This window comes from Klebsiella sp. BIGb0399 (assembly GCF_003752615.1).
Taxonomy (GTDB): domain Bacteria; phylum Pseudomonadota; class Gammaproteobacteria; order Enterobacterales; family Enterobacteriaceae; genus Klebsiella; species Klebsiella lignicola.
In genome coordinates this window covers 114,498-229,464 of the sequence record NZ_RKHT01000006.1, presented here as the reverse complement: position 1 = coordinate 229,464, position 114,967 = coordinate 114,498, and the positions used below count along the sequence as shown (strand labels likewise).

Genomic DNA, 114,967 nt, shown 5'->3' with positions numbered 1-114,967 from the left:
CCCCAGCAGCGCATAGCCCTCTTCCCTCAGCACCCGGTCGAGCAGCCGTCGCCAGACCGGCAAGGGGAAATAGTTTATCGCCGGCGTACCGGGGGTAAACGCCAGCACGGGTGAATCCCGGCGGGTCCCCGCAGGTAACGCCAGCAGCCTCTCCGGCAACGCAATGGCAGAGGCTGGCCCTTCGCTCTCACCAGCAGTCAGCTGCCTGGCTACCCAAGTGCCCTGGCGACTGCGTGACAGATACCCCTCCATTGCCAGCTGATCCAGCGCTGCATTGATGGTATTACGCGACAGAGTGAGCCGTTCGGCAATAGCCCGCGAACCGGGTAGACGGCTTCCCCCCACCAGCACCCCCTGCAGGATAGCCTCGCGCAGCGTGCGATACAGCGTGCGCTGGAGGGTTTCGTGGTCCCGGTGGTTTAAGGAATGTTCCAGCAGGGTGAAAAAGGCATCGTCAGGGATATTCATAGCGGCTCCTCGTGGCACCATCAAAACATACTCTGATGGCTCTTTTTATGGAACCAGTAAAACCGTAGTCTCAGCCTACTCATCCAGACAAGGAAACCCCATGAATCAGCAAAACGCGTTCGGTCAACCCGTTGGCGAAGCCCTGCCCGACTGGCAGCCGCGCCCTCACCCGGAGCGCCTCGTTCTGCAAGGCCGCACCTGCCGCCTTGAACCACTGACTACCGCGCACGCCGGCGCCCTCTTTGCCGCACACCAACTGGCTGCGGATACCCGCAGCTGGACCTGGCTGCTGCGCGAGCCGGACAACAGCGTGGAGGAATATAGCGCCTGGGTTGCCAGCGTGGAGCATCTCAGCGATCCCATGCATTTCGCGGTGATCGATCGGCAGACCAACCAGCCGGTTGGCTCACTGGCGCTGATGCGTATCGATGCGAATCATGGCGTGGTTGAAGTTGGACACGTGCATTTCTCGCCGCTGCTCAGCCGGACGGTCATGGCAACGGAAGCCCACTGGCTCCTGATGCGCTACGCGTTCGATACGCTCGGCTATCGTCGCTATGAGTGGAAATGCAATAGTCTGAACGCCCCGTCATGCCGGGCGGCACAGCGGTTAGGTTTTCATTTTGAGGGACGTTTTCGTCAGGCGCTGGTGATAAAGGGCCACAACCGCGATACCGACTGGTTCTCGATAATCGACGGCGAGTGGCCGCAGGTGGATAAGGCGATGCAACGCTGGCTGGCCAGCGAGAACTTTAGCGCCGATGGCCAGCAGCGTCAGACGCTGGAGAGCTTCCGCGCGACGGCAAATTAACGACGCTTCTTGCGCCCCTGCACGGCTTTAAAGCGCGGGTTGCTCTTACAAATCACGTACAGCCGCCCTTTGCGCTTCACAATCTGGCAGTCCGGGTGGCGCTGTTTGGCGCTACGCAGCGAGTTGAGTACCTGCATCGTTAGTTCCTTTTCGCATCAATAAAACCGCCGAAACGCTGGCGGAAACGCGCCGTACTGCCTTCGTTGTTGAAGGCTTTCTGTTTACCGGTGTAATACGGGTGCGATTTTGACGACACGTCCAGGGTGACATAGGGATAGGTCACCCCTTCCAGTTCAATCACGCGCTCGGTCTTAATCGTCGATCCCACTTTAAAATATTCATTCACGCTGGTGTCGTGGAACACCACGGTACGGTAATGCGGGTGGATATTGGCTTTCATGTTAACCCCACTAGATATGTTATAACATAACAACAAGGTTACGCCGCACCAACGCAAAGATCAACCCTGATAAATTCATGGGATCACCGGACAAATACAGAAAGGCAGAACCAGAGAACAGAAAAACAGGCGGCGTGAGCCGCCCGTGATGGATTACGGATTGAGCTGATGGGCAAGCGCGCGCAGCTGTTCGGCGATCGCCTGCAGGTTTTTCCCCTGATCGGTTTTCGGCCCGGTGGAGTGACGCACCACCAGTCTGGCAGGCAAAATCGACGAGGTATGCGATGTGTCACTATCCCCGCTATCGAGAAGGCGGCGCACCGCCTCTTTGCCTTGCAAATCGAGGTCCAGGGACACCGTCGTCAGCGCCGGATAGAAGAAGGAGCTTTCGTAGGTGTCATCGTAGCCAATCACCGATTTTTCACCGGGGATCGGTACCTGATGCTGATGGAACGCGCTCAGCACGCCCAGCGCCATCTGGTCATTTCCCACCAGTACCGCGCTGAATTTTGGCGTCTCACGTAGCATCTGCAACGCCCCGGCATAACCGCTCTGGGCATCCCAGTTACCGCGAATCACCGTGACCGGCTGCAAACCATATCCTTCCAGGGTCTCCATCCAGCTTTTCAGGCGCAGCGTTGCCGATACGGAGCTCTCCGGGCCTGCCAACAACGCAATATCCCGATGCCCCATCTCAAACAGGTATTTGACGCTCGCACGGGTGCCGTCAGCCGGGTTAAACGAAACGTTAAACACCGAACTGTAGGGATCGACATCCAGGAAAAGACAGACGATATCATCGTTGTCAGCCGCGATTTTCTGGGCCTCTTCGGTCTCCAGAGGCACGTTGATAATGACCTTATCAACTAGCTGAGACTTCAGCTCATTGATGGATTCCTGGATACTTTGATTGACGCTCTCATCAATCATTGAAATCAGCACCTGATAACCTTCGACATTCGCATAGCGTTTTACCGCCGCGGCGACCTGTGAAGGGGCGTGCAGGGAGAGCGAAATCGTCACTAGCCCCACCGTTCGACTCTGTTTTCCCACCAGCTGTTGTGCGAGGCGGTTCGGGACATACCTTAGCAACTCAATGGATTTCTCCACCTTGTGGCGCGTGGCTTCAGATACATTGGCAGATTTATTGAGCACCCTGGACACGGTCTGATAAGAGACGCCCGCATGACGAGCGACGTCTTCTAAGGTTGCGCTTTTAGACTTCATGGTCCGGTTCCTTATGTTGTTATCCCTGGATTGTAACAGGGGCCATTTGAAAAAACGCTCTCCTCAACATTCCATTGCGATAATGCGACACAAAAAGTATTACGCTCACAATACAGTAAATTGTGAATACTCTCACCAACCGTAACAAATTGCGCCATTTTATTTGCAGTTTATCACACAATCGCGATCGTTCATTTGCCTTGATTTACATTTAGGCATTTCATGACAGCGTTAATGTGAACGTAATACAAAACAATAAGAGGATTGACATGAACACTACGCTGCGCGCCCTTTCTGTTGCGTTAGCTGCTGCACTGGTTTCTCCCTCGGTGCTGGCCGCTTCCGCCTCTGTTCCTGGCATTGATTTTCATGGTTATCTGCGAGCCGGAGTTGGGGTCTCCGGTGACGGTAGCCAGGCCGAATGGCAAAAGAATAAAATTGGCCGTCTGGGTAACGAATCCGATACCTATGGCGAGCTGGAGTTGGGTTCAGAGGTGTACAAAAAGGACGATGTCAGCTTCTATCTCGACAGCATGGTCAGCATGGTCTCTGACGGGTCTAACGATAACGAATCGACCCTCAACGACGATGCGGAATTTGGCCTGCGCCAGTTAAACCTGCAGATCAAAGGGCTGATCCCAGGGGATCCTAATGCGGTCATCTGGGGCGGTAAACGCTACTACCAACGTCACGATCTGCACATCATTGATACCAAATACTGGAACATCTCCGGCTCCGGCGCCGGTATCGAAAACTACACCGTAGGCCCGGGCGCCGTTTCTCTGGCCTGGATCCGCGGTGACGCCAACGATGTCGATTATCGCGTCGATGGCGACAACGACGTCAATATTAACTATATCGACCTGCGCTATGCGGGCTGGAAACCGTGGTCCGGTTCATGGACGGAGTTCGGTATCGACTACGCTATGCCGAACACCACCAAGAAGCAGGATAGCTACGGCGGGCTGTATGACGCGGATAACGGCGTGATGCTGACCGGTGAAATCAGCCAGGATATGCTCGGTGGCTACAACAAGCTGGTGCTGCAGTACGCTAACAAAGGGCTGGCACAGAATATGGTCTCCCAGGGCGGCGGTTGGTATGACATGTGGAACGAGGTCAACGATGCCACCGGCTATCGCGTCATCAACACCGGCCTGATCCCAATCACCGAAAAATTCTCGATTAACCATGTGCTGACCTGGGGTTCTGCCGACGACATCACCGACTACACCGATAAAACGCGCTTATTCTCGCTCGTGGCGCGCGGCCAGTATCAGTTCACAGACTATGTGCGCCTGATTGGCGAAGTGGGTGGTTTCTACCAGAAAGACAGCTACAAGAACAATACCTCCTACAAGCAAGCCGGCGAGAAATACACGATTGCGCTGGGCCTGGCCGATGGTCCGGACTTTATGTCACGCCCGGAATTACGTATTTTCGCCTCGTATCTTAATGATTCCGAGAACGGTAAACCGTTTGAAGATCAAACTGCCAGCAATACATGGAACTTCGGGGTCCAGGTCGAAGCCTGGTGGTAATCGTTATATTATTTTCTGTACCAGTATTATCTCCACTGTAAGGTCGTAATTACCCTCCGGTAATGATTATTGCCATTGCTATTGCCCGGAATAATGTAATTTGTAGTATGACGGGAATATTGCTTTTCTTTTTGGGATAACTCAGCGTTTGAGTTATCCCTTTTTATTTATTTGCGGCTGGTAAAATGCTCATCCAGCAATTGACGCAGAGCATCAGATTGCTTGCCAAAAATAGCATGAACCTGTTGCCCGAGAATAATAACCCCTAAGGCGCCCTGCTGCTGTAAAGCCTGAGAATCCACGGTTGCCAGGTTATTCACCGTGACCCGCAAACGGGTAATACAGGCATCGACATTCACGATATTCGCTTCTCCGCCGAAGGCCTGAATTAACCCCTGTATTTGCTGTTTCTCGGCGTCATTCAACGGCACCGGTTGACGAGGCGGGGAGAAGTAGTGCAGAAAAGATTTTAAGCTCACCATAGTTCACTCCTGATTAAGTACAGGTAAAAAAAAACCTGCTCCCAGGAGCAGGTTCGGAGAAAGCGTCATTACGCTTTACGACTGAGGACACGGCAATCCCAGGGGGTTAAGGTCAGCGGCGCAGTGATATCGGCGCCGGTCAGACTGTCCTGGTAGCCCTGAGGCAGAGTAACGCTGTGCTGCTGCACGCTATAGTTTTGCAGGAACACGTAGGTCGTTTCGCCATCGGTACGCGCCGTCGCCACTACCGCCGGCGGAAGCTCGCTGTCGATGGCCCGCGGTAGCGCCAGCTCTTTACTGATGGTGGCAAAGAAATCACGCTGGAAGGCCAGATCGTTACGCGATGCCACATGCCAGGCTTTGCCTTTGCCGAAGTGGTTCACGGTGACCGCCGGGCGTCCCGCGTAGAAATCATCCCGGTAGGTCGCCAGCGGCTGTGCGCTTTCAGCATGAATCAGTTCGCACAGATGCCGTACCTGATATGGCCCTTGCAGGCCCCCTTCGTTACCAGCCAGACCCTGCACCAGGTTACGCTCGCCATCGTTCAGGCAGTCAATCTCTTCCGCCCAAATGCCCAGAAGGTTGCGCAGAGGCCCCGGGAAACCGCCAAGATGGCAAAGGTCGGATTCATTCACCACGCCCGTCCAGTAGGTGGTCACCAGATGCCCGCCGTTAGCGACAAACGCCTCGGCCCGTTCAGCAAAGCCATCGCGAACCATATACAGCATCGGCGCAATCACCAGCTGATAGGCGCTGAGATCGCCATCCGCATCAATGACATCGACCGCGATCCCCTGCTCCCAGAAAGGCCGGTAGTGTTCATTGACGGTATTTTCATACTCCATCCCGAGATTGCGCGGCCCCTGAGCATCATCCAGCGCCCAGCGGTTTTGCTGGTCGAAAACGATCGCCACTTTCGCTTCGGTACGACAGCCTACCACGCCGGGTAAGCGGCTGAGCATCTCGCCAAGCTTGCTGACCTCGCGGCCGATACGGGTGTCCAGGTGACCAACATGGTCAATGACCGCACCGTGGAATTTCTCCACCGAACCGCGGCTCTTGCGCCACTGGAAGTACTGCACCGAATCGGCCCCGTGCGCCACCGCCTGCATGGAGGAGAGAATATGCATCCCCGGTTTTTTCAGCTTGCTGGTCGGCTGCCAGTTGGTGGCGCCGGGCGTTGACTCCATCAGGACGAACGGCTTGCCGCCTTTCAGGCTGCGCATCATGTCGTGATACATCGCGGTATAGCAGGCCAGCGCGGTTTCATCTTTATCGCGATGCCACATCGGGTAGCTATCCCAGGAGATGAAGTCCAGCGCCTGCGCCAGCTGCCAGTAGTCGTAATCGTAGAAATACTCCATGAAGTTGGTGGTCACCGGCAGCCCGGCGTTCGCCGCCTTCAGCGGGGCAATTTCATGGCGGCAGAAATCGGTGACCTGCGCCGTGTTAAAGCGACGCCAGTCGAGATTCAGCCCGTGAATAGACACTTCCCCTTGCGGCGCCGGAGATTCAATTTGTGACCAGTCGCTGTAGGTGTGGCTCCAGAAGGTGCTCCACCACGCATGGTTAAGGTTATCGAGCGTCTTATAACGTTCCTTCAGCCAGTCGCGGAAGCGTGCCTGACAACGGTCACAATGACAGTCGCCACCATATTCATTGGAGATATGCCATCCGAGAACGGCCGGATGCTGTGAATAACGCTCTGCCAGCAGGCTATTGATTTTAAAAATCTTCTCCCGATACACCAGCGAAGTCATGCAGTGGTTATGCCGTCCCCCATGCAGCGCCGGTACACGGTCGCGTCCCACCCGCAGCACCTGCGGATAGGCTTGCGACATCCACGCCGGACGGGCGCCGCTCGGCGTCGCCAGAAACACGTGGATCCCGGCGGCATACAGCTTATCCAGAATGCTGTCCAGCCAGCCAAATTCAAATACGCCTTCCTGAGGCTCAAGTTTGGCCCAGCTGAAAATCCCTACCGACATGACATTACAATTAGCCTGCTGCATCATGGCAATATCTTGCTCGATAATATCGGGATAATTCTCCCACTGCTCCGGGTTATAGTCAGCACCATGTAATAGCGCGTTGACCTTTGGGCTCAAAGGCGAAAACTTATTCATAATAAATATCCTGAAATGTCAAACTTTACGATTAATTAAAGACTTTCGCCGATGGCAAAACTTTCCCCTGGCAATCAAATAGCGCCTGGTTTTCCCGGGCATTTCCCTGTTTCCATTCATCATGGATATATTTCATGCCCGCCGGCGTGGCCCAGGTATTTCCCGGAACGGCAATCCAGGTCGGCTCCCAATAAAAAATACCTTTGCCGCGCTGATCGGGAACATCGATAACGGCCTGCATCAGGTCGTGAATATAATTATATTGTCCCTGAATGGTCGCCGGATAACCGCCATCTTTTTCTTCTTTCGCCTGGAAACTATTTTCTGCGTTATCGCAATTATCCAGGGTATAGGCGTAGGCCGCTTCCACGACAATCACATCTTTGTTATAGCGCTTGCTGATATCATCCATATTCGCTTTCAGCGCGCTAATCGGACCGTTCCAGTAGGTGTACATCGACAGGCCAATAATGTCGTAAGGCACATTGCGCTTGCTGATTTCATCGAACCACCAGCGGAAGGTATCGTTCTTGGTGCCTTCCGCCAGATGCAGCATGATTTTCACCTGCTCACCCTGCTTGAGGTTCTCTTTCAGCCCGTCGATTGCCGCATTCAGCAACCCTGCCAGGCGGTCAAATTCGCCACCGCCCTGGCCCCAGCTTTTGCCTTCTGGCCATAGCATGCCGCCGTTGATCTCATTCCCGATCTGCACCATATCCGGCAGGACGCCTTCCTGCTTAAAGCGGGCGATGGTGTCGCGGGTATAATCGTGGATGGCCGTCTTCAGCTGCGGGTAATCCATTTTCTCCCAGGCTTTGGGTTTGTACTGTTTACCCGGATCGGTCCAGAAATCGCTGTAGTGGAAGTCCAGCAGCAGCTTCATGCCCTGGGCTTTAGCCCGTTTCGCCAGCGCCAGGGTCGCCGCCAGATCGTTATCACCACCGCCGTAGCCCTGGCCCTGAGCATCTTTAGGATCGACCCACAGGCGCAGGCGCACATAGTTCACGCCATCGGCTTTCAGGATGGCGATGGGATCCTGCAGCTGATTGTTGTGGTTATAAAATTTTGCCCCGTGCTTTTCGGCATCCAACAGCGTAGAGATATCCGCGCCTTTGATAAAGTCGGCGGGCATCGTAGTAAATGCGCGCGTTTGCAGCGCTTCTGCAGCCAGCACAGCGGGGGAAAAACTGCATGCCAGACAAACAGCAAGCACAGCGGGTGTTAATCTTTTCATGGGGTTATCCTTTTGTACTGCCAGCGGTCAGGCCGGAAACAAAGTATTTTTGTAATGCCAGATAGAGAATCGCCACCGGAACGGCAATCAGCACCGCCCCTGCGGCATAGGTGGTGTAGCTGGCGCCCATTTTCTGTGCGACCAGGTTATAAAGACCGATCGGCAACGTGTATTTGTCCGGGGTACGCAAGATGGTGCTCGACAAAATAAAGTCGCCCAGCGGACCGGTGAAGGAGAACAGCGCCACTACCGCGAGGATCGGTTTTGATAGCGGCATGATGATCTCAAAGAAGATACGGAAGCTGCTGGCACCGTCCATGCGCGCCGACTCATCCAGATCTTTCGGGATCGCATCGAGGTAACCCTTCATCAGCCAGGTATTCATCGGGATCATGCCGCCCACGTAGATCAATACCAGCGCCAGATGGCTGTTAATCAGCCCCAGCAGCTGCGAGAGCACAAAGATCGCAATCAGCGCAGAGAACTGCGGGATCATCTGCAGCAACAGAAACAGCATCAGCCCGTTCTGCCGCCCTTTAAAGCGAAAGCGCGAGAAAGCGTAGGCGGTAAAACTGACGCTGATTAAGGTGAGCACCATGGTCATGAAGCTGATTTTCATCGAGTTCCAGTACCAGGTCAGGTAGTTCACATTACCGTTGAACAGGTCGGCATAGTGCTGGAATGACAGATTCTCGGGAATAATCGAGGTGCTGAGCAGGCTATTGCCGGCATTCAGCGACGCCCCGACCGTCCAGATAAGCGGATAAATAATCACCACCGAGACCAGAATAACAATCAGCCAGGTGAGTGACAGGCGGATCCACTTTTCGCGTTTAATACTGGGTGATTTAGCCATGTGACTTCCCTTACGCCATGTCGTCGTTTTTGAAGGATTTGGTGGCGCGGAACTGCCACAACGCCAGGCCGACGACAAAAATCGACAGCAGAATAGTAATGGTTGCCGCAATGGCATATTGCGAAGAGGACATCGTCAGCTTGTAGATCCACGACACCAGAATATCCGTCCCGCCGGCGTTCGAACCCGCCACCGCTGGCCCACCGTTGTTGAACAAATAGATAATGTTGAAGTTGTTAAAGTTGAAGGTGTACTGGGTGATGATGATCGGCGCAATCGAGTACAGCACCAGCGGCAGAGTAATGGTCCGCAGACGCGTCCAGGCGCTGGCGCCATCCATGGTTGCAGCTTCATACAGATCGTCAGGGATCGCCTGCAACACGCCGGTGGTCATGGCGAACACGAACGGGAAACCTAACCAGGTTTGCATCATGATCAGCGCCGTTTTGGTCCAGAACGGATCGGTCAACCACGCCTTCGGCCCGATGCCAAAGAACGACAGAATCGCGTTGTTAATCACCCCAAACGAGTCGTTGAACATCCCTGCGAACACCAGAATGGTGACAAAGCCCGGTACCGCCCACGGCAGGATAAAAATGGTACGAATCATCGGCTTAAAACGCAGGTCTTTCTGGTTCACGAGGATCGCCAGCAGCACGCCGACGGTACACTGCAGGGTCGTCGCCAGCAGCGTCCACACCACCGTCCACTGCAGGACGTCAAAGAAGGTCGAGCGCCAGATAGAGAGCGTGAAAATATTCACGAAGTTCTTAAAGCCAACCCAGTCCACCAGCTTCGCCGGCGGCGTGTGGTACAGGTTGTAGTTCGTAAAGGCGATAGCAAAACCAAACAGAATCGGGAAAATGACGACGAACACCAGCAGAATAAAGCCGGGGCTAATCATCAGATAAGGGAAGCCGGCGTTTAACAGCATCTGGTACTGTTTGCGGACGCTGTTCAGGGCCACGCCCTCATCGCGCTTTTTGCCGTTCACCCAGGCATCGCGCAGCGAAAGGTAATAGACCAGCAGACCGAAGGCGACGATCAGCACGCTGATGATCCCTTCCGCCAGCAGGAAAATAGAGTTATCCCTCGGCACTTCTTCGCCTAAGGTGTAAAGCCCCCACAGACCTTCCTGCAGGAAGTCATAAAAAATTCCCATGAAACTGCTCAGCAGCACCAGGAAGACAAGCCCCTTCAGCCACTGGCGGTGATAAAACTGGCCAAAACCCGGTACGATAGCCAGCAGCAGACTGCACCACGCATGGCGCCCTGCACCGCGTGCTTCGGCAATATTTTCGCTGGGATTGATAATCACACACCACTCCTTCTGAAAACGGGAGGAGCGCCCCCCGTTTCTTTACCTCTAAGCCCTGATGTTCCGGAAAACAGGCTCGCGCCTGTCACCGGTAAATGACCAACATCGCGATTACTGGTTGCTGGCCTGCATCGCCTCGATCTGCATCTTGATCTGTTTTTCGGCGTTATCGAGCGCCGCTTTCGGATCCTGTTTTCCGGTCAGGCTCAGCTCCAGCGCCGCATTTGCCGGCCCCCACACTTCGCCCATTTCCGGAATGCCCGGCATCGCCGTGGCGCGCGCGGACTGCACCGCGACCGCACTGGCTTTCTCGTCATTCTTGATCAGCGGATCGTCAATCATCGCTTTCAGGGCCGGGATCTCGCCGGTCGCCACATAGCGCGCCTTCACGTACTGAGGCTGGTTGATAAATTCGATAAACTGCTGCGCCAGCGCTTTGTCTTTGCTCCAGGTCGATACCACATAACCTTTCACACCGAGGAACGAGCTCATCGGTTTGCCGTCAGGCAACATCGGCAGCGGCGCGACGCCGTAGTTAATCCCGGCGGCTTCATACGGCTGGAAAGCCCACGGACCGTTGATGACCGCCGCAGCTTTCTTCTCGGTGAATAAGGAATCGATGGCGTTCAGCCCGTTATCGCCGAGGATCCCGGCCGGGAAGACTTTTTCGCTATAGAATTTTTTCAGGAAGGTGACGGCTTCAACCGCGCCGGGTTTATTCAGGCCGACGTCCTGCGGATTAAACCCGCCCTTGTCGTTTTTACCGAAGATATAGCCACCCATCGGGCCAATGGCGCCCCAGCTGTAATAGATCTGATCGAACTTCGCCAGCAGGCCATATTTGTTCTGCGCCCGCTGGGTTTTCGAATAGTCGAACCACGCCTGCAGGCTGTCCAACGGCTTGTCGATCAGGTCTTTGTTGTAAATCAGCACCAGGGTTTCCACCGCTTTCGGCACGCCATACAACACGTTATCCATTCGGAAGGCGTTAATCGAAGCCGGGGTAAAGACCTCCTGCTTATCCGCCGCCAGAGTCAGCGGCGACAACAGCCCCTGCACCACCGCGCCGCCCAACTGGTCGTTAGGGATAACCAGGACGTCAGGACCAATACCGGCAGGGCCATCAAGGCGCAGCTTTTCCAACTGCTGCGCATAAGGCATCTCCTGCAGATTGACCTTAACGTCGAACTGTTTTTCAAAATCGCTTACCGCGGCTTTAATGCCGTCGGATTTTTTTATGTCTTCCCAGACGTTCAGTTGTCCGGCGGCGTGAGCCTGCAGGCTGACGAGCTGTCCGGCGGCCAGCGTAGTGAGGATAAGCGCAGCAAGAGTGTTCTTTTTCATTATCAACCTCATGTGAAGGTATAACAATTTATTGGTTTTTATTCGACATTGCCACTTATCAACATTCCTGAATCTATTCATAAGTGGCGGTTTACAGCGACATAATCAGATCTTCATGATTTGTTATACGCTACGCTTTGAGTGCGAAAAAAACCACCTAAAGCTACCAGTTGTGTGATCATGATTGCAGAAATGAAACATCGGTGTAGGGCACGAAAATACTGGAAGTTATAGTCGTCACATGATTTCAGCGCTGTTGAGCATAGTTCAGTCAGATTGTTACACGTACTACAATCATTTCTGTAACCCTACTCCCAACGGCACATAACGACTACTAACCCCGGGGAATGTTGATGTCCAATATACGACTGAGGAATGTCACCAAACGGTTTGGTGACACCGTGACGCTGCACCAGGTCAATCTTGATATCGAAGACGGTGAATTTGCGGTCTTTGTCGGGCCGTCAGGCTGCGGAAAATCGACCCTGCTGCGCATGATCGCCGGGCTGGAAGATGTCAGCGATGGTGAAGTGTTGATTGGCGATGAAGTCATGAACGACGTGGTGCCTGCCCATCGCGGTGTGGCCATGGTCTTCCAGTCCTATGCTCTCTACCCGCACATGACCGTGGCTGAAAACATGGGCTATGGCCTGAAGGTCAATAAAGTCCCTAAAGATGAGATCCGTCGTCAGGTCGAAATGGTCGCCAAAACGCTGCAGCTAACCCACCTGCTGGATCGCAAACCCAAACAGCTCTCAGGCGGCCAGCGCCAGCGCGTGGCAATCGGCCGCGCCATCGTGCGCAACCCGCGGGTCTTCATGTTTGATGAACCGCTCTCTAACCTCGATGCCGAACTGCGCGTCGAGATGCGCCTGCACATTGCCAAACTGCACCATGAACTGAAAACCACGATGGTGTATGTCACTCACGATCAGGTTGAAGCCATGACCCTGGCCGATAAAATCGTGGTGATGAACTACGGGAAAGTCGAGCAGATGGGCTCGCCGATGTCGCTGTACTACAACCCGGTCAATAAGTTTGTCGCGGGATTTATCGGCTCGCCCAAGATGAACTTCCTGCCTGCCACCGTAACCGCGTGGCAGCCGGGACAGCTCACCGTACAAATGGCACAGCAGCACAGCCTGACGCTGAATATCACCACCACGCCGTTACAAGCAGGCGATGCGGTGACGCTGGGGATCCGCCCGGAACACCTGTCAACCGACGTCAACAGCGGTACGGTGGTGGAGTTTCAATGCGAAGTGGTGGAACGTCTGGGGAATAACACCTATCTGTTCGGCCAGTGTTACGGCCATGACAACGTCAAAATTCTGCTGCCCGGCGACGTCCATTTCCGCCCATGGCAGAAAATCGACGTTGCGTTCGACGACCGCTTCTGTATGGTCTTTGATGAAAGCAATCAGCGCATCAGCGCTGATATCACGGCCCCGGATGCGCATTAACAACATCTGGTTGTCATGAACCGCTTTTACACTGATGTCGGGTGCTGGTAGCCATTGCTGCCAGCATGCCAGCCACAGCCCTCGTTTTACTCCGTGTCGCTCATTGCCTCGAACGCTGCGGATCATCCACTGTTTGCCCGATATCATCGTCATAAGTGATTCGGGCATTTTTTAAATGTAATATTAATTACCTCTCGCCTGCTAGCTTTGCCAACTATCGGATATACTCAACAAACCCCCAATAATATAAGGATATGCGCATGACGACCCGGAATCTGGTGAGTCTGGTTACCGGGGTGTTGATTGTCGCCATTATTTTGCCTATTGCCTTAAGTATCTGGCTGGCAACCAATCAGGCAAAAACGCTGTTTTATTCCGAGCTGGATAACTACTCTTCACGGGTGCTGACCCGCATCCAGCAGGTCGCCAATCAGGCCAGAGAAGCGTTACAGGAAGCCAATGCCTACAGCGGACCCCGCTGCAGCCCGCAGCATCTGCTCACCATGCGCCGGATTGCCTATACCCACCGCTATGTGCGGGAAATTCTGTGGCTTAAAGACTCGATTCCACAATGCTCTTCCCTTGAAGATTACAGCCTGCCCGCTATTTTCCCGGCGCCCGATCACGTGACCGCCGATGGCTATCACGCCTGGCTCACCTCGGTGAGCGATCTTGGCCTGAAACATAAGATGACGGCACTCGGCAGCAAAAACCATATCGTGATGATCGACCCGGCATCGTTTATCGATATCATTCCCCTGGGCCAGGATAATATTAATGCGGTGCTGTTTGGCCTGGTGAATAAGCAGGTGGTGACCAGCAGCACTACGCCCTCACCAGCAGCCTGGGAGAAAATCCAGCGGCTGGAGAGCAAAACGCTCACCATCAACGACACCGTCTATCGCCTGCACCCCATTCCTGAACTGGGACTGGCTATCGCCACCTGGTCATCGACGCTGCCGCTGCAGGAAAAGTTTCGCCATCAGTTGATGCTATGGCTGCCTATCGGCTTGTTTATCAGCCTGATCGCCGCCTATTTGCTGCTGCGCCTACTGCGGACCCTGCGCTCGCCGCGCTATGGCATGTTGGATGCGCTTCACTCCAATGCCATTCTGGTCCATTACCAGCCGATCGTCGCACTGAAAGATGGCAAAATCATCGGCGCCGAAGCGCTGGCCCGCTGGCAGCAGCCCGACGGCAGCTTTTTATCGCCGGACATTTTTATCCCCCTGGCCGAACAGACCGGGCTAATCACCCACTTAACAGAAGATATCGTCCGCAAGATTTTTACCGACCTCGGGCCATGGCTGCATAATCAGCCGGACCTGCACATCTCAATCAACCTCTCGGTGGATGATTTGCGCTCCCCAAGGTTGCCCAAACTGATGCAGCAGCAGCTTGAACAATGGAAAATTGCTCCGTCGCAAATCGCCCTTGAACTGACGGAACGCGGCTTCATCGATCCCGCCACTACCCTGCCGGTGATCGCCCGCTATCGCCAGCTGGGGCACAGCGTGTCGATCGATGATTTTGGCACCGGGTATTCCAGCCTGAGCTACCTGCAAAAACTGGATGTCGATACGCTGAAAATTGATAAATCCTTCGTCGACGCCCTCGAGTACAAACCGCTCACGCCGCATATTATCAAGATGGCGAAGGCCCTGAATCTGGTGACCATTGCCGAAGGCGTTGAAACCCAAAGCCAGCGGGACTGGCTGTGCGAGCACGATGTTCTCTACGCTCAGGGCTGGTTGTACAGCCCGGCCTTACCGAAGGATGAGTTTATCCAGTGGGCGGAAAATAACCTCAAAATGTACCGATTCTCCTGAGGTCATTACCTTTCCCGACAGTGGCCTCGTATCAAGAGGCCACTTCGCCACGACTGACCGCTGGTTCTGGCCGTACCGGCTGACGGAACCACGGCAGACACAGCTGGATCAGCGGGCCGATCGTTAAGGCATACAGCACGGTTCCGACCCCGAAAGTCCCGCCCATCGCCCAGCCAATGACCAGCACCGACACTTCAATCGCCGTGCGGATCCCACGTAAAGACCAGCCAGTACGGGCATGTAATCCGGTCATCAGTCCGTCGCGAGGTCCGGGACCAAAACCGGCACCAATATACATCCCGGTCGCCAGGGCATTCATGACGATAGCGCCCACCAGCATCAGGCTACGCACCACCAGCGAATCCAGCGGCGGCAGAACGGCAAGCGTGGCGTTGGCCGCCAGGCCCAGCACGATGACGTTGCTGATGGTCCCCAGCCCCGGCATCTGGCGCAGCGGGATCCACAGCAGCAGCACCGCGGCGCCGGTCAGAATCATCACCGTGCCAAAATCGAGACCAAACTGCTTGCCGACGCCGAGGTGAAACACATCCCACGGATCGGCACCGAGATTGGCATGAACAAACAACGCGGTCGACACGCCGTACAGGACCAGACCGACATAAAGCTGCACTAATCGACGTAACATTTTTTACCTCTGGATGATTGCGGACGGTTCCATCATCGATAAAAATGGATTGATAATTAATGGCCAGTTTTGGAAAAGTGGATCGCTATGGTTTCTCGTCGCTTTGGTACGCAATCTCTGGTTCGTCTGCTGGGCCACTGGCAGGCGCCTGCTGGTCGAACGCCGCTCTGGCGTCAGCTGGCGGAGGCCCTGCGCCTGCTGATCCTCGATGGTCGCCTGACCCTCGAAACGCGCCTGCCCGGTGAACGCGAGCTGGCCAGCGCCCTGAACGTCAGCCGCACCACCGTTGCCAGCGCGCTCGGCCAGCTGCGTGAAGAGGGCTTTCTTTACAGCCGCCAGGGCAGCGGTTCGCGCATCGCGCTGCCGGAACGTGCTGGCGCTGTGGAAGATGTCGCCTTCCGCCCGTCCTCGATAAATCTGGCAACCGCCGCCCTGAGTGCCGGACCGGAGATCCACCAGGCTTACCAGCAGGCGTTAACCGTGATGCCGCAGCACCTCGGGAATACCGGTTACGATCAGCATGGACTACAGGTCTTACGTGAGGCCATCGCCCACCGCTACGGCGAACGAGGACTGCCTACCCGCAGCGATGAAGTGATGATCGTCAACGGCGCGCTGAGCGCTTTTGCGCTGGTTTTACGGCTGCTGACCGGGCCAGGCGACCGGGTTGTGGTCGACGCTCCGACCTATCCCATGGCCATCAGCGCCATTCAGGGCGCCTCCTGCCGGCCGGTTGGCGTCGCTCTGCCGCAGCAGGGTTGGGACTGCGACGGCCTGGCGGCGACCATCGCCCAAACCGCCCCGCGCCTGGCCTGGCTAATGCCTGATTTTCACAATCCCACCGGCCGCTGCATGGACAGCGCCACCCGTCAGCGGGTCGCCGATATCGCGGCGCAAACGCGCACCACGTTGGTGGTCGACGAGACGATGGTCGATTTGTGGTACAACGCCCCACCGCCGCCGCCGCTGGCAACCTTCAACCCCGATGCGCCGGTGATTACCATTGGTTCTGCAGGAAAAAGTTTCTGGGGAGGATTACGTATTGGCTGGATCCGCGCCTCTTCACGAACCATCGCCTCGTTAATGCAGGCCCGTGATTCGCTCGATCTTGGTACACCGCTGCTTGAGCAACTGGCCTGTAGCTGGTTACTGGACCATGAGAAGGCGTTGCTGCCCGCGCGCCGGGAGATGCTCGCCGCACGCCGCGATATGTGCAGCGCGCTGATGACGGAGTTTTTCCCGCACTGGCGCTTTTCATCACCGGAAGGCGGGCTTTCGTTTTGGGTCGAATTACCGGGGATGCTGGCGACGCAGTTCTCGGCCAGGGCAGAAAGTCATGGGATTCATATTGGTACCGGCACGCGGTTCGGTCTGGCGGGCGCCTTCGATCGCTATTTGCGTTTGCCCTTCACCCTGGCGGATGAGGAGTTGCGCAGTGCTTTTACGACGCTACAGCCATTGTGGGCGGGAATTTCACAACAGAATGAAAATACAAGAATGCGGAAAATAATATAATAAAATATCGACGGGCTGGCATCAGCCCGTCGAAAAGTCATCATCCATGACGCATTTGAGATGTTTTTTATAAATTGCACTTCATCATGTCAGGACTATATGTCAGCCCGATGACACCGATGAATGAATGTCATTAATGCTGGCGTGGAATAGGAAAACTTTTTAACGAGATAATAAACCCATCTTCATCTTTCTTAATTTTGGCTCCGGTGTCACACCAGTCGGAGGCAATGCGAAAAAACTCATCACTACCGATATTCCAGTTGAGGCGAACATGCTTAACATACCCTGAACGTAACATGTCGCAGGCTTCGCTGTAGTTGCTGGCTGTAGAGAGTTGTTGTTTCATTTTTTCTTCTTCAGAATTTTTCTTAACGCTTTGATTTCTTTAGGGGTTAATGGAGAAGTTTCTTCTTCGGTATGCTGACTATCAATATCTTCTTCCGAAACCCCCGCCTCGTCTGCCGAATCTGCTGTTTGGAAAGCCAGCAGCAGCAGTTTCTCCGTTGCAGTACCCAGGTTCTCGTTATTTACTTCCGCGTAATGACGCAGCTTTTCTTTTAACTCTGCATCAATTTTTACGTTTAATACGACTGTGGTCATCGCCATGCTTCCCGTGCAAAAAAATTTACAATAATTAATACACGAAGTTAACAAACCGATCCAGAGATATATTTCAGACTTGTTACCTGGTAGTAATTAGCGTAATTAATTTGCCCGTTATTTGTGACATGAAAATGACATTAATATTTCAATAACATTGCAGAAATATGACATATATCTTTAAAGAATAAAAATTAGTGGTGTTTAGAAGTAATAGTGAGCGGTAATGGTACAGCCGCAGCGGGGGCATCAGGAGAACGAAAGCGTTGCAGGCCTCTGCACGCCAGCATCGTGCGACAAAAAAGGGGCGCAGACCGGGCGTTGTTGTGGCGTTCGGGTATCATTGAATGAAAATGAAAAAAAACAGCGGGGATCCCCAGAATTGGGTGGGGGCCCTGCCAGCTACATCCCGGCACACACGTCGTCTGCTCTGGCTGCTTCCTTCCGGATCTGACCTGGTAAACAGAGTAGCGTTGCGGGAGAACCAACAGGGCCCCCATTGAGAGCGTTGTTATCCAACGCGCTGGCGCATTATCCCTACTGCACCGGTGAATTGCAAGCTAACGCCGACCGGATGCTGGTTTATTGTGCAACGCCAGGCTCATCGCCCGATGCGACCAGGTTCTGCCAGGGCGATCGGGCAGAGATCAAGGTATTGCGAGCGTTATCGCAGTACATTTCCCTGTATGCATCCATACTGACAGCATGGAATAACAGGTTTATTAATCAATATTTTATCTCAATGGTAATGGCATGAGCGAATCACCGCGTTTTACAACGACTCTGGCGATGCCAGAGATTGACGGCGTCACCCTCTCCTTTCAGGGGCTACATTATCTGCGCCCGGAACTGATGCTGGATTTTGTCAGCGTGAGCAGCGGCACTCTGCTGGCCATCACCCCGGTTGCGCTGCTCTATTCCACGGTCGGTGTCCTGCAACGCCTGGATTTGCGCAAGCTGCCTATCGAGGTCAGCGGTCGCGTCATATACCCCATCAGCTCTCAGCAACTTCCTTCTCTACGAGCAAAACTGATTATCAATGGTCAGTCCCGACGGCTGAAGTTTTTTGAAAGCCTGGTCGCCATGACCCCGGATGACAACGTCCACGGCATGCAGATCCTCGGCCTGTCACTCGATTTCACTATCGCGAAACCGCCATAATGCCCGTCCCTGTACAGCCACTCTGCCAACGCTTATCCTGACCCTTTCCCGGTAACAGGACCAACAATGGATTCTCACGATACATTTCCCCGACGGGTCTGGCAGATTGTGGCCTCTATTCCGGAAGGCTACGTCGCCACCTACGGCGATATTGCCCGACTGGCAGGCTCACCACGCGCCGCGCGTCAGGTGGGCGGCGTACTCAAACGGCTGCCCGAAGGCTCAACGCTTCCTTGGCACCGGGTCGTCAATCGCCACGGCGATATTTCGCTTACCGGCCCGGATTTGCAGCGCCAGCGTCAGGCGCTGCTGGCGGAAGGCGTGCAGGTATCCGGCAGCGGCCATATTGAGCTGCAACACTATCGCTGGGTTTACTGAAGACAAAAAAATGCCCCTGAACAGGGGCGTGTGTAGAGGTTACTGTGCGGTCGTTGAACTGGTGTCGTTGGCAACCGGAACGGCGGTATGTTGCACCGGAACCAGCAGCAGGCCGGCGCGATTCCCTCCCTGAGTCACCACCGTTTGTACGGTATCGGTGATAAACATCAGCTGACCATTCACCGTAATTGCCGAACTCAACAAAATACGCGCATTCGGCTTAATGTCCGCCTGGTTATACGGCAGGACAAAGTTATACGGCGGCTGTTTACCTTCGGTACGTACCGCTTTCTGCGCCAGGACCTGTGCCGGGGCATCGGCCAGAGAAGCATCAGCCAGCGTGACCGTCAGTACCGCATCCGGCGGTAGTGCCACTTTTTGCCGGATAGAGATGGTGCCTGAAACATTAGGCTGCTGCTGAGAAGCGTTCAGCGAGGCAATGCCATAAGGATCGGGGGCAGCAGCTGCATTGGTCGTCGAGGCGCTGTGATTATTCGCGCAGGCGGTCAGTGTAGCGGCAACAGCTAAAGCACTAAACATATAGGCAAATTTCATTATGTTCTCCTTTTCATCCCTTTATCTACAGGAGTATGTCCGGCCGACTGGCGAGCAGGAACATTTGTATCGTGCATAAGTGTGGCACAGATCTCAGTTATCTTCCTGCAAATGACCCTTTATTCAGATTATTGAACCCATCGGACCACTTGCGATTCCAGGTTATACTTGCCCTCAATACGCGCTGCGCGATGCAGTTATCACTGATTGAGGATAAATATGAGTCAGGCATTAACCAATCTGCTGGCATTGTTGAATCTGGAAAAAATTGAAGAAGGGTTATTCCGCGGGCAGAGTGAAGATCTGGGGTTACGTCAGGTGTTTGGCGGCCAGGTCGTCGGTCAGGCGCTGTACGCCGCCAAAGAAACCGTGCCTGCCGAACGCTTGATCCACTCGTTTCATAGCTATTTTCTGCGCCCTGGCGATAGCCAGAAACCGATTATTTATGACGTCGAAGTCCTGCGCGACGGCAACAGCTTCAGCGCCCGTCGGGTGGCGGCGATTCAGAACGGTAAGCCGATTTTCTATATGACCGCCTCTTTCCAGGCGCCAGAGCCGGGCTACGAACACCAGAAATCCATGCCGGCCGCCCCGTCGCCGGAAGGACTGCCGTCCGAAACGGATATCGCCCGCAAGCTGGCCCACCTGCTGCCGCCGCAGGCCAAAGATAAGTTCCTCAGCGATAAACCGCTGGAGATCCGCCCGGTAGAGTTTCATAACCCGCTGAAGGGCCACGTGGCAGAACCTACCCGCCAGGTGTGGTTCCGTGCCAACGGCGCGGTGCCGGAAGATATCCGTATCCACCAGTCTCTGCTGGGCTACGCTTCAGACTTTAATTTCCTGCCGGTGGCCCTGCAGCCGCACGGTGTCGGCTTCCTTGAGCCGGGCATGCAGGTCGCGACGATCGACCACTCCATGTGGTTCCATCGCCCGTTCAATATCAACGAATGGTTGCTGTACAGCGTTGAAAGCACCTCAGCTTCCAGCGCTCGCGGCTTTGTGCGCGGCGAGTTTTATACCCAGGATGGCACCCTGGTGGCGTCAACGGTGCAGGAAGGGGTCATGCGCAATCGTAACGCGTGATCATAAAAAAAGCCTCCCATCGGGAGGCTTTGCTACTACAGGAGACAACTCAAATTATCAGGCGTTGTACGCGTTCTCGCCATGGCTGTTGACGTCCAGCCCTTCGCGTTCCTGCTCTTCCGGTACACGCAGACCCACGGTCATGTCAGCCACTTTGTAGCCGATGTAGGCCACAATACCGGACCACACGATGGTGATAGCGATACTTTCCAACTGAACCAGCAGCTGATGGCCCATGGTGACGCCTTCTGCGTAGCCCACGCCGCCCAGAGAGGTGGCAGCAAAGATACCGGTCAGAATACAGCCCACGATGCCGCACACGCCATGTACGCCAAAGACGTCGCAAGGGTCATCGACACGTAACCAGCGTTTCAGCACGGTGACGCCCCACAGACCAGCAAGACCAGAAGCGATACCCACAATCAGTGCGCCGCCGACGCCGATGTAACCACATGCCGGCGTGACACCAACCAGACCCGCGATAGCACCGGAACACGCGCCCAGCAGGGACGGTTTACCACGCGTAACCCATTCGCCGAAGGTCCAGGCCAGAATCGCGCCAGCGGTCGCAACCACGGTGTTGACGAAGGCCAGGGCGGCAATTTCGTTCGCCGAGCTTGCAGAACCGGCGTTAAAGCCAAACCAGCCGACGTAGAGGATTGCCGTACCGGTGAAGACCATTGGCAGGTTATGTGGTTTAAACGCTTCTTTGCCGAAGCCAACGCGTTTGCCCATCATATAAGCACCGACCAGCCCGGCGACCGCAGCGTTGATATGCACGACGGTACCGCCGGCGAAATCCAGTGCACCATGCGTTGCCAGCAGACCACCACCCCAGACCATATGCGCAATCGGCACATAGGAGAGGGTCATCCACACCACCACGAAAATCAGCACCGCGGAGAAGCGAATACGCTCAGCCAGCGCGCCGACAATCAGGCCAACGGTGATACAGGCAAAGGAGCCCTGGAACGCCACGTGAATGTACTGATAGAAAGAGCCCATCAGCGCTTTCAGTTCGATATTTTTCAGCATCACCCAGTCAAAGCTGCCGAAGAAGCTGCCGCCGGTCCCGAAGGCCAGCGTGTAGCCATAAACTACCCATAATACGCACACCAGCGCAAAGGTAACGATCACCTGCGTCAGCATTGAGAGCACGTTCTTGCCGCGAATCAGGCCGCCGTAAAACAGCGCGATGCCCGGAATTGTCATAAACAGCACCAGCGCGGTGCAAATCATCATGAAGGCGTTGTCGGCTTTATCTGCCACTGCCGGTGCGGCCATCGCCAGCCCCGGAAGAAGTGCCAGCGCACCCAGACCCGTTTTCAATGTTGCTATTTTCATTTTCTCGATCCCCATCACTGTGTGGTCTGGTCGTTACAGTGCCGCTTCGTCGGCTTCGCCGGTGCGGATGCGAATAACGCGTTGCAGTTCGGCGACAAAAATTTTGCCATCGCCAATTTTTCCGGTGTAGGCCGCTTTACTAATGACATCAACGACCTCATCAAGCTGATCGTCGGCAATCGCGACGTCAATCTTCACTTTTGGCAGAAAATTGACGCTATATTCGGCACCACGGTACAGCTCAGCATGACCCTTTTGACGGCCAAACCCTTTTACCTCAGTGACCGTAAGGCCCTGAATGCCGATGGAAGATAACGCTTCACGCACATCTTCCAGTTTGAATGGTTTGATTACCACGGTAACCAGCTTCATAAGTCCCCTCCGCTCAGAATTCGTAATGGCAGCAGCTAACACACAGGGAATAAAGCAAGGGCTATGCCAGAAATGAAAAAGGACCGCATAGCGGCCCTTTTCACATCGAAAAGACGAGAATGGAGGAAGAATGCCTCAGAAAAGCATCCGTTTCGGCCAAAAATGCACCACAACAGTGCATGTCGCGTTGCATTTTTGCACCACATTTATTCGCCACAAAACCACTGCCTGTTTATGGTGCATCAGGCGGTCAGCGACTCTTCCTGGGCGCTGGCGGCCAGCTCTTCGCCGGCCAGCTGCAGCTGATACATCTGCCAGTAACGCCCTTTTGCCGCCAGCAGTTGCTGATGATTGCCACGCTCAACGGCCTGCCCGCGATGGAGCACCAGAATGGTATCAGCCTCCACGATCGTTGACAGGCGATGCGCGATCACCACCAGGGTGGTGTGCTGGCGAACTTTTGCCAGCGCCTGCTGAATCGCCTGCTCGGTACCGGAATCGATGTTTGCCGTCGCCTCATCGAGAATCAGTATCTGCGGGGTATCCACCAGCACTCGCGCCAGCGCCAGCAGCTGTTTCTGCCCCACGGAGAGGTTATTCCCCTGCTCGCCCAGCTGGGTGTAGATCCCGTTATCCATACTGCGCGCCAGCTCCGCCAGCTGCACCGACTCCAGCGCCTCCCAGACCAGCTCCTCGCTGATGTCGCGGCCCAGGGTGACGTTGGCATAAAAGGTATCGGCCAGCACCACCGGATCCTGCTGCACCATCGCCACGCCCTGGCGCAAAGCGCTGTGGCTTAACGAGGCGAGCGGACGCCCGTCGATGCGGATCTCCCCTCGGGTCAGCGGATAGTAGCCCATCATCAGGCTGGCCAGCGTGCTTTTCCCGCTGCCGGTATGGCCCACCAGCGCCACAAAACCACGGGAAGGGATCTCCAGATTAATCTCTTTCAGCACCAGCCGATCGCCGCGGTAGGCAAACGACAGATCCTCGATTGATACCCTGCCGCTGCGCAGCGGGGCATTATCCTGCCCCCACGCCTGGCGCGGGCGATCCATCAGTTCGAACACTCGCTCGCCGGCAACGACCGCCTGCTGGAGCATCGACTGCTGCGTCGTCAGCTCGATCAGCGGTTCATTCAGGCGCCCAAGGTAGCTGATAAAGGCATACAGCACCCCGACTTCAATCGTGCCGACGGAACTGAAGCCAAACAGCATCAGCAGCCCGCAGAGCACCAGGGTTGAGAACAGGCTCAACAGCGGGCGCAGGAGAAAACCGTCAAGGCGCAGCGTCTGCATCCGCGCCAGATAGTGAGCATGGCTGGCTTCACGCATCCGTTCGCCGAACCGCGCCTGCTGGCGGAACTGCTGGATGACGCCCATGCCGTTAATCACTTCATTAAAGCCATCGTTGATATCCGCCAGCCATGCGCGAACCCGGCGCACGATAGGCGTGCTGTAGCGTTGATAAATCAGCATGACAATCAACACCGCCGGGAAGATGGCCAACGCCACCAGCGCCATGCGCCAGTCGAGGCTGAACATCGCCACCAGCATCGCGCCAATCAGTGCGGCGCTGCGCAGCACGGTCGCCACCACGGTCACATAGAGGTCGCGAATCACTTCGGTGTCGTTGGTCACGCGGGAGATCAGTTGCCCCACCGGCTGGGTATCAAATTCGCTGAGCGGCTGGCGCAGCGCGGCATCCATCACATCGCTTCGTAGCTGCTGCACCACGCCGACGGCGGCACGGTTAAACAGCAGCGACTGGTTATAGTGCAGGGTCGCCGCGAGGATCTGTAATCCAAGGTAGGCCACCGCCAGACCGCAAACCAGCTTCAGCGGCAGCGAGTTCTTCGCCACCATATTATCGATAAAATAGCTGATCAGCAGCGGACCGCTGACCTCGGCCGCGGCGGCAATCCACATCATCACCACCGCAATAATCAGCGGTTTACGCCACGGAGAACCGTAGGCCAGCAGGCGTTTTAAGGTGGGCCAGAGTTCGGCAAAACTACGCATCGGTGGCCTCCTCATGTTCCTGCGGCGCATCGTCAAGCGCCGCTTCCAGTTGCTGATAACGATACATATCGCGGTACCAGCCGGGTTGAGCCGCCAGTCCGTCATGGCGACCGCGCTGGACGATATGTCCGTGCTGCATCACCAGGATTTCGCTGGCTTCCGTTAAGGCTGACAGACGATGGGCGCTGATGATCACCGTACGCCCTTCTCCCCACTGTCGTAGGTTATGCAGGATCTGGTGCTCCGTCCGGCCGTCCACCGCCGACAGCGCATCATCCAGAATCAGGATCTCCGCCTCCAGCAGCAGCGCGCGAGCAATCGAAATACGCTGTTTCTGCCCACCGGAGAGCATCACGCCGCGTTCGCCCACTTCCGTTTCATATCCCTGAGGCAGACGCAAAATATCGTCGTGTACGCTGGCTAACCGCGCCGCACGTTCTATTTGCTCCGGCGTCGCATCAGGCCTGCCGAGCGCGATGTTATTAGCGACGGTATCGGAAAACAGAAACGGCGTCTGGTTAACTACCGCCAGCCGGGCGCGCCAGCTATCGAGCTGCAGCCGGGTCAGGGGAATATCATGAAAACGAATATCCCCCTGGGTGACATCAAAGTGACGTTGGATCAGCGCCAGGATGGTGCTTTTTCCCGAGCCGGTTGGCCCGCAGATGCCCAGCATCTGCCCTGGCTGGAGCACAAAGTTCACCTTTTCCAGTGCAGCTTTATGCGCCTGCGGATAGACAAACTCGCGCACCGCAACATTCAATACGCCGCGGCCTTCAGGCACCTGTTCGCTGCCATCGTTGACGGTCGGCGCCTCTTCGAGCATCGTGCGGATGCGGCTATAGGCCGCGCTGCCGCGCTCAACAATGTTAAACATCCACGCCAGCGCCAGCATCGGCCAGATCATCAGCCCGAGGTACATCACAAAGCTGGTTAACTGACCGAGCGTCATGCTGCCCTGCAACACCATCCAGCTCCCGCCGCCGATCGCCAGCAGATTCGCGGTGCCAATGGCGATATAAATCGTCGGGTCAAAGCGCGCATCAATGCGCGCCACGCGCATGTTTTTCTTTCCGGTGTCCGCAGCATCGGCAGAGAACTGCGCCGACTGGCGGTCTTCAAGACCAAAGGCTTTGATCATGCGGATACTGGTCAGGCTTTCCTGGGTTCGGTCGTTCAGACTGGAGAACGCCGCCTGGGCAACGCGGAAACGTTCATGCAACGCATCGCCGTTGCGCTTAATCACCAGCGCCATCACCGGCATCGGCAGCAGCGCCAGCAGCGTGAGCTGCCAGCTGATCTGCGTCGACATCACGATGAACACCGCGCAGCCCATCACCAGCGAGTCGACCAGGGTCAACACCCCCTCACCTGCGGCGAATACCACCCGGTCAACGTCGTTGGTCGCGCGCGCGATCAGATCCCCGGTACGGTGGCGCAGGTAAAAAGCGGGATGCTGGCGGCTGAGCTGGCGATAAAAGTCTTCCCGCAGCTCCACCGCCAGCTGATAGGACGCACCGAACAGCAGTACGCGCCAGACGTAGCGCAGCAGATAGACCATCACCGCGATCAGCACTAACGAGCCGATCCACAGCCAGATCGTCCCGGCGCTAAAATGTTGTCTGGTGACGCCATCGACCACGATCCCCACCACTTTCGGTGGGATCAGTTGTAAAATGGCGATAATGATCAGCAAGGCAATGGCACCGAGATAGCGGCGCCACTCCCGGCGGAAGTACCAGCTGAGTTGGGCAAATAATCGCAAGCAGTAGAATCCTGAGTGTGTCAATCGTCGCGGCAAGCGCCGCTAATCAATAGGTAAGGCCGTAGTGTATTTTATCTGTTCCATCGCGAAACTCGAAGTGACATCAGACAATCCCGGCACGCTGTTCACCAGCCGTTTATAAAAATCATCGTAGCGTTTCATATCCGCCACCTGCACTCGCAGCAGGTAATCGTACTCTCCCGCCATGCGCCAGAAACCCAGGACTTCCGCCATCTGGGTGACTTCACTGACGAAGCGGCAGTACCAGTCGCTGCTGTGGTGCTGGGTTTTAATCAGCACAAATGCCGTCAGACCAAGGCCCAGTTTTTCGGCATCCAGCAGTGCGACGCGCCCCCGCAGGATACCCTCATCTTCCAGGCGCTTCAGCCGTTTCCAGCAGGGAGTGGTGGTCAGATTAACGGCATCGGCCAGCGCCTGCAAAGAGAGGGTGCAGTCTGTTTGCAGCAGAGAAAGCAGCTTACGGTCAATTTTATCTAACATTAGGCGCTCGCGGAGAAAATTTTACTCCTTATAGTGTAATCGAAAGGCTAAATAGCAACAATTTTTCCTCACACTTCCGCTAAGCTGGGCACAAAATGACAAACAGGAAATAACGATGAATAGCGCCTGGGTAAAACACGCCATTAGTGAAATTAACGCCGATTATCAGCGTTCCGCCGACACGCACCTTATTCGCCTGGCGCTGCCCGGGTTCCCAGGTATCCAGATCTATCTGAAGGATGAGAGCACCCATCCGACCGGCAGCCTGAAGCACCGCCTGGCCCGCTCACTGTTCCTGTACGGCCTGTGCAATGGCTGGATTAAGGAAGGAACCACGATCATTGAAGCCTCTTCCGGCTCAACCGCCGTGTCGGAAGCCTATTTTGCCCGTCTGTTGGGCCTGCCGTTTATCGCGGTGATGCCATCCTGTACGGCAAAACGCAAAATCGAACAGATTGAGTTTTACGGCGGCCGCTGCCATTTCGTTGAGAGCGCGTGTGAAATCTATGCCGCCTCCGAGATGCTGGCCCGCGAACTGAACGGCCATTATATGGACCAGTTTACCTTCGCCGAGCGCGCGACGGACTGGCGCGGCAACAACAATATCGCTGACAGCATTTTCCGTCAGATGACCCATGAGCCACATCCGCAGCCCTCTTACATCGTGATGAGCGCCGGTACCGGGGGAACCTCCGCCACCATTGGCCGCTATATCCGATGTCAGGGATATGACACGCAGTTACTGGTCGTTGACCCACAAAATTCGGTATTCCTCGATTACTGGCAGAGCCGCAATAGCGCGTTACGCAGCACCGTCGGGAGTAAAATTGAGGGAATTGGTCGCCCGCGGGTCGAGCCGTCATTTATTCCGGATGTGGTCGACGACATGCTGCGGGTGCCGGACGCGGCCAGCGTCGCCACCGCTTTGTGGCTGGAAACGCTGCTGGGGCGGAAAGTCGGCGCCTCTACCGGGACCAATATGTGGGGCGTACTCGAGCTTGCCGTACAGATGCGCGCTGAAGGACGCAGTGGCTCCATTGTCACCCTGCTGTGCGACAGCGGCGAGCGCTATCTCGAAAGCTATTACAACCCGCAGTGGGTGGCGAGCCATATTGGTGACATCGCGCCGTGGCAGGAAAAAATTGCGGCGATGGTGAAGGGACAATAAAAAAAGCCAGACACCGAGGTGTCTGGCTGCTGGAAGGGTCTAGTTATTCGGGGGAATAAGGAAGATCAGGATTATCCAGCCAATGCGTTAAAAAATGAGAGACCGCCTCGTGGCGACAGTCCCCGATAACCGGTAAATGCGGCAGCTCGGCTTTGAGCTGCGGCATCGCGTTACCCATAATCACACCGCGCCCGACGCTTCCCAGCATCTCGCGATCGTTCATGGCATCGCCGAACGCCATACAATCCTGCATCGACACGCCAAGATGCTGGCCAAGCACCGCCAGCGCAGCGCCTTTATTACAGCCATTCGGCAGCACTTCCAGACAATCAAACGCCGAGAAGCAGATATGTGCGCGTTCGCCGAGCGCTTCAGTCAGCTGAAGCTGGAGGCGCTGGAGATCGTCGTGATCGCCGCAGAAGCACACCTTGGTGACTTTATTGCCCGGCATCCGCTTCGGGTCGGCAATCTGATAGCGGAAACCGCTAAAAATATGTGCTTTCAGCAGCTCGGGCATCTCCTGCCCGGTAAACCAGCCCTGGTCATTAAAGACGTGCATGCTGGCTGCGGTGTCCCAGTGACGGTGAAGCACCGCCTCCGCGACATCCGGAGTCAGATCGCTGCGGTGCAGCTCTTCGCCGTTCAGGGTATGGATCCGCGTACCGTTGCCAGTAATTAAGTAGGCATCCAGCGCAAACTCACCGATAACATGGCGCATTTCCAGCGCATGACGTCCCGTGGCAAAGGTCAGGGTGATATCACGCTCACGCAGACGTCTGAGCGTCGCGAGCGTGGTCGTTCCCAGACGATGGTCCGGCATCAACAGCGTGCCGTCCATATCAAATGCAGCGAGTCTTGCCATGTTCTGCTCCCCAGAGCGTGATGAGTTTTGCTTGAGTTCCAGTATTGCCTGAGATATACGGAAGTAATAGTGAATAGATAGATTATATTGTTCCGGTTTTATCACTGACCGCAGAGGCCGCTTAAAGGACCAATCCAGAACACGAAATCATTTAAGCTGGATTAAGGCGGCAAGTAAGCGAGTCCCCAGGAGCTTACTCCAGTCAGTGACTGGGGTGAGCGCACGCAGCCAACGCAGAGGCAGCTAAAAGGATAACGTGTAATGAGGTTATTAAATCGCCTGAACCAGTACCAGCGCCTCTGGCAGCCCTCGTCCGGCGCGCCACAGCAGGTGACCGTCGGCGAACTATCCGCCCGTTGCTTTTGCAGCGAGCGCCATATTCGGACGCTGCTTCGCCAGGCCCAACAGGCCGGCTGGCTGAGCTGGCAGTCGAGCGCCGGGCGGGGGAAGCGCGGCACCCTGACATTCCATCGTTCGCCGGAAACCTTACGTAACGAGATGATGGAACTGGCCCTGAACAACGGGCAGCAGAAAAATGCGCTGGAGCTGGCTCAGCTGGCGACGGGCGAGCTTAAGGCGCTGCTCTCGCCGTTTCTTGGCGGCCAGTGGCAGAACAATACGCCGACCCTGCGTATTCCCTACTATCGCCCGCTCGATCCGCTCCAGCCGGGGTTTTTACCCGGCCGCGCGGAGCAGCATCTGGCCGGCCAGATTTTCTCTGGCCTGACGCGCTTTGATGCACAAAGCCGTTCCCCGGTCGGGGATTTGGCCCATCACTGGCAGATTTCGGCTGACGGCCTGCGCTGGCAGTTCTTTATTCGCTCAACGTTGTTCTGGCATAACGGTGATTTGCTGGAGACCGCGCAGATCCAGCAGCGTTTACTGATGTTGCTCAGCTTGCCGGCCCTGCGCACGCTGTTTGCCAGCATTAAGCAGATTGATGTGACCCATACGCAGTGCCTGACGATCACCTTGTTTCGCCCGGATTTTTGGCTGCCGTTTCGCCTCGCCAGCTATTGTAGTGTCCTGGCCCACCCCGACGATCCGACGGTCGGTAGCGGTCCGTTCCGCCTGACATTGTTTAGCCCCGAGCTGGTTCGGCTGGAAAATCATCCGCGTTATCATCTGAACCATCCGCTGATCCAGACGGTGGAGTACTGGATCACGCCCCAGCTGTTTGAACAGAATCTGGGCACCAGCTGTCGCCACCCGGTGCAAATTACGATTGGCGATCCGGATGAGCTGACTAATCTGCGCCAGGTCAGCAACAGCATCAGCCTCGGTTTTTGTTATCTGGCGCTACACCAGAGCCCCCGGCTCAGCAACGCCCAGGCACAGCGTCTGGTGTCGCTGATCCATCGATCTTCGCTGCTGGAAACCCTTCCTCTCGACGAAGATCTGATCACCCCCAGCAACGAGGTACTTCCCGGCTGGACGATCCCTCAGGGACCGGAGAATCATGATGTCCCGCTCCCCAAACGGCTGACGCTGCTGTACCACCTGCCCGTCGAACTGCATACGATGGCAGAACAGCTTCGCCTACGGCTTGCCGCGCTTGGCTGCGAACTGACGCTCATTTTTCACGATGCGAAAAACTGGCAGGGTTGCCAGGATCTGTCGCAGGCGGATCTCATTATGGGCGATCGCCTGATCGGCGAATCACCGGAATACACCCTGGAACAGTGGCTCCGCTGTGATGCAATGTGGCCCAATGTGTTGACCGGGGCGCAATATGCCCATTTACAGGCGACCCTCGACGCCGTTCAGGCCCAGCCAGAAGAGCGCAGCCGTAACGACGCATTACGCAACGTCTTCAACGGGCTGATGGACGACGCCATTATGACGCCATTGTTCAATTACAATTACCGTATCAGCGCCCCGCCGGGGGTGAACGGCCTGGAGCTTAATGCCCGCGGCTGGTTCGATTTCACCAGCGCCTGGCTACCGGCATCTGCGCCGTGATGGAGCTGGTCGCCGCGCTCCTCAAGCGCTACCATATTGCTTTCACTTTGATTGTCAGGAATTGCTATGAAACGCGCCGTAGTTGTCTTCAGTGGAGGACAAGATTCAACGACCTGCCTGGTGCAGGCTCTGAAACAGTATGATGAAGTGCACTGCGTCACTTTTGATTATGGCCAACGCCACCGCGCGGAAATCGATGTAGCTCGTGAGCTGGCACTGAAACTGGGCGCCGTGGCTCATAAGGTGCTGGACGTCACGCTGCTCAACGAGCTAGCCGTCAGCAGCCTGACCCGCGATAGCATCCCGGTACCGGACTATGAGCCGAATGCCGACGGTATCCCAAATACCTTCGTACCTGGTCGCAATATCCTGTTTTTAACGCTGACGGCAATTTACGCCTATCAGGTTAAGGCTGAAGCGATCATCACCGGCGTCTGTGAGACCGATTTTTCCGGCTACCCGGACTGCCGCGACGATTTCGTCAAGGCGCTCCATCATGCGGTCAGCCTTGGCATGGCAAAAGATATCCGCTTCGAAACGCCGCTGATGTGGCTGAATAAGGCTGAAACCTGGGCCCTGGCTGATTACTGGGGTCAACTGGAACTGGTGCGCAACGAAACCCTGACCTGCTATAACGGGATTAAAGGCGATGGCTGTGGGCAATGTGCCGCCTGTAACCTGCGCGCCAACGGTCTGAAGCAGTACCAGGACGATAACACCGCGGTAATGGCGTTGATGAAGCAGAAAACCGGGCTACAGTAACTGGTTATTTCCCGGGGGCGGCGCGATGCGCCTGCCCGGGCTACCGGCTCGCTGGCTGCTGAAAGCACGTAGCCCGGACAGGTGCGCAGCACCGCCTCAGGGGAAATTCCGCAACTTTCTGCGCCCTGGCTACCGGCTCACAGACTGCTGAGAGCATGTAGCCCGGACAGGTGCGCAGCACCGCCTCCGGGAATTCTTCCGCTGGCGGGGCGACACAACTCTCAGCGCATCTCCATCTCTTCGAGCTTCTCACGCAACTCACCGTCCAGCGGCAGCGCCTTTTGTGTTTTTAAATCAATGCAGACAAAGGTGATCACCGCGTCGGCCACCACTTCGCCCTCAGGATTCAGGGTAATCACCTGATTTAAGGTGCCGCTTTTACCATTAAGCTGTTGCAGATGGCTGGTCACGGTTAACACATCCCCCAGCACCGCCGGGCGACGATAGTTAATATTGATATTCACCACCACAAAGGCGATGTTGCGGGCGGTCATCCAGTGGAACGCGGCGCTGTTTTCCAGGCCATCCCAACGCGCCTCTTCCAGAAACTCAAGGTAGCGAGCGTTGTTGACGTGCTGATAAACATCCAGGTGATATCCACGAACTTTGATTTGTGTCTGCATAGCGCAAATGCCTTAGTCTTATTGTCATATTGAGGTCAGAGGTCACACCACTTTCGTGACCTCTTTAGTCTGGCAAAGATTTGCGGCTGTGCAAGCCCGGAACGGAAAATTACAGCATCAGATGCGCCAGGTTTCGCTCTACCAGAGAGTGCCCCATTCCGGGCACCTGCTTGAGATCGTCCACCGTTTTAAATGGCCCGAACTCTTCGCGATAGCTGACAATCGCCTGGGCTTTTTTCAGACCGACGCCGTTCATCGCCTGCATCAGCTCTTCCGCGCTGGCGCTGTTGATACTGACCCGGGCCTCCCCCGCCGCGGCTTTTAACGTCGCCGGTGCTTTTGTCTGCGGCGACGGCACGCTCTCGTGCTTGACCGCCGCTGCCGCTTTATCGCTGGTCGATGCCGCCAGCACCGTCTGGCTTCCCGCCGCCCAAAGTAACACGGTTGCGGCCATCATCGTTTTAACACCTTGTTTCATGCTGTGATCTCCTTGTGTGTAGACAGCACGGACACCATAGCGAGGGAGAAAAAAGCGTGCAAAAGCCGATCGACAGAAATGGAAAAGGCCGCGAAAGCGGCCTTTGAGGATTACATCACGTTACTGATTTTTGCGAAGCGTCACGAGATTACTGCTGCTGGTCGATGGTATCGCCGAGCTTAATTTTCGCGGTCTTACGCAGGTTGCTCATCAGCGCTTCGAAAGCAATCTGAGCGTTGTTCTGGGTAATACCCTGAACCATCGCGGCTTTCTGCGCTTCCGGCATATCGCCCGCTTTAACCTCGTCCAGCGCCAGCAGGACTACGTTACCTTTCAGATCGCTACCAATACCGTAGCTCGGTTTACCCGGCTGCGGCAGCGGCAGTGCAAACGCCGCCTGGCTTAATGGATCCTGACCGGTACGTGCCAGCGTCTGTGCGGAACCGAAGCTTAAACCAGCGGCTTTCAACGCCTCGTCACCTTTGCCGTCTTTCAGCGCGGTCAGCAGTTTATCTGCATCCAGTTTCGCCTGCTGTTCAGCTTTGGTGTGTTTCACGATGTCGGTAACCTGCGCTTTCACTTCCGCCAGCGGTTTAACCGCTTCCGCTTTATGCTCGCTGATGCGCAGAACAAATGCGCGATCGCCGTCCACGGTGATGATATCGGAGTTGCTACCCGGTGAACCGTTCTCGCCCACCAGACCACCGTTGAAAATAGCATCGGAGACCGGTTTAAAGTTCAGCTCTTCCGGCAGATTGTCACGACCAAACCAGCCGGTTTCGCTCACTTTCACGTCCGCAGCCTGCGCTGCGCCTGCCAGAGATTCGTTATCGTTGCTGGCCGCGTCGCTCACTTTCTGCTGCAGCGCGTAGTAGGCATCCAGCGCTTTTTCCTGTTTCACTTTCGCCGCGATATCATCACGAACGTCAGCCAGTGGTTTGACTTTTGCCGGCTGCATATCGTCAAGACGCACAACCAGGAAACCAACAGAAGATTTGATCACGCCGGACAGCTGGCCTTTCTCTTTCAGGCCGGCATTTTTCAGCTCAGGTACCGTCGCAGCATCTTCCATCCACCCCATGTCACCGCCGTTACGGGCAGAGATAATGTCGGAGGATTTTTCTTTCGCCAGCGTGGCGAAATCAGCCCCTTTCTTCAGCTCGTCAACCACGGCCTGTGCATCGGCTTCGGTTTTGGTCTGAATCACGCTGTAGCGGTTCCGCTGCGGCTGAGTGAACTGATCCTGATGCTGGTCATACCAGGATTGAATATCCTGGTCAGAAACGTTTTCCTGCATGCTAGCGGCATCCATTTTGATGTAGCTAACACGGAACTGCTCTGGCGCCATGAAACGCGCCTGATTCTGCTGGTAGTATGCGTCAACTTCCGCATCGGTCACGGTCTGTTTCGCCGCCAGCGCGTTTACATCAATGGTCGCTTCACGCACCACACGCTGCTGCGAAACCAACGCCGCCAGCTCATCGGACTCACCGGTCAACATAAAGTCGGTGCCGGCAATGGCGTTAACCAGCTGCTGTGTGGTCAGCTGGTTACGCAGCGCCTGTGCATACTGGTCGGTAGTCATACCCATTTGGCCCACGATGCTGCCAAAACGTTCGTTACTAAATTTACCGTCCGTCTGGAAAGCCTGGGTCTGGAAGATCGCCTGTTTGACCTGGGCGTCGCTGACGCTCAGATTCAGTTCGCGGGCATACTGATCCAGCAGGGACTCATCAATCAGACGGTTCAGCACCTGCTGACGCATGGTTTTCATGTAGTTTTCATTGGCCGCCAGTTCAGAAAACTGATCGCCAAGCTGCTGCTGCATACGATTACGTTCGCTGGCAACGGCATTCTCAAACTGTGAACGACCAATCTCCTGGTCATTAACTTTCGCGGCATAGTTGCTGCTGCCGCCAATCAGGTAACCACTTACCCCGGTCAATATGAACGAGACAATGATGATACCGAAAATAATCTTGAGCACGACGCTGTTCGCGGCCGTGCGTAGGTTGTCCATCATGGTGTAACAACGCTCCGCTGTAGATGACTTTAGCTCGCGCAGCATAGCACGTGATGGCTGCCGCGCGTGAGGACCTATTTTGACAAGAAAATGGGGTAATTGTCAGCCCACAAGTGCGCATAAACACACATAAAGTCGAGTTCTGGACAAAGAAAAAAGGCACATCTCACGATGCGCCCTTGTATTTCGTCACCTTCCCTGACGGGAACTTGATCAGTTTACTGCGTCTTTCAGCGCTTTACCGGCACGGAAGCCCGGTACTTTAGCTGCGGCGATAGTAATTTCTTTACCGGTTTGCGGGTTGCGGCCAGTACGGGCAGCACGCTCTTTGACCGCGAAGGTACCAAATCCAACCAGCGCAACATCATCCCCAGCTTGCAGAGATTCAGTAACAGAAGCAATTAAAGCATCTAACGCACGTCCAGCTGCAGCTTTAGAAATGTCCGCACCCGCAGCAATTTTGTCAATCAGTTGAGATTTATTCACTGTTCTCTTCCTCTCTTTATAATTTATATCGCACCAGAATCCTTCGTGGTGCGACCGCGCAGCAGTTATATCAGGACTGTCATGCCCTTACAACAGAGTTGTAGATGACCCCCTGCCAGCGATCTAAGTTAGCTATACAAAAAAAGGCTGGCAAGTACGATTTTACTTCCCAGCCCCACTTTTCTTAACGCTATTTGCGCGAAATCACTATTTTGTGGTGACGATCTGCATGCCAAACGGCTCATTCTGCAACGCAAGTGTCAGAACTTCTTCGATTCGTTTCACCGGATGAATGTTTAAATCAGCGATAACGTTGTCAGGAATTTCTTCCAGATCGCGTTTATTTTCATCAGGAATCAGAACAGTCTTAATGCCACCGCGATGCGCTGCCAGCAGTTTTTCCTTCAGACCACCGATCGGCAGCACCTGGCCACGCAGGGTAATTTCCCCGGTCATCGCAACATCGGCGCGTACCGGATTCCCGGTCAGGCAGGAAACCAACGCGGTGCACATAGCAATACCAGCACTCGGACCGTCCTTCGGCGTCGCTCCTTCAGGAACGTGGACGTGAATGTCGCGTTTTTCGTAGAAATCCGAGTTAATACCCAGTTTATCCGCACGAGAACGCACTACCGTCAACGCCGCCTGAATGGACTCCTGCATCACTTCACCCAACGAACCGGTGTAGGTCAGCTTGCCTTTACCCGGTACGCAGGCGGTTTCAATGGTCAGCAGATCGCCGCCCACTTCCGTCCACGCCAGACCGGTGACCTGGCCAACACGATTTTCGCTATCCGCACGACCGTAGTCGTAGCGCTGCACGCCGAGGAAATCATGCAGGTTATCGCCATTAATCGTGATGTGCTTCAGGGTCTTATCCAGCAGCAGCTGTTTAACCGCCTTACGGCACAGTTTGGAGATTTCACGCTCCAGTCCACGCACGCCAGCTTCACGGGTGTAGTAACGAATAATCCCGACGATCGCGCTGTCCTCAACGGTCAGCTCGCCTTTTTTCAGCGCGTTACGCTCAATCTGTTTTGACAGCAGGTGGCGCTTGGCAATGTTCAGTTTTTCATCTTCGGTGTAACCGGACAGACGAATCACTTCCATACGATCCAGCAGCGGTGCTGGAATGTTCATGGAGTTAGAGGTCGCCACAAACATCACATCGCTGAGGTCGTAGTCCACTTCCAGATAATGGTCGTTAAAGGCCACGTTTTGTTCTGGATCCAACACCTCCAGCAGCGCCGAAGCCGGATCGCCGCGCATGTCGGAAGACATTTTATCGATCTCATCAAGCAGGAACAGCGGGTTTTTAACGCCCACTTTCGCCATTTTCTGGATCAATTTACCCGGCATGGAGCCAATATAGGTACGACGATGTCCGCGGATTTCCGCTTCATCGCGCACGCCGCCCAGCGCCATACGCACGTATTTACGCCCGGTGGCCTTGGCAATGGATTGGCCCAGCGAGGTTTTACCCACCCCCGGCGGCCCTACCAGGCACAGAATCGGCCCTTTAAGCTTGTTCACGCGGCTCTGCACTGCAAGATACTCAAGGATACGATCCTTCACGCGCTCAAGGCCGTAATGGTCGGTATCGAGGACTTCCTGAGCCTGGCGCAGATCTTTTTTGACTTTGCTGCGCGCATTCCACGGCACCTGCACCATCCAGTCGATATAGCCACGCACGACGGTCGCTTCCGCCGACATCGGTGACATCATCTTCAGCTTTTGCAGTTCCGCTTCGGTTTTTTCTTTTGCCTCTTTCGGCATTTTCGCCGCGTCGATCTTACGCTTCAGCGCTTCGTTCTCGTCCGGGGCATCGTCCATCTCACCGAGCTCTTTCTGGATGGCCTTCATCTGCTCATTCAGATAATACTCACGCTGAGATTTCTCCATCTGCTTTTTCACACGGTTGCGAATACGCTTCTCAACCTGCAGCAGATCGATTTCCGACTCCATCATCGCCATCAGATATTCCAGACGTTCGTTGATGTCGGACATCTCGAGGACGGACTGCTTATCGGCCAGCTTCAGCGGCATGTGGGCAGCGATGGTGTCGGCCAGACGTGCGGGATCGTCGATGCTGTTGAGCGACGTCAGCACTTCTGGCGGGATTTTTTTGTTCAGCTTGATGTAGCCTTCAAACTGACCGATCGCGGTGCGCACCAGCACTTCCTGCTCGCGCTCTTCGATCGCTGGCGATTCGAGATACTCCGCTTTCGCTGAGAAATGCTCGCCGTTGTCAGATAACGCAGAAATACGCGCGCGCTGCAGGCCTTCAACCAGCACTTTGACGGTGCCATCAGGCAGCTTCAACATCTGTAAAATTGACGCCACGGTCCCGACGGTGAAAAGATCATTTACACCCGGCTCATCCGTCGAAGCTTCTTTCTGCGCAACCAGCATGATTTTTTTATCATGGTCCATAGCCGCTTCAAGACAACGGATAGATTTTTCCCGCCCTACAAACAGGGGTATGACCATGTGCGGATAAACCACCACATCGCGCAACGGCAATACGGGGATTTCAATGCGTTCAGAACGCTCAGGATTCATAGAGCTCTCTCTTAGTTTAAAGTCCGCCAGGTAGCCAGCGGCACGACCTTCCATCGCGACGCTGTTAATATGTAAACCAGTATATGGGGATGTATTCCACACATTCAACGGCAGGAATGCAGGAAAAATAAAAGGGGAGATAAAATCCCCCCTTTTTGGTTAACTGCTTGAGCAATTTGGCGAATTATTCACCAGATGCTTGCTGTGCTTCCGGTTTACCGTAGATCAGCAGCGGCTTGCTTTGGCCATCAATCACCGACGCGTCAATCACCACTTTTTCGACGTCGTCCATCGACGGCAGATCGTACATGGTATCCAGCAGTGCGGCTTCAACGATTGAACGCAGACCACGGGCGCCAGTTTTACGCGCCATCGCTTTTTTAGCGATCGCATCCAGCGCTTCATCACGGAACTCCAGCTCCGCACCTTCCAGATTGAACAACGCCTGATACTGTTTGGTCAGGGCATTTTTCGGCTCTTTCAGGATCTGGATCAGCGCGTCTTCGCTCAGCTCGTTCAGGGTAGCCACGACCGGCAGACGGCCGATGAACTCCGGAATCAGACCAAATTTTATCAGATCTTCCGGCTCAACCTGGGACAGCAGTTCGCCTTCGCTGGCCTTGTCGGATTTGGCCTTCACCGTCGCGCCGAAACCAATACCAGAGCCAGTTTCAACACGGTGGGAGATGACTTTATCCAGACCGGCAAACGCCCCGCCGCAGATAAACAGAATCTTGGAGGTATCAACCTGCAAGAATTCCTGCTGCGGATGCTTACGGCCACCCTGCGGCGGCACAGCAGCCACGGTACCTTCGATCAGCTTCAGCAGCGCCTGCTGCACGCCTTCCCCTGATACATCGCGGGTGATCGACGGGTTATCGGATTTACGAGAAATCTTGTCGATTTCATCGATATAGACGATGCCGCGCTGTGCTTTCTGCACGTCGTAGTCGCATTTCTGCAACAGTTTCTGAATGATGTTTTCAACGTCTTCACCCACGTAACCGGCTTCGGTCAGGGTGGTGGCGTCCGCCATGGTAAACGGCACATCCAGCAGGCGCGCCAGCGTTTCGGCCAGCAGCGTTTTACCGGAACCGGTCGGCCCGATCAGCAGGATGTTACTTTTACCCAGCTCAACGCCGTTGCTGGTGTCACCATTGCGCAGACGTTTGTAGTGGTTATAGACCGCGACGGCCAGCACCTTTTTCGCCGGTTCCTGACCGATAACATAATCGTCCAGATGGTGGCGAATTTCGTGCGGCGTCGGCAGCGCACTGCGCTCGCGATGCGGCGCAACTTCTTTAATCTCTTCGCGAATGATGTCGTTACATAAATCAACGCATTCGTCGCAGATATACACGGATGGCCCGGCGATCAGCTTACGCACTTCATGCTGGCTTTTGCCGCAAAAAGAGCAATACAACAGTTTGCCCGAACCATCTTTGCGTTTATCTGTCATGAGTCCAAACCTCTTATTAAGTTCTTTGTGCCGCACACGACGACGCAAATGCCATTCTCAGGCGCAAGCCGCTGATCAGCGTTGTGCCGCCTTACTCCAGACAAGTATAGCGGCACCCTCACGCCAGGGGCATCAATTACGATGGGTCAAAATGGAATCGACCAGGCCGTATTCCACCGCTTCAGAGGCGGAAAGGAAACGATCACGCTCGGTGTCGGTCTCAATCTGCTCCAGGGATTTACCCGTATGGTGCGCCATCAGTTCATTCATCCGACCCTTCACTTTCAGGATCTCACGGGCGTGAATTTCGATATCCGTCGCCTGACCCTGATAGCCGCCCAGCGGCTGGTGGATCATCACACGAGAGTTCGGCAGGCAGAAACGCTTGCCTTTTGCCCCTGCGGTTAACAGGAACGCGCCCATTGAACACGCCTGGCCCATACAAATGGTGCTCACGTCAGGCTTGATGAACTGCATGGTGTCGTAAATCGACATCCCGGCGGTGATCACCCCGCCCGGAGAGTTAATGTATAAATAAATGTCTTTTTCCGGGTTTTCTGCTTCCAGAAAAAGCATCTGCGCCACGATCAGGTTCGCCATGTGGTCTTCCACCTGGCCGGTCAGAAAGATGACGCGTTCCTTGAGCAGACGGGAATAGATATCAAAAGAACGTTCACCGCGCGAGGTCTGTTCAATGACCATCGGCACCAGGGCCATATGGGGTGCAAAGTTATCTCGTTCGCCACTGTATGACATTTCCGTCTCCTGGATTAAATTTGAATAAACCTGCCGCACTGATTGTAACCTTATGGACGGATTATCAGCCAGAGCCTTCTACCCGTCATCGCTCAAATTAGCTGGATATCAGACGAATGCCGGCAACCTGAACAAATCTGGGAAATCACGCGTCGTCATTATGCATGATTTCACGTAGGCAGTTCCGTCTCCTCGAAATGGGGACGATGCAATCATAATTCAAGCATAACAAGCTTTTGTCGTAACGCTATCATTGATATCGCGTTTTCGCACTCATCCTGAGGCTATCGTTGCGATAAAAAAAACCCGCCGCCTCTCGGCAACGGGTTTTACCTGAACGTTAAACCTGGTAGGCGGAATTACGCCTGCTGGTTCATCAGTTCGTTGAAGGTGGTGGCTTTTTCAGACACTTTCGCTTTTGCCAGAACGGCTTCAACAGCCTGCTCTTCCAGCGCGACGTTACGCATGTTGTCCATCAGTTCGTTGTTTTTGCTGTAGAACTCAACAACTTCTTTCGGATCTTCGTAAGCGGAAGCCATCTCTTCGATCAGGCCTTTAACGCGATCTTCGTCAGCTTTCAGCTCGTTGGTACGAATCACTTCGCCCAGCAGCAGACCAACAACAACGCGGCGTTTAGCCTGCTCTTCGAACAGTTCGCGCGGCAGTTCCAGCGCCTGGTTCTCGTTGCCACCAAAACGCTGAGCAGCCTGACGACGCAGAACGTCGATTTCGCTGTCGATCAGTGCAGCCGGGACATCGATGTCGTTAGCCTTGACCAGACCTTCGATAGCCTGAGACTTAACGCGGTTACGCACGGCGCCTTTCAGCTCGCGATCCATGTTTTTACGCACTTCAGCGCGCAGACCTTCTACGGAACCATCTTCAACGCCGAAACGTTTGATGAATTCAGCAGTCAGTTCCGGCAGCTCACGCTCTTCAACTTTTTTCAGGTTGATGACGAATTTAGCTGCTTTACCTTTCAGGTTTTCTGCGTGGTACTCTTCCGGGAAGGTCACGTCGATAGTGAACTCTTCGCCAGCTTTGTGACCTTTGATACCGTCTTCAAAGCCCGGGATCATACGACCCTGGCCCATTGCCAGTACGAAGTCAGTCGCTTTGCCGCCTTCGAACTCTTCGCCGTCAACAGAACCGGTGAAGTCAACGGTGACGCGATCTTCTGCATCAACAGCGCCGTCTTTGTCTTTCCAGTTAGCCTGCTGCTTACGCAGAGTGTCCAGCATGGTGTCGACGTCAGCTTCGGTTACTTCAACAACCGGTTTTTCAACTTCGATTGCTTCCAGACCCTGCAGCTCAACTTCCGGGTAAACTTCGAATTCTACCGCGTAGGTGAAGTCTTCACCCAGCTTGTATTCGCCTGGAACGTAGTTCGGCGCACCGGCCGGATTGATTTTCTCTTTGATGATAGCGTCAACGAAATGACGGCTCATCAGGTCACCCAGCACGTCCTGGCGAACGGATGCGCCATAACGCTGAGCAACAACATTCATCGGCACTTTCCCTTTACGGAAGCCGTCAATGCGAACTTTTTTCGCCACGTTGACCAGCTCGCTTTTGACAGCATTCTCGATGCTGTCAGCGGCGATAGTAATCGTTACACGGCGCCCAAGGCCCTGAGTGGTTTCAACTGAAACTTGCATCTTGTTACCTCAAAAAAATCACAGTGCTCGGTCAACTCTGGAAGCGCGTGTCAGTGGCTTCGCAGAACCGGGATGCCCTCTTCAAATCAGAAACACATTCCCTGTCGTCAGAATCATCCCGAAGACATTCATAATATAAGACGCGGCATTATAGCGGCATCACTTTTGTGAGTCGAGAACGGTTGTCGCCCACTGCTGCGGCATTTTTCACATTTCCCGCGCAAATTTGCCTGAAAAAGTGCCCACTGAGCACATTTTCAGGCAAAACAAAACGGCCCGTAGGCCGTTTTTGGATAAATCTTCACGCAACATACTGGAAAAGCTCCGGCAGTTGCAAATGCGATTTCTAGGCGATGCTTCCTGCTCCGCGACAAGGAGGAGACGCAAAGATAGTGTCCTGAAGCCCTTCCCACTCTTTAATCGTATAGGTGTGCAACGCCAGCGCGTGCACGGTGCTCGACAGTTCCTCGGTCAACGTACCGTAAATCATCCGGTGACGATTAAGGAAGCGCTCGCCGGTAAAACGATCGCTAACCAACACCACTTTAAAATGACTTTCAGAACCCGCAGGCACATTGTGGCGATAGCTTTCATCCACGACTTCGAGATACACCGGGTCGAACGCTGCTCTAAGTTTTGCTTCGATCTGCTCACGTATCATCATGAATTTTCTCCTCCGACAACGCTGAGATGCCGCCATTCCTTTTAAATGTTAGCCGCTTTTACCGCTTCCATTAGGGGAAAACAACAAAAAATTAGCATTCTTCTTATATTTTCATTCAAAAGTATTTAGTTTACTCACTGTTGACGCCAGAACGCCCGCCAGGATCGCGATAAAAATGGGTAAAGGTCATAAAACAGACAACGCGATGAAATTACATGCGTTGCCACTTCCCCTCGCCGTTGGCAATGTTATGATGGCGGGAATCTTTCTCAATTACCCGACATAACTTGAGCTACAGCAACAGCCGCTAACGCCCCTGTAGTATCAAATATGACGAGTAAAACCACCCCCTGCGTTGAGACCCTGAACATGTTTAAGAAAATTCTTTTTCCTTTGGTCGCGCTGTTTATGCTGGCAGGATGCGCTACGCCACCGACCACCATCGATGTATCGCCGAAAATGAGCCTGCCGCAGCAGGATCCGAGTCTGATGGGCGTAACCGTCAGCATTAACGGCGCTGACCAGCGTCCGGACCAGGCGCTGGCAAAAGTCACGCGCAATAACCAGCAGGTCACTCTGACCGCCTCCCGCGACCTGCGTTTCCTGCTGCAGGAAGTGCTTGAAAAACAAATGACCGCTCGCGGTTATATGATTGGGCCGAACGGTGCCGTCGACCTGCAGATCATCGTCAACAAACTGTATGCCGATGTCTCCCAGGGTAACGTGCGTTACAACATCGCCACCAAGGCCGATATCGCGATTATCGCCACCGCCGCTAACGGCACTAAGATGACCAAAAACTATCGCGCCAGCTATTCTGTTGAAGGCGCCTTCCAGGCCTCTAACCAGAACATTGCTAATGCTGTCAACAGCGTCCTGACCGATACCATCGCCGATATGGCGCAGGACACCAGCATTCACGATTTCATCAAGCAAAACGCACGTTAATCTGTTGGTAAACCCGGCCCCGCGCCGGGTTTACGCTATAAGCCATGTCTAATCATTATTTACGCATTTTTCAGCAGCCGAAATCAGCTATCCTGCTGATTCTTGGTTTTGCTTCTGGTTTACCGCTTGCTTTGACCTCAGGCACGCTTCAGGCGTGGATGACGGTTGAAAATATCGATCTGAAAACCATCGGTTTCTTCTCTCTTGTCGGCCAGGCTTACGTCTTTAAGTTTCTCTGGTCGCCCTTAATGGACCGCTACACGCCGCCGTTTCTTGGCCGGCGCCGCGGCTGGCTCCTGACCACACAATGCCTGCTGTTGATTGCCATTGCGGCGATGGGATTCCTTGAGCCCGCCACTCAGTTGCGCTGGATGGCGGCCCTGGCGGTGGTTATCGCCTTTTGTTCTGCGTCCCAGGATATTGTCTTCGACGCCTGGAAAACCGATGTTCTTCCGGCAGAAGAGCGTGGCACCGGCGCGGCGATTAGCGTACTGGGCTATCGCTTAGGGATGCTGGTCTCTGGCGGACTGGCGTTGTGGCTGGCCGATCGCTGGCTGGGCTGGCAGGGCATGTACTGGCTGATGGCCGCGCTGCTGATCCCCTGCATTATTGCCACGTTGCTGGCACCGGAGCCGAGCGACGTCATTCCGGTCCCGAGGAGCCTCGAGCAGGCCGTCGCGGAACCGTTGCGTGATTTCTTCGGGCGCAACAACGCCTGGCTGATTCTGTTGTTGATCGTCCTTTATAAGCTCGGCGATGCTTTTGCCATGAGTCTGACCACGACCTTCCTGATCCGCGGCGTCGGTTTCGATGCCGGTGAAGTCGGGATGGTCAATAAAACGCTGGGGCTGTTCGCCACGATCGTCGGCGCGCTGTACGGCGGCGTATTGATGCAACGCCTCACCCTGTTTCGCGCTCTGCTCATTTTCGGGATCCTACAGGGCGTGTCGAATGCCGGTTACTGGCTGCTGTCGATAACGGATAAACATCTGTATTCGATGGCGACGGCGGTCTTTTTCGAAAACCTGTGTGGCGGTATGGGAACGGCGGCGTTTGTCGCGCTATTAATGACGCTGTGCAATAAGTCATTTTCTGCCACCCAGTTTGCCTTGTTGTCGGCACTGTCGGCGGTCGGGCGCGTCTATGTTGGCCCGATTGCCGGCTGGTTTGTTGAAGCCCACGGCTGGCCAACGTTTTATCTGTTCTCAGTATTTGCCGCAGTGCCCGGTATCCTGCTGCTGCTGCTGTGTCGCAGCACCCTGGAACATACCCAACGCAGCGGAACCTTCCTGCCACGCACGGAATACGCGCAGGCCTACAGGCTGGCGCTGCTGATCCTCGCCCTGGGAACGCTGATGCTGGGGATATGGCTGCTGCTACTGGTGCTGAATGCGCTGGATTTCACCGCATTTTCCTTCCTGCCAGGCATGCTGGAAGTGGCGGCGCTGACTGCCGTCGGCGGCATCCTGCTCGGCAGCCTTCTCGATTATCTGGCATTGCGCAAGACCGCGCTGATTTAATGTACAGGTCAGCCTAATAAACCGTTGTAGTTACTCAACGTAATTATAACGGTTTATTAACGATCCTATATTTTCCATTTTTCATTTGTTGTTTTGTGCGCTTAACATTTTCGGAAATTATTGACAACTTTTATTCAAAACATTAAATAATTTAACCGATTCAGCAAAAGTGGTTTAATATTTACGTTGCACAATGTCTTTTATTTGATAATTAATTGTTAAGCATTTGTTCTATTTTGCTGGTGGTTATACTCATTCACCTATAAACCCCTCCATTTTTATCGCTTTCTTCATAGATCCTACGTATATCGGGCTTTGCAAGCGATGTCGTCATACTCAGTTACATATGTGACAAAGCAAGCAGAACCCACTAACACGGAACTGACACTGCTCCAATCATGTTTACAGTAATGCAACCTTCCCGTAAAATGCCCGTACACTTTAAGCGCCACCAGATTCCGTGGAATTGAGGTCGTTCAATGAGACTTAGGAAATACAATAAAAGTTTGGGATGGATGTCATTAATCGCAGGTACTGTATTACTCAGTGGTTGTGATTCTGCGCTCCTTGACCCAAAAGGACAGATTGGACTGGAGCAACGTTCTTTGATACTGACGGCCTTTGGCCTGATGATGATTGTCGTTATTCCCGCCGTCTTAATGGCAGTAGGATTTGCCTGGAAGTATCGTGCGAGCAATAAAGATGCGAAGTATAGCCCGAACTGGTCACACTCCAACAAAGTTGAAGCTGTGGTCTGGACGGTTCCTATTCTGATTATCCTGTTCCTGGCCGTTCTGACCTGGAAAACCACGCACGCGCTTGAGCCAAGCAAACCGCTTGCTCACGAAGAGAAACCGATCGTCATCGAAGTCGTTTCGATGGACTGGAAATGGTTCTTTATTTATCCGGAACAGGGTATTGCTACCGTCAACGAAATCGCCTTCCCGGCGAACGTACCGGTACACTTTAAAGTGACCTCCAACTCCGTGATGAACTCGTTCTTTATCCCACGTTTAGGCAGCCAGATTTACGCAATGGCCGGGATGCAGACTCAGCTGCACCTGATCGCGAACGAAGCTGGTACTTATGACGGTATCTCCGCAAGCTATAGCGGCCCGGGCTTCTCAGGTATGAAGTTCAAAGCTATCGCCACGCCGGATCGTGCAACCTTCGATCAGTGGGTAGCGAAAGCAAAACAGTCATCGAACGCAATGGATTCCATGGCGACCTTCGACAAACTGGCTGCGCCTAGCGAATACAACAAAGTGGAATACTTCTCTGACGTGAAACCTGATTTGTTCAAAGATGTTGTTAACAAATTTATGTCTCACGGTAAGAGCATGGAGATGTCCCACCCGGAAGGCGAGCACGCTGCGCACGAAGGAATGGAAGGCATGGACATGAGCCACGCGGAAACCGCTCACTAAGGGGCCGAGGAAGAAAACGATGTTCGGAAAACTTACACTGGATGCAGTGCCCTACCATGAACCCATTATTGTGGTTACGGTGGCTGCGATTATCATCGGGGGACTGGCGCTTCTGGCGGCAATCACTTACTTCGGTAAGTGGTCCTACCTTTGGAATGAGTGGCTGACTTCGGTTGACCACAAACGACTTGGTATCATGTATGTCATCGTAGCAATCGTGATGTTGCTGCGTGGCTTTGCTGACGCCGTTATGATGCGTAGCCAGCAGGTGCTGGCCTCGGCCGGGGAAGCAGGATTCCTGCCGCCTCACCACTACGACCAGATCTTTACCGCCCACGGCGTTATCATGATCTTCTTCGTAGCGATGCCGTTTGTTATCGGTCTGATGAACCTCGTGGTTCCGCTGCAGATCGGTGCGCGCGACGTAGCCTTCCCGTTCCTCAACAACCTGAGCTTCTGGTTCACCGTTGTCGGTGTGATTCTGGTTAACCTGTCTCTGGGCGTCGGTGAGTTCGCACAGACCGGTTGGCTGGCCTATCCGCCGCTGTCGGGAATTGAGTACAGCCCGGGTGTCGGGGTCGATTACTGGATCTGGGCGCTTCAGCTCTCCGGTATTGGTACTACGCTGACCGGTATTAACTTCTTCGTGACGATCATCAAGATGCGTGCCCCTGGCATGACCATGTTCAAGATGCCGGTATTTACCTGGGCATCTCTGTGCGCCAACATCCTGATTATCGCCTCCTTCCCAATTCTGACCGTCACCATCGCGCTGCTGACCCTGGATCGCTATCTGGGCACCCATTTCTTTACCAACGATATGGGTGGCAACATGATGATGTACATCAACCTGATTTGGGCCTGGGGCCATCCGGAAGTGTATATCCTGGTTCTGCCGGTATTCGGTGTCTTCTCCGAAATCGCTGCAACCTTCTCGCGTAAACGCCTGTTTGGCTACACCTCGCTGGTGTGGGCAACCGTGTGTATTACCGTACTGTCGTTCATCGTCTGGCTGCACCACTTCTTCACCATGGGTGCGGGCGCAAACGTAAACGCCTTCTTCGGTATTACCACAATGATTATCGCCATCCCGACCGGGGTGAAGATCTTCAACTGGCTGTTTACCATGTATCAGGGTCGTATCGTCTTCAACTCCGCAATGCTGTGGACGATTGGCTTTATCGTGACCTTCTCTGTAGGTGGTATGACCGGCGTACTGCTGGCGGTACCGGGCGCGGACTTCGTTCTGCACAACAGCCTGTTCCTGATTGCCCACTTCCATAACGTGATTATCGGTGGTGTGGTATTTGGTTGCTTCGCTGGCCTGACCTACTGGTGGCCAAAAGCCTTCGGCTTTACCCTGAACGAAACCTGGGGTAAACGCGCGTTCTGGCTGTGGATCATCGGCTTCTTCGTGGCATTTATGCCGCTGTACGTGCTGGGCTTCATGGGTATGACCCGTCGCCTGAGCCAGCAGATTGACCCGCAGTTCCACCCGATGCTGGTTGTTGCAGCTTGCGGTGCAGCGCTGATTGCCTGCGGTATCCTGTGCCAGCTGATTCAGTTCTACGTTTCTATTCGCGACCGCGATCAGAACCGTGACCTGACCGGTGACCCATGGGGCGGCCGTACGCTGGAGTGGGCAACCTCTTCTCCTCCGCCGTTCTACAACTTCGCCATTGTTCCGCAGATTCACGAGCGCGATGCGTTCTGGGAAATGAAAGAAAAAGGCGAAGCGTATAAGAAGCCAGCCGGCTATGAAGAAATTCACATGCCGAAAAACAGCGGCGCGGGCATCGTTATTGCCGCCTTCGCAACGGTGTTTGGTTTCGCAATGATCTGGCACATCTGGTGGATGGCGATTGCAAGCTTCGTCGGTATCCTGGTGACCTGGATTATTAAGAGCTTTGACGAGGACGTGGATTACTACGTGCCGGTTGCAGTAGTCGAGAAACTGGAAAATCAGCATTTCGACGAGATTAACAAAGCAGGGCTGAAAAATGGCAACTGATACTCTTGCGCATAACGCCCACGCGCACGAACACGGGCACCATGATACAGGACCGATGAAAGTCTTCGGTTTCTGGATCTACCTGATGAGCGACTGCATTATCTTCGCCACGCTGTTTGCTACCTATGCCGTTCTGGTGAACGGCACGGCGGGCGGACCGACCGGCAAAGATATTTTCGAACTGCCGTTCGTTCTGGTTGAAACCGCGCTGCTGCTGTTCAGCTCCATCACCTACGGCATGGCGGCTATCGCCATGTACAAAAACAACAAGAGCCAGGTCGTTTCCTGGCTGGCGCTGACCTTCCTCTTCGGGGCAGGGTTCATCGCGATGGAAATCTATGAATTCCATCACCTGATTGTTGAAGGTATGGGCCCGGATCGTAGCGGCTTCCTGTCAGCGTTCTTCGCGCTGGTCGGTACCCACGGTCTGCACGTGACTTCCGGTCTGATCTGGATGGCAGTTCTGATGGTACAGGTTTCTCGTCGTGGCCTGACCAGCACTAACCGCACCCGTATCATGTGCCTGAGTCTGTTCTGGCACTTCCTGGACGTAGTGTGGATCTGCGTGTTCTCGGTTGTTTATCTGATGGGGGCAATGTAATGAGTCATTCTAGCGATCATAACGGCGCTTCTCACGGCAGCGTAAAGAGCTACATGACAGGCTTTGTCCTGTCGATCATTCTGACGGCGATCCCGTTTGCGATGGTTATGAGTGGCTCCGCATCGCATGCGGCTATTCTGGGGACCATCCTGGTCACTGCTGTTGTGCAGATTGTCGTACACCTGGTGTACTTCCTGCACATGAACAGCAAGTCTGACGAGGGTTGGAACCTGACCGCATTTATCTTCACCGTAATCATCATTGCAATCGTAGTGGTAGGCTCCATCTGGATTATGTGGAACCTGAACTACAACATGATGATGCACTAAGAGCGGCGAGTATGTTTAAGCAATACCTGCAAGTCACGAAACCTGGCATCATTTTTGGCAACCTGATCTCCGTGATCGGCGGTTTCCTTTTGGCCTCCAAAGGCCACATCGACTATCCGCTGTTTGCATGGACACTCCTTGGAGTGTCCCTGGTGGTCGCCTCGGGTTGTGTATTCAACAACTACATCGACCGTGACATCGATCGTAAGATGGAACGGACGAAAAACCGGGTGCTGGTCAAAGGGTTGATCTCGCCACCAGTTTCGCTGGTATACGCCACCTTGCTGGGTATTGCTGGCTTTATGCTCCTGTGGTTCGGCGCTAACCCACTGGCCTGCTGGCTGGGGGTGATGGGGTTCGTGGTTTATGTCGGCGTTTACAGCCTGTACATGAAACGCCACTCCGTTTACGGCACGCTGATTGGCTCACTCTCCGGCGCAGCGCCGCCGGTGATTGGCTACTGTGCGGTCACCGGTAATTTTGACAGTGGCGCAGCGATTCTGCTGGCGATCTTCAGCCTGTGGCAGATGCCTCACTCTTACGCCATCGCGATTTTCCGCTTCAAGGATTATCAGGCGGCGAATATTCCGGTCCTGCCGGTAGTGAAAGGCATCTCCGTGGCGAAAAACCACATCACGCTGTACATCGTGGCTTTTGCTGTCGCCACGCTGATGCTCTCTCTGGGCGGTTACGCCGGGTATAAATACCTGGTCGTGGCAGCCGCGGTGAGCGTCTGGTGGCTGGGTATGGCCCTGCGCGGTTACAAGGTAGCGGATGATAAAGTCTGGGCGCGTAAGCTGTTCGTCTTTTCCATCGTCGCCATTACCGCCCTGTCGGTCATGATGTCCGTGGACTTTATGGTGCCGGATTCACACAGTCTGCTGGCCTACGTCAGATAAGATTGCAGCTCTTTGACAAACCCCGCTCCGGCGGGGTTTTTTATTGCCGCCGGTTTAGCCCACCAGCATCGCCTGCGCGCTGTAAAGCAAATCGAGATGGTCACGACACAGCGCCTCAAGAGAGGTCCGCGACTGATGCGAAGTCAGGCTCAGCGCTCCCCAGTAGGTCCCTTCCCTGTCGGATAACGGCACCGCCAGCACCAGCATACCAATCTCAAACTCCTGCTCGATGGTCGCATAGCCCTGACGCCGCACCGCCGCAATTCGCTCCATCAGCATCGGCACATCCGTCACCGTATAGGGCGTGCGCTGTTCGCGTTTGATGCGCTGCAGAATCGCTTCGCACTCCCCTTCCGGCAGCGAAGCCAGCCACAGTCGTCCCCCGGCGGTGCAGAATATCGGCACCCGCTCCCCTAACCGCACCGAGGTCGAGTTAAACGGGGTATGTTTGCTGCGCGCGATATACACCAGCTCATCTTCGTCAATCACCCCCACCGAGGCGTGCTCCTCCGTCCGGCTGGCGATGTACTCCACGATCGGTCGCACCATCCGCGGAAACTGGGCCGAATCAACATAGGCCTGCCCCAGACGCAGCGCTTTCGGCGTCAGCCAGTAGTAACGGCCATCGGTCTGCAGATAGCGCTCATGGAGCAAGGTCAGCAAAAAACGCCGGGCGGCGCTCTGGGTCAGACCGCTCATTTTCGCCGCCTGAGGGACGCTCAAACGGGGGAAATCTTTCGAAAAAAGCTGGATCAGCGCCAGTCCTTTTTGCAGGCCGACAATCAAATCGCGTGGATGTATGGTGTTTTGCATATTGGCTCACATTTCTGCAACATTAACATCGATTCACTGCGATTATCGCAGTGGTGGTGCGATTAACAACCAATACGTCCGAATTCTGCGTTGTCGCTCTCAGGTTCCACTGAAATACTTTCACAACATTCATTTAACAAATGAGGTTTGAAATGGTCAGTGGATTCACGCAGGTCGTCGCCGTTATCGGCCATCCGATTACCCAGGTAAAATCGCCGGAAAACTTCAACCGCTATTTCGCTGACCAGCAGATGGATAGCGTGATGATCCCGGTGGATATCGCTCCCGAAGCGGTGGCTGACTATCTGCAGGCGCTGCGCGGCTGGCAAAACATGAGCGGCGTGCTGGTCACCGTGCCGCACAAACAGCGCGCCGCCGCGCTGGTTGATGAGCTCACGCCCCGCGCCCGTCACCTCAACGCGGTCAATGTGGTCCGCAAGCTGGCAGATGGCCGTCTGCAGGGCGATATGCTGGACGGCGTTGGCTTCGCCCTTGCCGCTGACGCCCACGGTTTTCAGGCCGCGGGCAAAAGCGCGCTGCTTTCCGGCTGCGGCGGCGTCGGGAGCGCCATCGCATGGGGGCTGTGCGAAGCCGGCATCCGCCAGCTGGCGCTGCACGACCAGAACCCGGCCACCCTGCAACTGCTGCATAACCGCCTCGCCACCCACTTCCCCGAGGTTCTCCTCACTCCCCTGCCCGACACCCTGAGCGGCATTGATCTGCTGGTGAACGGTTCTCCGGCGGGAATGGCCAATTTCGATCCGCTGCCGCTGCCGCAGCCCCTGCTGGAGACGCTCGACGCGACAACCCACGTCGCCGACGTCGTCACCGCCCCGGTGATGACGCCCCTGCTGACCTTTGCCGAGGCCCGCGGCTGCGTCGTTCAGACCGGCCCGGAAATGGCGCTGGCGCAGATGCAGTTGATGGGGCAGTTCATCGGCGCGATCCCGCAGGCGCAAGGAGCCGCGGCATGAACAACTGGGACGTGATCGTCATCGGCAGCGGCGCCGGTGGGTTTGCAGCCGCCGTCACCGCCTGCTGCCAGGGGTTGTCGGTACTGATGCTGGAGAAAGCGCCGCAGTTTGGTGGCACCTCGGCAATATCCGGCGGCGCGGTGTGGATCAACGATACCGACCAGGCGCGGGCGCAGGGCAAAAACGGCAGCGGCGAGGAGATCAAAACCTATCTGAAGACCATTATCGGGGAACAGCACTACCGCCCGGAGATCGTCGAGGCGTTTGTCGCTTCCGGTCGCGAGGCGCTGGCCTATCTCGAACAGCAAGGCGCCGTAAAGTACAGCCTGCGCCCGCTCTCGCCGGACTATTACCCTGACGAACCCGGCGCGGTCGATACCGGACGCGCGCTGGAGGTCGTCGAGTATGATGGCCGTCTGCTCGGCGAGCGTTTTCGCGATCTGCGCGCGCCGCCGCCGGGCATGCTGCTGTTTGGCGGCATGATGGTGAACCGCGTTGATATTCAGCATTTCCTCGATATGCGCCGTTCGCTTCGCTCGTTATCGCACTGCACAAAACTGCTGCTGCGCTACGGTCGCGACCGCCTCAAGCACCATCGCGGCACCCGCCTGGCAATGGGCAACGCGCTGATTGCCCGCATGGCAACCGTGGCGCTGCGCAACGGCATGACACTGCGCCTGAACGTCAACGTGCTGTCGCTGGTGGAGCAAAACGGTACCGTCACCGGCGTCACCATTGAGCACCACGGGCAGCAGGAGACGCTGCTGGCTCGCCGTGGCGTGGTGCTGGCCGCCGGCGGGTTTGCCGCCGGACAGCTGGCGGCGCAATACCGCCCGCATACCCGCGAGCACTACTCGATGTCGCCCGCGGCCAACGACGGGGCCGCATTGCGCCTCGCCAGTACGGTCAACGCGCAGGAAGGCGCCGACCTCCCCTCGAACTTTTTCTGGGCGCCGGTCTCGGTGCTGCGTCACGCCGACGGTCGCGAAGAACGCTTCCCGCACCTGGTCACTGACCGGGCCAAGCCGGGCGTCATCGCCGTTAACCAGCGCGGGGAACGCTTCGTCAATGAATCGAACTCGTATCACCACTTTGCCAGCGCCATGCAAAGCCATCCCGACAACGCCCCGTGCTTCCTGATTGGCGATGCGCAGGCGATGAAACGTTACGGGCTGGGCCTGGCGCGCCCGGCACCGGTCAACAACGACGCGCTGGTCAAAGCCGGTTACCTGCATAAAGCGGACTCGCTTGACCTGCTGGCGCAGCAGTTGGGGATCGACGCACAAGCCCTGGTTGATACAGTGGCTCGTTACAACCGCGACGCCGCCCAGGGCCAGGACCCGCAATTCGCCAAAGGCGGCAACAGCTATAACCGGGCGATGGGCGATCCGGGGCATCAGCCCAACGCCTGTAACGCGCCGCTGGTAAGCGCCCCGTTCTATGCCATCACCCTGTACACCGGCGATCTGGGCACCTCACGCGGTCTGGTCACCACCGAAAATGCCCAGGTCGTCAATCAGCACAACCAGCCGATCCCCGGCCTCTATGCCGTCGGCAACGATATGGATTCCATGATGGCGGGAACCTATCCCGGTCCGGGGATCACCCTCGGCCCGGCCCTGACCTTCGGCTACCTTTCAGCCCGCCATATGGCACACCACACCGCATCATCAACAGGAGAACATCATGATCTATGAAAAACGCACCTACACCATCAACCCGTTAAAAATGGCCGACTGGCTGGCGCTGTACAAAAGCGATGCCTACGCCGTACAAACCGAGCACCTGGGCACGCTGATCGGCTTTTTCTTCACCGAAATTGGCGTGGTCAATCAGGTGGTACACATCTGGGCTTACGAGAGCCTCGACGATCGCCTGGTTCGCCGCGGACGCATGGCGCAGGACGAGCGCTGGCTGACCTTCTCGCGCAAAAACCGTGAACTGGCGGCCGTTGAGCGGCTGGAGTCGGTGCTGCTGCGCCCCGTTGATTTTTCACCACTGCAATAAGGGGCCGGAGATGAGCGGGCAAAAACAGGTGGATGTGCTGGTGGTCGGCTCCGGCGCCGCGGGGCTTGCAGCCGCGGTAACCGCCGCCCTCAACGGCGCCAGCGTGCTGCTGGCGGAAAAGGAGTCGGTGATTGGCGGCACCAGCGCCTGGTCTGGCGGCTGGCTGTGGATCCCGCAGAATCCGCTGGCCCGCGAAGAGGGCATTCAGGAGGATGACGACGCGCCGTTGACCTATTTGCAGCATGAAATGGGCGGACAGCCCGCCGATGCCCGCCTGCTCAACTTCCTGCAGTATGGCCCGGAGATGATTGATTTCTTCCGCCGCCATACCGCGGTGCAGTTTCTCTCCGGCAGTAAAATGCCCGACTTTCATACCTCGCCGGGCTACGCCCAGGGCGGACGCTCGGTGACCGCGCAACCCTACGATGGGCGTCTGCTGGGGGACTGGCTGCATCGTCTGCGCCCGCCGCTGGAAACCATCAGCCTCGCCGGCATGGGCATCGCCGGCGGCGCCGATATGGCGCACTTTTTTAACGCCACCCGCTCACCGCGATCGGCGCTGTATGCCGCCCGGCGTCTGCTGCGCCACGGATGGCAACGGCTGCGCGCCGGACGCGGGCAGCATCTGGTTAACGGCAACGCGCTGATGGCGCGTCTGCTGCGCTCGGCCCTCGATGCCGGAGTTACCATGACGTTGAATGCCCCGGTGGTGCGGCTGCTGACCAGCGATGACGGCGTCAACGGCGCGGTGCTTCGTACTGATGACGGTGAGATGACGGTTCACGCCAGCAAGGTGATCCTTGCCTGCGGCGGCTTCCCTCACGATCGCCAGCGTCTGGCGCAACATGTGCCGCACGCCGTGGACGGCTATGGCCACTTCTCCGCCGCCCCGCCGGGCAATCAGGGCGAGGGGATCCGCCTCGGGGAGTCGGTCGGCGGTCAGTTCGATACCACCCTGCAGCACGCCATGGCCTGGGCGCCGGTCTCCCGGGTAACCCTTGCCAGCGGCCTGCAGCTGGTCTTCCCGCATCTGGTCGAACGGGCGAAGCCGGGGTTTATCGCCGTCCTGCCTGACGGCACGCGCTTCACCAACGAAGCCGACTCTTATCATGACTTTATCGCCGCGCTGCTGGCGGCCACCCCGCCGGGTGAGCAGCCAAACGCGTGGCTTATCGCCGACAGCCGGGCCCTGCGCCGTTACGGTCTGGGCCATGCGCGGCCGTTTCCCTTTTCACCGGCGGCATGGCTGCGCACGGGCTATCTTCGCACGGCGGATACGCTGGCCGGGCTGGCGGAACAATGCGCCATCGATGCCGGGCAGCTGACCGCCACGGTGGCCCGCTTTAATACTTTCGCCGCCCAAGGCGAAGACCCGGAGTTTCAACGTGGTGCCTCGGCCTACAACCGGGCGCAGGGTGATGCCAGCCATCCGCATCATCCGACGCTCGGGCCGCTGACCCAGGCCCCGTTTTATGCCGTGCGTATTCTGCCCGGTTCACTGGGCTCGTTTAGCGGGCTGAAAACCGATGAACAGGCACGGGTTCTCGATGCGCAGCAGCAACCGATTTCAGGCCTGTATGCCATTGGCAACGATATGTCGAGCGTGATGCAGGGTTACTACCCCAGCGGCGGTATCACCCTCGGCCCGGCGATGACCTTTGGCTATCTGGTCGGTAAAAACTGGCAGCAAACACAATAAAAACAAGGCAATAAACAACATCTTACCAGGGACGGCAGTACACATAACAACAATCACCTGTAACTGTACCGGAGCCTTTTATGAACATGCGTACCCTGTCACTCGCCGCCCTCACCGTGCTCGACGTTCCGCCCCCGGAACAGGTGCGGATCGCGGCAAAAACCGGTTTTACCCACGTCGGCCTGCGCCTGCTTCCCGCCACGCCGACCGATCCTGACTACGATATGCTCGGCGACACCGCCACCGTGCGCAACACCCTGGCAGCGTTAATGGAGACCGGTATCCAGGTGTCGGACGTTGAAATCCTGCGTCTGACTCACGACTTTGCGATCGACGCGCGGTTGAACTGTTTTCTCGAAACCGCCGCGCGGCTGGGAGCCCGCCAGGTACTGGTAGCCGGCAATGACGATAACCTGACACGCAGTGCGCAGAACCTTGCCGCGCTCGCAGAAGCGGGCCAGGCCTACGGGTTAACCATGAATCTGGAGCCGATGCCGTGGACCCGCTTACGCACCCTCGCCGACGCCCAGCGGCTGATTGCCGCCAGCGGGCGTTCGGACATCGGCATTCTGGTTGATGCCATCCATTTCTGGCGCGCCGGAGAGTCGCTCTCCAGCCTCGCCACCCTGCCGCCATCATGCCTCAACTATATGCAGCTGTGCGATGCCCCGGCGCAGACCCCCGATAACGAACAGGAGCTGATCCGCCAGGCGCGGTCCGCGCGCAACGTCCCCGGTGAAGGTGGGCTGGATCTGCACGGCCTGATGTCCGCGCTGCCGACCACGCTGCCGGTATCGCTGGAAGTTCCGTTAAGCGGTGACCAGGGCGCCCTGCCGGCCCTCACCCGCGCACAGTTACTGTTCAACGCCGCGCAGGCTTACCTGCGTCCCTGCGCATAAGGAAAAACCGATGACACAGACTCAACGCCTGGATGTCAGAGAGTTAATCAACCGCAATCCGCTCAGCCGCTTTCAGAAACTGGTGGTTTTCTTAGGCTTCTGCGTGATTGCCCTCGATGGTTTTGATATTGCGATCATGGGGTTTATCGCCCCGACGCTGAAGCATGAATGGGGCGTCAGCAACTATGAACTCGGATTTGTCATTAGCGCCGCGCTGATTGGCCTGGCGCTGGGAGCCATGCTGTCCGGGCCGCTCGCCGACTGGCTGGGGCGCAAAAAAATCATCATCAACAGCGTCTTTTTCTTCGGCTTCTGGACCATTGCTACCGCCTTCTCTCACAACATCGAACAGATGATTTTCTTCCGCTTTATGACCGGGCTGGGGCTGGGCGCGGCGATGCCCAATATCGGCACCCTGGTGTCGGAATATGCCCCCGAGCGCCAGCGATCCTTTCTGATTACGGTGATTTTTTGCGGGTTTACCTTCGGCGCTGCCGCAGGCGGGTTTTCCGCCTCATGGCTGATCCCGCAGTTTGGCTGGCATTCGCTGATGGCGCTCGGCGGGATCCTGCCGCTGCTGTTTGCGCCGCTGCTGATCTGGCTGCTGCCGGAGTCGGTGCGTTTTCTGGTGGTCAAAGGTGCGCCCGCGGCGCGTATCCGCAAGATCCTGCAGCAGCTCTATCCGGGGCAGATCGCCGATGATGCCGAATTCACCCTCCCGACCCAGCCCGTTCATGGCAGCGCCATGCGTCTTGTCCTCTCCCGCCAGTATCGCCTCGGTTCCATGATGCTGTGGCTGGTCTATTTTATGGGGCTGTTTCTGGTCTATATCCTCGGCAGCTGGCTGCCGACGCTGGTAAAAGAGGTTGGGCTCACCGTCAGTCAGGCGGCCATCATGACCGCCATTTATCAGGCCGGCGGCACCGTCGGTTCCCTGTTTGCCGGATGGCTGATGGACCGCATTAACCCGCATCGGGCGCTGGGGCTGATTTATGCCATCGGCGGCCTGTTTACCATGGCGATGGGCTATGCCGCAGCCAGCTTTACGCTGCTGTGCCTGCTGGCCTTCGTCAGCGGGGCCTGCCTCAACGGCGCCAATACCGGCATGAACGCGCTCTCCGCCCGCTACTATCCGACCCAGGCCCGCGCCACCGGCTCCAGCTGGATGCACGGCGTTGGCCGGATCGGCGCGATCCTCAGCGCCTTTGCCGGCGCCGAGATGATGGCGCTAAATCTCAGCTTCGAAAGCGTGTTCTTAATCCTCGGGATCCCGGCGGCGTTAACCGTGATTGGGCTACTCATCAAAGGGCTGTTTGCCACCGATGCCGATGCGCAACCCGCCTCCCCTTCTTCTCCCTCAATAAGGAGCTTGTCGTGAGCAAAATGGGTCTTGCCGTTATCGGCGCGGGCGCCATCGGGCGCAAACATATCGCGGTGATCCGCAACAATCCGCAGGTGGAGCTTGTGGCCCTCGCCGACCCTTCGCCGCAGGCACAGGCGCTGGCGCAGTCTCTGGGCGTGCCGTGGTATGACAGCGTGGAGACCATGCTCGAGACCGCGCGCCCTCAGGGGGTCATCAATGCCACGCCCAACAAGCTGCATGTCCCCTGCGCCCTCGCCTGTATTGAACGTGGGATCCCGGTGCTGGTTGAAAAGCCGGTCGCCGACTCCCCGGAAGGCGCCAGAGCGCTGGTCGATGCCGCCGCGCGCCATCAGGTTCCGGTACTGGTGGGCCATCACCGGCGGCATAACGCGCTTATCGCCGCCGCCAGGGCGTTGATTGACAGCGGTCAACTGGGCCGCATCGTCAGCGTCTCTGCGCACTGGATTTTGCAAAAGCCGGACGACTATTTTGATGTCGCCTGGCGACGCGAACCCGGCGCCGGGCCGCTGCTGGTCAACCTGGTGCACGATATTGACCTGATGCGCTATCTGTTTGGCGAAATCGAGCAGGTACAGGCCTTTACGTCCCACGCCGTGCGGCAGTTCGCCAATGAAGACAGCGCGGTGGTTAACCTGCGTTTCAGCAGCGGAGCGCTGGGTAGCGCGGTACTCACCGACTGCGGCGTCGGCCCCTGGAGCTGGGAGATGAACTCAGGGGAAAATGCTATCTACGCCCACACCCCGGAAAACTGCTATCTGATCTCCGGCACCCTCGGCGCGCTGGCGATCCCGCAGATGCAGTGGTGGCGCTACGGCGAAGAGCGCGGCTGGCTGCATCCGCTGCAGAGCGACCGGCTCAGCGTCGAGCCTATCGATCCGTTCGAATTGCAGTTGCGCCACTTTATCCGGGTGATCGCCGGCGAGGAGCAACCGCTGATCGATGCCGCCGACGCGCTCCGGTCGCTGGAGGTGATTGCCGCCATTCAGCAGGCAGCAGGCGAAACGGCCTGATCCGCTGCAGGTACGGCCGCTCGCTGTACCTGCTTTTTTCATTTTTCATTTGCTGATAACAGGTAAAAAAGAAAATAAATTTCAATATGTTTTAAAATGAAAATATCATGCCTTATCGATTCACCTCACAGTTTCCCCACTCTTCTGCTGTATTCTTGCCAGTCTCATTAATAACACCATGGTTAATACGCTGATTTTCTGCGCTATTAATGGCATTTAACCGCTTTTATGTAAATGTTAAACGTTATTTATGATCTTTATCATTTTTAGATCCTCATCTCACAAATAAAAATTTAATTTCATATAATAGCTAAATGAAATAAACATTTTCATTTATTGCTAACCATTCTTCAGGATGAGGTTGTGTCGGTGGCGCCGGCGCAGAGGTCCTTACGTGTTCCCCGACTAAGGAATAGACTATGAGTGAACAACAGCTCCTTCTCTCTCCCACAGCAACGCGTGGCGATAAACTGACCTGGACCACCCGAATCGCCTATGGCGGTGGCGATACCGCCTGCAACGTCGTGTTTGGCATGATCGGCACGGTGTTAACGCTGTTCTATACCGATTACGTCGGGATCAGCATCGCGACGGTGGGCCTGGTAATGCTGATATCACGTCTGTTTGATGGCGTCTCGGATGTGATCATGGGCCTGGTGGTGGAGCGCACCAACTCAAAATGGGGCAAATCCCGCCCCTGGCTGCTGTGGATGAGCGTTCCCTACGCCCTGTCGGCGATCCTGCTGTTCACCGTGCCACAGACCACCGCAACGCTGCAGTTCATCTATCTGCTGGTGGCCTATAACTTCTGCACCACCATTTGCTACACCGCGATCAACCTCCCTTACGGCAGCCTCTCGGCCATGATGACCCGTACCTCATGGGAGAGGGATTTACTCAGTATCACCCGCATGTCGATGTCCCCCTTCGGGCGCATCCTCGCCGTGGCCTGTACGTTGCCGCTGGTGAAATATTTCGGCGATGACCAGGCCGCATGGATCAAAACCATGGCGATTTGGGCGTTTCTGGCGTTGTTGCTGCTGCTGTTCTGTTTCTATCAGTGTGAAGAGAAAGTGGTGATCAAAGCACGGGAAAAACAGGGGAAAGTGCCGGTCAAAACCCAGCTCAGCGCCCTGTTCCGTAACCAGTACTTCTGGGCCAGCGCGATTCTGTGGACCGCCCAGAGCGTCTACTACACCGTGGTGGGGATCGCCATGCCTTACTACTGCCGCTATGTGCTCGGCGATGACACCTTCTACAGTTCCATTTTCGTGGCCGAAACCGCCTGTATCATTATTTTCACCTTTCTCAGCTCTATCCCCATCCGCAAGTACGGTAAACGCAACGTGGCCCTGTGCGGGATTGTACTGGCGACGCTGGGTCAGGTGATGTTTATGTTTAGCTCCGGCGACTACCACGCCACTCTGGCAAACGCCATTATTCGCGGCATCGGCTTCGCGCCGCTGAACGCCGTACTCTTTGGCTTCTGTGGCGACGCCGTCGAATTCGGCCAGTGGAAGACCCGGGTCAGACAAGAGGGGATGATTTTCTCCGCCGGCTCGGTTGGGACCAAGCTTGGCGCCGGGATCGCGGCGGCGGTGATCTCCGGCCTGCTCAGCATGGCGGGCTACGTCAGCTCCAGCAGCGGTGCAGGCGTTCAGCCGCAAACGGCGATCGATATGATCAACCATGTTTACGTCTACGGCTCATTCTTCCTGTGGATCATCGTCATTATTACCCTGCTGTTTTACCGCCTGGACCGACAGTATCCGCAGATCATGGACGAGCTAAAACGGCGCGAGGCGCGCGGCGAGATGTAGCCCGGTAGTGAGCACCAACCATCGCGCGACTCACAGCCAAAACTGGTCCGTGGGTCGCCTTTATCTGTTATCGGCTGTTTGTAGTTTTTATATGTCGTTTCTATACAGGAGATCACCATGTTAAACGGCACCAAACCCCTGTCTCGCTCCCTGCGTTGGGGCATGGTCGGCGGCGGATCCACCAGCCAGATTGGCTACAGCCACCGCTCTGCCGCGCTGCGCGATAATGTCTTCACTCTGCTGGCCGGCGCATTTGATATTGATGCTGAACGCGGGCGCCAGTTTGGCGAGCAGCTCGGGGTGATGCCGGAACGCTGCTACGCCGACTACCAGACGCTGTTTCGCGAAGAAGCGCTGCGCCCTGACGGGATTGAAGTCGTCTCGGTGACCACGCCGAACAATACCCATTTCGCCATCACCAAAGCAGCGCTGGAGGCAGGGCTGCACGTGGTGTGTGAAAAACCGCTGTGCTTTACCGCCGCCGAAGCTCAGGAGCTGCTGGCCTTAAGCAGAAAGCACAATAAAATCGTCGGCGTCACCTACGGCTACGCCGGTTATCAGATGATTCAGCAGGCGCGGCAGATGATTGCAGACGGCCTGCTCGGGCAGATCCGCATTATCACGATGCAGTTTGCCCACGGATTCCATAATGAAGCCGTCGAACTGCAGGCAGAGTCGACCCGCTGGCGCGTGACCCCTAAGTATGCCGGCCCGAGCTATGTGCTGGGCGACCTCGCCACCCACCCGCTGTTTGTCGCCGAAACCATGGTGCCTCATCTCAACATTCGCCGTCTGATGTGTTCCCGCCAGAGCTTCGTGAAATCCCGGGCGCCGCTGGAAGATAACGCCTTCGTGCTGATGGAATATGATAACGGCGCCGTCGGCTCCATGTGGACCAGCGCGGTGAACAGCGGAGCGATGCACTCGCAAAAGGTGCGGGTTGTCGGTGAAAAAGCCAGTATCGAATGGTGGGACGAACGCCCTAACCAACTGAGCTATGAGGTACAGGGCGAACCGGCGCGGGTTCTCGAGCGCGGCATGAATTATCTCAGTCCCGCAGCGCTGGCAGAGGACCGCATTGGCGGCGGCCATCCCGAAGGGCTGTTTGAAGCCTGGGCAAACCTCTATCGTCGCTATGCGCTGGCCATAGATGCCATGGACCGCAACGATCGCGCCTTCCTGGAAAACTTCTGGTATCCGGACGTTGAGGCGGGCCTGCACGGGGTGTACTGGGTTGAACAGTGCGTCAAATCCGCCGACGCGGGCAGCCAGTGGGTTGACTTTAATTTACAATAAGTGCTACCGGCCAGTGGGGCTTCCCCACTGGTTTCGTTATTTTCCCCACGCTTACCTCACCCTGCAACAGAGTCGTAATATCTGTTAAACAAACATTTATTTACGCTTCTGGCCGCCACCACTACACTAGTCGCAGTTTTTAGATTGAGGTGGTAATGAACGATAACAAAATGACGCCAGGTGAACTGCGCGCAACCTGGGGTCTGGGAACCGTATTCTCGCTGCGTATGCTCGGCATGTTTATGGTTCTGCCGGTTCTGACCACCTACGGTATGGCTTTACAAGGCGCCAGCGAGGCGTTAATTGGCCTGGCCATTGGCATCTATGGTCTGGCGCAGGCGGTGTTTCAAATCCCGTTCGGCCTGCTTTCCGACCGGATTGGCCGTAAACCACTGATTGTCGGTGGGCTGCTTATCTTCGTGATCGGCAGCATTATCGCCGCCCTCAGCGACTCTATCTGGGGCATTATCCTCGGGCGCGCGTTGCAAGGGTCCGGCGCGATTGCCGCCGCGGTGATGGCGCTCCTCTCCGATTTAACCCGCGAACAGAACCGCACCAAGGCGATGGCCTTTATCGGCGTCAGCTTCGGCGTCACCTTTGCGCTTGCCATGGTGCTGGGACCAATTATCACCCACCAGTTGGGTCTGCACGCCCTGTTCTGGATGATCGCCATCCTCGCCAGTATCGGTATTCTGCTGACGCTGTGGGTCGTCCCTAACAGCCATAATCATGTCCTGAACCGTGAGTCCGGGATGGTGAAAGGCTGCTTCAGTAAAGTGCTTGCCGAACCCAAACTCCTGAAGCTTAACTTCGGCATCATGTGTCTGCACATCATGCTGATGTCGACATTTGTCGCCCTGCCGGGACAGCTGGAGGCCGCCGGTTTCCCTGCCGCCGAGCACTGGAAAATTTACCTGGTCACCATGCTGGTGTCGTTTGTCTCAGTGGTACCGTTTATCATCTACGCCGAAGTGAAGCGTAAGATGAAGCATGTCTTCGTGTTCTGCGTCGCGATTCTGCTGGTGGCGGAAATCGTGCTGTGGGGCGCCGGGGGTTACTTCTGGGAGCTGGTGGCCGGCGTTCAGCTGTTCTTCCTGGCCTTTAACCTGCTGGAAGCGCTGCTCCCATCGCTTATCAGCAAAGAGTCGCCGGCGGGCTACAAAGGGACCGCCATGGGGATCTATTCGACCAGCCAGTTCCTCGGGGTGGCAATTGGCGGCTCGCTGGGCGGCTGGGTCGATGGCTATTTTGATTCACAAACCGTGTTCCTGCTCGGCGCGCTGCTGGCGATGCTGTGGCTGCTGGTGGCCGGGACGATGAGCGAACCGCCGTATGTCAGCAGTCTGCGGGTCGAAATCCCTGATGATGTGGTGGCCGATGCAACGCTGCAGGAGCGACTGCTGGCGAAAGATGGCGTGAAGCAGGCGCTGGTTATCGCCGACGAACGCTCGGTGTATATCAAGATCGACAGCAAGGTGACCAACCGCTTCGAGATTGAGCAGGCCATCAAAGGGGCGTAAAAAAAGCGGGGAAGTCCCCGCTTTTTACTGGCTGGCGTTCGGCGAAAAGCACTCGCGCCAGCGTGGCAAAAATCCCGACTTAGTCGCGGAAGTTTTTGAACTGGAACGGCTGCCCCAGATCGCCACCGCGCACCAGCGCCATCACGGCCTGCAGGTCGTCACGCGCCTTACCGGTCACGCGAATCTCTTCACCCTGAATCTGCGCCTGCACCTTCAGCTTGCTGTCTTTGATGAGCTTAACGATTTTTTTCTGCATCGCGCTCTCAATACCCTGCTTCAGTTTGGCATCAACAAACCAGGTTTTACCGCTGTGTACGAACTCGTCAGGCACTTCGATAGAGCTGCCTTCAATACCGCGTTTTAACAGCTTCGCGCGCAGAATATCCAACAGCTGGTTAATCTGGAAATCAGATTCACTGAGGACCTTGATGGTCTCGTTTTTTTCGTTCAGCTCAAAGCTCGCTTCAACGTTACGAAAATCAAAACGCGACTCAACTTCACGGGTCGCATTCTCTACGGCGTTTCGAACTTCCTGAAGATCGACTTCAGAGACAATATCGAAAGATGGCATCTTTTCCTCTCCTTCTGTTGCTTTTGCGTTGCATAATACCCGCAACGCGGCATAACTCAACTGCTTATCCCGCAAGCATAGCCGATGATGTCATACTAAACCTGTGCCAGGCTGCAGCCGGAAGGGCAACGAGTATATACTTTAGCTATGAATGCCTGAGGACGTCGCAGGTGAGGAGGAATAATGAAAGTAACCGTACTTGGATGCGGTGCACTGGGGCAACTGTGGCTTACCGCGTTGTACAAACACGCAAACGAAGTCCAGGGCTGGTTACGCGTCCCGCAACCCTTCTGTAGCGTCAACCTGATCGAGACTGACGGCACCATCTTTAATGAATCGCTCACCGCTAACGATCCCGACTTTCTCGCCAGCAGCGACCTGCTGGTGGTCACATTAAAGGCCTGGCAGGTCTCCACTGCGGTAAAGAATCTGGCCTCTATCCTGCCCGTTTCGTCGCCAATTCTGCTTATCCATAACGGCATGGGCACGATCGATGAGCTAAAAGGCGTGCAGCAGCCGCTGCTGCTGGCCTCTACCACCCAGGCCGCGCGCCGCGATGGTAACGTGATTGTTCACGTCGCCAACGGCACCACCCATATTGGCCCGGCAAAGCCCTACCCGGAGGATTACAGCTATCTTGCCGACGTCCTGCAAAACGTTCTGCCGGACGTCGCCTGGCACAATAATATTCTGCCGGCGACGTGGAGCAAGCTGGCGGTCAACTGTGTCATTAACCCGCTGACCGCCTTAAAAGAGTGCCGGAACGGCGATTTACGCCACTATCCCGAGGAAGTCGAGGTGATTTGCCGCGAGGTGGCGGCGGTCATGGAACGCGAAGGTATTCATACTTCACCGGAAAACCTGTTATTTTATGTCCATCAGGTCATTGAAAGTACGGCAGAAAATATCTCTTCGATGCTGCAGGATATTCGCGCGCAGCGTCATACGGAAATCGACTATATCACCGGTTTTTTGCTAAAGCGCGCTCGCGCCCACGGGCTTGCCGTACCGGAAAATGCCCGCTTGTTTGAACTGGTAAAGCGTAAGGAGAATGAATATGAGCGCGTCGGCACTGATTTGCCTCGCCCCTGGTAGCGAAGAGACCGAAGCGGTCACCACCATCGATTTACTGGTCCGTGGCGGCGTGCAGGTAACCACCGCCAGCGTCGCCAGCGATGGCAGCCTGACCGTGGTCTGCTCGCGCGGCGTGAAGCTGCTGGCCGATGCCCCGCTGGTAGAAGTAGCGGATGGCGATTACGACATTATCGTCCTGCCGGGCGGCATTAAAGGCGCGGAATATTTCCGCGACAGCCCGCTGCTGGTGGAGACGGTCAGGCAGTTTCATCTCTCCGGGCGCATCGTTGCTGCTATCTGCGCCGCTGCCGCCACCGTGTTGGTGCCGCATAACCTTTTCCCGATCGGCAATATGACGGGCTTTCCGGCGTTAAAGGACCGCATTCCGCCGGATCAGTGGCAGGATAAGCGTGTCGTCTGGGACCCACGGGTCAACCTGCTCACCAGCCAGGGGCCGGGAACCTCGATTGATTTTGCGCTCAAAATGATCGATCTGCTGGTCGGGCGTGAAACGGCCTATGAGGTCGCATCACAGCTGGTGATGGCGGCGGGGATTTATAACTTCTACGAAGCCTGACAGGCCTGGGATTTCCCCGCTGGCGTTGCGCTTCGCGGGGTTACTGCCACCAATACGGCTTTAGTCGCCCGGATAAGGCATGACAATGCCGCTATCCGGGATGACCGTCGCTCGTCGTGGTTACGGGCGATATACCTTCACATTCTCAAAGCCCTGCTCGCGCAGATACAGCGCCTGCAGACGGCTCATCACACCGCGTTCGCACCACAGCAGGTAGGTTTTGCTCTGATCCAGATCGCCGAATTTGGTGCTCAGCTTGTAGAACGGTAATGACACCACGTCTACGCCGTCGAGCTTCAGCGGTTTGTCATCCTGCTCGTCAATAGAGCGGATATCCAGAATCGCGTCGTTCGGGCCGAAGCCGGTCACGGTTTCGACTTCCACCACGTCCTGCTGGGTCTGCTGGGCGATATCGCGAATATCAACGTTATTCGCTTCCTCGACCACTTTATCGAGGATGCTGAAGTCGAAGTTTTCTTCTTCCGCTTCAATCTTCGCCTTCACCGCTTTCACGGTCGGGCTCTTCGAAATCACGCCGCAGTATTCCGGCATGGTGCGAGCAAAATCTTCAGTACCGATTTCCCGCGCCAGGTTAATAATGTGCTCTTTATCGTGCGAGATCAGCGGACGCAGAATCAGCGTGTCGGAGACGTTGTCGATCAACCGCAGGTTGGTCAGGGTCTGGCTGGAAACCTGGCCCAGCGCTTCACCGGTCACCAGAGCCTGTACGCCGTAACGTTCAGCGACTTTCGACGCCGCGCGAACCATCATGCGCTTGAGCACCACGCCCATCTGGCCATCGTCAACTTTTTCGAGGATCTCACCGACCACCGGCTCAAAGTTAATCGCCACGAAGCGGACGCGGTGGGAGCTGCCGAAGCGGTTCCACAGATAGTGAGCCACCTGGCGAACGCCGATTTCATGGGCTGCACCGCCCAGATTAAAGAAGCAGTAGTGCACGCGGCAGCCGCGACGCATCAGCATATAGCTGGAAACGCCGGAATCGAAACCGCCGGAAATCAGCGACAGCACGTCTTCCTGAGTCCCGATCGGGAAACCGCCGATACCTTCGTAACGCCCTTTCACCAGCAGCAGACGATCGTTTTCGATTTCCAGATTGACCGTGATATCCGGATTAGTCAGCTTCACGCGCGCGGTTTCGATGTGCTGATTCAGGCCACCGCCGACGTAGCGTTCCACTTCGATAGAGGTAAACTCATGCTTACCGCGACGTTTTACGCGCACGCAGAAGGTTTTGCCTTCCAGCGTTTCGCGCCACAGCGGCAGCGTTTGCTCGAAAATATCGTGCAGCGACGTGAACGGCACGTCTTCGACTTCCAGAATATGATGGATACCGGGGATTCGGGTCAGCGCATCGCGGATGATCGGCCGCTGATTTTCGTCTTTCGCGCGAACTTCGATATGATCCCAATGACGGACAACGGCCAGCGTCTCATCATAGTTTTTGAGAACGTTACGAATGTTCCCGGTTAAGATTTTAATGAAGCGCAATCTCACGGATTGGCTTTTGATGGTGATTTCCGGGAACAATTTAATGATAAACTTCATAGCGACAATAGTTCGTTGGCAAGCCCGACGGGCTTTAAGCAAAAGATGTACTGCAGCGCACCGTAGTGCCTGCATCCAGGGAGCGCAGTATATCACCATTGCGGGTTTTACATAAAATCATTCGGGGCAGGCCATCGCTACAGGCACGCGACGAGCCTGCCGGCAGCGGTTGCGCACGCTTTCGGGAACAAATCCGCGAAAGGACGACGTCTGTATTTGCTTAACCACGTGACTTCGTTACCATATTGGTGTCGCGACATAACAAGAGTCTACATTCACTATGCCAAAGAAAAATGAGGCCCCGGCCAGCTTTGAAACCGCCCTGGGCGAGCTGGAACAGATTGTTAATCGTCTGGAAAGCGGCGCGCTCCCGTTAGAAGAAGCGCTCAGCGAGTTTGAGCGTGGCGTACAGCTGGCGCGCCAGGGCCAGGCCCGGCTGCAGCAGGCCGAGCAGCGTGTACAGATTCTGCTGGCCGACAGCGAAGAGAGCCCACTCACGCCTTTTACGCCGGACGCCGAATAAATGGACTTCTCGCAACAGCTCCAGGCCTGCGTTGAGCAGGCTAACGACGCGCTGCGTCGTTTCCTTGCGCCACTGCCTTTTCAGAACACTCCACTGGTTGAAGCCATGCAGTATGGCGCATTATTAGGCGGTAAACGCCTGCGCCCGTTCCTCGTCTATGCCACCGGTGATATGTTCGGCGTCAGCCGTACAACGCTGGATGCCCCGGCCGCCGCCGTTGAATGCATCCACGCTTATTCTCTGATGCATGACGATCTCCCGGCGATGGACGATGACGATCTGCGCCGCGGTTTGCCGACCTGTCACGTTAAATTTGGCGAAGCGAACGCAATTCTTGCCGGTGATGCGCTACAAACGCTGGCATTTTCTATACTGAGTGATGCGCCGATGCCTGAAGTGCCGGACCGCGATCGCCTGGCAATGGTGTCAGCGCTGGCCCACGCCAGCGGTGTTGCGGGCATGTGCGGCGGACAGGCGCTGGATCTCGAAGCGGAAGGCCATCAGGTTGATCTGCAGGCGCTGGAGCGTATTCATCGCCACAAAACCGGAGCCCTTATTTGCGCCGCGGTGCGGATGGGCGCGCTGAGCGCAGGCGAACGTGGTCGTGCGGCCCTGCCGGCCCTTGAACGCTTTGCGCAAAATATCGGTCTCGCCTTCCAGGTCCAGGATGACATTCTTGACGTGGTAGGGGATACTGCGACGCTTGGCAAACGCCAGGGTGCCGACCAGCAGTTAGGTAAAAGCACTTATCCCGCGCTTCTGGGGCTCGAGCAAGCTCGCACCAAAGCGCATGATCTGATTGAAGATGCCCGTCAGTCGCTCAATGAACTGGCCGCACAATCTCTGGATACGACGGCACTGGAAGCGCTCGCGAATTACATAATTCAGCGTGATAAATAAACAATAAGAGTCTCTGATGAGTTTTGATATTGCCAAATACCCGACCCTGGCGCTGGTAGATTCCACCCAGGAGTTGCGTTTGTTGCCGAAAGATAGCCTGCCGAAACTGTGCGACGAACTGCGGCGTTACCTCCTGGACAGCGTCAGCCGTTCCAGCGGGCATTTTGCCTCCGGCCTCGGCACGGTCGAACTGACCGTGGCGCTTCACTACGTCTATAACACGCCGTTTGACCGCCTGATCTGGGACGTTGGTCACCAGGCTTACCCGCATAAAATCCTGACCGGTCGCCGCGATAAAATCGGCACCATTCGTCAGAAAGGGGGTCTGCATCCGTTCCCGTGGCGTGGCGAAAGCGAATATGACGTACTGAGCGTCGGTCACTCATCAACCTCTATTTCTGCCGGCATCGGGGTGGCGATTGCCGCCGCGAAAGAAGACAAACAGCGACGCGCGGTCTGCGTCATCGGCGACGGCGCCATTACCGCGGGCATGGCGTTTGAGGCCATGAACCACGCAGGCGATATCAAACCCGATCTGCTGGTCGTACTCAACGATAACGAAATGTCGATCTCCGAGAATGTCGGCGCGCTGAATAATCACCTGGCGCAGCTGCTGTCGGGGAAACTGTACTCATCGCTGCGCGAAGGCGGGAAGAAAGTCTTCTCCGGCGTGCCGCCGATTAAAGAGCTGCTCAAGCGCACCGAAGAACATCTCAAAGGGATGGTGGTGCCCGGTACGCTGTTTGAAGAGCTGGGCTTTAACTACATCGGCCCGGTGGATGGTCACGATGTGCTGGGGCTGGTCACCACGCTGAAAAATATGCGTGACCTGAAAGGGCCGCAGTTCCTGCATATTATGACCAAAAAAGGTCGCGGCTATGAGCCGGCGGAAAAAGACCCGATTACCTTCCACGCGGTGCCTAAATTCGACCACACCAGCGGCGTCCTGCCGAAAAGCAGCGGCGGCCTGCCCTCTTATTCGAAAATTTTCGGCGACTGGCTGTGCGAAACCGCGGCGAAAGACGCCAGGCTGATGGCCGTCACCCCGGCGATGCGCGAAGGCTCGGGGATGGTCGAGTTTTCCAAAAAATTCCCTGACCAGTATTTCGATGTGGCGATTGCCGAACAGCACGCGGTCACTTTCGCCGCGGGTCTGGCGATCGGCGACTATAAGCCGGTAGTGGCCATCTACTCCACCTTCCTGCAGCGGGCTTACGATCAGCTGATTCACGACGTCGCTATCCAGAAGCTGCCGGTACTGTTTGCCATCGACCGTGCGGGTATCGTCGGTGCCGATGGGCAAACCCACCAGGGCGCCTTCGATCTCTCCTTCCTGCGCTGTATCCCGGAGATGGTGATCATGACGCCAAGCGACGAGAACGAGTGCCGCCAGATGCTCTACACCGGCTATCACTACAACGCTGGCCCGAGCGCAGTCCGCTATCCGCGCGGTACCGGCACCGGTGCGACGCTGGAACCGCTGGCCTCGCTGCCAATCGGCAAAGGCGTGGAGAAACGCCGCGGTGAAAAAATCGCGATCCTCAACTTCGGCACCCTGCTGCCGGAAGCCGCTCAGGCGGCGGAGACGCTCAACGCGACGCTGGTCGATATGCGCTTTGTGAAGCCCCTTGATGATGCGCTGATTTTGCAGCTGGCCACGGAGCACGACGTGCTGGTGACCCTCGAAGAGAACGCCATTATGGGCGGCGCAGGCAGCGGTGTGAATGAGCTGCTGATGGCGCATCGTCGCGCGGTTCCGGTGTTGAATATCGGTCTGCCGGACTTCTTCATCCCGCAGGGGACACAGGAAGAAGTGCGTGCCGACCTCGGTCTTGATGCTGCCGGTATCACCGCGAAAATCACGGCCTGGCTGGCCTGATCCCGCCCCCACTAACGGCGCCTGCTATGCTTAAAGGGTATCTTTTTGCTGATAGCAGGAGCCGTTCATGCAATACATCACGCCAGTAGCAACCCAACTCAAGGTATCCCGACTGTGCCTCGGCTGTATGACCTTTGGTGAACCGGATCGCGGCAATCACGCCTGGACCTTACCCGAAGAGAGCAGCCGCCCGCTGATTCAGCATGCGCTGGAGAACGGCATTAACTTTTTCGATACCGCCAACAGCTACTCTGACGGCAGCAGCGAAGAGATCGTCGGCCGCGCGCTGCGTGATTTTGCCCGCCGCGATGAGGTCGTGGTCGCCACTAAAGTCTATTACCCGGTGGGCGATCTGCCGGAAGGCCTCTCCCGCGGACAGATCTTGCGCTCCATTGACGACAGCCTGAAACGTCTGGGGATGGAGTATGTCGACCTGCTGCAAATCCATCGCTGGGACTACACCACGCCGATTGAAGAGACGCTGGAGGCGCTGAATGACGTGGTCAAAGCGGGGAAAGCCCGTTACATCGGCGCCTCGTCGATGCACGCCCGCCAGTTTGCCCAGGCGCTGCAGTTACAGGAACAACACGGCTGGGCGCGCTTCGTCACCATGCAAGACCACTACAACCTGATCTATCGCGAAGAAGAAAACGAAATGCTGCCGCTGTGTCAGCGCGCTGGCGTGTCGGTGATTCCCTGGAGCCCGCTGGCGCGCGGTCGCCTGACGCGTCCGTGGGGAGAGACTACCGCGCGTCTGGTTTCTGATGAGGTGGGCAAATCGCTCTACAGCGCCGCGGATGACAACGATGCGCTAATTGCGCAGAATCTTGCTGAGGTGGCGGAGGATCTTGGTGTGAATCGCGCACAGGCCGCGCTGGCGTGGCTATTGAGCAAGCCCGGCGTTGCCGCCCCGATCATTGGGGCATCGCGGCAAGAGCAGCTCGATGAACTGCTTAGCGCAGTGGATATCACACTCACGCCCGAGCAGGTCGACAAGCTGGAAGAACCCTATCAACCACACCCGATTGTCGGCTTTAAATAAGTCAGTGCCCCGGCGCGCAACACGCCGCCGGGGAGATAGCCTTACAGGATACCGATTGGCCAGTGGTGTCCCACCAGGTACAGCACCCCGGCGGAGATCACGCCGGCGACGATATCATCGACCATGATCCCCATTCCGCCGTGGATATTGCGATCGAACCAGCGGATCGGCCACGGTTTCCACATATCGAAGATACGGAAGATCACGAACCCGGCGGCCACCCATTGCCAGTCGAGGGTCGGCAGCGCCATCAGGGTGATCCACATCCCGACAAACTCGTCCCAGACGATGCTGCCGTGGTCGTGAGTCCCCATGTCTTTCGCCGTGCGATGGCAGATATAGACCCCGATACAGATGCTCATCATCACCACCAGCGAATAGAGCTGCCAGGGGAGGAATGTCATCAGATACCAGAACGGGATCGCCGCCAGCGAGCCCATGGTGCCCGGCACGATGGGGCTTAACCCACTGCCGAAGCCGGTGGCCAGCAAATGCCAGGGATTGCCCATATTGAGGCGGCTTTTTGCGAAATCTTTGCTACGCGCCAAAGTGATCGTACCCCTTTAAATCCAGCTCCACCGGTTTGCCGGCTTGCAGCAGCTGCAGGCCATCCGCTTCCGCGCAAATCTGCCCAATGCAGGTAAAACGCGCCCCCAGCTGGCCGATAGCGACGTCCAGCGCGCCGCGGTTCAGTTCTGGTACGGTAAAGCACAGCTCATAATCTTCCCCGCCAGCCAGCGCCCAGCGCAAGGCCTGCTCCGGTGCCACCTGACGCAGCATCGCATCGGAGAGCGGCATCGCATCGAGATCGATCCGCGCCCCGCAGCCGCTGGCTTTCAGGATATGGCCAAGATCGGAGATCAGCCCGTCGGAAAGATCGATCGCCGAACTGGCGAGATCGCGTAGCGCCTGCCCCTGCAATATCCGCGGCATCGGACGCAAATGGCGCGCCAGCAGGTAGTCGGCATCGGCCGCAGACTCGACGTTCAGTCGCTCCTGCAATATCGCCAGCCCGGCTGCGCTGTCCCCGGGAGTACCGGTGACGTAAATCCAGTCTCCGGGTTTTGCCCCGGCGCGTTTCAGGGCGCGTCCCGGCGGGACAAAGCCGTGAATACCCAGGGTCATCGACAGCGGACCACGGGTGGTGTCCCCGCCAATCAGCTGCATATCGTAATAGTTGAGCTGCATGAACAGGCTGTCGCTGAACGATTCCAGCCACGCCTCATCCACGTCGGGTAAGGTCAGCGCCAGCGTCAGCCACGCGGGTTCAGCACCCATGGCCGCGAGGTCGCTCAGATTGACCGCCAGCGCCTTGTAGGCAAGGTCGGCAGGGTCGATATCAGGTAAGAAATGGTTTCCCGCCACCAGCGTGTCGGTGCTGATTGCCAGCGTTTTTTTCTCGGGGATATTCAGGAGAGCGCAGTCATCGCCGATGCCGGTCTCCACATCGAGACGCCTGCTTTTTACGCGATCAAAATAACGGGCAATCAGGGAAAATTCGCCGCATGCCATACGTTATGCCTCAGCAAAAGAAAAGAATAAGAACCTGTTCCAGCCGACGAGTTTAGTTGCCGGCTGAAGCAGGTTCTGTGGACGGTTTCTCGGGGAGAATCCCCGGTCACACCGGCCTGGGGTTTACTTTTTGTTGGGACGAATTGCCGGGGCTGCTTTGTCCAGCACGCCGTTAACAAACTTATGGCTGTCTTCAGCGCCAAAAGTTTTCGCCAGTTCGATAGCTTCGTTAATCGCCACTTTGTACGGGACATCGTCACGTTTTGACAGCTCGAACAGGGCGATACGCAGTACCGCTTTTTCCACCTGGCCCAGCTCTTCGAGCAGACGGGACAGGTACGGCTTCATCAGGCCGTCGAGGTATGCGCTGTTAGTCGCCACTCCGGACAGCAGTTCACGGAAATACAGAACGTCGACATCTTTGACATCCTGTTCCGCCAGGAACTGGTATTCGACATCAGCGATGTCGTTCTGGGACAACTGCCAGGAGTAAAGCGCCTGGACAGCACACTCACGGGCGCGGCGACGAGCAGCAGGTTTCACGGAATTCCCCTTACAAAAAAAATCAGGCCTTGATGGCTTTCAATACGTTAATCATTTCCAGCGCGGTCAGCGCAGCTTCTGCGCCTTTGTTACCGGCTTTGGTACCAGCGCGTTCGATGGCTTGTTCAATACTTTCAGTGGTCAGAACACCAAAGGCTACCGGGATTTCGCTCTCCTGCGCGACATGCGCGAGGCCGTTGCTTGCTCCGCCAGCCACATATTCAAAGTGCGCGGTACCACCACGAATCACCGTACCCAGAGCAATCACTGCGTCATATTTACCGGTTTTTGCCAGTGCGCCAGCCGCCAGTGGCAGCTCATACGCGCCTGGAACCCAAACAACGGTAATGTTTTCATCTTTTACCTGACCGATGCGCTTCAGGGCGTCAATTGCACCTTCCAGCAGGCTGTCATTGATAAAGTTGTTGAAACGCGCAATGGTGATGGCGACGCGAGCGTCCGGGGTAGCAACGTTAGCTTCAATAATGTTCATACTCTTCCTTCGGGTTCATATGGCCCCGCAAGGGGGGCGGATTCTATCATAATAATTTATACACTTCATCCTTCAAACTGCCTCGCGGTCGCTGGCAGAGGAATGACGTTGCGTCGCAACACGCCTGCCCTGAATCAGGCATTCACTAAATGCAGGCACACATCCGGGCCGACATGACGTATCTCATTGAATTTGAAATGGGGGGCATCCTGTAGTTTCTCAAGCCCCGGCAGCGCACATAATCCACGCGCCGCATTGCCTAACAGTTTAGGCGCAATATAAACGATAAGCTCGTCCACCACACCTGCCTGTAATAGCGCCCCGGCGAGGGTCGGGCCGGCTTCCACCCAGATACTGTTCACCTGCTGCTTGCCCAGTTGCATCATCAACAGCACCAGATCGAGATGGCCGTTGTGCTCCGGCACCTGCAGCGTGCGCACGTTTTCCGGCCACGCGCGATCGTCGGCCTGGGTGCGGGCAAACAGCGTTTCGCCCGGCTGCTGCACGATGCGGTGCTGCGGGGTCACGCGGTTATGGCTGTCGATAACGATACGCAGCGGCTGACGCAGATTGTCCTGCGGGTACAGCGCCTGAGTGTCGGAGTCCAGCGATTCCCAACGCACGGTCATTGCCGGGTCGTCTGCCAGCACGGTGGCGCTGCTGGTCAGAATGGCGTGGCTCTGCGCGCGCAGACGCTGTACGTCGCGGCGCGCCTGCGGCGAAGTGATCCACTGGCTTTCGCCGCTGGCCATGGCGGTACGGCCATCCAGCGAAGCGCCCAGTTTGAGCTGCACATACGGGAAACCGGTGCGCATGCGCTTCAGGAAGCCTTTATTCAGCGCTTCGGCCTCGTTCATCATCAGGCCATGGCTGACGTCGATACCTTCCTGCTGCAAACGGTACAGGCCGCGCCCCGCTACCTGCGGGTTTGGATCCTGCATGGCGGCCACGACGCGGGTCACGCCGGCGGCGATCAGCGCCTCACAGCACGGCGGCGTGCGGCCATGATGGCTGCACGGTTCCAGCGTCACGTAGGCGGTCGCGCCTCGGGCTTGTTCACCGGCCATCCGCAGCGCATGCACTTCTGCATGCGGCTCACCGGCCCGGTAGTGAAAACCTTCGCCGACGATTTCGCCGTTTTTAACGATCACACAGCCGACGTTAGGATTGGGATGGGTGGTAAAACGCCCGCGCTGCGCCAGCTTCAGTGCGCGCGCCATGTACATTTCGTCATGCATGACTTAATCCTGTAAGCGGGCGATCTCTTCGCCAAATTCTTTGATGTCTTCAAAGCTACGATAGACCGAAGCAAAGCGGATGTAGGCGACTTTATCGAGCTTTTTCAGCTGTTCCATCACCAGGTTGCCGATCATCTTGCTGGGCACTTCGCGTTCACCGGTGCCGCGCAGGTGCGTTTTGATGTGGTTAAGCGCCATTTCTACGTCGTCGGCGCTGACCGGGCGTTTTTCCAACGCTTTCAGCATTCCGCTGCGCAGCTTATCCTCATTGAACGGTTCCCGCACCTCGTCGCTCTTGACCACCCGAGGCATCACCAGCTCTGCCACCTCAAACGTCGTAAAACGTTCGTTACAAACCAGGCACTGCCGACGACGACGCACAGAGGAGCCCTCTCCCACCAGGCGGGAGTCGATCACTTTGGTATCTACGGCGAAACAGAATGGGCAATGCATGGCGCGTCCTGATATGAAGTTAAACTGATGGATAGTTTACCGCGAAGTGACCCGACTACAAAGAAAGAGCTTTTGAGACAAAGGATCTATGGTTGGTTATCAGAGACGATCTACCATGAGTTATCCCCTTTTGACGGAATCCCCTACGATGACAAGACGTTATTTAAAGCTGGCGATACTGACGACGTTGTTCACGCTCAGCGCCTGCGCGCAGCAAAGTGAAGTCCGGCAGATGCATCAAAGCGTGAGCACGCTGAGCAAAGAGATGACTCAGTTGAATCAGCAAACGGTGAAAATTACCCAGCAAAATTCCCTGAATGCGAAATCCAGCAGCGGCGTCTATCTTCTGCCTGGCGCCAAAACCCCGGCGCGCCTGGAGAGCCAGATCGGCACGTTACGCATGTCGCTGCGGGATATTGCTGCCGATGGTGACGGCACCCGTCTGACCTTGCGCATTCAGGGTGAATCCAACGATCCACTTCCGGCATTTAGCGCCACCGTCGCTTCCGGGCAGATCACCGGCACCACCCAGAGCTATCAGGAAGTGAACGTCCAGGAGCAGCTGATCAGCGCCCCTGCCAGTATTCTGGCCCCCAGCGATGTGGATATTCCGCTGCGCCTGAACGGCATCCCCCCGGAACAGCTCGGTTTCCTGCGTATTCACGACATCCAGCCCGCCACTCCGCAATAACCTCTGCCAACGGGTGTCTTCGACACCCGATTTCCCCGCCATAAATCCATTTACAAATTTTGCGAACAGTTCAGTGAAAATTGACGCCATTGATGAATTTCAGTGGCATTTTGTCAGGAAATGCATAGAATCGTGAACGCAATCGATTACGTGTGTTTACTTTATGTGAAACAACACATATTTTTGTGAGCAATGATTTCTATAATAGACGCCACAGAAATACGAAATATTTAGAAACGCTTCGGCAACGTTCTTAACGCCTTTTGGCTTAATTTAAACAGTGGCATCATTATGAAAAAAACATTACTGGCAGCAAGCGCGGTCCTGGCGCTCTCCGCATCTTTCACTGCTGGCGCGGCAGAAAACGACAAACCTCAGTACCTGTCTGATTGGTGGCACCAGAGTGTGAACGTGGTGGGCAGCTACCACACCCGTTTTGGACCGCAGATCCGTAACGATACCTACCTGGAATACGAAGCGTTCGCCAAAAAAGACTGGTTTGATTTCTACGGTTATATCGATGCACCGGTATTCTTTGGCGGTAACAGCACCGCAAAAGGTATCTGGAACAACGGTTCCCCGCTGTTTATGGAAATCGAACCGCGTTTCTCTATCGACAAGCTGACCAACACCGACCTCAGCTTCGGCCCGTTCAAAGAGTGGTATTTCGCCAACAACTACATCTACGATATGGGTCGTAACGATTCCCAGGAGCAGAGCACCTGGTATATGGGTCTGGGTACCGATATCGATACCGGCCTGCCGATGAGCCTGTCCCTGAACGTTTATGCGAAATATCAGTGGCAGAACTACGGTGCTTCCAACGAAAACGAGTGGGATGGCTACCGTTTCAAAGTGAAATACTTTGTTCCGCTGACCGACCTGTGGGGCGGTTCCCTGAGCTACATCGGCTTCACCAACTTTGACTGGGGTTCCGATCTGGGCGATGACAACTTCTACGACATGAACGGCAAGCACGCGCGCACCAGCAACTCCATCGCGTCCAGCCACATCCTGGCGCTGAACTATGCGCACTGGCACTACTCGGTGGTTGCTCGTTACTGGCACAACGGTGGTCAGTGGGCGGATGACGCTAAGCTGAACTTCGGCGACGGCGACTTCAATGTTCGCTCTACCGGCTGGGGTGGTTACTTCGTTGTCGGTTACAACTTCTAATCGCTGCTGATTTTCCCCGGCGGCAACGCCGGGGATGATATTGTCTTAGCGCTCCTCGCACTTCACCTTACGCAAGAAATCACTCAATGAGCGGTCAGCCCGTTCGCTAAAATGGCGCCCGGTCGCCACAATATTCAGGCATCGGTCGAGGCGAAAGCAGCGATAATCGGCGCGCAATTCGCACCAGCTCACCAGCAGCCAGCGTTCCCCCCAGAAAAACAGCCCCAGCGGCAGCACTTCACGCTGCGATACTTTTCCGGCTTCATCCCGATAGTGCAGATCAAGAACCTGCTGGCCCGAGACCGCCCGATGCACCAGATCAAACTGCTCTTTGGTGTAGCCCTGCGAACCAAAGTCCGGGGCGAACAGACGCGATTGCTCTGCCTGGCGTCGGCTCTCCGCCGGCAGTATGGCCAGCACTTTTTCCTGCGCCGATTCCAGCGCCTGGGACATCGAAACGCCGCCCCAGGTTTGCAGCAGCCGAATCGCCGCGACCAGCGCCTCCGACTCCTGGGTCGTTAGCATCAGCGGCGGCAGATCGTAGCCTGCCAGCAGTCGATAGCCGCTGCCGGCCTCTCCCTCAACCGGGACGCCGGAGAGCGACAGGTCGCGAATATCGCGGTAAATCGTGCGTTCCGATACGCCGAGCCGCTCGGCCAGCAGCCCGGCGGTGGTTAATCTTCTCCCCCGCAGGATCTGGACGATTTGAAAAAGGCGGTCGGCGCGTCGGCTCATAAGCGTTATCTCATTTATGCTGGTTGATGCAGGCCAATCCGGTTGCCTTCACTGTCGATAAACAGGGCAATCGTCCCGATGTCGTCCGCCAGCTGCAGCGGACCAAAAACGCAGCGCCCTCCCGCAGAGCTCACCCGGTCAAGCGTCGCCGTCAGATTGTCAGTATGCAGATAGATAATGCAGCCCTGATCGGCGGGTTTAACACCGTCAAACTTTGCCAGCGCGCCGCCGGGGGCCGGATCCTGATAAGGGAATACGGCCAGTTGAGCGCAGTCCATATTTTCCCGCTTCAGCGTGACCTGCATCACCGGCTCGTAAAACGCCACGGCACGATCCATGTCGGCGACCGGAATTTCAAACCAGTTAATTACGTTGTTCATACATCCTCCTGTCCATTGTGTGGGTTCAGGAGGAGTGTATGCCAGGCCTCCTGACAGCATACTGTCAGGAGTGTTTAACTACTTTCACACCACCAACGTTCTACACCTGTGAGGCGGTACACACCAGCGCGCGGGAGTGATCCAGCAGCCACGGGCGCAGATAGCCGACGGTATTGGAAAATGGCAGTACTTCTTCCGGCAGGTCTATCCCTAACTGCTGGCGGATCCAGGCGCGCCGGGTGACAATTCGCTGCCACAGCTGCGGCCAATCCTGCGCCAGTGCATCGCGCAGCGCCTTATCGGCCACCGCCACGGTGTCTTCGATGCTGGCACCGGCATACCCCGCCCGTGAGGGAATAATATCGATTTGCAGCAGCATACCGCTACGGATGCAGGCGTTGGAATCAGGCCCGACAGGTGAGCACAGCCACTCTTCGTCCGCCACCAGATGCCCGGGGTTCAGATGCCAGTGATAGTCCGCCTTCGGCAGTACACTCTCGATCAGTGCGTACATCTCGCCGCCGCGCATACCGATGCGTAAATTCTCCAGCCAGCTGACCACCGCCTTGAAATAGGGCTTCGCCACCACTTCAAGATAGTCCGCCACCTCCGGCGCCAGCTCGGCGGCATCGCTCACCACGTAGGCGGCGCGGCTGCTTAACCCGCCTTTGTAACTGGTGGTCAGCGAGAATTTATCGCCACGCTGGATAGTCTTATCGCCAGGATAGAGGTTGGCATGGGCAAAGCGATCGCCGGTGGCGGCAATCATCACCACGGTGTTAGGCTGCCCTTGCGCCGCCAGCAGCGCGCCGATCTGCTTTTCGGTTTTGCCGGGGGCAATGGCGTCAAGCGCGGTCAGAACCGCCGTCGATGCGAGGTTCGCGCCATATTCATAATGGGCCAGTTCATTGGCGTTATTGACCGTTCTTACCCCGCAGTCCGGGGCGATAAAAATCCCCGTGGCATTGCGCAGGTGCGCCTGCGGCCCCCCGGCCTGGCGAATGGCGTCGACGATAAACGCAGGCAGGTCGAACATCTGCGCCCGGTCGTCGGCGTCGCCGGTAAACAGCTTCCAGCCCGCCAGCCCCAGCGTTTTCCCCGCCACGATCCCCGCATCCTGCAGCAGCTGCGGCAGACTTTTGTCCGTGGTCATCGGCTGGTTCGGCAATGAGAACCATGGGGCGTGGATCACCCGGTTCTCCAGCCGGGCAAAGGCCGCCAGCTTGAGGTTTTCGTTGCCCAACACCAGCACCGCCTCCCCCTCGCGATGCAGCACCAGCAGCGCCTCTTCAAACCGCGGAATAAACCCGGTGAGATACTCAAAGTTGCCGCCGTGCTCTTTATCGGCATAGATGATCAGGGTGTCATACCCCTCGCGGGCCATCTGCGCAAGCACGTTGGCTTTGCGCTGACGCAAGGTCTCATCGCTGAGCGTGACGGAAGGCAGGTCGTGCCAGAGGGTTGGCGGGGCGACGGTGGAAAGGGCTATCGTGGCCATGGGCGTATCTCCATCTCATTAAACACAATGCAAGGAGAGTAGCGAAATTCAAAGGCCCTGTAATAAAAAAATCCCGGCCTTGCGACCGGGATTGCGTTCTCAGAACCGTTCTGACTTACGGCAGAATGGACGGCTGATCCGCGCCTTCTTTCTCGACTTTCTGCTGCAGCATATGCTCGCGCTTCATGCCCAGCTTCAGCGCCAGTGCCGACGCCACGTAGATAGAAGAAGCTGTACCGATGGAGACACCGATCAGCATGGTCAGCGAGAAGCCTTCCAGCACCGGGCCGCCAAAGAGGAACAGCATCAGGATAACCATCAAGGTGGTCCCTGAGGTGATCAAGGTACGATGCAGCGTCTGCGTCAACGACACGTTAAAGATCTCATACGGCGTACCGCGGCGGATCTTACGGAAGTTTTCACGGATACGGTCCGATACCACGATGCTGTCGTTCAGCGAGTAGCCGATAACCGACATCAGTGACGCGACGATGGTCAGATCGATCTCGATATGGAACAGCGACAGGATGCCCATCGTAATTACCACATCGTGCGCCAGGGCGATAACGACCCCGGCAGCAAGACGCCACTCAAAGCGGAAACCAACGTAGACCAGGATACAGATCAAGGCGGCCAGCAGCGCCATTGCGCCGCTTTGTGCCAGGTCTGCCCCGACGCTCGGTCCCACAAATTCAATTCGTTTGACGGTCGCATTCTGGCTGGTCGATTCGTTAATCACATTAACGACCTTGCTGCCCAGCTCCTGGCTGCCGTTGGTATCATGTACCGGCGGCATACGTACCATGATGTCACGGCTGCTACCGAAGTTCTGCAGCTGCGGCTCTTCGAAGCCCGCCTTCTGCAGCGCCAGACGCATCTGGTCCATATCGGCAGGTTTTTCAAGGGTAATTTCAATCACCGTACCACCAGTGAAATCCAGACCCCAGTTAAACCCACGCACGCCCATCACGACAATGGCGGCAATCAGCAGAAAACCGGAGATGCCGAAAGCCCAGTAGTCCCAGCGCATAAAGTCATAGACTTTACGGCCGTGGTTCAATTGTTCAACAGTATATTCCTGTGCCACAACGCACTCCTCAGATAGACAGCTTTTTAACGCGCTTGCCGCCGTACAGCAGGTTCACGATGGCACGGGTGCCGACGATAGCGGTAAACATCGAGGTTGCAACACCGATACCGGTCGTAATCGCAAACCCTTTAATTGCACCGGTACCGACCGCGTACAGGATGATAACTTTGATCAGGGTCGTAATGTTCGCATCGAAGATAGAGCTGAATGCGCCCTTATAACCTTCGTCAATCGCCTGCTGAACAGAACGTCCGTTGCTCAACTCTTCTTTAATACGCTCGTTGATCAGTACGTTAGCATCGACCGCTACCGCAAGGGTTAGCACGATACCCGCAATCCCCGGCATACTCAGCGTTGCCCCTGGAAGCAGGGACATGATACCGACGATCAGCACCAGGTTCGCCACCAGCGCGGAGGTCGCGATCAGACCGAATTTCTTGTAGAAGAAAATCATGAACAGGATAGAGACCACCAGACCGGCCAGACATGCTTCCAGACCCTGTTTGATGTTCTGCATCCCCAGAGTTGGGCCGATGGTACGTTCTTCAACGATCTGAATCGGCGCAATCAGCGCACCGGCACGCAGCAGCAGAGACAGCTGACGCGCTTCGTTCGGGTTGCTGATACCGGTAATACGGAAGCTGTTCCCCAGGCGAGACTGGATGTTGGCGATGTTAATCACCTCTTCCTGCTTCACCAGAACCGCACGACCGTTAGCATCTTTCTTACCGCTGTCTTTGTACTCCACGAACAGGGTCGCCATCGGCTTACCGATGTTGTCCTTGGTGAAGTTAGACATGATGTTGCCACCAGCGCTATCCAGCGAGATGTTAACCTGCGGCTGATTGTACTCATCCATGCTGGAAGTGGAGTCGGTGATATGGTCACCGGTCAGAATCACACGCTTGTACAGCACAACCGGCCGACCTTCACGGGTGTCTTTCACTTCGGAGTCACCAGGGACGCGGCCCGAAGCGGCAGCTGCACTGTCGACGTTGCTGTTCACCAGACGGAATTCCAGGGTCGCGGTCGCGCCAAGGATTTCTTTCGCACGCGCGGTATCCTGAATACCCGGCAGTTCAACCACGATACGGTCGGCGCCCTGACGCTGTACCAGCGGCTCGGCAACACCCAGTTGGTTAACACGGTTACGCAGAATGTTGATGTTCTGCTGCACGGCATATTCGCGGGCTTCTTTCAGGCGTTCATCGGTCATCACGGCTTTCAGGCCGGTAGTGCCCTGAGTGGAGATAACCAGATCGCGGTGACGCGGGCTCAGCCAGGAGATAGCCTGATCGCGTGCTGCGCTATCGCGAAACGCAATGCTCAGACCAAAATTGTCTTCCTTACGCACGGTAGAGTAAGGGATGCCTTTTTCACGCAGTTCGCTGCGCAGGCTGTCGATATTTTGTTCCTGCAGTTTACCCAGCGCGGTGTCCATATCCACTTCCATCAGGAAGTGCACGCCGCCACGCAGGTCAAGACCCAGCTTCATTGGCTCGGCATGAATAGCCGCCAGCCAGCGAGGGGTCGCCGGTGCAAGGTTCAGTGCCACGACGTATTTATCACCCAATACGCCCATCAGCACTTCACGTGCACGTAACTGGACGTCGGTGGTGTCGAAGCGCGCAAGAATAGTGCCCTCTTCCAGCGCCACAGACTTAGCGGTAATTTTTTCTTCTTGTAACGATTTCTGGACCTGGATCAGCGTTTGCTCACTGGCGGCGACACCGCGCACGCCAGTGATTTGAACGGCCGGATCCTCACCATACAGGTTGGGGAGTGCATACATCAGGCCGACGATAATAACGACGACCAGCATGATGTACTTCCACAAAGGATAACGGTTTAACACGGCAGTTCCCTTAGGGAAAAGTGGATTACAGTGCTTTCATAGTGCCTTTCGGCAGAACGGCAGCTACGAAGTCACGTTTGATAACCACTTCGGTGGTATCGTTCAGCGCGATAGCAATGTATCCGCTTTCCGCAACTTTAGTGACGCGACCGACCAGACCACCATTCGTCAGCACTTCATCGCCTTTCGCGATGGAGCTCATCAGGTTTTTATGTTCCTTGGTACGCTTCTGCTGTGGGCGCAGGATCATGAAGTAGAAAATCAGACCAAACACCACCAGCATCAGGATCAGAGACATCGGGCTACCCTGCGCCGCGCCACCGGTTGCTGCTACCGCATCAGAAATAAAAAAGCTCATTCAAATTCCCTCATTATTAAAATTAATCAACGTTCACAGGAGGAACAGGTCGTCCCTGACGTTGGTAAAAATCGGTCACGAAGCTCTCTAATTTACCCTCTTCAATAGCCTTACGTAAACCAGCCATTAAGCGCTGATAGTAGCGAAGGTTATGAATGGTATTGAGGCGCGCGCCCAATATTTCGTTGCAACGATCAAGATGATGCAAGTAAGCGCGTGAATAATTGCGACATGTATAGCAATCACACTCCGCATCCAGCGGCGCAGTATCGCTTTTGTGCTTCGCATTACGAATCTTCACCACGCCGTCGGTAACAAACAGATGGCCGTTACGCGCGTTACGCGTCGGCATCACGCAGTCGAACATATCGATACCGCGGCGTACCCCTTCAACCAGATCTTCGGGCTTCCCGACGCCCATCAGGTAGCGTGGTTTGTCGGTCGGAATCTGCGGGCAAACGTGCTCCAGGATACGGTGCATGTCTGCTTTCGGTTCGCCGACAGCCAGGCCGCCGACAGCGTAGCCATCAAAGCCGATGTCTACCAGACCTTTAATGGATATATCGCGTAAATCTTCGTAAACGCTTCCCTGGATAATGCCGAACAGCGCATTTTTGTTGCCCAGGCTGTCGAAACGGTCACGGCTACGCTGCGCCCAGCGCAGAGACATTTCCATCGAACGTTTAGCATAGTCCCAGTCCGCCGGGTACGGCGTACATTCGTCGAAGATCATCACGATATCGGAGCCGAGATCGTATTGAATCTCCATCGATTTTTCCGGGTCGAGGAAAATCGGATCGCCGTTAATCGGGTTACGGAAGTGGACGCCCTGCTCGGTGATCTTACGGATATCGCCGAGGCTGAAGACCTGGAAACCGCCGGAATCGGTCAGGATTGGCCCTTTCCACTGCATGAAATCATGCAGATCGCCGTGCAGCTTCATGATTTCCTGGCCCGGACGCAGCCACAGGTGGAACGTGTTGCCGAGGATAATTTGTGCGCCGGTGGCTTCAACTTCTTCCGGCGTCATCCCTTTGACGGTGCCGTAAGTCCCAACGGGCATAAAGGCTGGCGTTTCAACTACGCCACGATCAAATACCAGGCGGCCGCGGCGAGCGCGTCCGTCGGTCGTATCCAGTTCAAATTTCATTTTCACTCCTGCGTCAGAAAAACAGTCTGACGTTAAACACTCATGTCGCGGAGGTTATTCCCCGACACGCTCAAAAATAGCCTGCGGATTGTACGTGATAAACATCGCGTCACCGTAGCTAAAAAAGCGATATTTTTGTTCTACCGCAGCCTTGTAGGCATTCATAGTATGCTGGTAACCGGCAAAGGCCGAAACCAACATAATCAGAGTCGATTCAGGGAGATGGAAGTTGGTCACCAGCGCATCAACCGCTTTATATTGATATCCCTGATAGATAAAGATCTGCGTATCACCGAAGAACGGTTCAATCAGGTCGTTTTTCGCCGCCTGCGCCGCGCTCTCCAGCGAGCGCACGGAGGTGGTGCCCACCGCGATAACGCGATTACCGCGTGCTTTCGCCGCCAGCACCGCGTCGACCACCTCTTGCGGCACTTCGGCATACTCGGAGTGCATGATGTGGTCTTCGATGGTATCCACGCGCACCGGCTGGAAGGTTCCGGCGCCGACGTGCAGCGTCACGAACGCCATTTCGATACCTTTGGCACGCAGCTTATCCAGCATCGCATCGTCAAAGTGCAGGCCGGCGGTCGGTGCGGCCACGGCCCCTGGTTTGGTGCTATAGACGGTTTGATACAGCTCGCGGTCGGCGTCTTCGTCCGGGCGGTCGATATACGGCGGCAGCGGCATATGGCCGATGCTGTTCAGGATATCCAGTACCGGGCGCTCGTCGTTAAACTCGACTTCAAACAGCGCATCGTGACGCGCCACCATGGTGGCATGAATGCTTTCATCGTCGCCCAGCAGCAGCTCCGCTCCCGGCTTCGGCGCTTTAGAGGCGCGAATATGGGCCAGAATGCGTTTGTCGTCGAGCATCCGCTCAACCAGGACTTCAATCTTGCCGCCGCTGACTTTACGGCCAAACAGGCGCGCCGGGATCACCCGGGTATTGTTGAATACCAGCAGGTCGCCTGGGTTCAGCTTGTCGAGGAGATCGGTGAAGATGCCATGCGTCAGCGCCCCCGTCGGTCCGTCTAACGACAGCAGGCGACAGCTACTGCGCTCCGGCTGTGGGTAGTGGGCGATCAGGGATTCGGGTAGTTCAAAGGAAAAATCAGTAACGCGCATGACGGTGGCTCGGCCTAAATAAAGAGGCGGGTAGTCTAGTGCCGGGGCGTGTTCCCTGCAACCTTTACCCCTCAGGAGAGATGTAATACTCTACGTCATTGATGAGGCGAGTCACGTTGAAGCCAACGCACCTGCAACCTGAAGAATAACGAGTATTATGAATTTTCTCGCACACCTGCATTTAGCTCATCTCGCCAACAGCTCACTTCCCGGCAACCTTCTGGCTGATTTCGTTCGCGGCAACCCGCAGGCGGACTACCCGGCCGATATCGTCGACGGCATCTTTATGCATCGCCGCATCGATGTCATGACCGACAATCTGGCAGAGGTCAAAGCGGCGCGAGAGTGGTTCCGTCCCGAAACGCGCCGTGTCGCCCCGATTACGCTGGACGTCATGTGGGATCATTTTCTGTCGCACCACTGGGCGCAAATTTCGCCCGACTTTCCGCTCAGTGAATTTGTGCGCTATGCCGAGGAGCAGGTCACGCCGGTGTTGCCCGATTCGCCGCCGCGCTTCGTCAATCTCAATGACTATTTATGGTCGGAACGCTGGCTGGAACGTTATAAAGACATGGACTTTATTCAGCGCGTCCTCAACGGTATGGCCAGCCGTCGGCCCCGTCTTGATGCCCTGCGCGACTCCTGGCAGGACCTGGACACCCACTACGACAAGCTGGAGCAGCAGTTCTGGCAGTTTTATCCGCGCATGATGGCCCAGGCGACCCGCCGGGAACTGTAACGAGCGCGATAAAAGATTGCGCTTTCTCACAGAAAAGCTATTCTGAACCTCGTTTTCTGATACATATTGATAGGCTGAACCTATCTCATTGATTGTCAGCGTCACGTTGAGTTCGCACAAGCCAGTCCCTATACTTGCCCCCGTTGCGTACCAATTAACCTTACTATTAACAGGAGAATCATATGGTTCTGGTCACTCGTCAGGCTCCGGATTTTACCGCAGCAGCAGTTTTAGGTAACGGCGAAATCGTTGAGAAATTCAACTTCAAACAGCACACCAACGGTAAAGCGACCGTACTGTTCTTCTGGCCGATGGACTTCACCTTCGTATGCCCGTCTGAGCTGATCGCTTTTGACAAGCGTTACGAAGAGTTCCAGAAACGCGGCGTAGAAGTCGTTGGCGTCTCCTTCGACTCCGAATTCGTTCACAACGCATGGCGTAACACCCCGGTTGACCAGGGCGGTATTGGCCCGGTTAAATACGCGATGGTTGCTGACATCAAACGTGAAATCCAGAAAGCTTACGGTATCGAGCATCCGGACGAAGGCGTTGCACTGCGTGGTTCCTTCCTGATCGACGCAAACGGCGTTGTTCGTCACCAGGTGGTTAACGACCTGCCGCTGGGCCGTAACATCGACGAAATGCTGCGCATGGTTGACGCGCTGCAGTTCCACGAAGAGCACGGTGAAGTTTGCCCGGCACAGTGGGAAAAAGGAAAAGAAGGTATGGCTGCATCTCCGGAAGGCGTTGCAAAATACCTGACCGAGAACGTCTCCAGCCTGTAATCGGCTCGCGTTTAAAAAAAGGCTCGCATCTGCGAGCCTTTTTTGATCCCGCGGCCTGGCATACCCGCCGCGGGTTATCTGCTAATCAAAACGCGAAACAGGAACAGCCCAGCACGCCCCAGAAAGCCTGATCGTCGGAGACCGGGATCGACGACTTACGGGCGATATCATGCTGGTGACCATGCACGCCACAGCTGCCGCAGCACTGGTGCATCTGCACGATTGCCCCGATTTTCGCCGCCGCAGGCGGTGCGGAACGATAGTGGCCCGGCACCTTAACCACCGGCGACCAGTCCGGCACCACCGGAATCGGCGGCGGCGCTAGCGGCGAGAAGTGTCCGGCAGCGTAAACCACTTTGCCGCCGACGACCGTCAGCACCGACTCGATGCCTTTGATTTCCTCTTCCGGTACGCTGAAGTAGTCTTTTGACAGCACCACCAGGTCCGCCAGTTGGCCGTTCTCAATACGCCCTTTTTTACCCTGCTCGCTGGAGAACCAGGCGCTGCCCGCCGTCCACAATTCCAGCGCCACGTCGCGCGGCAGACGGTTACTCTCGTCATACATCGCCATGCCGCCCACGGTGCGCCCGGAGACCAGCCAGTAGAGCGCAGTCCACGGGTTGTAACTCGCCACCCGCGTCGCATCGGTCCCCAGCCCAACCGGCACCTCCAGTTCCAGCATTTTCGCCACCGGCGGGGTATGTTTCACCGCATCTTTACCATAGCGGTCGACAAAATATTCCCCCTGGAATGCCATCCTGTGCTGTACTGCAATCCCGCCGCCCAGCGCCTTCACGCGTTCAATATTCCGCTCGGTGATGGTTTCGGCATGGTCGAAGAACCAGTGCAGACCGTTAAACGGAATATCACGGTTCACTTTCTCGAAGACGTTGAGCATCCGGCCGATCGACTCATCGTAGGTGGCATGCAGGCGGAACGGCCAGCGATGCTCCACCAGATGATGAACCACGCGCTCCAGTTCGTCTTCCATCCCTTCTGGCAGATCCGGGCGCGGCTGCAGGAAATCTTCAAAGTCCGCCGCCGAGAACACCAGCATTTCGCCGGCGCCGTTGGCGCGGAAGAAGTCGGTCCCCTGCCCCGGCTTCAGCATATCGGTCCAGCGCTCGAAATCGTCCAGCTCCTGTTTAGGACGCTGGGTAAACAGGTTATAGGCAATGCGCACGGTCATCTGATCTTGCGCATGCAGCTGTTCAATAATTTGATAATCTTCCGGGTAGTTCTGGAAACCGCCCCCGGCGTCAATGGCGCTGGTCAGGCCAAGCCGGTTTAGCTCGCGCATAAACTGGCGCGTCGAGTTAACCTGCATCTCCAGCGGCAGCTTCGGCCCTTTGGCCAGCGTGGCGTACAGGATCATGGCGTTCGGTTTGGCGATCAGCATCCCTGTGGGGTTGCCGCGGCTATCGCGCACGATTTCGCCCCCGGCCGGGTCCGGCGTCTCTTTGGTATAGCCCACCGCCTTCAGCGCAGCGCGGTTCAGCAGCGCGCGATCGTAGAGGTGCAGCACAAAGACCGGGGTATCCGGCGCCGCCTCGTTTAACTCTTCGAGGGTCGGCATCCGCCGTTCGGCAAACTGGAACTCGCTCCAGCCGCCGACCACGCGAACCCACTGCGGTGACGGCGTGCGGTCGGCCTGATCTTTGAGCATCCGCAGCGCATCCGCCAGTGACGGAACGCCTTCCCACCGCAGCTCAAGGTTATAGTTCAGCCCGCCGCGGATCAGATGCAGGTGGGAATCGTTGAGGCCCGGGATCACCGTATGGCCCTGCAGATCGACGATCTGCGTCCCTTCAGCAGCAAAGCTCATGATCCGATCGCGGCTGCCGGTGGCCAGGATCTTACCGTCGGCGATGGCGATGGCCTCGGTCAACGGGTTGTTTTGATCGAGAGTATGGATGCGACCATTCGTCAGGATCAGTGTGGCAGTTTGCGACATAACGCTCTCCTCCAGGCGTCTGGCTCAGTTTTTCTTTAACCAGCCAGCAAACAGACGGGTCACGATGGGCATCCAGAACCAGACCACCAGCGCGACCACACAGGCATCATTTATCAAATGCAGCAACAAGCTCCCCCGCATCGAGGGAAGCAACATCCCGGTCAGCCAGGGCACCAGATTAGTACTGGGGAAAATCACCAGCAGCGTTATCAGAAACTGCTTCCAGCGCAGCGGCTGGCGCACGTTGGTAACGGGTGGGGTAAACCAGAACGCCGGTTCGGTACGAATTTCCGTGCGATCGCCTTCATTGAGCAGCGGCGCGATTTCCGCCACCAGCTCGTGACGCGTTGATGACTGCGTCCAGGCGTAGAGGTGTTCGATGGTGTCAAAACGAATAATGACGCTCCAGAGATTCTGCCCGGGAGTCGGACGAATCACGTTAGCGCCAAGATGGCCTGGAAACTCCGCCGCGATGGGCATAATTTTACCGAGCCACTGTTCATAGCGTTCCCCATGCTCGGGGTCGAGCATATGGCTTATCACCAGGGTCACCGATTTCTGCTGCGTCATTACCGGGCTCCTTGCTGCAGGCGAATCGCGGATGGCCCCGCCATTCGCCATGAATGACAATACACAAAATCATTCATGCTGCGTCGAGGTGGGCAAACGAAGCCAACCAGCGGGCAGCATGAAGGAGGACGCGTATTTAGGCTTTACGTTCCGGCGCGCCGTGCACCATGGTATAGGCATAATCCACGCCCATGCCGTAAGCGCCGCTGTGTTCGCGAACCAGATCCATCACCGCATCGTAGGTCTCTTTGCGTGACCAGTCGCGCTGGTACTCAAGCAGAACCTGCTGCCAGGTCACCGGTACTGCGCCAGCCTGCACCATCCGATCGATAGAGCGCTCATGGGCATCCACGGAGGTGCCGCCGGAGGTGTCGGTGACCACGTAGACTTCGAAGCCTTCTTCCAGCGCCATCAGCGCCGGGAAGGTAAGGCACACTTCGGTCCACAGCGCGGAGATAATCAATTTCTTGCGACCCGTCGCTTTCACTGCTTTAACAAAAGCGGCATCTTCCCAGGAGTTCATCGATGTACGTTCAATCGGTTTAACCTGCGGATGGACTGCCAGTAATTCCGGCCAGATGTAGCCACTGAAGCTTTTGGTTTCCACGGAGGTATAAATTACCGGGACATTAAAAATCTTGCCGGCTTTAGCCAGGGCAACGGTATTATTTTTAAGTGTCTGACGGTCAATATTGGCAACACCAAAAGACATCTGCGGTTGATGGTCAATAAAGATAAGGGCGGAGTTGGTTGGGTCGATCAGTTCCCGAATAGACATGAATACCTTCTTAATCATTGAGTTAAAGAGATATAGCAAACACTGTTGTGGGTCGGATCGTGACGGATAAAGCATGCTGAGTATAGTCAGTAATTTCTAACGAGTTATTAAAGAAATTCACTGTGCTATTTCGAAAATAAGAAAGTATGAAACAACAATGTTAATGAATGACGATCGCGATATTTATCAAAAAATTACGCGAAAGGGTTCTAAATTATTCACTGGCATTGAATGTCGGGTTCGGTAAAACTGAGTCACCTTATTTTTTCCGGTAACTCATTGATGCGCTTAAACCTTGATGTGCTGCTCATTCTCGATGCTTTAGAAACCCATGGCTCGTTCGCCACCGCCGCAGAATCACTCTATAAAACCCCAGCGGCCCTGAGCTATATGATCCAAAAGCTGGAAAGCGATCTGGATATCACCCTGCTGGATCGCAGCGGTCACCGGGCAAAATTTACCGATACCGGAAGAATGGTACTGGAGAAGGGACGGCTGTTGATCAATGCCGCGAAAGATCTGGAAAAACAGGCCAAACAGCTGAGTGCCGGTTGGGAACGGGATCTGGCGATCGCCCTCGATGCCTCTTTCCCCTTTGAACGTCTGCTGCCGTTGATCGACGCCTTTTACGCGCAAAATCCGCAGACCCGGCTCAACTTTACCCACCATACGCTGGCCGGATCCTGGGAGGAGCTGACCCGCAACGGCGCCGATATGATCCTCGGCGCCATTAACGAACCGCCGACTTCAGCCGAATGGTCATGGAAAATGGCCGGTACGCTGGACAACGTCTTTGTCGTTGCGGCCAACCATCCGCTGGCCGCCACCACCCAGCCGCTCAGCAACAAACAGCTCAGCCTGCATCGGGCGGTGGTGATAAGCGACAGCGCCCGCTATTGCCAGCCGCTGAACAGCAACCTGCTCACCGAGCAGCTTCAGATTCGCGTCGACGATTTTGCCAGCAAAGTGGCGCTGCTGCGGGCCGGCGTGGGCTGCGGTTTTCTGCCCCGCCATATCGCTCAGCCGTGGCTGGAGAGTGGCGAGCTGCTTGAGAAGTCCGTCATCTCCTGCCGCGAAAAAGACCTGGCCTATATTGCCTGGCGCAGCGATAACGACGGACTGGCCCAACGCTGGTGGCGCGAGGCCCTTCTCCACGAATCGTTCCTGAGTCAGCTTTACGCCTGACGGCTGAACCACACGCTGGCAGAGATCGCGGGCAGTGCCAGCACCCCGTCGTGCAGCGCGCCATCGCCCTCTTTCAGCAGCCACTCCTCGACGTTCAGAAGCGGCGAATCCTCGACCACCACCTCGCAGGCTTCGCCCCGGTTGATGGCAATCAGCACCCGCTGCTGCTTGTAGACGCGGGCAAACACCACCACGTTCTCCTCGGCATAAACCACCTGGCAACCGCCGTAGCGCAACGCCTGACTGGCTTTACGCAGCTTCGCTACCCGCTTATACAACCCCAGCAGCGCGGTATCCTGCAGCGCCGGGTCCCACGGGAAAGGTTTGCGGCAGAACGGATCGTTATTGCCGTCGACGCCCACTTCATCACCGTAGTAAATGCACGGTACCCCCGGCCAGCAGAACAGCCACACGACCGCCAGCGGCAGGCGAGCAACATCTTTCCCCAGCAGCGACTTAAATCGCGCGGTATCGTGGCTATCCAACTGGTTAAACATCCGCAGCTGCTGCTGATGCGACAGCCCGGCGCGATAGTTCTCCATCCAGGCAACGCAGGTTTGCGCATCGATTTTTTGCGGATCGTACGAGATATCGGTATTGGCGAGGAAGCCCCACAGCGGGAAGGTAAACCCGCGATAGTTCATCGCCGCATCTTCGGCATCGGCCTGCAACCACTGGCGGGCATCACCAAAATGTTCACCAAAAACAAAAGCCTCTGGCTGCTCCTGTTTCGCCGCCTGGGTAATGCCGGCGATATGTTTCAGGTTATTGCGCGCACCGCCGCCTTCTCCCAGCATATGCACCACGTCCAGCCGCCAGCCGTCCATGCTCCACGGCGCTTTCAGCCAGTGGCGCACAATGCTGTCTTCCCCGGCATAGATTTCATTCACCAGGCTCTCGGAGCGGTAGTCCAGCTTAGGCAGGCTGGCGTAGCCCAGCCAGTTATGCGCTTCGCCTTCCTCAGATATCGTAAACCAGTCACGCCACGGCGAATCCGCATGATGGCAGGCGCCGCTGCTCCCGCGCTGATGGCGATCGAACCAGGCGTGGGAATCCCCGGAATGGTTAAACACGCCGTCGAGGATCAGACGCATCCCTTCCCGTTGCGTATTGTGGCGCAGACGCAGCAGCGCGGCATCACCGCCAAACTGTGGGTCGACGCGACGGTAATCTTCGGTATCGTATTTATGCACGCTCGGCGCAACAAACACCGGGTTCAGATACAGCGCGGTGACGCCAAGCTGCTTGAGGTACGGCAGCTTCTCGCTGATGCCATCAAGATCGCCGCCATAAAACGTTGACCCACCCGCCTCACCGGTGAGCGGTTCATCCCACGCTTTCTGCACGATATCGTGCCCGGCGGCGTGGTGATGATAGACCTGATCCTGCTCCACTTCCCGCGGCTCGCTGCGGGCAAAACGGTCGGGGAAGATTTGATAAAACACCTGATCGGCGACCCACTGCGGGCCGCTGTCCGGCAGGTCAACGGCAAACTGCTCCAGCCGCGCCGGCGGGAAAGACTGCAATCCCTGCGGGGTGAACCAGCGCTGACGATCCGCCCACAGCAGTTTAAAGCTATAGCGCCGACGCGGCTGCCCGCTGGCAAGGTTGATCTCGCCGCGCCACGCGACGACGCCCGGATGCGGTTCCTGCCGCAGCCGGTGCATAGGCAGCGACAGCTCTTCATTATCTTCTTCTGCGCGCAGCGTGACCCGCTGCGGCAGGTCATCGCCGCGCAACCATAAAGTGATAAAGAGTCGTTCCTGTTGCTCTTTAATAAAGGGAGCTACAGGCAGGTGCCATGCCTTCAACATCGTCGTTCCTCTTTGTTCAGAATAGGCACACCTTGCCATAGCGCACAGGCGTATGACTCATCATCGCAGGAATTATTAGGGGAGGATAATGGGGGCGGAGAGTGTGCCTGCCGGGCAGCATCTGGCTATCCGGCAGGCGAAGGACGCGCTTATTGTGCCTGTGCCAGGCGGCGGTCGCGGCGGGTTTTGAACGTCCAGCCCACCAGCAGCAGCGCAATCCACGCAAAGCCGACGTACAGCGAGATGCGGGTTTCCGGGTGATAGCCAATCAGCGCAATGATAAACACCAGGAACACCAGTCCTACAGCCGTGGTGGTGACGCCGCCAGGGACTTTAAACTTCAGTGCTTTCGCCTCTTCAGGCGGCAGGCGACGGCGGAAGGCAATCTGCGACAGCAGGATCATAATCCACACCCAGACGGTCGCGAAGGTCGCCAGCGACGCAATCACCAGGAAGACGTTTTCCGGCATGATGTAGTTCAGATAAACCGCAAACAGCAGCGCCACGGTCATCACCAGCACCGTCACCCACGGGATACCGCGGCGTGAGGTTTTCGCGAAAAACTTCGGCGCGCTGCCCTGCTCTGCCATCCCGTGCAGCATCCGGCCAACGCCGAAGACATCGCTGTTAATCGCCGACAGCGAGGCGGTCAGGACCACAAAGTTGAGGATGCTGGCAGCAAAGGCAATGCCCATATGCTGGAAGGTCAGCACGAACGGACTGCCGTTGGTCCCGACCTGGTTCCACGGGTAAATGGACATGATCACAAACAGCGTGCCCACATAGAACACCAGAATACGCATCGGCACGGAGTTAATCGCCCGCGGGATGGATTTCTCCGGGTCTTTGGCTTCGCCGGCAGTAATACCGATGATCTCAATCCCGCCGTAGGCGAACATCACCATCTGCAGCGACATCACCATTCCCAGCCAGCCGTTGCTGAAGAAGCCGCCGTTGCTCCACAGATTATGGATGCCGGTGGGCTGTCCCCCGTTGCCAATACCCCAGATAATGATGCCGAAACCGGCAATAATCATGATGATGATGGTGGCAACTTTAAAGAACGAGAACCAGAACTCCAGCTCGCCGAACACCTTGACGCTCATCAGGTTAACGGCGCAGATGATCAGCACCACGCTCAGCACCCAAATCCAGTGCGGCACCGTCGGGAACCACACTCCCATATAGATGCCGAAAGCCGTCACGTCGGCAATCGCCACGATCAGGATTTCAAAACAATAGGTCCAGCCGGTGATATAGCCCGCCAGCGGGCCGAGATAGTCCTGCGCATAGCGTGAAAATGAGCTGGCGGCCGGGTTATGCACCGACATCTCGCCGAGGGCGCGCATGATGATGTACGCCGCTACGCCACCGATAATATAGGCCAGCAGCACGCTCGGGCCGGCCATTTTAATGGCGTCCGCCGAACCGTAGAACAGGCCGGTACCAATGGCCGAACCCAGTGCCATAAAGCGAATATGCCGGGTACTTAGCCCGCGCTTAAGTTTGTTGTTACTTTCCATCGTATTCCATGCCGTTTTTCTCTTCGGGCCTTCGCGGGGGCAAAAACCAAAAGGGGATGACTTAAAAAACAAAAAACCACGGGACCCGAAGTCCCGTGGCTTAACACTGCTTAAAAACGCCGGTTAGTGTGCGCTGGAAGTCACCTGACGCCCAACGGTACGGTCCCAGATAACCGCCAGAACCACCATCACCGCGGTCGGCATTAACCAGGCCAGACCCTGTTCCGCCATCGGCAGACGTGCGGTCCAGGCCGGCAGCATATCCGCAATCGCCGACGATTTAATGCCGTCAATGATACCAAACATCAGGCTGATAAACATGGCCGGCGCAATAACGCGGGTCGAATTATGCCACCAGTTGCGGGTAAAGCTTAATACCACAAGTGCGATACACGGCGGATAGATGGCCGTCAGCACCGGGATCGAAATCTGAATCAGATGGCTCAGACCGAGGTTGGAGATCGCCATCGAGAACAGGCCGAGGATAAACACCAGCGTGCGATAGGATAATGGCAGATACTGCGCGAAAAACTCGGCACAGGCGCAGGTCAGGCCAACCGCGGTGACCAGACAGGCGATGAAAATCAGCGCCGCCAGCATGAAGCTGCCCGCGCCACCAAAGGTGTGCTGGACGTAAGCATGGAGGATCGCCGCGCCGTTAGCGGATTGATCCACCAGGGTCGCGCTATCGGAACCGAGACGGAACAGCGCCAGATACAGCAGCGTCAGGCCAACACCGGCCATTAAACCAGCCCACACGGTGTAACGAGTCAGCAGGCGCGCTTCGCTTACGCCACGAGAACGCGCGGCGTTAACAATCACGATACCGAAGACCATCGCGCCAAGGGTATCCATCGTCAGGTAACCGTTGACGAAACCGTTGGAGAATGAGGCGGTACGATACGCTTCCATCGCGTCGCTGATCGGGCCAGCCGGCCAGACAATCGCCGCCACGGAAAGAATAATCAGGGCAACGATTTTCAGCGGAGCCAGGAAGTTGCCCACCGTATCGAGCAGCTTGCCCGGATACAGCGAAACCAGAATCACCAGCGCAAAATAGATCACGCTATAAATCAGCAGCGGCAGCGGGCCGTCGCCGGTCAGTGGCGCAATGCCGACTTCAAAGGAGACCGTAGCGGTACGCGGCGTCGCGAACAGCGGGCCAACGGCCAGATAGCACACGACCGCCAGCAGAATACCGGCGACTTTGCCGATCGGCGTGCTCAGGCTTTCAACACCACCGCCGACTTTTGCCAGCGCCACGACCGTAAGCACCGGAAGACCCACCGCCGTAATCAGGAAGCCAATTGCTGCGGTCCAGACGTGTTCACCAGCCTGTAAACCGACCATCGGAGGGAAGATAATGTTGCCGGCGCCAACAAACAACGCGAAGGTCATAAAGCCCAACGCAATGATGTCGCGCGATTTTAACTGATGGGTCATAAATTCATTACTGCCTGTGGATGTGGTGTTATTAATAAACGGAAATACCGTGCTTTTCCCTGGGGATGATACAGCGGCGATTGCCGGCAAACTCAGCGAGATATGCTCCCGAAGCGGCGTGGGAAAGAATTGTTTTTTGAATTACCACGCAAAAACAGTCTGTCTGCGACTGCATGGGGGGCAATTTAAACGCTTATAACGTTTTAATGCAAGGAGGGATCGCGAAAGCAGATGATTATGCTGACTCTATATTTTTAACCAAAACTATTCACCATATTGGTAGAAAACCCATGGCTAATCATGCGAACAAAAAAGCAACAAGCGTTGATTAATTACGCGGCGCAAAGTGACTGCAAATGAAAATGACCAGCCGAAGCTGGTCATTGGCAAGTAATGCTGACAGACAGGCGGTCAGGCGCTTTTTTTGGCAATTAAACGTTCCGGGAGCAGGAAGCTAAACCGCGTCCCCTTGCCCAGGGTACTCTCAATTTCCAGTCGGCTGTCATGATGATTAACCGCATGTTTGACGATAGCCAGCCCCAGGCCGCTGCCGCCGGTCTGGCGCGACCGGGCTTTATCAACGCGATAAAACCGCTCGGTCAGGCGCGGAATATGCTCCGGCGCAATACCGGGGCCGTTATCCTCGACGCTAAACAGCGCGCCGTGCGGCGCCCGCTGCCAGCTGACGGTGATCTCCGTCCCGGCAGGGGTATGGTTAATAGCGTTATACACCAGGTTGGATATCGCGCTGCGCAGCTGCTCTTCATTGCCGAGCACCTGCAGGCTGTCATCCACCGCGAAATGCAGGGTGTGCTTCTGCTGGCTGAGGGTCTGCGCTTCGCGCTCCACCACCCGCAGCATCATCGGCACGTCAATTTTGTCATTCATCGCCAGGGTTGGCGCGGCTTCAATGCGTGACAGGGTTAACAGCTGTTTGACCAACCCTTCCATGCGCTGAGTTTGCTCGCGCATGGTATGCAGCGCTTTCTCGCGCGTCATCCCTTCCAGCACCTGCTCCTGCATCATCTCCAGATAGCCCTGCAGCACCGTCAACGGCGTGCGCAGCTCATGGCTGACGTTAGCAAAAAAATTACGCCGTGCGCCTTCGAGCTGGTGCATCTGCGTGACGTCGCGCGCCACCATCAGCCACTGTTTGTCGCTGTAGGGCATCACGCGGATCTCCAGATGGCGAGCCGTGTTGAGCACCAGATTGAGAGGTTTGGAGAAGTCCCGGTTTTTGAGGTAGTTAGCAAATTCAGGGTAACGCAGAAGGTTGAGAATGTTTTGTCCGCTGTCGTCCGGCCAGCGCAGATTCAGGATCTGCTGCGCCAGACCATTACACCAGAAGATGGCGCCCTCCTCCGTCGTCAGCACTACCGCATCGGGCAATGACTCCGCCCCGCTACGAAAGCGTTTGATCAGACTGCCCAGCTCGCGTCGGCGCTTTTTATTACGCATCTGCATCTGGTGGAGGCCATACAGCAGCGGTTCCCAGCTGCCGCTTCCCGGCGGCGGCGTCATACTGCGGTCAACCCACAGCCACCATGACAGGCGCATAAGGTTCCAGAAATGCCATATCAGCAGGCCGGTCACCGCCGCCAGCAAAAACCACGGCAGATGACCAAAAATCGCCCCAAGGATCAGGGCCGGTATACAACATAAGAAAAGCTCAAGCGCCAGCCTTTTCCATGACAGCCGTTCCAGCACGGTTCACACTCCTGTCGACATTCAGAAACGAGCGGAGAAACGATACCCCGTGCCGCGAACCGTTTGTACCATCCGGTCATGGCCGCTAAGTTCCAGCGCTTTACGTAGACGACGAATGTGCACATCCACCGTTCGGTCTTCTACATACACGTTCGTACCCCAGACGTGATTCAGCAGCTGTTCGCGGCTGTACACGCGTTCCGGGTGGGTCATAAAGAAATGTAATAATTTAAATTCCGTTGGCCCCATGTCCAGCGGACTTTCACCGGTCATCACGCGATGCGAGGAAGGATCCAGGCTAAGGCCTTGCATTTCAATCACTTCTTCTACCGCCATCGGCGAAATTCGACGCATCACCGCTTTGATACGCGCCACCAGCTCTTTCGGTGAGAAAGGCTTGGTAATGTAATCGTCGGCCCCGGTTTCCAGGCCACGAACGCGGTCTTCTTCTTCACCGCGCGCGGTCAGCATCACCACCGGAATATCCCGGGTCATCGCTTCGCGCTTCAGCTGTTTAATAAACTGCAGACCCGACCCGCCCGGTAGCATCCAGTCAAGGAGAATCAAATCAGGCCAGGGTTCATTGAGTTGATTCACCGCACTGTCATAATCTTCCGCCTCGACGGGCTGAAAGCCGTTTTGCTCCAGAACAAAGCAGACCATTTCGCGGATCGGAGCTTCATCTTCAACGACCAGAATTCTTCTCGCCATTATTTACCCTGTGTTTTTTAGCCATCAGTATAGAGTGCGGCGTCATTATGCGTCAGTTTTGTGACAGATTTATGAAAAAAATGACCGTCTGATGATCGGAGATTTCGAATAATGACAAGGAGTAACCGACAATCCGATCGCTGCTCGGGGAGGCAACCTGAAGGATGAAGAATATATACCCAAAATTATTCGAGTTGCTTGTAGGCAGCAAGGCCGTGACAAATCGGTATTAACCGATTTGAACAGCGCTTGCGCTGGCCCGAAGGGTGAGCCTCATCATCAATGAGGCTCATAATCCCCAGGAGCTTACTCAGGTAAGTGACTGGGGTGACAAATCTGTCTGGAACAGATTTGAACGCTGCGAGCAGCGGCCCTGATAAGGGTGAGGCTCATGGATGAGCCGAATAACGGTGCAGCTAACACCCAAGCAACTTGAAGGATGAAGGGTATAATGCGCTCATGCTTTTTCGTCAGGAAAAAATCATTATGCGCATCATTCATACCTCTGACTGGCACCTGGGTCAGAATTTTTACAGTAAAAGCCGTGCCGCCGAACATTCGGCCTTTCTCGACTGGCTGCTGTCCAACGCCCAGCAGCACGAGGTCGATGCCATCATTGTCGCCGGTGATATTTTTGATACCGGATCGCCCCCCAGCTACGCCCGCGAACTGTATAACCACTTTGTGGTGCAGCTTCAGCAGGCCGGCTGTCAGCTGGTAGTGCTGGCCGGCAACCATGACTCGGTCGCGACCCTGAATGAATCCCGCGACATCCTGGCCTTTTTGAAAACCACGGTGGTGGCCAACGCGGGGCATGCCCCCTTTATCCTGCCCCTGCGTGACGGCACCCCCGGCGCTGTTTTTTGCCCGGTGCCGTTCCTGCGCCCGCGCGAGCTGGTCACCAGCCTGGCGGGACACTCCAGCGGCGAGAAGCAACAGCAGCTGTTAAGCGCTATCAGCGACTATTATCAACAGCAGTATCAGCAGGCCTGCGACCTGCGCGGCGACCGCCCGCTGCCGATAATTGCCAGCGGTCACCTGACCACCGTCGGCGCCAGTAAAAGTGATGCGGTACGCGATATCTATATCGGGACCCTGGAGGCGTTTCCCGCCAGCCATTTCCCGCCGGTTGACTATATTGCGCTCGGCCATATTCACCGGGCGCAGCTGGTCGGCGGCAACGAGCATATTCGCTACAGCGGCTCACCGATCTCCCTCAGTTTTGACGAAACGGGGAAAAGTAAAAGCGTCAATCTGGTGACCTTTACCGATGGCCATCTGACAGACGTGAGCCCGCTGACGGTACCGGTTACCCAGCCGCTGGCGGTCCTGAAAGGCGATTTCGCCAGCATCAGCGAACAGCTCACCCAGTGGCGGGACGCCCCAGCGGACCCCGTCACATGGCTGGATATTGAAATCACCAGCGACGAATACCTGCATGATATCCAACGTAAAATTCAGGCCCAGACCGACGACCTGCCGGTGGAAGTGCTGCTGGTTCGCCGCAGCCGCGCCCAGCGCGAACGGATCCTCGCCGGGGAACGCCGCGAAACGCTCAGTGAATTACGCGTGGAAGAGGTGTTTGAACGCCGTCTGGCGCAGGAAACGCTGGAAGAGACGCAGCAGCAGCGCCTGAAGCAGCTGTTTAACGAAACGCTGCATAGCCTGCACGGTGAGGAGCACCTGTGAAAATTCTGAGCTTGCGCCTGAAGAATATCAACTCGCTGAAAGGCGAATGGAAAATCGATTTCACCGCTGAACCGTTCGCCAGCAACGGGCTGTTCGCGATTACCGGGCCGACCGGCGCCGGGAAAACCACCCTGCTGGACGCCATCTGCCTCGCGCTGTATCACGAAACCCCGCGCCTGAGCAGCGTCTCGCAATCGCAAAACGATCTGATGACCCGCGACACCGCCGAGTGCCTGGCGGAGGTGGAATTCGAGGTCAAAGGGACGGCCTACCGCGCTTTCTGGAGCCAGAACCGCGCCCGTAACCAGCCGGAAGGCAACCTGCAGGCCCCGCGCGTCGAGCTGGCCCGCTGCGACGATGGCCAGATCCTCGCCGACAAAGTCAAAGATAAGCTCGAGCTCACCGCCTCGCTCACCGGGCTGGATTATGGCCGTTTTACCCGTTCAATGCTGCTTTCGCAGGGCCAGTTCGCCGCCTTTCTCAACGCCAAACCTAAAGAGCGCGCAGAACTCCTGGAGGAGCTGACCGGTACCGAAATCTACGGTCAGATCTCGGCCCAGGTGTTTGACAAGCATAAGCTTGCCCGCAGCGAGCTAGATAAACTGCAGGCGCAGGCCTCCGGCGTGCTGCTTCTGAGCGCCGAACAGCAGCAGGCGCTGCAACAAAGTTTGCAAGCACTTACTGATGAGGAACATCAACACCTTAGCGAACAAACCCGCCTGCAAACCACCTTGCAATGGCTGCTTCGCCAGCAGGAGCTGAGCACGGAAGCCACCCAGGCCCAGCGTCAGCTACAGGAAGCGCAGCAGGCGCTGGAGCACGCCCAGCCGCAGCTTTCCGCCTTACTCAAAGCCCAGCCGGCAGAACAGCTGCGCCCGCTGTGGAACCGCGAACAAGAGCAGACCAACGCGCTGGCGCACACCCGCCGTCAGGTGGAAGAAGTAAATACTCGCTTACATGGCCAGCTGCGGCTACGGGCGGGGATTCGCCTTGCCGCGAGTCAACAGCGGAGTCAGTTGCAGACCGCCCAGCACGCCCTCACGACGTGGCTGCAGGAACATGACCGCTACCGCCAATGGGGAAACGCGCTGGCAGGCTGGCGGGAGGCGTTCGCACAGCAGGCCCGCGATGAACAACAGCACGCTCAGCTGCAGCAACGGCTGGCCGAAACCGATCGCACCCTGGCCGGGCTGCCCCCGACCACCCTGACGCTGGATGCCGGAGCGGTCAGCGCCAGTCTGGCACAGTACGCCGCCGCCCGCCCGCTACGCCAGCAGCTTTCTACGCTGCATAGCCGCCTGCTGCCGCTGCGCCAGCGCCAGCAGCAGTTGCAAACCGCCGGACAGGCCCGCCAGCAGGAGCAGGAGAAGCTGGAAACGACGCTGGCCCAGCGCCGTCTGGCCTACAAAGAGAAAAACCAGCAGTTCAGCGATGTGAAAGCCATCTGCGAGCTGGAAGCCCGTATTGCTGGTCTTGAAGAAGAACGCGCGCGCCTGCAGCCCGGCGCACCGTGCCCGCTCTGCGGATCCAGCGAACATCCTGCCGTCGCACAATACCGGGCGCTGGAGCCCGGCGTTAACCAGGCCCGCCGGGACAGCCTCGAGCGCGAGGTAAAACAGCTGGCTGAAGAAGGCGCCCAGCTGCGCGGTCAGCTGGAGGCGTTGCTAAAACAACAGCTTAACGAGAAAGAGGAGCTAGAATCCCTTCTCCAGCAGGAGCAAGCACTTACATCACAGTGGCAGAGCACCGTCAGCGCATTGCACTGTGAACTGCAGCCGCAGGACGATATTCCCGGCTGGCTGGCGGCGCAGGAGGAGCATGAACAGCAACTGTATCAGCATCAGCAGCGGCTGGCCTGCCAGGCGCAACAGCAGGCGTTCCAGCAGCAGTTGCAACAGAGCCAACAGAGCCAGGAACAGCGCCGGGCGCAGCTGACAGCGGAGCTGGTGCCTTTCGCACTCGATCTTCCGCAGGCCGATCGGGCGACGGGCTGGCTGGCGCAGCGGGAACAAGAAACCCGCGGCTGGCAGGAAAAACAGAACCAATCCGTCGCCCTTCAGGAACAGCTTCAGCAGCTGACCCCGCTACTGGAAACCCTACCGGAGTCCGACGAGGCCGCAGAACCGGCAGCGCTCACCGGCTGGCGCCAGGTCCATGACGATTGTCTGGCCCTGCAAAGCCAGTGGCAAACCCTGTGCCAGCAGGAGAGCCAACAGCAGCAGGCGCTGCTGGAGACGCAGAACCAGTTCGCCGCCGCATTAGCCAGCAGCCCGTTTGCCGACCGTCAGGCCTTCCTTGATGCCCTGCTCGACGCCGACACGCGCCAGCATCTGGAGCAACGCAAGCAGGCGCTGGAAAACGCCTTACAGCAGGCCAGCGCGCTGGCCCTGCGCGCCCGCGACACGCTGAATCAGCATCAACAACAACCGCCGGCAGAGGTAGACATCACCCAGCCGCTGGAGCCGGTTCAGGCTCGTCTGCAACAGCTGGCGCCGCTGCTGCGGGAGAATAGCGCGCGTCAGGGAGAAATTCGCCAGCAGCTGAAACAGAACACCGAGAATCAACAGCGCCAGCAGGCACTGCAACAGGAGATCGCGCTCGCCACCCAGCAGCTGGAAGACTGGGGATGGCTGAATGCGCTGATCGGTTCAAAAGAGGGCGATAAATTCCGTAAATTCGCCCAGGGCTTAACCCTGGATAACCTGGTATGGCTGGCGAACCACCAGCTTAATCGTCTGCACGGGCGCTATCAGTTACAGCGTAAGGCCAGCGAAGCGCTGGAGCTGGAGGTTGTGGATACCTGGCAGGCGGACGCCGTTCGCGACACCCGCACTCTCTCCGGCGGCGAAAGCTTCCTGGTCAGCCTCGCGCTGGCGCTGGCGCTCTCCGACCTGGTCAGCCACAAAACGCGGATTGACTCGCTGTTCCTCGATGAAGGCTTCGGTACCCTCGACAGCGAAACCCTCGATACCGCACTGGATGCGCTGGATGCCCTCAACGCCAGCGGAAAAATCATTGGCGTGATAAGCCACGTCGAAGCCATGAAGGAGCGGATCCCGGTGCAGATCAAGGTGAAGAAAATCAATGGGCTGGGCTACAGCCGACTGGAAAAGGCCTTTGCCGTAGAGTAACGGCCTGGCGCGCTTCCCCGGCCCTGTTGCTGGCCGGGGAAGACGCCCGTCATTCGCAGACTACAGCGGCCACAGCCACGCCGCACCGCGCACACCGCTGGAATCCCCATGCAGCGCTTTGCGGATTGGCGTTTCGCATTCGCCGCCAAACACCCACGGTTTCACTAACTCAGGCACCGTCTGATAGAGGCGATCGACGTTGCTCATTCCGCCACCCAGCACGATCACATCCGGGTCGATAATATTGACGATATGGGCCAGCGACTTCGCCAGCCGCGTCTCGTAGCGCGTCAGCGCCAGCCCGGCCTGCGGATCCTGCTCGCTCACCCGCTGCATTATCGCACTGCCCGCCAGCGCCTGACCGCTCAGACGCTGATAATCGGTGGCAAAACCGGTGCCGGAGATAAAGGTTTCAATGCACCCTTGTTTACCGCAGTAGCACGGCACCTCGGCGCGATAACGCAGTTCATCTTCATCCATCCACGGCAGCGGGTTATGGCCCCACTCCCCTGCGGTACCGTTGCCGCCGATGTGGGAACGGCCATTGATCGCCACTCCCGCGCCGCAGCCGGTCCCGATAATCACCGCAAACACGGTCTGCGCCCCGGCGGCGGCACCGTCCACCGCTTCCGAGACCGCCAGGCAGTTGGCATCATTGGCCAGCCGCACTTCGCGGTTCAGCCGCTGGCTCAGATCGCGGTCAAACGGCTGGCCGTTGAGCCACGTCGAGTTGGCGTTTTTCACCACTCCGGTATAGGGCGAAATCGATCCAGGGATCCCGATGCCGACGCTGCCGCGCTCCCCGGTAGCCTGCTCCGCCATCTCCACCAGCGCGGCGATGTTCTCAATGGTCTGACGATAATCTTCCCGCGGCGTGGGCAGGCGGTGGCGAAATAGCTGCTCTCCCCGGTCACTCAGGGCAATGACTTCTGTTTTTGTACCACCCAGATCAATACCAATACGCACTGTAGGCTCCTCTCCCCGATTAACAATGCAAGCATAGCGACAATTCGCTATCATGCCCGCTGGATTTAACGACAACGCCGTGGAAATTATCATGCTGTGGTTCAAAAATTTAATGGTTTACCGTCTCAGCCGCGACATTTCATTGCAGGCCGAAGAGATGGAAAAACAGCTGGCCGAGCTGACATTTACCCCTTGTGGTAGCCAGGATATGGCGAAAACCGGCTGGGTATCGCCGATGGGATCGCACAGCGACGCGCTGACACATACGAACAACGGACAGATCCTGATCTGCGCGCGCAAAGAAGAGAAGATCCTGCCATCGCCGGTGATCAAACAGGCGCTGGAAGCCAAGATCCTCAAGCTGGAAGCCGATCAGGGCCGTAAGCTGAAAAAAACGGAAAAAGATTCGCTGAAAGACGAAGTGCTGCATTCTCTGCTGCCCCGCGCTTTTAGCCGCTTCAGCCAGACCATGATGTGGATCGATACCGTCAACGGGCTGATCATGGTGGATTGTGCCAGCGCGAAGAAAGCAGAAGATACGCTGGCGCTGCTGCGTAAAACGTTAGGATCGCTGCCGGTGGTTCCGCTGACGCTGGAAAACCCGATCGAGCTGACGCTGACGGAATGGGTCCGTTCCGGTACTGTCGCACAAGGTTTCCAGCTGCTGGACGAAGCCGAACTGAAAGCGATGCTGGAAGATGGCGGCGTGATCCGCGCCAAGAAGCAGGATCTGGTCAGCGACGAGATCGCGGTGCACATTGAAGCCGGGAAAGTGGTGACCAAACTGGCGCTCGACTGGCAGCAGCGGATCCAGTTCCTGATGTGTGACGATGCGTCGATCAAGCGTCTGAAGTTCTGCGACGAACTGCGCGATCAGAATGAAGACATCGACCGGGAAGATTTTGCCCAGCGCTTCGATGCTGACTTTATTCTGATGACCGGCGAACTGGCGGCCTTGATTCAAAATCTGGTGGAAGGTCTGGGTGGCGAAGCGCAGCGCTAATCAGCCCTGAGCGCACCCGAAAGATCGGCTAAAACACCTTCCTGCTGCGGCAGGAAGGTGAGTCATTACAGATAGCGGCACAGATAAGAGGTTGCTTCAGCCACCTGCAGATGGAACTCGCTGTTGCCCGGAACATTGAATACTTCACCCGCAGAATAGACTTTCCACTCGGTTTCCCCTGGAAGCAGCACATTCAGCGCACCACTCACCACCGTCATCTCTTCCGGCTGTGCGGTTCCAAAGGTATATTCCCCTTCCGCCATCACCCCGACGCTGGCGCGACCGACGCTGCTGCTGGTGAAGCCAATAGATTTCACTTTTCCGTCGAAGTATTCATTACTTTGAAGCATAAACAAGCCCTTATGATCTTTTGTTGAAGCCTCAATATAGGGGGCGCTCCTTGCCCCTGTCACGCAAAATTACGTGCGCGCAGCATGTTAAATTAATAGTTCTGCCGCCAGTCGCGAAACCAGCACATTTGACAGCAAAACCGGGACATTCAGCGCTTTTTGCAATACGTCCCGATGATGCTGATGGTAGCCCAGACAGTCCAGCACCAGCACATCGGCCCCCTGCTCCAGCAATTCCCGTCCGGCCATCAGCAAATCGCTATCGCTGCCGCCGATCGGGTTGGCTAACGCGTAGTAAGGTGCGTTTTCCAGCGCCAGCCACTTTTGCTGCTGCATGGGCAACACATCCTCGACCGGCACAATCACCCCGACCTGATGGCCCTCAACGATCGATGCCACCAGCGGCGGAATAATCCGCTGCGGTTCCAGTAAAATAGCGTTGCGCGCCGTCAGGCCGCTGAGCATTTCTGAACTCAAAAACAAAATCACGTCATATTCTTGCCGGTCGAGCATGGCGATCACATGCTTTAAATCCCGCTCGACCTTCTGGCGCGAAACCTCCGCCAGCTGGTTATCATTCAACAGCGTCAGCAGACACTCGTCGCCGGAATCCACGGCGTAATCTTCCATTACGTCTTCACGTGTCATTTTGCCTAACAGGCTAATATGTGTGATCTGATCTTCCCTGATATGTTCGGTTAATAGCGGCAGAACTTCTCCTACCGGAACCACGCCAACGCTTAAAATTGCCATCGTTGTACTCATATCACGTACCTTTTCACCACCACTGCTTCAGCACAGGCTTACCGCAAACCACATTCGCCCCCTTGTTGGCTAAAAATCAACCGTTCAGAAGCGTAGCAGCTTACTCCCCATGCGGAGTGTAAAGATTGAGACGCCTTCAGCGCGTTGCTGAAAAATCCGCGTCTTAGGTATTCATTAACCCTGCTGATGAATGAAAAATGTGACAGATGCCCGGTATTCTGACTGTCAGAAAGGATGCCGGGTCTGGAGATAACCAAACAGAGGGAAGCGCTGTCGCCGCGGCGAAGGCCTGTGGTTCGAAATGGCTTATTGCTCGCGTGCCGCCTCGGCGCACGGAGTCTGCGGGAGAGCAGAGAGCGGGTGCAGCGTCGCCAGAATTTGCCTGACGACCTCATCCGGCGCCGCGGTGGCATCGATAATATGGTGCGCGGTTGCGCGGTACAGCGCTTCTCGTTGCGCCAGCACTTCACCGACTTCATCACGCACCGGCTTGCCGGTCAGCGTAGGCCGCTGTTCCGCTTTGGGGTACGCTTCCAGCCTGTCGATCAGCGCCGATACCGAGGCCTGAAGATAAATCACCACGCCGTTTTCCCGCATAAACTGCCGGTTAGCTTCAGCCAGAACAATACCGCCACCGGTCGCCACCACCGTTTGTGGCCGGGTGACCGCTTTCAGCGCCTCGGACTCCAGCTCACGAAAACGCGCCCAGCCTTCTTGTTCAACGATAGCCGCGACCGTACGCTGTTCACGCTCCTGCAGCGCATGATCGGTATCGGTAAACGGGTAATTACACGCCCGCGCCAGCGCATGGCCGACCGTCGTTTTACCGCAGCCGCGTGGCCCGATGAGAAAGATTGGCAGTGTCATTACCGAAGACCCCCTGGTTCCGCGTTTTGGCGGGAAAATGAATGCGAAAAGTCAGCCATGATACCTGCAAAATCGCCCAACCATAACCGTAAAATAAACGTTACGTTAAAATAACACACTCCTTTCAGCGCTCATGGCGAAAGGATTTGACGTGTAAACCTATCATTGCATTATGTGTTATTCCATATTTACTTGCTGTTGCGGATTATTTTTCCGCCGTTAGCTGGCGTAAACGGTAACACATTTATGCACAGCTTTACGCAACAACATATTTACAGCATGGGTCATTCGGACGCACTCTGACGCTAAACGACCAGTATGACAGAGGAAAGTACCATGCAATCTGAAGAACAACGCCTTATCGATGGACTGTTTTCCCGCCTCAAAGAGGCCGGGACGCAGAGCGCAGCGCGCGATGCCAGCGCCGAGGAGCGGATTGCGCAACACCTGAAAGAGCAGCCTGCCGCCCCCTATTACATGGCGCAAACCATCCTGATTCAGGAAGCAGCGATTAAGCAGCTCAATGACCGTATCCAGGCGCTGGATAGCCAGGTGAGCCAGCTGCAGGCGGCCAAACCGAGCAGCGGCGGCTTCCTCGCCGGCCTGTTTGGCGGCAGCCAGAGCCGCGTAGCGGACCCGATTCCCGGTGCGGAACAGTATGGCCGCCCGCAGGCGCAATATGCCCCGCAGATGCCACAGCAAAACGTCGCCGCGCAGGCGGCACGTAGCGGCGGTGGCGGCTTTATGGCCGGGGCGCTGCAAACGGCAGCGGGTGTGGCCGGCGGCGTAGTGTTGGGTAACATGCTGACCAATATGTTCAGCGGCTCCCATCCGCAGGAGATCGTCAATATTATCGAAGAGAATCCGCAGCCCGATCTCAGCCAGACCCAGGACGCGGCCGATCCGTTCCGCCAGGAGGATAATCAGTTCCTCGCGGACAACAACACCTACGACGATGATTTCGACGCCGGTTTCGGCAACGACAACGATTTCAGCGGCGATGACGACAACTGGGTTTAACCCTGCTCGCGCTTCGTCTCTAACAACCACTTCTCCAGCGCGGCGGCAAATTGCTGGCGGTCGCGCTGCGATAAACTATCCGGGCCGCCGGTTTGCACGCCGCTGGCCCGCATGGTTTCCATAAAATCACGCATCGTCAGGCGCTCACGAATCGTCGCTTCACTATAGCGCTCACCGCGCGGATTCAGCGCCGCGCCCCCTTTGGCCAGCACTTCCGCCGCCAGCGGAATATCCGCAGTAATCACCAGGTCGCCCGGTTCACACAGCCGAACGATTTCGTTATCGGCCACATCAAATCCCTGCGGCACGCGCATCGTGCGGATCACCCGCGATGGCGGCACCCGTAGCGTCTGGTTAGCGACCAGCGTCATCGGGGTTTGTGTACGCTCCGCCGCGCGGAACAATATTTCTTTAATGACGTTCGGACACGCGTCCGCATCAACCCAAATAGCCATGTCGGCTCCTGTCGATGAAAAGTGAGTGATCATTGTCACCTGCTTTTGTCTCCCAGAAAAGCGCCAGAGTGATAAGCTAGATAGCTAACGATGAACTAAGCAAAAGAGGAACGGTGATGGAGAAGAAAATTGGCTTTATCGGCTGCGGGAATATGGGTAAAGCCATTCTGGGCGGTTTGATCGCAAGCGGGCAGGTACAGCCGGGGCAAATTTGGGTCTATACCCCATCGCCGGACAAAGTGGCGGCCCTGCACGATCAGTACGGCATCAATGCCGCTCAGAGTGCCCAGGAAGTGGCCCAGGTAGCAGATATTGTCTTCGGTGCGGTCAAGCCGGGGATCATGATTAAAGTGCTGAGCGAGGTCGCCTCAAGCCTCAATAAAGACTCGCTGATTATCTCTATTGCCGCCGGTGTGACGCTCGATCAACTGGCACGAGCGCTGGGTCACGACCGTAAGATCGTCCGCGCCATGCCTAACACGCCGTCGCTGGTCAACGCCGGGATGACCTCCGTCACCCCTAACGCGCTGGTCACCAGCGAAGAGATCGCTGAAGCGCTGACGATTTTCCGCTGCTTTGGTCAGGCAGAGATTATTGCCGAACCGATGATCCACCCGGTGGTGGGCGTCAGCGGCTCTGCGCCAGCCTACGTCTTTATGTTTATCGAAGCGATGGCGGATGCCGCTGTCCTCGGCGGTATGCCGCGCGCCCAGGCGTACAAATTCGCCGCTCAGGCGGTGATGGGCTCGGCCAAAATGGTGCTCGAAAGCGGAGAACATCCGGGGACGCTGAAAGATATGGTCTGCTCGCCTGGCGGTACCACCATCGAAGCGGTGCGGGTGCTGGAAGAGAAAGGTTTCCGTTCTGCGGTGATCGAAGCGATGGTCAAATGCATGGAAAAATCAGAAAAACTGAGCCGTTCCTGATCCCTGTCGCCATATCGGGTGAGGCCAGGCCTCACCCGTTTACGTACGGTTATTGCTGTCTCAGCCGCATCAGACCTGTTTTTTCAGGCAGGCGCTCATAAACTTATTACGATCGTCCCCTTTCAGAGACTGCTGGGTTGCCTGCGAGTTGCACTCGCCCATTTTTTGCTGCTGAGGCATCAACGCTTTACCGTCCTTCGCCGGCGCGTCTTTCTTCAGACACTGGCTCATAAACGTTTTACGCTCATCACCCTTCAACGCTTTCGATGAGGCCTCTTTATTACAGACCGTCATTTTTTGCTGCTGGGGCGTTTGCGTTTTTTCCGCGGCACTCACCGCTGTTACAAAGATCAAACCAAAAAGTAGGGTTACAAGAAATGTTATTTTCATTACACCATCCTTCTGTCAGTCAATCTCTGTAAGTCTGGTCGCTGATGACAAAAATACCAGCCGATAACGACAATTCGCTACCGGCATGGGGTTATTTCAGGCCCAGCGCGTCCTTCATGGTGTAGAACAGATCGGTCTGATCGGTTAAGCCCACCACGTTTGCCGCATGAGGACCATAGGCGGCAATGCGCAGCTGCGTGCCGGTATGTTCCATCGAGGCTTCTTCAGAGTTGCCGTAGCTCATGACCATCACCGCACCGTCTTTGGTGGTTAAGGCCTGGGTCAGGCCCGGTGCTTTGGTATCTGCCGGGATAATCTGGCTGGCATGGGCATGGTCAGCGGTGACGATGACCAGCGTATTGCCCTCTTTTTTGGCAAACTCCAGCGCTTTTTGTACCGCTTCGTCCAGGTCAACGGTTTCGCCGATCTGGCCGCACGGATTCGCCGCATGGTCCTGTTTGTCGATAGAGGCGCCTTCCACCTGCAGGAAGAATCCTTTCTCGTTAGTGCTCAGCAGATCGATCGCTTTTTCAGTCATCTGCGCCAGCGTCGGAACGGAGGCATCGCGTTTGTCGTTTGGCGTACAGGTCACCGCAGGCTTATCGATATTGCCGTGGAAGGAGGCTTTCGGCCCTTCCCAACGTACTGGCATGTTGCCATCCGAGAACAGGCCCAGCAGCGGTTTGTCCTGGTTTGCTTCACGCACGGCGGCCAGAGAGCTGGCGTCGGTGACCATCTGGTAGCCACGGGCGACGGCCTGGTCGTGCAGCGTTTTGCCCTGCCATTCGCCGGCGGTTGCCGTTTCTGCGAAGGTTTTGGCCCCGCCGCCTAAAGTGACATCGGCGCGGGCATTAAGCAGCTGTTCAGTGATTGAGCCTTTCCCGCCCTTCTCCAGCGCGTTGCTGGCGCATTTTTCACTGGTCACGCTCGGGCCGTAGCATTTCCGCGAGGTGACATGGGCGACCAGCGCGGCAGGTGTGGCGTCCTGCAATTCTGCGGTGGAGACGTTACCGGTCGCCAGGCCAGCGGCTTTGGCCATTTCGAGGATCGTCGGGTGATCTTTTTCATGGATATCAACCCCCAGCGCGCCATTGTAGCTTTTCACGCCGGTGGTCCAGGCGGTGGCGGATGCTGCAGAGTCAGTCACGTAATCCGGTTTGCCGGTTTTCTTGTCCAGCGAATAGTGGGTGTACTGGCCGGTTAACGGCAAAGCATCAATCCCTTTAAAGAAGCCGCCCGCACCTTCGGCATAGTTGCGCGCGGCGGTAATTTCTGAATCGCCCATACCGTCGCCAATCAGCAGAATAATATTTTTCGCCGGCCGGTTGATTAACGAGGCCTGCAGTGCGGCGGTCTGATCGCCGCTTAAACGACGAGCGCCGCCGGGCGTGGTGATATCACCCTGCGCGGCACGATTTTCCAGAACCGGGGCTGCAGTTGTTTCTGCATGAATAGCCGTGGTGCCCAGCAGAGGTAACAGGGCAATAAATAGGGCACTTAATTTCAATTTCACGTTGGTCTTCTCCATGTAAAAATACTCAAAAATCAAAACGAAGAAGACTTTATAAAAGTGATGTGACAGTAAAATGACGGCATCCGTGTCCGCTCAAAAGAACTAGCTACGCGGATGCCGCAACAGCTTTTTTATATATTGCTGCAACCGCTGAGCATCGCGATCGTCCACCAGCGGGCCGGGGCTGGCCTGGGCGATAGCGTCCTCAATATCATTAATTAATGCCTGCTGCTTGTCCTGTGCCATATGGCGCAGTAACGCCGTCACGACAACTTCAAGCGCCTCAACCTGCACCGTCAGTTCCTTTGCCTCTTCTTCCTTTTGAGCCAGATTCACCAGTAGTTCGGCAATGAGATTCTTCACAGCACGGTATCCTTATGCGAGTTCCATTATTCGCTAGTTATGTCATACATCCGCCGGTGGATACCAGTATTATTTTTTAAAAATGATTCCTCATCCCACACAATAATAAGCGAAACGTTTTGCTCTTTCGGTGAAGCACCAGGAATAAACGCAATACCCGAGAAATACGTTTCATAAAAAAAATTCAATAGATAATAATAAAAAAATATATTGCGATTTCATTGGTAATTATAACGTATCGCCATAATAAATCTGGTAAGCCATATTCACGCTAGCTGCCGCGTCTTTACCGGCAAGCCGGGCAAGGAGTATTTCACTCGCCGTTTTACCAATGTCATAACGCGGAGTAATGACGCTGGCAATTTTTTGCAGGCGCGCTCGACCAATTTCCAGTCCGTGGAAACCGGCAATCGCTATCTTCTCAGGGACGGCAATGCCCTGCGCCTGGCACTCCAGCAGCACGCCGACCGCCAGATCGTCATTGGTACAAAAAATAGCGTCAATATCCGGGTGCGAGCGCTGCATTTGCAGGAACATCTGGCGCCCCAGCGCCACCGACGAGATGCTGCGCGGTGTGATGTGATATGCCTTCAGACCATAGGCCGCCACGGCGCGTTCGGTGCCGCGAAAACGGCTCACATCACGAGGGTCGTCCATCGAACCAAAAAAGGCGATTTGTCGTTTACCGCTGTCGAGGAACGCGTTGGTCATATCCCAGCCGGCCTTCTCGTTATCGAACCCGACCTGAATATCGAGGGGCTGCCCGCCGATATCCATCAGCTCCGCCACCGGGATCCCGCTGGCGCGGACATACTGAATCATGCGATCGCTGTGCTGCGTACCGGTCAGAATCAGCCCGTCAATGTTGTAAGAGAGCAAATTGAGCACTTCGCGCTCTTCGCGCTGCGGGTCATAACCGTAGTTGGCAATCAGGGTCTGATACTGGTGGGCGGACGTGACGGATTCAATCCCGGCGAGGACATCGGCGAAAATCTGATTACGGAAGGACGGGATCAGCACGCCTATCGTTTTACTGCGCGCATTGAGTAAAATTTCCGGCGCCCGGTTAGGGATATAGTTGTGCTCTTCCATGATCTTCGCAATCAGCTCGCGGCTGCGCTGCGACACCTGGCCCGGGTCACGTAAATAACGGCTGACCGTCATTTTATTCAGTCCGGCCAGGTTGGCGATATCCTGCAATGTCATCCGGTTGTTTTTCATCGGGTTCTCTGCGACAAACGACTCATATGCTCGCAGAGAACCTTACCACAGGCGCTTCGTGTCTGTTAACCCGCAAGCTTATTTGTGGTCATTAACGCCGGTGTGCGATCGTCATTGGCCCGCACGTTGTACATCAGCACCACCGAGGCCAGCAGCGCGATAGCCATAAAGGTATATGACGCACCGGGCCCGCCCATCACGCCATTCAGGTAGCCCACAAGCCAGGCCCCCAGGAAAGCGCCCAGCGCGCCGAAGCTGTTGATAAGCCCCATCGACACCCCGGAGACGTTGCGTGGCAGCAGCTCGGGGATAAGCGCGAAGAACGGTCCGTATGGGGCATACATACAGGCGGCGGCGATCACCAACAAGGCGTAGGAGAACCAGAATGCGTGGTCGCCGATAAGCCAGGAGCCGAAGAAGGCCAACGCGGCAATCAGCAACAGCGGCCAGATAAACAGTTTACGGTTCTGGAACTTATCTGATAGCCAGGAAACCGTCAGCATCAGGCAAATAGCCGCCAGGTACGGCACCGCGGCCAGCCAGCCTACCGCGACGATATCCATTTGCGCGGCATTTTTCAGAATTGACGGCATCCACATCATGAAGCCGTACACCCCGATGCTCCACAGGGCATGGACGGCGCACAGCATGATCACATTACGTGAACGCAGCGCTTCGCCATAATTACGTACCGGCTTGATCGCGCTCTGCTCGCGGTCCATCGCTTCCTGCAGCACCTGCTTCTCCTCGGCATTCAGCCAGGAGACTTCCTCGGGCTTATCCCTGACCAGGATCCACCAGCACACGGCCCACAGCACCGCCGGAATGCCCTCAATAATAAACATTTCACGCCAGCCCCAGGCCTGAATCAGGTAGCCGGAGACGATGGACATCCACAGTACCGTCACCGGGTTGCCGAGAATCAGGAAGGTATTGGCCCGTGAGCGCTCGGTTTTGGTAAACCAGTTGCTGATATAAATCAGCATCGCCGGCATAACCGCCGC

108 protein-coding genes and 1 other RNA gene (2 of these 109 only partly in view) are annotated in these 114,967 nt (G+C 56.3%); 44 read left to right on the top strand and 65 right to left on the bottom strand.

Features of this window, described 5'->3' with window-relative positions; genetic code table 11:
- Positions 1-468 carry the beginning of a PLP-dependent aminotransferase family protein gene (locus tag EDF82_RS11750; RefSeq protein ID WP_123755732.1) on the bottom strand. Its footprint begins 990 nt before the window's first position, so 468 of the gene's 1,458 nt are visible here — the first part of the coding sequence; it begins with the start codon at positions 466-468; the stop codon falls past the left edge of the window.
- A gap of 100 nt (positions 469-568) precedes the next feature.
- On the opposite strand from EDF82_RS11750, the gene EDF82_RS11745 reads away from it, so the two are divergent.
- Complete coding sequence (locus EDF82_RS11745) at positions 569-1,279, top strand: GNAT family N-acetyltransferase (protein WP_123755731.1); 711 nt, start codon at positions 569-571, stop codon at positions 1,277-1,279.
- Here the strand turns inward: EDF82_RS11745 and ykgO are convergent.
- From ykgO to EDF82_RS11730, 3 genes are all read right to left on the bottom strand, one after another.
- Positions 1,276-1,416: a type B 50S ribosomal protein L36 gene (gene ykgO, locus EDF82_RS11740; RefSeq protein WP_003859006.1), complete on the bottom strand. Its 141-nt coding sequence runs from the start codon at positions 1,414-1,416 to the stop codon at positions 1,276-1,278. The genes EDF82_RS11745 and ykgO overlap by 4 nt on opposite strands.
- A gap of 2 nt (positions 1,417-1,418) precedes the next feature.
- Complete coding sequence (locus EDF82_RS11735; protein ID WP_123755730.1) at positions 1,419-1,679, bottom strand: type B 50S ribosomal protein L31; 261 nt, start codon at positions 1,677-1,679, stop codon at positions 1,419-1,421.
- Positions 1,680-1,832: 153 nt separating this feature from the next.
- Positions 1,833-2,906: a LacI family DNA-binding transcriptional regulator gene (locus tag EDF82_RS11730; RefSeq protein WP_123755729.1), complete on the bottom strand. Its 1,074-nt coding sequence runs from the start codon at positions 2,904-2,906 to the stop codon at positions 1,833-1,835.
- A 269-nt stretch (positions 2,907-3,175) separates the two neighbouring features.
- Here EDF82_RS11730 and EDF82_RS11725 point away from each other — a divergent pair, with 269 nt between their 5' ends.
- Positions 3,176-4,447 (top strand): maltoporin, encoded by a 1,272-nt coding sequence (locus tag EDF82_RS11725; RefSeq protein ID WP_123755728.1) that lies wholly within the window; start codon positions 3,176-3,178, stop codon positions 4,445-4,447.
- Positions 4,448-4,614: 167 nt separating this feature from the next.
- Here EDF82_RS11725 and EDF82_RS11720 read toward each other — a convergent pair whose 3' ends face one another.
- The 6 genes from EDF82_RS11720 to EDF82_RS11695 all read right to left on the bottom strand — a co-directional run bounded on the left by EDF82_RS11720 (position 4,615) and on the right by EDF82_RS11695 (position 11,807).
- Complete coding sequence (locus tag EDF82_RS11720; protein ID WP_123755727.1) at positions 4,615-4,929, bottom strand: glucose PTS transporter subunit EIIB; 315 nt, start codon at positions 4,927-4,929, stop codon at positions 4,615-4,617.
- A 68-nt stretch (positions 4,930-4,997) separates the two neighbouring features.
- Positions 4,998-7,055: a beta-galactosidase gene (locus EDF82_RS11715; RefSeq protein ID WP_123755726.1), complete on the bottom strand. Its 2,058-nt coding sequence runs from the start codon at positions 7,053-7,055 to the stop codon at positions 4,998-5,000.
- A gap of 31 nt (positions 7,056-7,086) precedes the next feature.
- On the bottom strand, positions 7,087-8,289 hold the full coding sequence (locus tag EDF82_RS11710; protein ID WP_123755725.1) for an arabinogalactan endo-beta-1,4-galactanase: 1,203 nt from the start codon (positions 8,287-8,289) through the stop codon (positions 7,087-7,089).
- Between the two features lie 4 nt (positions 8,290-8,293).
- The gene (locus EDF82_RS11705; RefSeq protein WP_123755724.1) at positions 8,294-9,145 is read right to left on the bottom strand and encodes a sugar ABC transporter permease; all 852 of its coding nucleotides are present in this window, start codon (positions 9,143-9,145) and stop codon (positions 8,294-8,296) included.
- A gap of 10 nt (positions 9,146-9,155) precedes the next feature.
- Positions 9,156-10,463 carry a carbohydrate ABC transporter permease gene (locus EDF82_RS11700; protein WP_123755723.1) on the bottom strand — a complete coding sequence of 436 codons (1,308 nt, stop codon included), beginning with the start codon at positions 10,461-10,463 and terminating at the stop codon, positions 9,156-9,158.
- Positions 10,464-10,574: 111 nt separating this feature from the next.
- Positions 10,575-11,807, bottom strand: a complete 1,233-nt coding sequence (locus EDF82_RS11695; RefSeq protein ID WP_123755722.1) for a maltodextrin ABC transporter substrate-binding protein — start codon at positions 11,805-11,807, stop codon at positions 10,575-10,577.
- 353 nt (positions 11,808-12,160) lie between these two features.
- On the opposite strand from EDF82_RS11695, the gene EDF82_RS11690 reads away from it, so the two are divergent.
- Positions 12,161-13,270, top strand: coding sequence for an ABC transporter ATP-binding protein (locus tag EDF82_RS11690; protein ID WP_123755721.1), 1,110 nt, complete (start codon positions 12,161-12,163; stop codon positions 13,268-13,270).
- A gap of 260 nt (positions 13,271-13,530) precedes the next feature.
- On the top strand, positions 13,531-15,099 hold the full coding sequence (locus EDF82_RS11685) for an EAL domain-containing protein (protein WP_123755720.1): 1,569 nt from the start codon (positions 13,531-13,533) through the stop codon (positions 15,097-15,099).
- Positions 15,100-15,130: 31 nt separating this feature from the next.
- On the opposite strand, the gene EDF82_RS11680 is transcribed toward EDF82_RS11685, so the two are convergent.
- Positions 15,131-15,745, bottom strand: a complete 615-nt coding sequence (locus EDF82_RS11680) for a YitT family protein (protein WP_123755719.1) — start codon at positions 15,743-15,745, stop codon at positions 15,131-15,133.
- Between the two features lie 87 nt (positions 15,746-15,832).
- Here EDF82_RS11680 and EDF82_RS11675 point away from each other — a divergent pair, with 87 nt between their 5' ends.
- A complete protein-coding gene (locus EDF82_RS11675) occupies positions 15,833-17,260 on the top strand; it encodes a PLP-dependent aminotransferase family protein (protein WP_123755718.1) in 1,428 nt (475 codons plus the stop codon).
- 133 nt (positions 17,261-17,393) lie between these two features.
- On the opposite strand, the gene EDF82_RS11670 is transcribed toward EDF82_RS11675, so the two are convergent.
- The 3 genes from EDF82_RS11670 to ffs all read right to left on the bottom strand — a co-directional run bounded on the left by EDF82_RS11670 (position 17,394) and on the right by ffs (position 18,353).
- The gene (locus EDF82_RS11670) at positions 17,394-17,609 is read right to left on the bottom strand and encodes a hypothetical protein (RefSeq protein ID WP_123755717.1); all 216 of its coding nucleotides are present in this window, start codon (positions 17,607-17,609) and stop codon (positions 17,394-17,396) included.
- Positions 17,606-17,863, bottom strand: coding sequence for a hypothetical protein (locus EDF82_RS11665; RefSeq protein ID WP_123756220.1), 258 nt, complete (start codon positions 17,861-17,863; stop codon positions 17,606-17,608). The genes EDF82_RS11670 and EDF82_RS11665 overlap by 4 nt, the downstream gene beginning before the upstream one ends.
- Before the next feature lie 393 nt (positions 17,864-18,256).
- An RNA gene (ffs, locus tag EDF82_RS11660) (signal recognition particle sRNA small type) lies at positions 18,257-18,353 on the bottom strand.
- Between the two features lie 263 nt (positions 18,354-18,616).
- Here ffs and EDF82_RS11655 point away from each other — a divergent pair.
- Together EDF82_RS11655 and EDF82_RS11650 are read left to right on the top strand one after the other, a co-directional pair.
- Entirely contained in the window at positions 18,617-19,024 is a 408-nt protein-coding gene (locus EDF82_RS11655) for a dTDP-glucose pyrophosphorylase (protein ID WP_123755716.1), read from the top strand.
- A 66-nt stretch (positions 19,025-19,090) separates the two neighbouring features.
- Entirely contained in the window at positions 19,091-19,402 is a 312-nt protein-coding gene (locus EDF82_RS11650; RefSeq protein WP_123755715.1) for an MGMT family protein, read from the top strand.
- Positions 19,403-19,441: 39 nt separating this feature from the next.
- On the opposite strand, the gene EDF82_RS11645 is transcribed toward EDF82_RS11650, so the two are convergent.
- Entirely contained in the window at positions 19,442-19,957 is a 516-nt protein-coding gene (locus EDF82_RS11645) for a YbaY family lipoprotein (protein WP_123755714.1), read from the bottom strand.
- 219 nt (positions 19,958-20,176) lie between these two features.
- Between EDF82_RS11645 and tesB the strand changes: the two genes are divergently transcribed.
- Positions 20,177-21,040, top strand: a complete 864-nt coding sequence (tesB, locus tag EDF82_RS11640; RefSeq protein ID WP_123755713.1) for an acyl-CoA thioesterase II — start codon at positions 20,177-20,179, stop codon at positions 21,038-21,040.
- A 57-nt stretch (positions 21,041-21,097) separates the two neighbouring features.
- Here the strand turns inward: tesB and amtB are convergent, their stop codons facing one another.
- The 5 genes from amtB to EDF82_RS11615 all read right to left on the bottom strand — a co-directional run bounded on the left by amtB (position 21,098) and on the right by EDF82_RS11615 (position 27,043).
- The gene (gene amtB / locus EDF82_RS11635) at positions 21,098-22,384 is read right to left on the bottom strand and encodes an ammonium transporter AmtB (RefSeq protein WP_174508240.1); all 1,287 of its coding nucleotides are present in this window, start codon (positions 22,382-22,384) and stop codon (positions 21,098-21,100) included.
- A gap of 33 nt (positions 22,385-22,417) precedes the next feature.
- Positions 22,418-22,756 carry a P-II family nitrogen regulator gene (gene glnK / locus EDF82_RS11630; RefSeq protein WP_004858743.1) on the bottom strand — a complete coding sequence of 113 codons (339 nt, stop codon included), beginning with the start codon at positions 22,754-22,756 and terminating at the stop codon, positions 22,418-22,420.
- 242 nt (positions 22,757-22,998) lie between these two features.
- Positions 22,999-24,777 carry a SmdB family multidrug efflux ABC transporter permease/ATP-binding protein gene (locus tag EDF82_RS11625; RefSeq protein WP_123755711.1) on the bottom strand — a complete coding sequence of 593 codons (1,779 nt, stop codon included), beginning with the start codon at positions 24,775-24,777 and terminating at the stop codon, positions 22,999-23,001.
- The gene (locus EDF82_RS11620; RefSeq protein ID WP_123755710.1) at positions 24,770-26,542 is read right to left on the bottom strand and encodes a SmdA family multidrug ABC transporter permease/ATP-binding protein; all 1,773 of its coding nucleotides are present in this window, start codon (positions 26,540-26,542) and stop codon (positions 24,770-24,772) included. Before EDF82_RS11620 ends, EDF82_RS11625 begins: the two co-directional genes overlap by 8 nt.
- 42 nt (positions 26,543-26,584) lie before the next feature.
- Entirely contained in the window at positions 26,585-27,043 is a 459-nt protein-coding gene (locus EDF82_RS11615) for an Lrp/AsnC family transcriptional regulator (RefSeq protein ID WP_123755709.1), read from the bottom strand.
- A 115-nt stretch (positions 27,044-27,158) separates the two neighbouring features.
- Here EDF82_RS11615 and EDF82_RS11610 point away from each other — a divergent pair, with 115 nt between their 5' ends.
- A complete protein-coding gene (locus EDF82_RS11610) occupies positions 27,159-28,211 on the top strand; it encodes a PLP-dependent cysteine synthase family protein (protein ID WP_123755708.1) in 1,053 nt (350 codons plus the stop codon).
- A gap of 43 nt (positions 28,212-28,254) precedes the next feature.
- Here the strand turns inward: EDF82_RS11610 and cof are convergent, their stop codons facing one another.
- The gene (gene cof, locus EDF82_RS11605) at positions 28,255-29,073 is read right to left on the bottom strand and encodes an HMP-PP phosphatase (protein WP_123755707.1); all 819 of its coding nucleotides are present in this window, start codon (positions 29,071-29,073) and stop codon (positions 28,255-28,257) included.
- Positions 29,074-29,334: 261 nt separating this feature from the next.
- On the opposite strand from cof, the gene EDF82_RS11600 reads away from it, so the two are divergent.
- Both EDF82_RS11600 and queC read left to right on the top strand, forming a co-directional pair.
- Entirely contained in the window at positions 29,335-31,035 is a 1,701-nt protein-coding gene (locus tag EDF82_RS11600) for an SgrR family transcriptional regulator (protein WP_123755706.1), read from the top strand.
- 66 nt (positions 31,036-31,101) lie between these two features.
- Positions 31,102-31,797, top strand: coding sequence for a 7-cyano-7-deazaguanine synthase QueC (queC, locus tag EDF82_RS11595; protein ID WP_123755705.1), 696 nt, complete (start codon positions 31,102-31,104; stop codon positions 31,795-31,797).
- A 221-nt stretch (positions 31,798-32,018) separates the two neighbouring features.
- Here queC and EDF82_RS11590 read toward each other — a convergent pair whose 3' ends face one another.
- The 9 genes from EDF82_RS11590 to bolA form a co-directional block, all read right to left on the bottom strand.
- The gene (locus EDF82_RS11590) at positions 32,019-32,420 is read right to left on the bottom strand and encodes a YbgC/FadM family acyl-CoA thioesterase (RefSeq protein WP_123755704.1); all 402 of its coding nucleotides are present in this window, start codon (positions 32,418-32,420) and stop codon (positions 32,019-32,021) included.
- 109 nt (positions 32,421-32,529) lie between these two features.
- Entirely contained in the window at positions 32,530-32,898 is a 369-nt protein-coding gene (locus EDF82_RS11585; RefSeq protein ID WP_123755703.1) for a helix-hairpin-helix domain-containing protein, read from the bottom strand.
- Positions 32,899-33,046: 148 nt separating this feature from the next.
- Positions 33,047-34,921, bottom strand: coding sequence for a peptidylprolyl isomerase (gene ppiD / locus EDF82_RS11580; RefSeq protein WP_123755702.1), 1,875 nt, complete (start codon positions 34,919-34,921; stop codon positions 33,047-33,049).
- 213 nt (positions 34,922-35,134) lie between these two features.
- Entirely contained in the window at positions 35,135-35,407 is a 273-nt protein-coding gene (gene hupB / locus EDF82_RS11575) for a nucleoid-associated protein HU-beta (protein WP_002444653.1), read from the bottom strand.
- 207 nt (positions 35,408-35,614) lie between these two features.
- A complete protein-coding gene (gene lon, locus EDF82_RS11570; RefSeq protein ID WP_123755701.1) occupies positions 35,615-37,969 on the bottom strand; it encodes an endopeptidase La in 2,355 nt (784 codons plus the stop codon).
- Between the two features lie 184 nt (positions 37,970-38,153).
- Positions 38,154-39,428, bottom strand: a complete 1,275-nt coding sequence (gene clpX, locus EDF82_RS11565; RefSeq protein WP_123755700.1) for an ATP-dependent protease ATP-binding subunit ClpX — start codon at positions 39,426-39,428, stop codon at positions 38,154-38,156.
- A 132-nt stretch (positions 39,429-39,560) separates the two neighbouring features.
- The gene (clpP, locus tag EDF82_RS11560) at positions 39,561-40,184 is read right to left on the bottom strand and encodes an ATP-dependent Clp endopeptidase proteolytic subunit ClpP (RefSeq protein ID WP_123755699.1); all 624 of its coding nucleotides are present in this window, start codon (positions 40,182-40,184) and stop codon (positions 39,561-39,563) included.
- A 359-nt stretch (positions 40,185-40,543) separates the two neighbouring features.
- A complete protein-coding gene (gene tig / locus EDF82_RS11555) occupies positions 40,544-41,842 on the bottom strand; it encodes a trigger factor (protein WP_123755698.1) in 1,299 nt (432 codons plus the stop codon).
- Between the two features lie 346 nt (positions 41,843-42,188).
- Positions 42,189-42,506 carry a transcriptional regulator BolA gene (bolA, locus tag EDF82_RS11545; RefSeq protein WP_123755697.1) on the bottom strand — a complete coding sequence of 106 codons (318 nt, stop codon included), beginning with the start codon at positions 42,504-42,506 and terminating at the stop codon, positions 42,189-42,191.
- Between the two features lie 369 nt (positions 42,507-42,875).
- Between bolA and EDF82_RS11540 the strand changes: the two genes are divergently transcribed.
- From EDF82_RS11540 to cyoE, 7 genes are all read left to right on the top strand, one after another.
- Positions 42,876-43,454: a lipoprotein gene (locus tag EDF82_RS11540; RefSeq protein WP_123756219.1), complete on the top strand. Its 579-nt coding sequence runs from the start codon at positions 42,876-42,878 to the stop codon at positions 43,452-43,454.
- A 44-nt stretch (positions 43,455-43,498) separates the two neighbouring features.
- Positions 43,499-44,974: a muropeptide MFS transporter AmpG gene (ampG, locus tag EDF82_RS11535; protein ID WP_123755696.1), complete on the top strand. Its 1,476-nt coding sequence runs from the start codon at positions 43,499-43,501 to the stop codon at positions 44,972-44,974.
- Positions 44,975-45,453: 479 nt separating this feature from the next.
- A complete protein-coding gene (gene cyoA / locus EDF82_RS11530; protein ID WP_123755695.1) occupies positions 45,454-46,401 on the top strand; it encodes a cytochrome o ubiquinol oxidase subunit II in 948 nt (315 codons plus the stop codon).
- 19 nt (positions 46,402-46,420) lie between these two features.
- Positions 46,421-48,412, top strand: coding sequence for a cytochrome o ubiquinol oxidase subunit I (gene cyoB / locus EDF82_RS11525; RefSeq protein WP_123755694.1), 1,992 nt, complete (start codon positions 46,421-46,423; stop codon positions 48,410-48,412).
- Positions 48,402-49,013 carry a cytochrome o ubiquinol oxidase subunit III gene (locus EDF82_RS11520; RefSeq protein ID WP_110273749.1) on the top strand — a complete coding sequence of 204 codons (612 nt, stop codon included), beginning with the start codon at positions 48,402-48,404 and terminating at the stop codon, positions 49,011-49,013. Before cyoB ends, EDF82_RS11520 begins: the two co-directional genes overlap by 11 nt.
- Positions 49,013-49,342, top strand: a complete 330-nt coding sequence (locus tag EDF82_RS11515) for a cytochrome o ubiquinol oxidase subunit IV (RefSeq protein WP_123755693.1) — start codon at positions 49,013-49,015, stop codon at positions 49,340-49,342. Before EDF82_RS11520 ends, EDF82_RS11515 begins: the two co-directional genes overlap by 1 nt.
- Before the next feature lie 11 nt (positions 49,343-49,353).
- Positions 49,354-50,241 carry a heme o synthase gene (gene cyoE / locus EDF82_RS11510; protein WP_123755692.1) on the top strand — a complete coding sequence of 296 codons (888 nt, stop codon included), beginning with the start codon at positions 49,354-49,356 and terminating at the stop codon, positions 50,239-50,241.
- Positions 50,242-50,295: 54 nt separating this feature from the next.
- Here cyoE and EDF82_RS11505 read toward each other — a convergent pair whose 3' ends face one another.
- Positions 50,296-51,054, bottom strand: coding sequence for an IclR family transcriptional regulator C-terminal domain-containing protein (locus EDF82_RS11505; protein ID WP_123755691.1), 759 nt, complete (start codon positions 51,052-51,054; stop codon positions 50,296-50,298).
- A gap of 152 nt (positions 51,055-51,206) precedes the next feature.
- Between EDF82_RS11505 and EDF82_RS11500 the strand changes: the two genes are divergently transcribed.
- The 10 genes from EDF82_RS11500 to EDF82_RS11455 all read left to right on the top strand — a co-directional run bounded on the left by EDF82_RS11500 (position 51,207) and on the right by EDF82_RS11455 (position 63,663).
- Positions 51,207-52,028 (top strand): shikimate dehydrogenase, encoded by an 822-nt coding sequence (locus tag EDF82_RS11500; protein ID WP_123755690.1) that lies wholly within the window; start codon positions 51,207-51,209, stop codon positions 52,026-52,028.
- The gene (locus tag EDF82_RS11495) at positions 52,025-53,725 is read left to right on the top strand and encodes an FAD-dependent oxidoreductase (RefSeq protein WP_123755689.1); all 1,701 of its coding nucleotides are present in this window, start codon (positions 52,025-52,027) and stop codon (positions 53,723-53,725) included. The genes EDF82_RS11500 and EDF82_RS11495 overlap by 4 nt, the downstream gene beginning before the upstream one ends.
- Positions 53,715-54,035 (top strand): NIPSNAP family protein, encoded by a 321-nt coding sequence (locus tag EDF82_RS11490; RefSeq protein ID WP_123755688.1) that lies wholly within the window; start codon positions 53,715-53,717, stop codon positions 54,033-54,035. The genes EDF82_RS11495 and EDF82_RS11490 overlap by 11 nt, the downstream gene beginning before the upstream one ends.
- Before the next feature lie 10 nt (positions 54,036-54,045).
- On the top strand, positions 54,046-55,734 hold the full coding sequence (locus EDF82_RS11485; protein WP_123755687.1) for an FAD-dependent oxidoreductase: 1,689 nt from the start codon (positions 54,046-54,048) through the stop codon (positions 55,732-55,734).
- An 80-nt stretch (positions 55,735-55,814) separates the two neighbouring features.
- Positions 55,815-56,633 (top strand): sugar phosphate isomerase/epimerase, encoded by an 819-nt coding sequence (locus EDF82_RS11480; protein ID WP_123755686.1) that lies wholly within the window; start codon positions 55,815-55,817, stop codon positions 56,631-56,633.
- Between the two features lie 10 nt (positions 56,634-56,643).
- Entirely contained in the window at positions 56,644-58,011 is a 1,368-nt protein-coding gene (locus EDF82_RS11475) for an aromatic acid/H+ symport family MFS transporter (RefSeq protein WP_123755685.1), read from the top strand.
- 5 nt (positions 58,012-58,016) lie between these two features.
- Positions 58,017-59,027, top strand: a complete 1,011-nt coding sequence (locus tag EDF82_RS11470) for a Gfo/Idh/MocA family protein (protein WP_123756218.1) — start codon at positions 58,017-58,019, stop codon at positions 59,025-59,027.
- 419 nt (positions 59,028-59,446) lie between these two features.
- A complete protein-coding gene (locus tag EDF82_RS11465; RefSeq protein WP_123755684.1) occupies positions 59,447-60,847 on the top strand; it encodes an MFS transporter in 1,401 nt (466 codons plus the stop codon).
- A gap of 117 nt (positions 60,848-60,964) precedes the next feature.
- Positions 60,965-62,143 (top strand): Gfo/Idh/MocA family protein, encoded by a 1,179-nt coding sequence (locus EDF82_RS11460; RefSeq protein ID WP_123755683.1) that lies wholly within the window; start codon positions 60,965-60,967, stop codon positions 62,141-62,143.
- A gap of 155 nt (positions 62,144-62,298) precedes the next feature.
- Complete coding sequence (locus tag EDF82_RS11455; RefSeq protein ID WP_123755682.1) at positions 62,299-63,663, top strand: MFS transporter; 1,365 nt, start codon at positions 62,299-62,301, stop codon at positions 63,661-63,663.
- A 79-nt stretch (positions 63,664-63,742) separates the two neighbouring features.
- On the opposite strand, the gene EDF82_RS11450 is transcribed toward EDF82_RS11455, so the two are convergent.
- The gene (locus EDF82_RS11450; RefSeq protein ID WP_123755681.1) at positions 63,743-64,234 is read right to left on the bottom strand and encodes a YajQ family cyclic di-GMP-binding protein; all 492 of its coding nucleotides are present in this window, start codon (positions 64,232-64,234) and stop codon (positions 63,743-63,745) included.
- Positions 64,235-64,417: 183 nt separating this feature from the next.
- On the opposite strand from EDF82_RS11450, the gene panE reads away from it, so the two are divergent.
- Positions 64,418-65,329, top strand: a complete 912-nt coding sequence (gene panE, locus EDF82_RS11445; RefSeq protein WP_123755680.1) for a 2-dehydropantoate 2-reductase — start codon at positions 64,418-64,420, stop codon at positions 65,327-65,329.
- On the top strand, positions 65,292-65,885 hold the full coding sequence (yajL, locus tag EDF82_RS11440; protein WP_123755679.1) for a protein deglycase YajL: 594 nt from the start codon (positions 65,292-65,294) through the stop codon (positions 65,883-65,885). Before panE ends, yajL begins: the two co-directional genes overlap by 38 nt.
- A 120-nt stretch (positions 65,886-66,005) precedes the next feature.
- Here yajL and thiI read toward each other — a convergent pair whose 3' ends face one another.
- Positions 66,006-67,454: a tRNA uracil 4-sulfurtransferase ThiI gene (thiI, locus tag EDF82_RS11435; protein ID WP_123755678.1), complete on the bottom strand. Its 1,449-nt coding sequence runs from the start codon at positions 67,452-67,454 to the stop codon at positions 66,006-66,008.
- A gap of 280 nt (positions 67,455-67,734) precedes the next feature.
- Here thiI and xseB point away from each other — a divergent pair, with 280 nt between their 5' ends.
- The 4 genes from xseB to EDF82_RS11415 all read left to right on the top strand — a co-directional run bounded on the left by xseB (position 67,735) and on the right by EDF82_RS11415 (position 71,798).
- A complete protein-coding gene (gene xseB, locus EDF82_RS11430) occupies positions 67,735-67,977 on the top strand; it encodes an exodeoxyribonuclease VII small subunit (protein WP_123755677.1) in 243 nt (80 codons plus the stop codon).
- Complete coding sequence (gene ispA / locus EDF82_RS11425) at positions 67,978-68,877, top strand: (2E,6E)-farnesyl diphosphate synthase (RefSeq protein ID WP_123755676.1); 900 nt, start codon at positions 67,978-67,980, stop codon at positions 68,875-68,877.
- A 16-nt stretch (positions 68,878-68,893) separates the two neighbouring features.
- Positions 68,894-70,756: a 1-deoxy-D-xylulose-5-phosphate synthase gene (gene dxs / locus EDF82_RS11420; RefSeq protein ID WP_123755675.1), complete on the top strand. Its 1,863-nt coding sequence runs from the start codon at positions 68,894-68,896 to the stop codon at positions 70,754-70,756.
- A gap of 67 nt (positions 70,757-70,823) precedes the next feature.
- A complete protein-coding gene (locus tag EDF82_RS11415; protein WP_123755674.1) occupies positions 70,824-71,798 on the top strand; it encodes an aldo/keto reductase in 975 nt (324 codons plus the stop codon).
- Positions 71,799-71,839: 41 nt separating this feature from the next.
- On the opposite strand, the gene pgpA is transcribed toward EDF82_RS11415, so the two are convergent.
- The 6 genes from pgpA to nrdR all read right to left on the bottom strand — a co-directional run bounded on the left by pgpA (position 71,840) and on the right by nrdR (position 76,037).
- The gene (gene pgpA, locus EDF82_RS11410; RefSeq protein ID WP_123755673.1) at positions 71,840-72,346 is read right to left on the bottom strand and encodes a phosphatidylglycerophosphatase A; all 507 of its coding nucleotides are present in this window, start codon (positions 72,344-72,346) and stop codon (positions 71,840-71,842) included.
- Positions 72,336-73,310 (bottom strand): thiamine-phosphate kinase, encoded by a 975-nt coding sequence (thiL, locus tag EDF82_RS11405; RefSeq protein ID WP_123755672.1) that lies wholly within the window; start codon positions 73,308-73,310, stop codon positions 72,336-72,338. Before thiL ends, pgpA begins: the two co-directional genes overlap by 11 nt.
- A gap of 123 nt (positions 73,311-73,433) precedes the next feature.
- Positions 73,434-73,853, bottom strand: coding sequence for a transcription antitermination factor NusB (nusB, locus tag EDF82_RS11400; protein WP_004858621.1), 420 nt, complete (start codon positions 73,851-73,853; stop codon positions 73,434-73,436).
- Between the two features lie 22 nt (positions 73,854-73,875).
- Positions 73,876-74,346 carry a 6,7-dimethyl-8-ribityllumazine synthase gene (gene ribE, locus EDF82_RS11395; RefSeq protein WP_046476205.1) on the bottom strand — a complete coding sequence of 157 codons (471 nt, stop codon included), beginning with the start codon at positions 74,344-74,346 and terminating at the stop codon, positions 73,876-73,878.
- 134 nt (positions 74,347-74,480) lie between these two features.
- Positions 74,481-75,584 (bottom strand): bifunctional diaminohydroxyphosphoribosylaminopyrimidine deaminase/5-amino-6-(5-phosphoribosylamino)uracil reductase RibD, encoded by a 1,104-nt coding sequence (ribD, locus tag EDF82_RS11390; protein ID WP_123755671.1) that lies wholly within the window; start codon positions 75,582-75,584, stop codon positions 74,481-74,483.
- 3 nt (positions 75,585-75,587) lie between these two features.
- The gene (gene nrdR / locus EDF82_RS11385) at positions 75,588-76,037 is read right to left on the bottom strand and encodes a transcriptional regulator NrdR (protein WP_123755670.1); all 450 of its coding nucleotides are present in this window, start codon (positions 76,035-76,037) and stop codon (positions 75,588-75,590) included.
- Positions 76,038-76,185: 148 nt separating this feature from the next.
- Here nrdR and EDF82_RS11380 point away from each other — a divergent pair, with 148 nt between their 5' ends.
- Both EDF82_RS11380 and EDF82_RS11375 read left to right on the top strand, forming a co-directional pair.
- On the top strand, positions 76,186-76,728 hold the full coding sequence (locus EDF82_RS11380) for a DUF3251 domain-containing protein (protein WP_123755669.1): 543 nt from the start codon (positions 76,186-76,188) through the stop codon (positions 76,726-76,728).
- 291 nt (positions 76,729-77,019) lie between these two features.
- A complete protein-coding gene (locus tag EDF82_RS11375) occupies positions 77,020-77,904 on the top strand; it encodes a nucleoside-specific channel-forming protein Tsx (protein WP_123755668.1) in 885 nt (294 codons plus the stop codon).
- Between the two features lie 45 nt (positions 77,905-77,949).
- On the opposite strand, the gene EDF82_RS11370 is transcribed toward EDF82_RS11375, so the two are convergent.
- From EDF82_RS11370 to queA, 8 genes are all read right to left on the bottom strand, one after another.
- Positions 77,950-78,639, bottom strand: coding sequence for a YafY family protein (locus tag EDF82_RS11370; protein WP_123755667.1), 690 nt, complete (start codon positions 78,637-78,639; stop codon positions 77,950-77,952).
- A gap of 14 nt (positions 78,640-78,653) precedes the next feature.
- Entirely contained in the window at positions 78,654-79,019 is a 366-nt protein-coding gene (locus EDF82_RS11365) for a VOC family protein (protein ID WP_123755666.1), read from the bottom strand.
- Positions 79,020-79,119: 100 nt separating this feature from the next.
- Complete coding sequence (locus EDF82_RS11360) at positions 79,120-80,517, bottom strand: Xaa-Pro peptidase family protein (RefSeq protein WP_123755665.1); 1,398 nt, start codon at positions 80,515-80,517, stop codon at positions 79,120-79,122.
- Between the two features lie 115 nt (positions 80,518-80,632).
- Positions 80,633-81,604, bottom strand: a complete 972-nt coding sequence (secF, locus tag EDF82_RS11355; protein WP_123755664.1) for a protein translocase subunit SecF — start codon at positions 81,602-81,604, stop codon at positions 80,633-80,635.
- Between the two features lie 10 nt (positions 81,605-81,614).
- Entirely contained in the window at positions 81,615-83,462 is a 1,848-nt protein-coding gene (secD, locus tag EDF82_RS11350) for a protein translocase subunit SecD (RefSeq protein WP_123755663.1), read from the bottom strand.
- A gap of 25 nt (positions 83,463-83,487) precedes the next feature.
- Positions 83,488-83,820 carry a preprotein translocase subunit YajC gene (gene yajC / locus EDF82_RS11345; protein ID WP_004133958.1) on the bottom strand — a complete coding sequence of 111 codons (333 nt, stop codon included), beginning with the start codon at positions 83,818-83,820 and terminating at the stop codon, positions 83,488-83,490.
- Positions 83,821-83,842: 22 nt separating this feature from the next.
- Complete coding sequence (gene tgt / locus EDF82_RS11340; protein WP_123755662.1) at positions 83,843-84,970, bottom strand: tRNA guanosine(34) transglycosylase Tgt; 1,128 nt, start codon at positions 84,968-84,970, stop codon at positions 83,843-83,845.
- 54 nt (positions 84,971-85,024) lie between these two features.
- Positions 85,025-86,095, bottom strand: coding sequence for a tRNA preQ1(34) S-adenosylmethionine ribosyltransferase-isomerase QueA (queA, locus tag EDF82_RS11335; protein WP_123755661.1), 1,071 nt, complete (start codon positions 86,093-86,095; stop codon positions 85,025-85,027).
- A 157-nt stretch (positions 86,096-86,252) separates the two neighbouring features.
- Here queA and acpH point away from each other — a divergent pair, with 157 nt between their 5' ends.
- Both acpH and EDF82_RS11325 read left to right on the top strand, forming a co-directional pair.
- Entirely contained in the window at positions 86,253-86,834 is a 582-nt protein-coding gene (gene acpH / locus EDF82_RS11330; protein ID WP_123755660.1) for an ACP phosphodiesterase, read from the top strand.
- Positions 86,835-87,016: 182 nt separating this feature from the next.
- Positions 87,017-87,619, top strand: coding sequence for a peroxiredoxin (locus tag EDF82_RS11325; RefSeq protein ID WP_004858569.1), 603 nt, complete (start codon positions 87,017-87,019; stop codon positions 87,617-87,619).
- 85 nt (positions 87,620-87,704) lie between these two features.
- On the opposite strand, the gene EDF82_RS11320 is transcribed toward EDF82_RS11325, so the two are convergent.
- From EDF82_RS11320 to EDF82_RS11310, 3 genes are all read right to left on the bottom strand, one after another.
- Complete coding sequence (locus EDF82_RS11320; protein WP_123755659.1) at positions 87,705-89,573, bottom strand: amidohydrolase; 1,869 nt, start codon at positions 89,571-89,573, stop codon at positions 87,705-87,707.
- A 24-nt stretch (positions 89,574-89,597) separates the two neighbouring features.
- A complete protein-coding gene (locus EDF82_RS11315; RefSeq protein WP_123755658.1) occupies positions 89,598-90,143 on the bottom strand; it encodes an antibiotic biosynthesis monooxygenase in 546 nt (181 codons plus the stop codon).
- 136 nt (positions 90,144-90,279) lie between these two features.
- A complete protein-coding gene (locus tag EDF82_RS11310; RefSeq protein ID WP_032689277.1) occupies positions 90,280-90,921 on the bottom strand; it encodes a hydrolase in 642 nt (213 codons plus the stop codon).
- Between the two features lie 282 nt (positions 90,922-91,203).
- Between EDF82_RS11310 and EDF82_RS11305 the strand changes: the two genes are divergently transcribed.
- Positions 91,204-92,106, top strand: a complete 903-nt coding sequence (locus tag EDF82_RS11305; protein WP_123756217.1) for a LysR substrate-binding domain-containing protein — start codon at positions 91,204-91,206, stop codon at positions 92,104-92,106.
- On the opposite strand, the gene malZ is transcribed toward EDF82_RS11305, so the two are convergent.
- The 5 genes from malZ to phoB form a co-directional block, all read right to left on the bottom strand.
- Positions 92,097-93,920 carry a maltodextrin glucosidase gene (gene malZ / locus EDF82_RS11300; RefSeq protein WP_123755657.1) on the bottom strand — a complete coding sequence of 608 codons (1,824 nt, stop codon included), beginning with the start codon at positions 93,918-93,920 and terminating at the stop codon, positions 92,097-92,099. The two genes, EDF82_RS11305 and malZ, sit on opposite strands and share 10 nt — an antisense overlap.
- 149 nt (positions 93,921-94,069) lie before the next feature.
- Entirely contained in the window at positions 94,070-95,443 is a 1,374-nt protein-coding gene (gene proY, locus EDF82_RS11295) for a proline-specific permease ProY (protein WP_123755656.1), read from the bottom strand.
- 123 nt (positions 95,444-95,566) lie between these two features.
- Positions 95,567-96,886 carry a branched-chain amino acid transporter carrier protein BrnQ gene (gene brnQ, locus EDF82_RS11290; protein ID WP_123755655.1) on the bottom strand — a complete coding sequence of 440 codons (1,320 nt, stop codon included), beginning with the start codon at positions 96,884-96,886 and terminating at the stop codon, positions 95,567-95,569.
- 411 nt (positions 96,887-97,297) lie between these two features.
- Positions 97,298-98,593 (bottom strand): phosphate regulon sensor histidine kinase PhoR, encoded by a 1,296-nt coding sequence (phoR, locus tag EDF82_RS11285; protein ID WP_123755654.1) that lies wholly within the window; start codon positions 98,591-98,593, stop codon positions 97,298-97,300.
- A 21-nt stretch (positions 98,594-98,614) separates the two neighbouring features.
- Positions 98,615-99,304, bottom strand: a complete 690-nt coding sequence (gene phoB / locus EDF82_RS11280) for a phosphate response regulator transcription factor PhoB (protein WP_123755653.1) — start codon at positions 99,302-99,304, stop codon at positions 98,615-98,617.
- A gap of 486 nt (positions 99,305-99,790) precedes the next feature.
- On the opposite strand from phoB, the gene sbcD reads away from it, so the two are divergent.
- Both sbcD and sbcC read left to right on the top strand, forming a co-directional pair.
- Positions 99,791-100,993 carry an exonuclease subunit SbcD gene (gene sbcD / locus EDF82_RS11275; RefSeq protein ID WP_123756216.1) on the top strand — a complete coding sequence of 401 codons (1,203 nt, stop codon included), beginning with the start codon at positions 99,791-99,793 and terminating at the stop codon, positions 100,991-100,993.
- Positions 100,990-104,124, top strand: coding sequence for an exonuclease subunit SbcC (gene sbcC, locus EDF82_RS11270; protein ID WP_123755652.1), 3,135 nt, complete (start codon positions 100,990-100,992; stop codon positions 104,122-104,124). Before sbcD ends, sbcC begins: the two co-directional genes overlap by 4 nt.
- A gap of 60 nt (positions 104,125-104,184) precedes the next feature.
- On the opposite strand, the gene mak is transcribed toward sbcC, so the two are convergent.
- Positions 104,185-105,090 (bottom strand): fructokinase, encoded by a 906-nt coding sequence (gene mak / locus EDF82_RS11265; RefSeq protein ID WP_174508203.1) that lies wholly within the window; start codon positions 105,088-105,090, stop codon positions 104,185-104,187.
- A gap of 91 nt (positions 105,091-105,181) precedes the next feature.
- Between mak and rdgC the strand changes: the two genes are divergently transcribed.
- A complete protein-coding gene (rdgC, locus tag EDF82_RS11260; protein ID WP_123756215.1) occupies positions 105,182-106,093 on the top strand; it encodes a recombination-associated protein RdgC in 912 nt (303 codons plus the stop codon).
- A 65-nt stretch (positions 106,094-106,158) separates the two neighbouring features.
- On the opposite strand, the gene ppnP is transcribed toward rdgC, so the two are convergent.
- From ppnP to aroL, 3 genes are all read right to left on the bottom strand, one after another.
- Positions 106,159-106,443 (bottom strand): pyrimidine/purine nucleoside phosphorylase, encoded by a 285-nt coding sequence (gene ppnP / locus EDF82_RS11255; protein ID WP_123755650.1) that lies wholly within the window; start codon positions 106,441-106,443, stop codon positions 106,159-106,161.
- Between the two features lie 87 nt (positions 106,444-106,530).
- Positions 106,531-107,208, bottom strand: a complete 678-nt coding sequence (locus EDF82_RS11250) for an AroM family protein (protein WP_123755649.1) — start codon at positions 107,206-107,208, stop codon at positions 106,531-106,533.
- A 306-nt stretch (positions 107,209-107,514) separates the two neighbouring features.
- Positions 107,515-108,075 (bottom strand): shikimate kinase AroL, encoded by a 561-nt coding sequence (gene aroL / locus EDF82_RS11245; RefSeq protein ID WP_123755648.1) that lies wholly within the window; start codon positions 108,073-108,075, stop codon positions 107,515-107,517.
- Between the two features lie 336 nt (positions 108,076-108,411).
- Between aroL and EDF82_RS11240 the strand changes: the two genes are divergently transcribed.
- Positions 108,412-109,095: a DUF2076 domain-containing protein gene (locus EDF82_RS11240; protein ID WP_123755647.1), complete on the top strand. Its 684-nt coding sequence runs from the start codon at positions 108,412-108,414 to the stop codon at positions 109,093-109,095.
- Here the strand turns inward: EDF82_RS11240 and EDF82_RS11235 are convergent.
- On the bottom strand, positions 109,092-109,550 hold the full coding sequence (locus EDF82_RS11235) for a YaiI/YqxD family protein (RefSeq protein ID WP_123755646.1): 459 nt from the start codon (positions 109,548-109,550) through the stop codon (positions 109,092-109,094). The genes EDF82_RS11240 and EDF82_RS11235 overlap by 4 nt on opposite strands.
- A 116-nt stretch (positions 109,551-109,666) precedes the next feature.
- Between EDF82_RS11235 and proC the strand changes: the two genes are divergently transcribed.
- A complete protein-coding gene (gene proC, locus EDF82_RS11230) occupies positions 109,667-110,476 on the top strand; it encodes a pyrroline-5-carboxylate reductase (protein ID WP_123755645.1) in 810 nt (269 codons plus the stop codon).
- A 69-nt stretch (positions 110,477-110,545) separates the two neighbouring features.
- Here proC and psiF read toward each other — a convergent pair whose 3' ends face one another.
- The 5 genes from psiF to EDF82_RS11205 all read right to left on the bottom strand — a co-directional run.
- The gene (gene psiF, locus EDF82_RS11225) at positions 110,546-110,866 is read right to left on the bottom strand and encodes a phosphate starvation-inducible protein PsiF (RefSeq protein ID WP_123755644.1); all 321 of its coding nucleotides are present in this window, start codon (positions 110,864-110,866) and stop codon (positions 110,546-110,548) included.
- 91 nt (positions 110,867-110,957) lie between these two features.
- Positions 110,958-112,394, bottom strand: coding sequence for an alkaline phosphatase (phoA, locus tag EDF82_RS11220; protein WP_187042119.1), 1,437 nt, complete (start codon positions 112,392-112,394; stop codon positions 110,958-110,960).
- An 87-nt stretch (positions 112,395-112,481) separates the two neighbouring features.
- Positions 112,482-112,742: an anti-adapter protein IraP gene (gene iraP / locus EDF82_RS11215; protein WP_123755643.1), complete on the bottom strand. Its 261-nt coding sequence runs from the start codon at positions 112,740-112,742 to the stop codon at positions 112,482-112,484.
- A gap of 228 nt (positions 112,743-112,970) precedes the next feature.
- The gene (locus EDF82_RS11210; RefSeq protein ID WP_123755642.1) at positions 112,971-113,963 is read right to left on the bottom strand and encodes a LacI family DNA-binding transcriptional regulator; all 993 of its coding nucleotides are present in this window, start codon (positions 113,961-113,963) and stop codon (positions 112,971-112,973) included.
- 65 nt (positions 113,964-114,028) lie between these two features.
- On the bottom strand, positions 114,029-114,967 hold the 3' portion of the coding sequence (locus EDF82_RS11205) for an MFS transporter (RefSeq protein WP_123755641.1). 351 nt of this gene lie beyond the right edge of the window; only the last 939 of its 1,290 coding nucleotides appear in the window; its start codon lies beyond the right edge, outside the window — the gene reads right to left on this strand; the stop codon is at positions 114,029-114,031.

What these genes read in the sequence shown, in the direction of transcription:
- EDF82_RS11745 (WP_123755731.1), top strand. Translation starts at nt 569, where the DNA reads ATGAATCAGCAAAACGCGTTCGGTCAACCCGTTGGCGAAGCCCTGCCC.
- ykgO (WP_003859006.1), bottom strand. Translation starts at nt 1,416, where the DNA reads ATGCAGGTACTCAACTCGCTGCGTAGCGCCAAACAGCGCCACCCGGAC.
- EDF82_RS11735 (WP_123755730.1), bottom strand. Translation starts at nt 1,679, where the DNA reads ATGAAAGCCAATATCCACCCGCATTACCGTACCGTGGTGTTCCACGAC.
- EDF82_RS11730 (WP_123755729.1), bottom strand. Translation starts at nt 2,906, where the DNA reads ATGAAGTCTAAAAGCGCAACCTTAGAAGACGTCGCTCGTCATGCGGGC.
- EDF82_RS11725 (WP_123755728.1), top strand. Translation starts at nt 3,176, where the DNA reads ATGAACACTACGCTGCGCGCCCTTTCTGTTGCGTTAGCTGCTGCACTG.
- EDF82_RS11720 (WP_123755727.1), bottom strand. Translation starts at nt 4,929, where the DNA reads ATGGTGAGCTTAAAATCTTTTCTGCACTACTTCTCCCCGCCTCGTCAA.
- EDF82_RS11715 (WP_123755726.1), bottom strand. Translation starts at nt 7,055, where the DNA reads ATGAATAAGTTTTCGCCTTTGAGCCCAAAGGTCAACGCGCTATTACAT.
- EDF82_RS11710 (WP_123755725.1), bottom strand. Translation starts at nt 8,289, where the DNA reads ATGAAAAGATTAACACCCGCTGTGCTTGCTGTTTGTCTGGCATGCAGT.
- EDF82_RS11705 (WP_123755724.1), bottom strand. Translation starts at nt 9,145, where the DNA reads ATGGCTAAATCACCCAGTATTAAACGCGAAAAGTGGATCCGCCTGTCA.
- EDF82_RS11695 (WP_123755722.1), bottom strand. Translation starts at nt 11,807, where the DNA reads ATGAAAAAGAACACTCTTGCTGCGCTTATCCTCACTACGCTGGCCGCC.
- EDF82_RS11690 (WP_123755721.1), top strand. Translation starts at nt 12,161, where the DNA reads ATGTCCAATATACGACTGAGGAATGTCACCAAACGGTTTGGTGACACC.
- EDF82_RS11685 (WP_123755720.1), top strand. Translation starts at nt 13,531, where the DNA reads ATGACGACCCGGAATCTGGTGAGTCTGGTTACCGGGGTGTTGATTGTC.
- EDF82_RS11680 (WP_123755719.1), bottom strand. Translation starts at nt 15,745, where the DNA reads ATGTTACGTCGATTAGTGCAGCTTTATGTCGGTCTGGTCCTGTACGGC.
- EDF82_RS11675 (WP_123755718.1), top strand. Translation starts at nt 15,833, where the DNA reads ATGGTTTCTCGTCGCTTTGGTACGCAATCTCTGGTTCGTCTGCTGGGC.
- EDF82_RS11670 (WP_123755717.1), bottom strand. Translation starts at nt 17,609, where the DNA reads ATGAAACAACAACTCTCTACAGCCAGCAACTACAGCGAAGCCTGCGAC.
- EDF82_RS11665 (WP_123756220.1), bottom strand. Translation starts at nt 17,863, where the DNA reads ATGACCACAGTCGTATTAAACGTAAAAATTGATGCAGAGTTAAAAGAA.
- EDF82_RS11655 (WP_123755716.1), top strand. Translation starts at nt 18,617, where the DNA reads ATGAGCGAATCACCGCGTTTTACAACGACTCTGGCGATGCCAGAGATT.
- EDF82_RS11650 (WP_123755715.1), top strand. Translation starts at nt 19,091, where the DNA reads ATGGATTCTCACGATACATTTCCCCGACGGGTCTGGCAGATTGTGGCC.
- EDF82_RS11645 (WP_123755714.1), bottom strand. Translation starts at nt 19,957, where the DNA reads ATGAAATTTGCCTATATGTTTAGTGCTTTAGCTGTTGCCGCTACACTG.
- tesB (WP_123755713.1), top strand. Translation starts at nt 20,177, where the DNA reads ATGAGTCAGGCATTAACCAATCTGCTGGCATTGTTGAATCTGGAAAAA.
- amtB (WP_174508240.1), bottom strand. Translation starts at nt 22,384, where the DNA reads ATGAAAATAGCAACATTGAAAACGGGTCTGGGTGCGCTGGCACTTCTT.
- glnK (WP_004858743.1), bottom strand. Translation starts at nt 22,756, where the DNA reads ATGAAGCTGGTTACCGTGGTAATCAAACCATTCAAACTGGAAGATGTG.
- EDF82_RS11625 (WP_123755711.1), bottom strand. Translation starts at nt 24,777, where the DNA reads ATGCGTAGTTTTGCCGAACTCTGGCCCACCTTAAAACGCCTGCTGGCC.
- EDF82_RS11615 (WP_123755709.1), bottom strand. Translation starts at nt 27,043, where the DNA reads ATGTTAGATAAAATTGACCGTAAGCTGCTTTCTCTGCTGCAAACAGAC.
- EDF82_RS11610 (WP_123755708.1), top strand. Translation starts at nt 27,159, where the DNA reads ATGAATAGCGCCTGGGTAAAACACGCCATTAGTGAAATTAACGCCGAT.
- cof (WP_123755707.1), bottom strand. Translation starts at nt 29,073, where the DNA reads ATGGCAAGACTCGCTGCATTTGATATGGACGGCACGCTGTTGATGCCG.
- EDF82_RS11600 (WP_123755706.1), top strand. Translation starts at nt 29,335, where the DNA reads ATGAGGTTATTAAATCGCCTGAACCAGTACCAGCGCCTCTGGCAGCCC.
- queC (WP_123755705.1), top strand. Translation starts at nt 31,102, where the DNA reads ATGAAACGCGCCGTAGTTGTCTTCAGTGGAGGACAAGATTCAACGACC.
- EDF82_RS11590 (WP_123755704.1), bottom strand. Translation starts at nt 32,420, where the DNA reads ATGCAGACACAAATCAAAGTTCGTGGATATCACCTGGATGTTTATCAG.
- EDF82_RS11585 (WP_123755703.1), bottom strand. Translation starts at nt 32,898, where the DNA reads ATGAAACAAGGTGTTAAAACGATGATGGCCGCAACCGTGTTACTTTGG.
- ppiD (WP_123755702.1), bottom strand. Translation starts at nt 34,921, where the DNA reads ATGATGGACAACCTACGCACGGCCGCGAACAGCGTCGTGCTCAAGATT.
- lon (WP_123755701.1), bottom strand. Translation starts at nt 37,969, where the DNA reads ATGAATCCTGAGCGTTCTGAACGCATTGAAATCCCCGTATTGCCGTTG.
- clpX (WP_123755700.1), bottom strand. Translation starts at nt 39,428, where the DNA reads ATGACAGATAAACGCAAAGATGGTTCGGGCAAACTGTTGTATTGCTCT.
- clpP (WP_123755699.1), bottom strand. Translation starts at nt 40,184, where the DNA reads ATGTCATACAGTGGCGAACGAGATAACTTTGCACCCCATATGGCCCTG.
- tig (WP_123755698.1), bottom strand. Translation starts at nt 41,842, where the DNA reads ATGCAAGTTTCAGTTGAAACCACTCAGGGCCTTGGGCGCCGTGTAACG.
- bolA (WP_123755697.1), bottom strand. Translation starts at nt 42,506, where the DNA reads ATGATGATACGTGAGCAGATCGAAGCAAAACTTAGAGCAGCGTTCGAC.
- EDF82_RS11540 (WP_123756219.1), top strand. Translation starts at nt 42,876, where the DNA reads ATGTTTAAGAAAATTCTTTTTCCTTTGGTCGCGCTGTTTATGCTGGCA.
- ampG (WP_123755696.1), top strand. Translation starts at nt 43,499, where the DNA reads ATGTCTAATCATTATTTACGCATTTTTCAGCAGCCGAAATCAGCTATC.
- cyoA (WP_123755695.1), top strand. Translation starts at nt 45,454, where the DNA reads ATGAGACTTAGGAAATACAATAAAAGTTTGGGATGGATGTCATTAATC.
- cyoB (WP_123755694.1), top strand. Translation starts at nt 46,421, where the DNA reads ATGTTCGGAAAACTTACACTGGATGCAGTGCCCTACCATGAACCCATT.
- EDF82_RS11520 (WP_110273749.1), top strand. Translation starts at nt 48,402, where the DNA reads ATGGCAACTGATACTCTTGCGCATAACGCCCACGCGCACGAACACGGG.
- EDF82_RS11515 (WP_123755693.1), top strand. Translation starts at nt 49,013, where the DNA reads ATGAGTCATTCTAGCGATCATAACGGCGCTTCTCACGGCAGCGTAAAG.
- cyoE (WP_123755692.1), top strand. Translation starts at nt 49,354, where the DNA reads ATGTTTAAGCAATACCTGCAAGTCACGAAACCTGGCATCATTTTTGGC.
- EDF82_RS11505 (WP_123755691.1), bottom strand. Translation starts at nt 51,054, where the DNA reads ATGCAAAACACCATACATCCACGCGATTTGATTGTCGGCCTGCAAAAA.
- EDF82_RS11500 (WP_123755690.1), top strand. Translation starts at nt 51,207, where the DNA reads ATGGTCAGTGGATTCACGCAGGTCGTCGCCGTTATCGGCCATCCGATT.
- EDF82_RS11495 (WP_123755689.1), top strand. Translation starts at nt 52,025, where the DNA reads ATGAACAACTGGGACGTGATCGTCATCGGCAGCGGCGCCGGTGGGTTT.
- EDF82_RS11490 (WP_123755688.1), top strand. Translation starts at nt 53,715, where the DNA reads ATGATCTATGAAAAACGCACCTACACCATCAACCCGTTAAAAATGGCC.
- EDF82_RS11485 (WP_123755687.1), top strand. Translation starts at nt 54,046, where the DNA reads ATGAGCGGGCAAAAACAGGTGGATGTGCTGGTGGTCGGCTCCGGCGCC.
- EDF82_RS11480 (WP_123755686.1), top strand. Translation starts at nt 55,815, where the DNA reads ATGAACATGCGTACCCTGTCACTCGCCGCCCTCACCGTGCTCGACGTT.
- EDF82_RS11475 (WP_123755685.1), top strand. Translation starts at nt 56,644, where the DNA reads ATGACACAGACTCAACGCCTGGATGTCAGAGAGTTAATCAACCGCAAT.
- EDF82_RS11470 (WP_123756218.1), top strand. Translation starts at nt 58,017, where the DNA reads ATGGGTCTTGCCGTTATCGGCGCGGGCGCCATCGGGCGCAAACATATC.
- EDF82_RS11465 (WP_123755684.1), top strand. Translation starts at nt 59,447, where the DNA reads ATGAGTGAACAACAGCTCCTTCTCTCTCCCACAGCAACGCGTGGCGAT.
- EDF82_RS11460 (WP_123755683.1), top strand. Translation starts at nt 60,965, where the DNA reads ATGTTAAACGGCACCAAACCCCTGTCTCGCTCCCTGCGTTGGGGCATG.
- EDF82_RS11455 (WP_123755682.1), top strand. Translation starts at nt 62,299, where the DNA reads ATGAACGATAACAAAATGACGCCAGGTGAACTGCGCGCAACCTGGGGT.
- EDF82_RS11450 (WP_123755681.1), bottom strand. Translation starts at nt 64,234, where the DNA reads ATGCCATCTTTCGATATTGTCTCTGAAGTCGATCTTCAGGAAGTTCGA.
- panE (WP_123755680.1), top strand. Translation starts at nt 64,418, where the DNA reads ATGAAAGTAACCGTACTTGGATGCGGTGCACTGGGGCAACTGTGGCTT.
- yajL (WP_123755679.1), top strand. Translation starts at nt 65,292, where the DNA reads ATGAGCGCGTCGGCACTGATTTGCCTCGCCCCTGGTAGCGAAGAGACC.
- thiI (WP_123755678.1), bottom strand. Translation starts at nt 67,454, where the DNA reads ATGAAGTTTATCATTAAATTGTTCCCGGAAATCACCATCAAAAGCCAA.
- xseB (WP_123755677.1), top strand. Translation starts at nt 67,735, where the DNA reads ATGCCAAAGAAAAATGAGGCCCCGGCCAGCTTTGAAACCGCCCTGGGC.
- ispA (WP_123755676.1), top strand. Translation starts at nt 67,978, where the DNA reads ATGGACTTCTCGCAACAGCTCCAGGCCTGCGTTGAGCAGGCTAACGAC.
- dxs (WP_123755675.1), top strand. Translation starts at nt 68,894, where the DNA reads ATGAGTTTTGATATTGCCAAATACCCGACCCTGGCGCTGGTAGATTCC.
- EDF82_RS11415 (WP_123755674.1), top strand. Translation starts at nt 70,824, where the DNA reads ATGCAATACATCACGCCAGTAGCAACCCAACTCAAGGTATCCCGACTG.
- thiL (WP_123755672.1), bottom strand. Translation starts at nt 73,310, where the DNA reads ATGGCATGCGGCGAATTTTCCCTGATTGCCCGTTATTTTGATCGCGTA.
- ribE (WP_046476205.1), bottom strand. Translation starts at nt 74,346, where the DNA reads ATGAACATTATTGAAGCTAACGTTGCTACCCCGGACGCTCGCGTCGCC.
- ribD (WP_123755671.1), bottom strand. Translation starts at nt 75,584, where the DNA reads ATGCATGACGAAATGTACATGGCGCGCGCACTGAAGCTGGCGCAGCGC.
- nrdR (WP_123755670.1), bottom strand. Translation starts at nt 76,037, where the DNA reads ATGCATTGCCCATTCTGTTTCGCCGTAGATACCAAAGTGATCGACTCC.
- EDF82_RS11380 (WP_123755669.1), top strand. Translation starts at nt 76,186, where the DNA reads ATGACAAGACGTTATTTAAAGCTGGCGATACTGACGACGTTGTTCACG.
- EDF82_RS11375 (WP_123755668.1), top strand. Translation starts at nt 77,020, where the DNA reads ATGAAAAAAACATTACTGGCAGCAAGCGCGGTCCTGGCGCTCTCCGCA.
- EDF82_RS11370 (WP_123755667.1), bottom strand. Translation starts at nt 78,639, where the DNA reads ATGAGCCGACGCGCCGACCGCCTTTTTCAAATCGTCCAGATCCTGCGG.
- EDF82_RS11365 (WP_123755666.1), bottom strand. Translation starts at nt 79,019, where the DNA reads ATGAACAACGTAATTAACTGGTTTGAAATTCCGGTCGCCGACATGGAT.
- EDF82_RS11360 (WP_123755665.1), bottom strand. Translation starts at nt 80,517, where the DNA reads ATGGCCACGATAGCCCTTTCCACCGTCGCCCCGCCAACCCTCTGGCAC.
- yajC (WP_004133958.1), bottom strand. Translation starts at nt 83,820, where the DNA reads ATGAGCTTTTTTATTTCTGATGCGGTAGCAGCAACCGGTGGCGCGGCG.
- tgt (WP_123755662.1), bottom strand. Translation starts at nt 84,970, where the DNA reads ATGAAATTTGAACTGGATACGACCGACGGACGCGCTCGCCGCGGCCGC.
- queA (WP_123755661.1), bottom strand. Translation starts at nt 86,095, where the DNA reads ATGCGCGTTACTGATTTTTCCTTTGAACTACCCGAATCCCTGATCGCC.
- acpH (WP_123755660.1), top strand. Translation starts at nt 86,253, where the DNA reads ATGAATTTTCTCGCACACCTGCATTTAGCTCATCTCGCCAACAGCTCA.
- EDF82_RS11325 (WP_004858569.1), top strand. Translation starts at nt 87,017, where the DNA reads ATGGTTCTGGTCACTCGTCAGGCTCCGGATTTTACCGCAGCAGCAGTT.
- EDF82_RS11320 (WP_123755659.1), bottom strand. Translation starts at nt 89,573, where the DNA reads ATGTCGCAAACTGCCACACTGATCCTGACGAATGGTCGCATCCATACT.
- EDF82_RS11315 (WP_123755658.1), bottom strand. Translation starts at nt 90,143, where the DNA reads ATGACGCAGCAGAAATCGGTGACCCTGGTGATAAGCCATATGCTCGAC.
- EDF82_RS11310 (WP_032689277.1), bottom strand. Translation starts at nt 90,921, where the DNA reads ATGTCTATTCGGGAACTGATCGACCCAACCAACTCCGCCCTTATCTTT.
- EDF82_RS11305 (WP_123756217.1), top strand. Translation starts at nt 91,204, where the DNA reads ATGCGCTTAAACCTTGATGTGCTGCTCATTCTCGATGCTTTAGAAACC.
- malZ (WP_123755657.1), bottom strand. Translation starts at nt 93,920, where the DNA reads ATGTTGAAGGCATGGCACCTGCCTGTAGCTCCCTTTATTAAAGAGCAA.
- proY (WP_123755656.1), bottom strand. Translation starts at nt 95,443, where the DNA reads ATGGAAAGTAACAACAAACTTAAGCGCGGGCTAAGTACCCGGCATATT.
- brnQ (WP_123755655.1), bottom strand. Translation starts at nt 96,886, where the DNA reads ATGACCCATCAGTTAAAATCGCGCGACATCATTGCGTTGGGCTTTATG.
- phoB (WP_123755653.1), bottom strand. Translation starts at nt 99,304, where the DNA reads ATGGCGAGAAGAATTCTGGTCGTTGAAGATGAAGCTCCGATCCGCGAA.
- sbcD (WP_123756216.1), top strand. Translation starts at nt 99,791, where the DNA reads ATGCGCATCATTCATACCTCTGACTGGCACCTGGGTCAGAATTTTTAC.
- rdgC (WP_123756215.1), top strand. Translation starts at nt 105,182, where the DNA reads ATGCTGTGGTTCAAAAATTTAATGGTTTACCGTCTCAGCCGCGACATT.
- ppnP (WP_123755650.1), bottom strand. Translation starts at nt 106,443, where the DNA reads ATGCTTCAAAGTAATGAATACTTCGACGGAAAAGTGAAATCTATTGGC.
- EDF82_RS11250 (WP_123755649.1), bottom strand. Translation starts at nt 107,208, where the DNA reads ATGAGTACAACGATGGCAATTTTAAGCGTTGGCGTGGTTCCGGTAGGA.
- aroL (WP_123755648.1), bottom strand. Translation starts at nt 108,075, where the DNA reads ATGACACTGCCAATCTTTCTCATCGGGCCACGCGGCTGCGGTAAAACG.
- EDF82_RS11240 (WP_123755647.1), top strand. Translation starts at nt 108,412, where the DNA reads ATGCAATCTGAAGAACAACGCCTTATCGATGGACTGTTTTCCCGCCTC.
- EDF82_RS11235 (WP_123755646.1), bottom strand. Translation starts at nt 109,550, where the DNA reads ATGGCTATTTGGGTTGATGCGGACGCGTGTCCGAACGTCATTAAAGAA.
- proC (WP_123755645.1), top strand. Translation starts at nt 109,667, where the DNA reads ATGGAGAAGAAAATTGGCTTTATCGGCTGCGGGAATATGGGTAAAGCC.
- psiF (WP_123755644.1), bottom strand. Translation starts at nt 110,866, where the DNA reads ATGAAAATAACATTTCTTGTAACCCTACTTTTTGGTTTGATCTTTGTA.
- phoA (WP_187042119.1), bottom strand. Translation starts at nt 112,394, where the DNA reads ATGGAGAAGACCAACGTGAAATTGAAATTAAGTGCCCTATTTATTGCC.
- EDF82_RS11210 (WP_123755642.1), bottom strand. Translation starts at nt 113,963, where the DNA reads ATGAAAAACAACCGGATGACATTGCAGGATATCGCCAACCTGGCCGGA.